The 115,343-nt window shown below is 48.4% G+C and carries 39 protein-coding genes (2 of these 39 only partly in view); 36 read left to right on the forward strand and 3 right to left on the reverse strand.

From position 1 onward, the window contains the following. From ACOMHB_RS18555 to ACOMHB_RS18725, 35 genes are all read left to right on the forward strand, one after another. Positions 1–153, forward strand: the end of a protein-coding gene (locus ACOMHB_RS18555) for a hypothetical protein (protein ID WP_448217728.1). The gene continues 813 nt to the left of window position 1, outside the view; only the last 153 of its 966 coding nucleotides appear in the window; its start codon lies off the left edge, out of view; the stop codon is at positions 151–153. 227 nt (positions 154–380) lie between these two features. After that, positions 381–2,798, forward strand: coding sequence for a hypothetical protein (locus ACOMHB_RS18560; protein WP_448217729.1), 2,418 nt, complete (start codon positions 381–383; stop codon positions 2,796–2,798). Between the two features lie 152 nt (positions 2,799–2,950). Continuing rightward, on the forward strand, positions 2,951–3,934 hold the full coding sequence (locus ACOMHB_RS18565) for a transposase (RefSeq protein ID WP_448217730.1): 984 nt from the start codon (positions 2,951–2,953) through the stop codon (positions 3,932–3,934). 464 nt (positions 3,935–4,398) lie between these two features. Further along, entirely contained in the window at positions 4,399–6,696 is a 2,298-nt protein-coding gene (locus ACOMHB_RS18570) for a hypothetical protein (RefSeq protein WP_448217731.1), read from the forward strand. 108 nt (positions 6,697–6,804) lie between these two features. Further along, positions 6,805–8,955 carry a tetratricopeptide repeat protein gene (locus tag ACOMHB_RS18575; RefSeq protein ID WP_448217732.1) on the forward strand — a complete coding sequence of 717 codons (2,151 nt, stop codon included), beginning with the start codon at positions 6,805–6,807 and terminating at the stop codon, positions 8,953–8,955. 66 nt (positions 8,956–9,021) lie between these two features. Further along, positions 9,022–11,133 (forward strand): tetratricopeptide repeat protein, encoded by a 2,112-nt coding sequence (locus ACOMHB_RS18580; protein ID WP_448217733.1) that lies wholly within the window; start codon positions 9,022–9,024, stop codon positions 11,131–11,133. Between the two features lie 67 nt (positions 11,134–11,200). Continuing rightward, complete coding sequence (locus tag ACOMHB_RS18585; protein ID WP_448217734.1) at positions 11,201–13,501, forward strand: hypothetical protein; 2,301 nt, start codon at positions 11,201–11,203, stop codon at positions 13,499–13,501. A 49-nt stretch (positions 13,502–13,550) separates the two neighbouring features. Next, positions 13,551–15,686 (forward strand): hypothetical protein, encoded by a 2,136-nt coding sequence (locus ACOMHB_RS18590; RefSeq protein WP_448217735.1) that lies wholly within the window; start codon positions 13,551–13,553, stop codon positions 15,684–15,686. A gap of 50 nt (positions 15,687–15,736) precedes the next feature. Continuing rightward, positions 15,737–17,986, forward strand: coding sequence for a tetratricopeptide repeat protein (locus tag ACOMHB_RS18595; RefSeq protein ID WP_448217736.1), 2,250 nt, complete (start codon positions 15,737–15,739; stop codon positions 17,984–17,986). Between the two features lie 70 nt (positions 17,987–18,056). After that, entirely contained in the window at positions 18,057–19,958 is a 1,902-nt protein-coding gene (locus ACOMHB_RS18600; RefSeq protein WP_448217737.1) for a hypothetical protein, read from the forward strand. A gap of 19 nt (positions 19,959–19,977) precedes the next feature. Next, a complete protein-coding gene (locus ACOMHB_RS18605; protein WP_448217738.1) occupies positions 19,978–22,101 on the forward strand; it encodes a hypothetical protein in 2,124 nt (707 codons plus the stop codon). Positions 22,102–22,613: 512 nt separating this feature from the next. Further along, positions 22,614–23,615 carry an ornithine carbamoyltransferase gene (argF, locus tag ACOMHB_RS18610; RefSeq protein WP_422451438.1) on the forward strand — a complete coding sequence of 334 codons (1,002 nt, stop codon included), beginning with the start codon at positions 22,614–22,616 and terminating at the stop codon, positions 23,613–23,615. Positions 23,616–23,989: 374 nt separating this feature from the next. Further along, positions 23,990–25,393 (forward strand): V-type ATP synthase subunit B, encoded by a 1,404-nt coding sequence (locus ACOMHB_RS18615; RefSeq protein ID WP_422134599.1) that lies wholly within the window; start codon positions 23,990–23,992, stop codon positions 25,391–25,393. 3 nt (positions 25,394–25,396) lie between these two features. Then, positions 25,397–26,053 carry a V-type ATP synthase subunit D gene (locus ACOMHB_RS18620; protein WP_422451436.1) on the forward strand — a complete coding sequence of 219 codons (657 nt, stop codon included), beginning with the start codon at positions 25,397–25,399 and terminating at the stop codon, positions 26,051–26,053. After that, on the forward strand, positions 26,043–27,851 hold the full coding sequence (locus ACOMHB_RS18625; protein ID WP_448217739.1) for a V-type ATP synthase subunit I: 1,809 nt from the start codon (positions 26,043–26,045) through the stop codon (positions 27,849–27,851). The genes ACOMHB_RS18620 and ACOMHB_RS18625 overlap by 11 nt, the downstream gene beginning before the upstream one ends. Before the next feature lie 2 nt (positions 27,852–27,853). After that, positions 27,854–28,303 carry an ATP synthase subunit C gene (locus tag ACOMHB_RS18630; RefSeq protein WP_317145793.1) on the forward strand — a complete coding sequence of 150 codons (450 nt, stop codon included), beginning with the start codon at positions 27,854–27,856 and terminating at the stop codon, positions 28,301–28,303. 51 nt (positions 28,304–28,354) lie between these two features. Then, positions 28,355–29,041, forward strand: coding sequence for an ATPase (locus ACOMHB_RS18635; protein WP_422134602.1), 687 nt, complete (start codon positions 28,355–28,357; stop codon positions 29,039–29,041). Between the two features lie 62 nt (positions 29,042–29,103). Further along, positions 29,104–29,805 carry a DUF2764 family protein gene (locus tag ACOMHB_RS18640; RefSeq protein WP_422134603.1) on the forward strand — a complete coding sequence of 234 codons (702 nt, stop codon included), beginning with the start codon at positions 29,104–29,106 and terminating at the stop codon, positions 29,803–29,805. Between the two features lie 90 nt (positions 29,806–29,895). Further along, positions 29,896–31,755, forward strand: coding sequence for a V-type ATP synthase subunit A (locus tag ACOMHB_RS18645; protein WP_448217740.1), 1,860 nt, complete (start codon positions 29,896–29,898; stop codon positions 31,753–31,755). Positions 31,756–32,232: 477 nt separating this feature from the next. Then, entirely contained in the window at positions 32,233–39,474 is a 7,242-nt protein-coding gene (locus tag ACOMHB_RS18650; protein WP_448217741.1) for a hypothetical protein, read from the forward strand. 85 nt (positions 39,475–39,559) lie between these two features. Then, positions 39,560–45,313 (forward strand): hypothetical protein, encoded by a 5,754-nt coding sequence (locus tag ACOMHB_RS18655; protein ID WP_448217742.1) that lies wholly within the window; start codon positions 39,560–39,562, stop codon positions 45,311–45,313. A 486-nt stretch (positions 45,314–45,799) separates the two neighbouring features. Then, positions 45,800–54,106, forward strand: a complete 8,307-nt coding sequence (locus ACOMHB_RS18660) for a hypothetical protein (protein WP_448217743.1) — start codon at positions 45,800–45,802, stop codon at positions 54,104–54,106. 121 nt (positions 54,107–54,227) lie between these two features. Then, a complete protein-coding gene (locus tag ACOMHB_RS18665) occupies positions 54,228–54,608 on the forward strand; it encodes a hypothetical protein (RefSeq protein ID WP_448217744.1) in 381 nt (126 codons plus the stop codon). A 180-nt stretch (positions 54,609–54,788) separates the two neighbouring features. Further along, positions 54,789–59,684 carry a hypothetical protein gene (locus ACOMHB_RS18670; RefSeq protein ID WP_448217745.1) on the forward strand — a complete coding sequence of 1,632 codons (4,896 nt, stop codon included), beginning with the start codon at positions 54,789–54,791 and terminating at the stop codon, positions 59,682–59,684. Between the two features lie 71 nt (positions 59,685–59,755). Next, on the forward strand, positions 59,756–66,652 hold the full coding sequence (locus tag ACOMHB_RS18675) for a hypothetical protein (RefSeq protein WP_448217746.1): 6,897 nt from the start codon (positions 59,756–59,758) through the stop codon (positions 66,650–66,652). A 290-nt stretch (positions 66,653–66,942) separates the two neighbouring features. Continuing rightward, positions 66,943–74,214, forward strand: a complete 7,272-nt coding sequence (locus ACOMHB_RS18680) for a hypothetical protein (protein ID WP_448217747.1) — start codon at positions 66,943–66,945, stop codon at positions 74,212–74,214. Positions 74,215–74,310: 96 nt separating this feature from the next. Further along, positions 74,311–80,442 carry a hypothetical protein gene (locus tag ACOMHB_RS18685; RefSeq protein ID WP_448217748.1) on the forward strand — a complete coding sequence of 2,044 codons (6,132 nt, stop codon included), beginning with the start codon at positions 74,311–74,313 and terminating at the stop codon, positions 80,440–80,442. 102 nt (positions 80,443–80,544) lie between these two features. Then, a complete protein-coding gene (locus ACOMHB_RS18690) occupies positions 80,545–85,881 on the forward strand; it encodes a coiled-coil domain-containing protein (protein ID WP_448217749.1) in 5,337 nt (1,778 codons plus the stop codon). 87 nt (positions 85,882–85,968) lie between these two features. Continuing rightward, positions 85,969–91,932, forward strand: a complete 5,964-nt coding sequence (locus ACOMHB_RS18695) for a coiled-coil domain-containing protein (RefSeq protein ID WP_448217750.1) — start codon at positions 85,969–85,971, stop codon at positions 91,930–91,932. Positions 91,933–91,982: 50 nt separating this feature from the next. Continuing rightward, on the forward strand, positions 91,983–97,313 hold the full coding sequence (locus ACOMHB_RS18700; protein WP_448217751.1) for a coiled-coil domain-containing protein: 5,331 nt from the start codon (positions 91,983–91,985) through the stop codon (positions 97,311–97,313). A gap of 9 nt (positions 97,314–97,322) precedes the next feature. Continuing rightward, the gene (locus ACOMHB_RS18705; RefSeq protein WP_448217752.1) at positions 97,323–102,587 is read left to right on the forward strand and encodes a hypothetical protein; all 5,265 of its coding nucleotides are present in this window, start codon (positions 97,323–97,325) and stop codon (positions 102,585–102,587) included. 9 nt (positions 102,588–102,596) lie between these two features. After that, positions 102,597–104,135, forward strand: a complete 1,539-nt coding sequence (locus ACOMHB_RS18710; protein WP_448217753.1) for a hypothetical protein — start codon at positions 102,597–102,599, stop codon at positions 104,133–104,135. A gap of 77 nt (positions 104,136–104,212) precedes the next feature. Further along, the gene (locus ACOMHB_RS18715) at positions 104,213–105,298 is read left to right on the forward strand and encodes an IS630 family transposase (protein ID WP_448218589.1); all 1,086 of its coding nucleotides are present in this window, start codon (positions 104,213–104,215) and stop codon (positions 105,296–105,298) included. A 20-nt stretch (positions 105,299–105,318) separates the two neighbouring features. Further along, positions 105,319–108,165, forward strand: coding sequence for a hypothetical protein (locus ACOMHB_RS18720; RefSeq protein ID WP_448217754.1), 2,847 nt, complete (start codon positions 105,319–105,321; stop codon positions 108,163–108,165). A gap of 168 nt (positions 108,166–108,333) precedes the next feature. Continuing rightward, positions 108,334–108,621, forward strand: coding sequence for a hypothetical protein (locus ACOMHB_RS18725; protein ID WP_448217755.1), 288 nt, complete (start codon positions 108,334–108,336; stop codon positions 108,619–108,621). 43 nt (positions 108,622–108,664) lie between these two features. On the opposite strand, the gene tnpC is transcribed toward ACOMHB_RS18725, so the two are convergent. Genes tnpC through tnpA form a run of 3 tightly spaced genes read right to left on the reverse strand, consistent with a single transcriptional unit; the run spans position 108,665 to position 111,108 of the window. Beyond that, the gene (gene tnpC / locus ACOMHB_RS18730; RefSeq protein WP_448215655.1) at positions 108,665–110,380 is read right to left on the reverse strand and encodes an IS66 family transposase; all 1,716 of its coding nucleotides are present in this window, start codon (positions 110,378–110,380) and stop codon (positions 108,665–108,667) included. Between the two features lie 36 nt (positions 110,381–110,416). Then, entirely contained in the window at positions 110,417–110,785 is a 369-nt protein-coding gene (gene tnpB, locus ACOMHB_RS18735) for an IS66 family insertion sequence element accessory protein TnpB (protein WP_448215654.1), read from the reverse strand. Beyond that, positions 110,782–111,108: an IS66 family insertion sequence element accessory protein TnpA gene (tnpA, locus tag ACOMHB_RS18740; RefSeq protein ID WP_448215653.1), complete on the reverse strand. Its 327-nt coding sequence runs from the start codon at positions 111,106–111,108 to the stop codon at positions 110,782–110,784. The genes tnpB and tnpA overlap by 4 nt, the downstream gene beginning before the upstream one ends. Before the next feature lie 89 nt (positions 111,109–111,197). Here tnpA and ACOMHB_RS18745 point away from each other — a divergent pair, with 89 nt between their 5' ends. Further along, on the forward strand, positions 111,198–115,343 hold the 5' portion of the coding sequence (locus ACOMHB_RS18745; RefSeq protein WP_448217756.1) for a coiled-coil domain-containing protein. 1,863 nt of this gene lie beyond the right edge of the window; only the first 4,146 of its 6,009 coding nucleotides appear in the window; the start codon lies at positions 111,198–111,200; its stop codon lies off the right edge, out of view.

Raw genomic sequence — 115,343 nt, forward strand, 5'->3', positions numbered from 1 at the left:
GCGTGTAAGGAGATATCAGAAGCCAGTCCCAAGTCAGGAGAGGAAAACCTCATTAAGGCGCTTGAGCATGTGGAATTAACACTTGAGAGGTACCCTGACTGCTGGAGCTTATTCACAAAAAGCGCACTGTCTCAGAATGATGGGGAAAAATGAGCAAGAATGGGGGGAATACTTCCAAAAAGCCAATGCCCTTGACTCCGCCCGCAAATATAAGGGTAAAACAGACGCCTGGCGAAGCAACGAATACGCGGCTCTTCAAACGGTACTGGTTCAGACATGAGCGTGAACTTTTATGTCCATTGATTGTCCAACCATTACCCCACTGCCTGAACCTGTCACATTCAGACAGGTGTACCGCTTTCCAGAGAGTTTAAATGGCTATGAATTACGGATTAACAACAACCAGTGCCGCCGCAAATTCGGGCACCTCGACCACTACGGCATCACAACCGAAACAGGATTGTGCGTCAGGTACTGATACCCCTGCGACAACAGAGACTGGATTTACCTTTAACAGGAGAACTCGAACGTTTATTCCAAGTGCTCCGCATCATCATGGTGTTCACAAACGTTCGAACAGGGCTGCAAATATTTCAGAACGACAAGTAACTGCAAACCGGAAGTCTACTTCCCGTCCGTTTCAACCAGCTGTCAGGGAAGCCTCTTCACAACTGATTGCAAAAGAGATCGATAGTGCTTACGCAATACTCAATAATCAAAATTTCATAGGTGCAGAAAAAGCATTCCGGATCATCTTAACCGACAATTGGGGCGAACTGACTACGTTCGAAAAGGAGAACACAACCGTAGGGCTTGCAAGATCACTAAAAGAGCAAACCCGCGAAAAACAGATAGAAGCCTGCTCTCTTCTGGAAGAACTCAGGTTGGAAGGTAAACTCAGCTGGTTTGGGGCTTCGACCATTTGTAACCTTGACCTGACCCTGAGTCTTTGCGAAGAGGCCCTTGGAAAGCAACTTGAGGCTGAAAGACGACTTTTGAAACTGAGAAGAGTAAGTCCCAATGCCAATGAGAGAGCCTTGTGCAAGTCTTCTCGCTATTATCCCGCAGATATTAATAATGCCCGACTGTGGCAGTCTATGGGCAAAAACACTCAGGCTGAAAGGCTCCTGCTGAACATCAAAGCAGATCTGATCGAAAGGCTGCAGTCAGAACGCTCCGCTGCAATTGCACCAAAGCTGCAGAAATACCTCGACAGCGTAAATATGGCGCTGGTGCGACTCTGGGAAGTGATAAATAAACATGAATCGGCTGAAAAACTGCTGCTGATCATGAGTCGCAAGCATCCCAATGACAGTGAGGAGGCTCTGTGCAAGCCCTGTGGGCATCTTGACACTGACCTGACCCTCGTACGACTGTGGCAGATAAAAGGCAAAAATAACCGTGCTGAAAAGCTGCTGCTGAACATGAGTGGTAAGTGCCCCGGTGCCAGCGAGGAAGAACTGTGCAAACCCTGCCGTAAGCATGACATTGATCTGACTCTGGTAAGGCATTGGGAACTGACAGGCAAAAATAAATTGGCTGAAAAGCTGCTGCTGAAAATGAGTGGCAAACATCCCGATGCCAGTGAAGAGATTCTCTGCAAGCCCTGCTGGCAGACTAAAATTGACCTGACACTGGTGCGACATTGGGCGGCTAATGGCAAACATAGCCTGAGTGAAAGACTGCTGTTGAACATGATTCACAAGCACCCCGATGACGATGAGGACATCCTGTGTGAGCCCAGCGGACATCATGATATTGACTTGGTTCGGGCGAGAATCTGGCAGGAAATGGATAAAACTGAACGAGCTGAAAGACTGCTGCTGAACATGAGTGCCAAGCCCCTCAATGACAGTGAGGAAAGCCTGTGCAAACCCTCTGGTCATCATGACATTGATCTGGCTCTGGCACGACTATGGCAGATAATGGGCAAACATGAACGGGCTGAAAGACTACTGCTGAACATGAGTGGCAAGCAACCCGGTGCCAGTGAAGAGATTCTGTTTCAGCCTTGCTGGAAAAATGTCATTGATCTGACCCTGGTGCGACAATGGGATGTCATGGGCAAATATAAATGGTCTGAAAAACTGCTGTTGAACATGAGTGGCAAGTCCTCCTGTGCCAGTGAACAAGAACTATGCAGGGCCTGTGGCCATAACGAGATTGACCTGGCTCTGGTGCTACTCTGGGAAAAACTGGAAAAACATGAGCTGGCTGAAAAACTGCTACTGAACATGAGTGGCAAGTCCGCCAATGACAGTGAAGAAAGCCTTTGCATACCCTTTGGCCAACATGACATTGACCTGGCTCTGGTACGACTCTGGGAGATGATGGGCAAACATGAATGGGCTGGAAGGCTGCTCAGGCGTTGCTGTGACTTGTATCATACGAACGAATGTGAATATACGCTGTTATGTTTTTCTGCGGGGCAAGCAGGATTTATGGAAATGATTGGCAACTATCCAGAAACTGCCAATACCTTGCTGGTCACCTCGATCCACTATTTCAACCTGGCTTGTAAGCAGATAACAAATGACGACCCGGAGTCAGGAAAGGATAGCCTTGAAAAGGCGCTTGAGATTGTTGAGTCAATACTGAAAAAGTACCCTCTATACACGGGAGCTTATTCGCAAAAAGCGCATTGTCTCAGGATGCTGGGCAGAGGTGAGCAAGAATGGAGGGAATGGTTTGAAAAAGCAGCATCCCTTGACCCCGGTCGGCTTTATAAAGAGAAAACTGATTTGTGGCGAAACAACGAAGCCACCGCTCTGCTGAAGTTGCGCAGTCTCAAAGTTTAAATAGATAGCCATGAACTTTTATGTCCACCGACTGTCCAGCCGAAGAGAAAAAAAGACAAGAAAAGAAAAAAAAGACACCCATAAATTTGCTTTACCATCCACCTAGTCTACTTTTCACCTACAACTGATTTTTTGCCCAGACAGGTGAGTTCATGGCCCAAGCTCGCAACACCCTGATTGATCCCGGCTCAACGCCTTATTACCACTGCATGGCAAGATGTGTTCGTCAAGCCTACCTCTGTGGAGAGAACCATCTGACTGGCAAGAACTACGAGCATCGCCGCCAGTGGGTGGTGGATAAACTTCGGGAACTGGTTTCAGTCTTTGCTATCGAAGTCTGCGCTTACGCTGTCATGTCGAATCATTATCACGTGGTTTTGCACATCAATCAGTCATCTGCCAGAGGCTGGTCACGGAATGAAGTGCTTCACCGTTGGACGACCTTGTTTACAGGCCCACTTCTGGTGCAAAGGCATCTGGCCGCTGACAAACTGGGCAGCGCTGAATTGGCCCGTATTGATGAATATGCTGAGGAATACCGGCGTCGTTTAACGGATATCAGCTGGTTTATGCGCTGCCTGAATGAACATCTTGCTCGTGAGGCCAACAAAGAAGACGAGTGTAAAGGACGCTTCTGGGAAGGACGCTTTAAAAGCCAGGCATTGCTGGACGAAGCAGCGTTACTGACCTGCATGACCTACGTTGACTTGAATCCGATTCGGGCAGGAAAGGTAGAAACACCCGAAGAGTCGGACTACACGTCGATTCAGGAACGAGTGGAGCAGATTGCACATTCTGAGACCAAAAGGCAGCCACTGACGCTGAAACCTTTCTGTTTGCAGGGCCAGAATACGGACGTTGCCCTTCCCTACCTTCTTCACGACTATCTGGAACTGGTTGACTGGAGTGGTCGCATTGTCAGAACAGACAAGAAAGGTTCCATCCCGTCGTGCACCCCTCCGATTCTTGAAAGATTGGAAATTGATCCGGATGAGTGGCTGAAAACCATGCAATGGAATAATCGTTTTTATCGGGCAGTTGGCCGTCTGGAAGCGATGAAGGCCTTTGCACTTGAAGTTGGACAGAAGTGGCTTCGAGGTTTAAACGCCTGCAGGCGGTTGTATCTGACAAGTTAGCGTAGAAGTCAGTTAAGAAATTAAACACTTTCTCTTTATCCCTCCTCGACTTTAAGTCGGAATAAGTTTGTGTCGTCTGAACATGGCTCGAGCAGCCTCTGTTCGTCGAATGCTCCTGTGTGGCTCGCTGATAGGCTATTCGAAGATAGGTTTTCAGATCCTTTTTTGGGAATACAGTTTTTAAATGTCTTATTTATTTAATGGATGTCTTATTTTTCCTCCTGTGTGGCTCGCTGATAGGCTATTCGAAGATAGGTTTTCAGATCCTTTTTTGGGAATACAGTTTTTAAATGTCTTATTTATTTAATGGGTGTCTTATTTTCTTCAAAAGGTGCAGGCCTCACAGGTTAAATAGATAACCCTGAACTTTTTTGTCCGTTGACTGTCCAAAAACTACCTCTTCTGTCTTCAGGCAACACATTCAGGCAAACGGGGTACCCATTTTCCAGAGAGTTTCAATGGCTATGAGTTACGGATTACCAACAACAACCAGTGCTGCCGCGAGTTCGGGCACCACGACCAGTCCGGGCACTGTGACATCGCAACCGTCTCAGTATTGTGCGTCAGGTTCATATGCTGATGCGGTAAAAAAACAACCATCTACCTCAGACCGGGAAGCTAAATCTCTTGCTCCGCGAGCCCAACTTCTAAAAGATGTTCATCAACCGTCGAACAGATCCTCAAATATTTCAGGCCGGCAAGCAACTGCATACCGGGGGCATACTCCCCGGACGTTTCAACCAGTGGCGAAAAGACCCTCTTCTAAAGCTATTGAGAAAAATATCAATGAGGCTTACGCAATATTCAATAATAAAGATTTCATAGAGGCAGAAAAAGCATTCCGACTCATCTTACACAAATACCAGGGCCTACTGAGTTCATCCGAGAAGCAGGACATAACCATAGGTCTTGCAAAATCGTTAAAAGAGCAAACCTTCGAAAAACGGAAAGAAGCCTGCTCTATTCTGGAAGAACTCCGGCTAGATGGAAGATTCACCAGGTTCGGGGCTTCAACCATTCATAACCTTGATCTGGCCCTGAGCCGCTGTGAAGAGGCACTTGGAAGGAACTTTGCAGCCGAAAGACGACTTTTGAGACTGAGAAGAAAAAATCGCAATGCCGATGAGAACCAGCTGTGCAAGTCTTCTCGCTACTATGCCGCAGATATTTCCAATGCCCGACTCTGGCAGTCTATGGGCAAACACACGCTGGCTGAAACACTCTTACTGAACATAAAGACAGAGCTGATTAACGAGCTGCAGAAAACACTATACGCGCCTAAAGCAGCAAGATTGCGTAAATACCTTGATACCGTCAATTTGGCTCTGGGAAGGATCTGGCCGTTGATGAACAAGCATCAACAATCTGAAGAGCTTCTTCTCGAAATGATTGGCAAGCGCTCCGATGACAATGAGGACAAGCTCTGCAAGCACTCCGATCGTAAAGACATTGACCTGGCTCTGGTTATTATCTGGCTGGATTGTGACAAGCGTGAACGGGCTGAGAGACTGCTGCTGAGCATGAGTCGCAAGCATCCCGATGACAGTGAGGAGATTCTGTGCAGGCCCACTGGCCATCAAGGCATTGACTTGGCTCTGGTGCGAACCTGGGAACAGACAGACAAAAATAAGCTGGCTGAAAAACTGCTGTTAAACATGAGTTGTAAGCACCTCAATGACGATGAGGAGGTCCTGTGTAAGCCCTGTGGGCATCATGACACTGATCTCATTCTGGTGCGACTCTGGCAGAAGTTATACAAACTTCAAAGAGCTGAAAAGCTGCTGCTAAACATGAGTAAAAAGCACTCTTGTGCCAGCGAGAATGAACTGTGCAAGCTCACTGGGAATCATGAAATTGACCTGGCTCTGGTTCGACATTGGGAGCTGACGGGCAAATATAAATTAGCTGAAAAGCTGCTGTTGAACATGAGTGGGAAGCATCCCGTTGCCAGTGAAGAGATTCTGTGCAAGCCCTGCTGGAATTATGTCATTGATCTGACTCTGGTGCGATTTTGGGAGGTTGTGGGCAAATATCACCTGAGTGAAAGACTGTTGTTGAACATGATTGGCATGCAACCCAATAACACTGAAGAGATCCTGTGTGAGCCCAGTGGACATAATGATCTTGACCTGACTCGGGCGCGACTCTGGCAGATCATGGATAAACCTGAACGGACTGAAAGGCTATTGCTAAACATGAGTAGCAAGTCCCTCAATGTCAGTGAAGAAAGCCTCTGCAAGCCCACTGGTCATCATGACATTGATCTGGCTCTGGTATGTGTCTGGGCAAAGACAGGCAAACATAAATGGGCTGAAATACTGCTCAGGCGTTGCCGTGATATGTATCAAACGAATGAATGTGAATATACGCTGTTAGCTTTATCTGCAGGGCAGGCAGGATTTATGGAAATGATTAGCAACTATCCGGAAAGTGCCAATACCTTGCTGGTTACCTCGATCCATTATTTCAGCCTGGCGTGTGAACAGATAGCAGAAAAAGGTCCGAAGTCAGGAAACGATAACCTGATGAAGGCACTTGAGATTATTGAATCGGCACTGGAAAAATACCCTTTCAATGCGGGAGCTTATTCACAAAAAGCGCATTGTCTCAGAATGCTGGGAAGCAGTGAGCAAGAATGGAGGGAATGGTTTAACAGAGCAGAAATCATCGACCCCGGCCGGGCATATAAGGTTAAAACTGATTTTTGGCGAAGCAACGAAACCACTGCTCTGCAAAAGTTACTGGCCTCACAGGTTAAGTAGATAGCCATGAACTTTTTTGTCCATTGACTGTCCAACGACTACCCCGTCTGCCTGAAGGTGTCACCTCCAGGCAGACGGGGTAATGTTTTCCAGAGAGTTTAAATGGCTATGAGTTACGGATTACCAACAACCAGTGCTACCACAAGTTCGAACTCAACGACCACTTTGGCATCGCAACGGTCACAGTATGGTGCGTCAGGTTCAGATGCGGCTGCAACAACAGGGCGCAGGCTTACCTTAAATCCGGAAGCGCCAACGTTTATTCCAGGCAGGCGACTTCATCAAGGTGTACAAGAACGTTCGAACATACTCTCAACTCTTTCAGACCGTCAGGCCTCTGAATACCAGGGGGTTACTCCCCGGACCTTTCACCCGGGCACTAAGAGCTCATCTCCTGAAGCTATTGAGGAAGAGGTCAGTGATGCTTTCGCAATACTCAATAACAAAAATTTCACAGAGGCAGAAAAAGCATTCCGGATCATCTTACACAAAAACCAGGGCATACTGAGTTCATTCGATAAGCAAAACATAACCATCGGTCTTGCAAGATCGCTAAAAGAGCAAACCTTCGAAAAACAGATAGAAGCCTGCTCTATTCTGGAAGAACTCAGGTTAGATGGAACATTCACCAGCTTCGGGGCTTCGACCACTTATCACCTTGATCTGACCCTGAGCCTCTGTGAAGAGGCACTTGGAAGGCACTTTGATGCCGAACTACGACTTTTGAGACTGAGAGAGAAAAGGTGCAATGCCAATGAGGAGGTCCTGTGCAAACCTTCTCGCCATTATGCTGCAGACATTACTAATGCCCGACTATGGCAGTCTATGGGCAAACACAGGCTGGCTGAAGCACTCCTGATGAACATACAAGCAGAGCTGATTAACGAGCTGCAGTCAAAACCATACATTCCTGATACATCAAAACTGCATAAATACCTCGATACCGTCAATGTGGCTCTGGGACGAATCTGGCAGTTGATGGACAAACATCACCAGTCTGAAGAGCTGCTACTGAAAACAAGTCACAAGCGTCCCGATGACCCTGAGGAGATTCTGTGCAAACCCACTGGCCAGCGAAGCATTGATCTGGCTCTGGTGCGAATCTGGGAAATGATGGACAAAAATGAGCTGGCCGAAAAACTGTTGCTGAATATAAGTGGCAAGAACCCCAATGACAACGAGGAGACCCTCTGCGGGTCGTGTGGAGATCATGACCTTGATCTGACTCTGGCACGGCTCTGGCAGATAATTGGCAGACATAAACGAGCTGAAAGACTGCTGTTGAACATGAGTGGCAAGCATCCAGGTGCCAACAGGGAGACCCTTTGCAAGCCCTGTGGGAATGGTCAAACAGACTTGGCTCTGGTGCGATATTGGGAGCAGATCGGCAAATATAAATTGGCTGAAAAACTGCTGCTGAACATGAGTGGCAAGCATCCCGATGCCAGAGAAGAGATTCTGTGCGCGCCCTGCTGGCAGCACGTCATTGATCTGAGTCTGGTACGACACTGGCAGAATACAGGCAAATATAAACGAGCTGAAAAACTGCTGTTGAACATGATTGGCACGCACCCCAGTGACATTGAGGAGATCCTGTATGAGCCCAGTGGAAATTATGATATTGACATGGCTCGGGCGCGACTCTGGCAGGTGATGGGTAAACCTGAACAAACTGAAAGACTGTTGCTGAATATTTGTAACAAATCTCTCAATGACAGTGAGGAAAGCCTGTGCAGACCCTGTGGTCATCATGACATTGATCTGGCTCTGGTATGCTCCTGGGAAATGATAGGCAGAAATAAATGGGCTCAAAGGCTGCTCAGGCGTTGCCGTGATTTGTATCAGACGAATGAATGTGAGTATATGCTCTTAACCCTATCTTCCGGGTGGCCCGAATTTATGGAAATGATTAGTCACTATCCGGAAAGTGCCAACACCCTGCTGGCTACCTCAATCCACTATTTCAAACTGGCTTGTGAGCAGATAATAAAAGAAGGTCCGGAGGCAGGAAACGATAACCTTAATAAGTCGCTTGAGATTCTTGAATCGTTACTGGAAAAGTACCCTTCCAATGCGGCAGCTTATTCGCAAAAAGCGCATTGTCTCAGAATGCAGGGCAGAAGTGAGCAAGAATGGCTAGAATGCTTTGGCAGAGCAGAAGCTATTGACCCCGCTCGGGTATATAAGGTTAAAAGTCATTTTTGGCGAAGCAACGAATCTACCGCTCTTCAAAAGGTGCTGGCCTCACAGGTCAAATAGATATCAGTGAACTTTCAGACCCGTTTGCCGTCCAAGAGCATAAGTTCCCAATCATTTTAGATTGCTATGAGTTACGGACTACCTCCAATCACCAACCCTGCGACCAGTGCGACACCGCAACCGCCACAGAATGCAGATTCTGTAACAACAGAACGTCGATTTACCTTAAACCCGGAAGCCGCTCCGTTTGTTCCTCGTAATCAGGGTGCTGATCAATGGAACACCCCCTCAAATATCAGACACCGACAAGCCACTGAACGCAAAACCGATGTACTTCAGAAGTTTCATCGATGGAGAGAGAAACCAACATACCCTGATGATACGGTAAAAAGGATAAATGACGCTTACGATGCACTGAAAACACAAAAATTCAGAAGTGCAGAAGTGGCATTTCAATCCATCTTATGCATAGACCAGGACGTACTGAGCCAATACGACTACCAAAAGATGCACATAGGGCTTGCCAGGTCTCTGAATGAACAAACCCGGGCTAAACAGGAAGAAGCATGTTCCCTTCTGAAAGAGCTCAGATCGAAGGCACCGCTCAATGAGTTCGGGGCCTCGATCATTCATAACCTTGACCTGACCCTGAGCCGAAGTGAACTGGCACTGGGACGATACCTTGATGCAGAAACACGACTTTTAAGAATGAGAAACAAAAAGCCCGATGCCGATGTGAAAGCACTGTGCGAGCCTTCTGACGATTTTGACGCTGATATGACTATTACACGAGTTTGGCAGCTTGTGGAAAAACACACGCTGACTGAAACACTCCTGCTAAATATGAAAACAAGGCTGACTGAAAAGCTGCAGCAGAAGCAATCCGCTGCTGCTGTTGAAAAACTGCATCAAAAACTCCGTACCGTAAATATTGTTTTGGTGCGAAAGTGGGAGCAGACGGGCCAATATAAATTGGCTGAAGAGCTGTTGCTGAACGTGAGTGGCAAGAACCCCAATAACAGTGAAGAAGAACTGTGTAAACCCTCTGGGCAGAACGACCTTGACCTGACCCTGGCGCGACTTTGGCAGACTGTCGGCAAACATAAACGAACTGAAAAACTGCTGCTGAACATGAGTAACAAGCCCCCTGATGCCAACGAGGAGACCCTTTGCACCCCCTGTGGGAATTATCTGACTGACCTGGCTCTGATGCGATATTGGGAGCAGGTGGGCAACAATCAATTGGCTGAAAAGCTGCTGCTGAAAATGAGTGGCAAGCATCCTGATGCCAGCGAGGAAGAACTTTGCAAGCCTTGCTGGCACCATGAGATTGATCTGACTCTGGTGCGATATTGGGAGGTTGTTGGCAAATATACACTCGCTGAAAAACTCCTGCTGAACATGACTGGCAAGCATCCCGGTGCCAGTATAGACAGCCTGTGCAGCCCCTGTGGGAACATGGAAATTGACCTGGCTCGGGTGAGACTCTGGCAAATGATGGGCAAATATCAATGGTCTGAACAGCTGATGCTGAAGATGATTGGCAAGCCCCCCGGAGCTATTGCGGAAGAGTTGTGCAAGCCATTCGGGCATCATAACATTGACCTGACCCGGGCACGACTCTGGCAGAATATGAACAAATTTGAACTGTCTGAAAGTCTGCTGCTGAACATGAGTGGCAAGCACCTCAATGCCGATGAAGACAGCCTGTTCAAACCTTCCGGGAATCAACAGATTGACCTGGCTTTGATAAGACTATGGACCGTTATGGGCAAATTTGAAGAGGCTGAAAGACTATCCAGGCGTTGCTGTGAGTTATATCATTCGGATGAATGTCAATTAACCCTGTTGGGCTTGTCTGCCGGGAAAGCGGGATTTCTGGAAATGATCAGCCGCTATCCGGAAAGTGCCAATACCTTGCTGGTTACCTCAATCCATTATTTCAGTCTGGCTTGTGAGCATATAACAAATGATGACCCAAAGGCAGGCAGCGATCACCTTATGAAGGCGCTTGAGATTGTTGAATCGGCACTGGAAAAATACCCTGTCAATTCGGGAGCTTATTCACAAAAAGGGCATTGTCTCAGAATGCTGGGTAGAAGTGAGCAAGAATGGAGGGAATGGTTTAACAGAGCAGAATCCCTTGACCCCGGACGGGCCTACAGGAGTAAAACTGATTTTTGGCGAGGCAACGAAGCCACTGCTCTTCAAAAGGTGCTGGCCTCACAGGTCAAATAGATATCAATGAACTTTCAGATCCGTTTGCTGTCCAAAGGCATAACTTTAAAAGTATGTTGTGTGACTTATGAGCTACGGATTAACAGCAACCACCGGCACCACGGCCAGTTCGACAATACAACCGCCAGGGTATCGTGCGTCAGGTTCACATCGGGATGCGACCGAAAAGAGCCAATCTTCCGCACGCACGAACGTTCCAACGTTTATTCCGCGTTGTCCGCATGCTCAACGTGGTCACCAATATCCTGACAGATCAAATATCAGGGACCGGCAAACAAAGGCAAGCCAAAACCCTTCACTACAAACGTTTCAGCAAAGCGATAGTGCGACACCACCCAAGAGTGCTAAAAAAGCAAAAATCAATGACGCCTTTAAAGAGCTGAGCAAACAAAAATTCAGCAATGCAGAAGAAGCATTTCGGACCATCTTGAAGGAAGACAAGAACAAACTGAGTGATCGCGAATGGAAAAACCTGACGATAGGACTTGCAAGGTCGCTCAAAGAGCAAACCCACGAAAAACAGAAAGAAGCCTGCTCTCTTCTGAAAGAGCTCAGGTTGAAGGGAAGGTTCACTGCGCACGGGGCTTCGACCATTCCTGATCTTGATCTGACCCTGAGTCTCTGTGAACAGGCACTTCTACAGTACGCTGATGCTGATGCACGACTTACAGCATTGAGAAACATCAAGCCGGATGCCGATGAGGAGACCCTGTGCAAGCCTTCTGACAATTTTAACGCTGACATCGCTAGTACACGACTATGGCAGCTTATGAAAAAACACACACTGGCTGAAACACTCCTGCTGAACATGGAAAAAAAGCTGATAACCGAGCTGAAGTGGAGACAATCCACTGTAACTTCCACTGAAACTACCGAAAGACTGGATAAATACCTCCATATCGTAAAAATTGCTCTGGTGCGACTCTGGCAGGGGAAAAGCCATTATGAAAAGGCTGAAGGTCTGCTGCTGAACATGAGTGGCAAACACCCCGGTGCCAGCGAAGAGGTGCTCTGCAAGCCTTGTGAAAATCGCAACGTGAATCTGACTCTGGCAATAGTCTGGCAGGAAATGGGCAAATATCAACTGGTTGAAAAGCTGCTTCTGAACATGAGCGGTAAGCCCCTCAATGCAAGCGAGGACATACTGTGCAAACCCTGCAGGCATCATGACATTAACATGGCTCTGGCTGTGCACTGGGTGGTGTCGGGCAAAAATCACCTGGCTGAAAAACTGCTATTGAACATGAGTAACAAGCCCTCCAATGCCGGTGACAGCATCCTGTGCAGACCCACTGGACAGCTTGATATTGATCTGACTCAGGCACGAAATTGGGAGGTAACAGGAAAACATCATCTGACTGAAAGACTGCTACTGAACCTGAGTGGCAAGGACCCCAAAGCCAGTGAATATCTCCTTTGCCAGGCTTGTGGGCATTACAAAATTGACATAACTCTGGCGTATCACTGGGAACATGGGGGCAAACACAGATTGGCCGAAAGGCTGCTGTTGAGTATGTGTGGCAGACACCCCAATAACCTTGAGGAAATTCTGTGCAAACCCTCCGGGCACTCTGAGATTGACCTGTCCCTGGTGATACTCTGGCAGGAGTCGGACCAACACGAACGGGCTGGAAAGCTGCTGCTGAACATGAGTAACAAGCATCCCGATGCCAGTGAGGATATTCTGTGCCAACCCTCTGGCCATCATGCTGTCGATCTGGCCCTGGTGAGATATTGGCAGACAACAAAAAAATATCATCTCGCTGAGAAGCTACTGCTGAACGTGAGTGGCAAGCATCCCGATGCCAGTGAGGACATTCTCTGCAAACCTTGCGGACGTCATGACATTGATCTGGCTCTGGTTCGCGTCTGGGAGATAATTGACAAACATCGGCTGGCAGAGAGGCTGATTAAAAATTGCAGTGAGTTATATCAATCCAAGGAGTGTCAGCTCACACTCCTGATCTCATCTTGCGAGCAACCGGGATTTATGGAACTGGTTAGCCGCTATCCGGAAGGTGAAAGTAGATTGCTGGCCACTTCAATCCATTATTTCACTCTGGCTTGTGGACAGATAACAAATGATGAACCGGAGTCAGGAAATAAAAACCTGAGTAAAGCCCTTGAGACTGTGGAATCACTCCTGGAAAAGTACCCCACCAGTGCAGCCGGTCTTTCACAAAAAGCGCATTGTCTCAGAATGATGGGTGCCACCGTTGAGGAATGGAAGAAATACTTCAAAAAAGCCACTTCCCTCGACATCAACCGTGGGCATGTGCGTAAAACTGAATTTTGGCGAAGAAACGAAGCTACTGCTCTTCAGAAGCTGCAGGGGCTCAAAGCGCAAATGGATCACAAGGAACTTTAATATCCGTTAACTGTCCAAGAGCCTAGTTTTCCCGGAAGTTTTGATTGCCATGAGTTACGGATTTACAGCAACAGCCAGCGCCACAAGCAATACGACATCACAACCGTCACAGAATCGTGCGACAGGTTCAGAGCATACCTCTAACCTTAACCCTGAAGCTCCAGTGTTCATTCCACGTGCTGAACGCGTTCAACGTATTGATGATCGTTCCAACAGGCTCCCAACTATTTCGGGCAGGCGGGTCACTGCAAACGAAACCTTTGCTCCCCGGACATTTCAACAAAGGAAGAATATCCGCCGTCCTGAAGCCATTAAGGAAGAGATTGATAACGCTTACAAGGCACTGATGAATAAAAAATTCATAGATGCAGAAGCAGCATTCCAGCTCATCCTGGACAAAAACGAGAGCATCTTAAGTAGATCCGAGCACCAGAACGTCGTCATTGGGCTTGCAAGGTCTCTAAAAGAGCAAACCTTCACAAAACAGAAAGAGGCTTGCTCTCGTCTGGAAGAACTCAGATCGAAAGCATCGCTCAATGACTTTGGGGCCTCGACCATTCATAACCTTGATCTGACCCTGAGCCGATGTGAAGAGGCGCTGGGACGCTACCCTGATGCTGAAATGCGACTTCAAGCGCTGAGAAACATCAAGCCCGATGCCGATAAAGAGACCCTCTGCAAGCCTTCTGGCAATTTTGACGCAGATATTGCCAATATACGACTATGGCAGCTTATGGAAAAACACACACAGTCTGAAAGACTCCTGCTGAAAATGGAAGAACAGCTGAAAAGCGAGCTGAAGCGGAGCCGATCCGCTGCAAATAAAAAAAGACTGCGTAAATATCTCCATATCGTAAAACTCGCTCTCGCACGACTCTGGCAGGCGATGAACAAATATGAACTGGCTGAAGATCTGTTGCTTAAGATGAGTAACAAACACCCCGGTGCCAGTGAGGAGACGCTATGCAGGCCTTGCAAAGATCACGACGTAAATCTGGCTCTGGCCAGACTCTGGCAGGACATGGGCAAATATCAACCGACTGAAAAGCTGCTGCTGAACATGAGTGGGAAGCTCCCTGAGGCAAGCGAGGACAGACTGTGCAAACCCTGCAGGCAACATGACATTAACATGGCTCTGGCTGTGCTCTGGGAGCTAATGGGAAAACCTCATCTGACTGAAATACTGCTACTGAACATGAGTAAAAAGCACCCCAAAGCCAGTGAATACCTCCTTTGCCAGGCTTGTGGGCATTACGAGACTGACATGACTCTGGCGCGACACTGGGAGCATGAGGGTCAATACAGATTGGCTGAGTGGCTGCTATTGAGCATGTGTGGCAAACACCCCAAAAACCTTGAGGAAATTCTGTGTAAAGCCTCCGGACACTCTGAGATTGACCTGACCCTGGCGCTACTCTGGCAGAAGATGGACAAATACGAACAGTCTGAAAAGCTGCTGCTAAGCATAAGTGGCAGGCATCCCGATGCCAGTGAAGATATTCTGTGCAAACCCTCTGGCCATCATGCTATTGATCTGACTCTGGTGAGATATTGGGAGATAGCGGACAAAAATCATCTGGCTGAGAAGCTGCTGCTGAACATGAGTGGCAAGCGTCCCGATGCTAGTGAAGACATTCTCTGCAAACCTTGCGGAAATCATGACATTGACCTGGCTCTGGTCCACCTCTGGGAGAAGATTGACAAACGTGGGCTGGCCAGGAGACTGATTGAGAACTGCTGTGAATTATATCATTCGAAAGATTGTCAATTTACACTCTTGATCTTCTCTTGCGGGCAACCAGGATTTATAGAAATGATTAGCCGTTATCCGGAGAATGACAATACATTGCTGGCCACCTCAATCCATTATTTCACTTTGGCTTGTGAGCAGATAATAAATGATGACCCGGAGTCAGGAAAAGAAAACCTGACTCTAGCCCTGGTGACTGTGGAATCACTGCTGGAAAAGTACCCCACCAGTGCGGGCGGTTTTTCGCAAAAAGCACATTGTCTCAGAATGATGGGCACCGATTCGCAGAAATGGCAGAAATATTTCAATAAAGCCAACTTCCTTGATCTGAGCCGGGCACGCAGAGATAAAACTAACTTATGGCGAAGCAGCGAAGCCGCTGCTCTTCAGAAGCTGCAGGGTCTGAAAGAGCAAATGGATCATAAGGAACTTTAATATCTGTTACTTGTCCAACAGCGTAGTTTTCCCTGGAAGTTTTGATTGCCATGAGTTACGGATTCATACCAACAGCCAGCGCCACAACCAATACGACATCGCAACCGTCACAGAATCCTGCGTCAGGTTCAGCGCATACATCTAGCCTTAACCCTGATGCGCCAGAGTTTATTCCACGTGCTGAACGAGCTCAACGTATTGATGGTCATTCGAACAGGCTCCCAACTATTTCAGGCAGGCAAGTCACTGCAGATGAAACCTTTGCTTCCCGGACATTTCAGCAAAGGACGAATGTTTCCTGTCCTGATGCCATTACAGAAGCGATCAACAAGGCTTTCGAAGCACTGACAAATAAAAAATTCATAGATGCAGAAGCAGCTTTCCGGCTCATCCTGGACAAAAACGAGAGCAGCTTAAGCAAATTGCAGCACCAGAGCCTGGTCATAGGGCTTGCAAGGTCTCTAAAAGAGCAAACCTACACAAAACAGAAAGAGGCCTGCTCTCGTCTGGAAGAACTCAGGTCGAAAGCACCGCTCAATGACTTCGGGGCCTCGACCATTCATAGCCTTGACCTGACCCTGAGCCTATGTGAAGAGGCGCTGGGGCAGTATATTGATGCTGAAAAACGACTTTTGAGACTGAGGAACAAAAAGCCTGATGCCGATGAGCAGTCCCTGTGCGAGCCTTCTGACAATTTTGGCGCTGATATGACTATTGGACGACTTTGGCAGTTGATGGAAAAGCACATGTCGGCTGAAACACTAGTGATGAAACTGAGAACAAAGCTGATTATCAGGTTGCAGTCGGCCTCATCCGCTGCCATTGTCAAGGCACTGCACAGAAACCTTCATACCGTAAATCTCTCTCTGGCAATACACTGGCAGGCGATGGGCAAATATAAATGGGCTGAAAGCACGCTGCTGAGCATGATTCGCAGGCATCCCGATGACAGTGAGGAGATCCTGTGCAGTTCCTCCGGAAAACGTGATATTGATCTGGCTCTGGCACGACTCTGGATAGCGATGGGTCAATATGAACGGTCTGAAAGACTGCTGCTGAACGTGATTGGCAAGCACCCTGATAACAGTGAGGAGATTCTGTACAAGCCCTCTGGAAGATATGATTATCATCTGACCCTGGCACGACTCTGGCAGACAATGGGCCAATATCAACGAGCCGAAAGGCTGCTGCTGAAGATGAGTGGCAAGCACCCTGATAACAGTGAGGAGATCCTGTGCAAGCCTTGTGGGAATCATGATATTGACCTGACGCTGGTGCGACACTGGCAGATTTCAGGCAAACATGAACTATCTGAGAGACTGCTGCTGTCCATGACTGGCATCAATCCCGATAACGACGAGGAGATCCTGTGCCAGCCTTGTGGGAATTACGAAGTTGACATAGCTCTGGTGCGACTCTGGAAAATAATGGATAAACATGAACTGTCTGAAAGACTGCTGCTGAGCATGATTAACAGGAGCCCCGATGACAGTGAGGAGATCCTGTGCAAGCCCTCTGGGAATAATAAGATTGACCTGACCCGAGTGCGACTCTGGCAGGAGATCGGCAAAACAAAACTGGCTGAAAAACTGCTGCTGAACATGACCGGCAAGCGCCCCGATGACAGTGAAGAGAATCTGTGCAAGATCTCTGGAAAATATGTTATTGATCTGGCTCTGGCGATACTCTGGCAGGTCATGGGCAACCATGAACAGAGTGAAAGACTGCTGCTGAATATGAGTGGCAAATCCACCAGAGACAGTGAGGACATCCTGTGCAAGCCTTCCGGGATTCAAGAGCTGGACATGGCTCTGGCACGGACCTGGCAGGCGCTTGGCAAATATGAATCGGAAGAAAAACTGCTTAGTCGTGGCTTCGCCTTGTATCGTTCGGATGAATTTGAATTAGCACTATTGTGTTTATCGATTGGACAATCAGTGTTTATGGAAAGGATGACCCGGTATCCGGACAGCGTCAATAAACTACTGGCAACTTCCTTACACTATTTCACTCTGGCTTGTCGGCAAATAATAAAGGATGGCCCAAAGTCAGGAGACGATAACCTTAACAAGGCTCTTGAGCATGTTGAATCAGCATTGGAGAAGTACCCTCCGAATGCTGGCGCTTTTTCGCAAAAAGCACACTGCCTGAGAATGATGGGTGCAGCAGAGCCTGTATGGCGGGAGCTGTTCCTAAAATCAAAATCCCTTGACCCCTTACGTGCAATGAAGAACAAAAACGACAGCTGGCGAAGCATGGAATCAGCTGCCCTTCAGAAAATAAAAAACCTCACAGACTAAATGGATCAAGATGAACTTTTATCTCCGTTAACTGTCCAAGAGCATAGTTTTTCAGTTGAGTTTGATTGCTATGAGTTACGGATTATCACCAGTCAGGAGCAGCGCAGCCCATTCGAGCGCTGCCGTTGGTTCGGCTGCTACCGCCAGTTCGACAACAACCTGTTCGATAACAAAAAGCAAATACACCTTAAACCCTGAAGCTTCAGTATTTATTCCGCATGCTCAGCGTGTTCATGAGCATTCGGTCAAACTTTCAGACATTAAAGACCGACAGGCAGCGGCATGCCAAACGCTTTTACCCCAGACACTTTCGCAATGGACGGAGCCAAAAGACTCTGCGGATATTAAAGGCAGAATCAATGATGCATTCAAAGAACTGACAAAACGAAAATTCATCGATGCAGAAACAGCATTCCGGAACATTTTAAACGAAAACCAGCAGATACTAAGTACATTTGACTACCAGAACGCTACCATAGGGCTTGCAAGGTCGCTAAAAGAGCAAACCCGAAAAAAGCAGCTGGAAGCCTGCTCTCTTCTGGAAAAACTCAGGTTGACTGGATCGTTTACCGAGTTCAGGGCTTCGACCATCCATCACCTTGATCTGACACTGAGCCGATGTGAACAGGTACTGGGAAAATACCTTGAAGCTGAAACACGACTTATAGCGCTGAGGAACCTGAAGTCCGATGCCGATGTTCAGGCACTGTGCACGCCTTCTGGCAATTTTGACGCAGATATTACTAATGCCCGACTGTGGCAGTTGATGAAAAAAAACACGCTGACTGAAGCACTTCTGATGAACATGGGAAAAGCACTGTTTACAGAGCTGCATTCAAACCGGTCCGCTGTCACTTCACAAAAACGGCACAGCTATCTCCATACCGTAAACCTGGCTCTGGCTCGAAACTGGCAATTGACGGGTAAATATGAATGGGCTGAAAACCTGCTGCTTAGCATGATTGTTAAACATCCCAATGCCAGTGAGGAGTTACTGTGCAGCCCCTCTGAGCATCGTGACATTGACCTGGCTCTGGCGCGCGTCTGGCAGATGATGGGCAAATCTGAACGCACTGAAAGACTGCTGCTGAACATGAGTGGCAAGCACCCTGATGGCAGCGAAGAAAGCCTGTGTAAGCCCTGTCCACAGCATGAGATTAATTTGGCTCTGGCAATACTCTGGCAAGAGATGGACAAACATGAAATGACCGGAAAGTTGCTGCTGAACATGAGCAACAAGCATCCCGATGACAGTGAAGAAAACCTCTGCAAACCTTGTGCGCATCATAACACTGACCTCGCTCTGGCAAGACACTGGGAGGTAATAGGCAAACATACACTGACTGAAAAGCTGCTGCTGAACATCAGTGGCAGGGACCCCCATGATAGTGAAGACATCCTGTGCAAGCCCTCTGGGCAACATGACATTGACCTGGCCCTGGCATGCATCTGGCAGGTGACGGGCAAAAATGAACTGGCTGAAAGACTGCTCTGGCGTTGCAGCAAATTTTATCATTCGGATGAATTTCAATTATCTCTGTTATGTCTGTTCGCCGGGCAAACAGGATTTATGGAGATGATTAGCCATTATCCTGAAAGTGCCAACACATTGCTGGTAACCTCGGTCCATTATTTCAATCTGGCTTGTGAACAGATCATCAATGATGACCTGAAGTCAGGAAAGGATAATCTCAATAAAGCTCTTCAATATGTTGAATCAGTTTTGGAGAAGTACCCCCTGAATGCAAGCGCTCATTCACAAAAAGCCCACTGTCTCAGAATGATGGGCGCCAGTGAGGAGGTCTGGCGGGCCTGTTTCAATAAAGCCAGCTTACTTGACTCCAGCCGGACACATAAGAATAAAAATACGTCCTGGCAAAGCTGCGAATCTGCTGCTCTTCAGAAGGTGTTAAGCCACAAAGAGCAAGTAAATAAACATGAACCTTTATGCCCATCAGATTCAGAGGCATAGCCAGAGAGATTAGATTGCTATGAATTACGGATTACCACCAACAATCAGCACTGCGACCGGAACAATATCGCAACCTTTACAGCATCGTGCCTCAGGTTCTGACCATAATGCAACAAAGCGTCCATCTGCCATAGACCCGAAAGCTTTAGTGTTTAATCAACCTGCTCAGTGTGCCTGGGAACATTGGAACAGACCCTCCAATATCAGGAACCGGCAAACAACTGTATTCCAATCGCGCTTTCCCCGGGAGTTTCAAACAAGGGCGAATGCCCGTTGTCCTGAAGCTATTCAAAAACAGATCGATAGCGCTTTCGATGAACTAATAAAAGAAAAAAATTTTATCAATGTTGAAAGAATGTTCCGAAGGATCATACAAAATGGCAGGGCCGTACTGGGTGAATTCCACTACCAAAGCTCAGTCATAGGGCTTGCAAGATCGTTGAAAGAACAAACCTACGAAAAGCTGAAAGAGGCCTGTTATCTTCTGGAAGAACTCAGATTGACCGGAACCTTCACTGAGTACGGGGCGTCAACCATTCATAACCTTGATCTAACCCTGAGCCGCTGTGAACAGCTACTTGGAAGAAACCTCCACGCTGAAGCACGACTTTTAGCTCTCAGTAACAAAAAGCCCAATGCTAATGTGCAGACGCTGTGCAAACCTTCCCGCAATTACGAAGTTGATATTTGCCTGACCAGGCAGTGGCAGCTGTTGTACAAATATGAGCTGGTTGAACCGCTACTTCAGAACTTAAAGTCAGAGCTGACTGAAAAGCTGCGGTTATCGACGTTTCCTCGCACCATAAAGAAACTAAGTAAATACCTTCATACCGTCAATATTTCTCTGGTAAGACTCTGGCAGTGTAAGGGTGAGCATAAACCGGCTGAAAGTCTGCTGCTGCAAATGAGTGGCAAGCCCCTCAATGCCTCTGAGGAAATCCTTTGTACTCCCTGTGAGCACCATGACATTAACCTTTGCCTGTCGCGACACTGGCAGATAATGGGCAAACATCAATTGACTGAAAAGCTGCTGTTAAACATGAGCAACAAACGCCCCGATGACACCGAGGATGCCCTGTGTAAGCCCTGTGCTTATCATGATGTCAACCTCTGTCTGGCGCGGCACTGGCAGCTGATGGGCAAATATAAAATGACTGAAAGACTCCTGCTGAACATGAGTGGCAAGCATCCTGATGCCAGTGTCGAGGCCCTCTGCAAGCTCTGTGGGAATTATGACACTGACCTGACTCTGGTGCGACACTGGCAGGTAATGGAGAAGCATGAACTGGCTGAAAGACTGCTGCTGAATATGAGCGGCAAGCACCCCAATGCCAGTGAGCTGTCTCTGTGCCTGCCCTGCGGGCACCACGAAATTGACCTGACTCTGGTACGACTCTGGCAGGGAAAAAGCAAATTTGCGTGGGCTGAAAGGCTGCTGCTGAACATGACTGGCAAGCACCCTGATGCCGGTGAAGAAGTCCTTTGCAAGCCCTTTGGGCATTATGAAATTGACCTGGCTCTGGTGCGACTCTGGCAGTCGCTTGGCAAATATGAACTGGCTGAAAGACTGCTGCTGAACATGACTGGCAAACACCCCGATAATAGTGAAGAGAGCCTGTGGCAACCTTCCGGGCATCATGACATTGACCTGGCTCTGGTGCGACTCTGGCAAACGGCTGGCAAAACGGAACCGGCTATAAGACTGCTTCAGCATTGCTATACAAGATATCGTTCGGATGAATGTGAATCGGCACTGTTTAAATTATTCATTGGGCAAGCAGGGTTTATGGAAATGATTGCCGGGTATCCGAAAAGTGCCAACACATTGCTGGCGACCTCGATCCACTATTATACTCTGGCTTGTAAGCAGATAAGCAAAGATGGCGCGGCGGCAGGAAAAGATAACCTTAACAAGGCGCTTGAGTTTGTGGAATCCGTCATAAAAAATTACCCTCCAAATGCTGGAGCTTATTCGCAAAAAGCCCATTGTCTCAGGATGATGGGCGCCAGTGATCAAGAATGGAATAAATGGTTCTCAAGAACACGATCTGTCGACCCCTTCCGTGTACCGACAGAAAAAAACGAATACTGGCGATGCATCGAATTTGATGCCCTTGACAAGGTACGAGCTTCCAAAGAGTAACCAAGACTGAAAAAAGCCTGAAGAACTGAGGGTTTAGTTGCGTATATTCTGGTGACGACACGATCTCTGAAGGGGACAATTTCGTAACGAACCTTGATATAAAAGGGTGAGTGTTTACTCGCCAGCAGGTATGACTGCAAGCTTGTTAACTCGAGCTGAATGATTCACGCCTTTGCGACAGCCTCCTTCGCGGAAATAACGACCTCCTACTCTTTAGCACATAGCGGTAGTTTGCATTTTGTGGTGCGCAATATTGCTCGTGAAGAAATAGAAGCTCTTGGGTTTTAATCCTTTAGATGAAAAACATAACGTAAGTACTTACTGATTACGAGAGCCTTATCTATTTTGAGCAGCAACATTAATAGTAATTCTACGTAGTGTCATCCGGTTTTTGCGCATATACTCTATTGCCTCCCGGAATCGTGTACCTTTACGTCTGGAGTGCCACCGGAAGATACGACCAGTGCATTTAGCATGTAACCATGCGCCTACCAAAAAGCAAGAGTAAAACGATGGATTTCAGACTGCCCAACCACCATTTCCTGAAACTGCTTGATTTCACTAAAGAGGATATTGCTTCGCTGCTCGATCTGTCAGCGCAGCTGAAGCAGGCCAAAAAAAGCGGTAACGAGCCCCGTTTTCTTGAGGGTCGCAACATCGCATTGATTTTTGAAAAAGCGTCCACCCGAACCCGCTGTGCCTTTGAAGTAGCCAGCTTTGATCAGGGTGCCAATGTGACTTACATTTCCGGTGGCTCACAGATGGGCAGTAAAGAATCTGTGAAAGACACTGCCAGGGTTCTGGGAAGAATGTACGACGGCATTGAGTTTCGTGGCCACTCCCAGCAGCATGTTGAAGAACTGGCAGAATACTCAGGCGTCCCGGTTTGGAATGGCCTGACCGATGACTGGCACCCGACTCAGATTCTGGCAGATTTTCTGACCATGCTGGAACATGGCAAAGGGCGCCCCCTGAACAAACTTAAGCTTTGTTATGCAGGCGATGGCCGGAATAATGTGGCGAACTCACTTCTGGTAGGTTGTGCCAAAATGGGCGTTGACTTCAGAATTGCCGCACCAGAAGGTTATACCCCTGCCCAGGAACTGCTCGAACGCTGCCAGCCATTAGCAGAAAAATCAGGAGCCAGAATCACCGTCACACAGTCCGTAGAAGAAGCGGTGCATGAATGTGACTTTATCTATACCGATGTCTGGGTCTCCATGGGTGAACCGGTAGCGGCCTGGGATGAGCGTGTACGTCTGATGACGCCCTATCAGGTAAATGCCTCTATGCTTGAAAAAACGGGCAATCCTGACGCCCGATTCCTGCATTGCCTGCCCGCTTTTCATAACGATGAAACGACTATTGGCCTTGAGATTGCCAGTAAATACGGCATGTCGGGCCTGGAAGTAACGGAAGATGTTTTTGAGTCTGAACACTCCATCGTTTTTGATCAGGCAGAAAACCGTATGCACACCATCAAGGCCGTTATGGTGGCTACACTGGGAGCCTGACCGGTCAGAGCAAAACGACGGTAATCGAAGAGAGATATTTATTGTGCCAAGAGTGAACCTGACAAAGTCTCGAGACTGAAACGTCCGGAATTGTCTACTATTGAGTAAATTTTGCAATGCAACCCGGCTGCTGCAGAGACTGCGGAGCTATCACTCCAAAACCTTCTGCAGCCCGGTAATATCTGATCGCCAGCCCCTCAAGTTTATAGGCGACAGATAACTTATGATTAACCAGAGGCCCTTTGATCCTGACCTGAACCGCCATGACCATGAGTTTCTTTTTTTAGGTTAAGAGAGGCACATGGTGATTAAGTTCCGGCTTTCCGGTCAATCGTCCCGATTTTTCAGTTCCCAAGCCGTATAGAGGAGCAGAAATGCCCCAGAGTCTATTGCGATACACCAACATTCTCAGCATTGTTGGTGACTTGATTCGCGTTCAAGTGCCTAACCTGACGGCAGGCAATGCCCGGGCCAGCTATGGCGATCTGGCGATGATCGAACAAAACGGACAGGTTTATTCCCTGGCCCAGATCATCAAGATTGATCACGAAGAAGTTTCCCTGCAGGTATTTGCCGGCACCAAGGGCCTCTCTACTGATGCCTCCGTCTGCTTCCTGGGCGAGCCTATGAAGGCCACCTATTCTCCCAACATCCTGGGCCGCATTTTTAACGGTGCCGGTGAACCTATTGATGGTGGTCCGGCTCTGGAGCAAGACCCCAAGGTTGAAATTGACGGCCCGTCGGTAAACCCAGTCCGTCGTGTACTGGCGTCAAGAATGGTACGAACCAATGTTCCAATGATTGACGTATTCAACACCCTGGTTGAATCACAGAAGATCCCCATTTTCTCGGTGGCCGGTGAACCTTACAACCGGTTCCTCGCCCGTATTGCCATTCAGGCTGAAGCTGACGTGGTCGTGTTTGCTGGCATGGGCCTGATCTTCGACGATTACCACTTCTTCCGTACAACCTTTGAAGAAGCTGGTGTATCTTCCCGTACCGTCATGTTTACCAACCAGGCCTCTGATCCGACCGTTGAACGTCTTCTGACGCCTGATATGGCGCTGGCAGTGGCAGAGCACTTTGCCGTGAACGAAAGCAAGAAGGTTCTGGTTCTGCTAACCGATATGACCTCCTACGCTGACGCCATGAAAGAGATCGGCGTAGCAATGGACAAGATCCCGGCTAACCGGGGTTACATGGGTGACCTCTACTCCCAGCTGGCCAAGCGTTATGAAAAAGCCTGTGATTACAAGGGTGCAGGCTCTGTCACCATCCTCGCGGTAACCACCATGCCGGGCAACGATGTCACTCACCCGGTGCCGGATAACACCGGTTACATCACCGAAGGTCAGTTCTACCTGCACAATGGCGTCATTGATCCATTCGGTTCTCTGTCCCGTTTGAAACAGATGATTCAGGGCAAAGAAACCCGCGACGACCATGCTCACATCATGAACACCATGATCCGTTTCTACTCCGACTCTGTGAATGCCCAGCAGAAACAGGCCATGGCCTTTGAATTGTCCAGCTACGACCTGAAAGCGATCGCCTTCGGTGAAAAATTCAAAAGTCGCTTCATGGTTCTTGAAGCCCGGATGGGTCTGGAAGAAGCCCTGGATCTTTGCTGGCAGACACTGGCTGAATGTTTTGAACCCGAAGAAACCCTGCTCAAACAGAGCCTGCTGGACAAGTACTGGCCTGGTCTTGACGAAGCCAGAGAATCCGCCGGGGCCACTGAAAAGTCTGGCTCGGAAACAGCTGCGACAGAGGCTTAAACCATGGCCAAGGTAGCCCTCAATAAAAGCTCGCTGAACAAAGAAAAACGCAGCCTCAAAACCTACAACCGTTATCTGCCGGCACTGGAATTGAAGCGCCAACAGTTGATGGTTGAACGGAAAAAGGCTGAAGAGGCGCTGGCAGAAACCCGGTCTCATCTGGCGGACGTTGAGCGTCTGGTCAGGGAACAGCTCCCGATGCTGGCCCGGGAAGATGTGCCTCTGGAAGGATTGGTCAAGGTAACCAGAGTCAAATTGATCGATGAGAATATCGTGGGTACGGCAGTACCCAGGGTAGAGAACATCGCCATTAGCCTGAAAGCCTACAGTGACCTGGCCAAGCCAGTCTGGGTCGACTTTCTGGTTGAACTGCTTCAGCAGATGGTGCGTCTACGCATTGAGTACCAGGTGCGCGAGCTGCGTCATAAAGAGCTCGACAAGGCCACCCGGACAACATCCCAAAGGGTAAATCTGTTTTCCAAGGTACTGATTCCGCAAACCCGCAAGAGTATCCAGAAAATCCAGATCTACCTGTCTGACCAGGATCGTGCCAACGTCATGAACGCCAAGCTCTCCAAGGGTAAAGTGCTGGCTCAGGAAGCCAGGTTGGCCAGAGCCCGTGAACTGGAATCACTGGAGGCAGACGTCAATGGCCATTAAACGGCTGAATAAAATTACCCTATACGGGCCCGGAGAAGACAAAAGCCGGATTCTTCAGGGACTCCAGACTCTGGGATGCATGCACCTGATTCCACTGTCCGATAACAACGTGGATCAGAGCCTGCGCATGCAACCGGCACAGGCCAGTGAAGCTATAGCCTGGCTGGAGCGCTCACCACGAACACGTCGACAGCTCAAAGACAAAAACCATGTCTGCATTGATCAGGTCGTTGCCGAGGTTCTGGACAACAAGACCTCTGTTCGGGAAGTGTCCGATGCCCGTGACAAACTGGTTGAGCGAATCCGTGAAGTTCGTCAGTGGGGAGAGTTCAGCTTGCCCAGCCTGTCCGACCTGAATGGCCAGCGCTTCTGGTTTTATGTCGTTCCTTTGGGTGAAATGGAGGCTCTCTCCGAAGTCCTGAAGGAAGATGACCTGCCCTGGGAGGAAATTCACAGGGACCATCGCCAGGCCTATGTGATTGTCATTTCTACCAGTGAACCGGCAGAAGACCTGCTGCCAGTACCACGCTCCCATGTAGGTATGGTGCCTCTTTCCAGACTTGAAACGGAACTGGAAGAGTCTGAGCATCTGCTGGAAGAACTGCTGGCAGAGCGTGAAGCTCTGACCCGCTGGCACTATCTGCTGGGTCAGACGGTGGCAGCCAGATTGGACCAGGCTGCCCTGGAAGAAGCCAGCAGTGGCACTCAGGATGAGGGAACTTTCTTCCTGGTTCAGGGCTGGGTAGCGGTATCGGAGAAAAAAGCGGTGGAGGCTTTTTGTCTGGAAAACGGCGTTGCGGCGATCTTCGAGGAGCCCTCTGAAGAAGACAATCCGCCTACCCTGCTGGCAAAATCCGACAGCATTGGCGGTGGCTCAGATGCATTGGGCTTCTTCCAGACACCCAACTATCGTACCTGGGACCCGGGCAATCTGGTCTTTTACTCGTTTTCACTGTTCTTCGCCATGATCATGAGTGACGCCATGTACAGCCTGCTGTTTGGTGGCATCGTGTTCATGTTCCGCAAGAACCTGAAAAAAACCGAGGCCGGTTCACGCCTGATGAATCTGGCTTACTTCATGTCAGCGGCCGGCGTTGTCTGGGGTGTTCTGATTGGCAGTTACTTTGGTGTGGCACCAGAATCGGGGGGGATTCTCGGTCATCTGGCCGTCATCAACCTGAACAACTACAGCGCCATGATGAAACTGTCGGTCTTTGTCGGTGTGACACATTTGATCATTGCCAACATCATGACGGCAGTGGTCAACCGGGGTAGCAGTCATGCGCTCGCCCCGGTTGGCTGGGCAATTATTATGGCCTCGGGTTTGTCAATGTGGCTGGGCACGACTGGTACTCTGCCGACTGTTTTTGCCGACAAGGTTGGACCTGCCGGGCTGATCACAGGTGCTTTACTGGTGTTCCTGTTTACCAGCACCCGTCCGGTTCGCTCCATCGGCAGTCTTTGCCTCAGAGGTCTGGACGGCCTGAAAGGTATTTATAACATCACCTCCGCTTTCGGTGACGTGCTGAGTTACATGCGTCTGTTTGCCCTGGGTCTTTCCGGTGCCTCCCTGGCAATGACCTTCAACACCCTGGCTATGGACGCCCTGGATTCCAGTCCGGTCATTGGCGTGCTGTTCAGCGGCCTGATTCTGCTGCTGGGACACATACTCAACTTTGCCCTTTGCATCATGAGCGGTGTCGTACATGGCATGCGTCTCAACGTGATTGAATTCGTTAACTGGGGACTGTCCGACGAGGGCTACCCATTCAAATCTTTTAGAAAACAAGAGGATTAAACATGGAAAATCTGATCTTGGCCCTGGGCTGGATAGGCGTATTTGCACCGGTTGCACTGGGGGCAGTGGGTTCAGCCATTGGCTGTTCAGTCGCTGGTCAGGCGGCCTGTGGTGCCATGCTGGATGTTGAAAGTGGCTACGGTAAATTTATCGGCCTGTCGGCAATGCCTTCATCACAGGTTATATACGGCATTGTAATCATGTTCACCCTCAGCGGTATCGGTGTTTCCGATAACAGCGCCCCGGGCCTGCTGGGTATTGGTCTGCTGACCGGTATTGCCCTGATGTACTCTGCTATCTACCAGGGTCAGGCAGTTGCCGCTTGTATCAATGCCTCCAAGAACAAACCGGAAGTCTTTGGCCTTTCCATTGCGCCTGCTGCAATTGTTGAGGGCTTTTCGGTATTCGCATTCGTATTTGCTCTGGTGCTGGGTCAGCAGATCACGGCCTGATCAGAAGACTGTGAACAATTGACGGTGGACTGTTAACCAGAGGAATAAATTATGACAGCAGCAATGAATCCTGGCGGCCAGAACGTCTCTGTTGGCGTCCAGGAGCTGATCGAAAAACTGCGCAATCAGGGCGTACAGGACGGTCGTGAGCGGGCTGACCGGATTGTCAGCGAGGCCCAGAGCCATGCCGCCGAGCTGGTCCGGGAAGCTCAGGCGAAAGCCGACATGATTGTCAGCAAAGCCCGTGAAGAGGCGGACTTTATCACCCAATCCGGTCAGGAAGCCCTGCAACTCGCGGAGCGTAATGCCGTTCTGGAGCTGAAAGATTACCTGTTGGAAAAATTCTCCGGACAGATCAGCGCCCTGGTCAGCGGCTCCCTCGAGAAAGAAGAAGTGCTCAAGCAGATGATTCTTGAAGTGGCGGGCGAAAATAACCTGCATGGCGAGAAAAACCTCGAAGTGGTCCTGCCTCGCAAGGTCATTGGTCTTGATGAGCTGCGCAAAAACCCGGACCTGGTTAAAAAAGGTCCTCTGTTGGACTTCGTCACTGGTCAGGCTGCTGAAATGCTTCAGGAGGGGGTGACTTTCTCGGTAGGCAAGACCAGTCAGAGCGGTATCAAATTCCGTCTTCAGGACAAGGAGATCGAAGTAGAACTGAGTGACCAAACCGTCACTGCTGTCTTACTGAGGCACCTTCAGCCTCGTTTCCGGGCGCTGCTGGAAGGTATCGTCAAATAATGAGTTAAGAGTCGGAAGTTGACAGTCAAGACTGAAAACGCCGGACTTTTTGGGAGCATGAAATGGCAGAAAACGCCTATTACACCCTGGTGACTTCGCTGCCTCACATCGATTCACTGTTTGACAGCAAGATCACTCCGATCTCCCGTCTGCAACTGGATCGACGCCTCTCCATGTTGAATCAGGAAGACAAGGATACCCTGATCAAGGTCGAGCAGCTTATGCACTGGAGCCACCTGGGTGAAGATGTAGACGAGGCAGCCCTGATCAAGCTGGCTGCCCGTCTGCATGGAGAACTTCCCAGCCAGACTCTGCGTGATCTGATCAACTGGCGGCTGGACATGAGAACGGTCATGGCAGCACTGCGTCGTAAAATGCAGGGCAAGCAGGCACCGGGCGATCCTCAGTGGAGCTTCGGTACCCGCTATGCTTACATTCGCCGCAACTGGAGCAACCCGACACTGGGCCTTCAGCATGCCTTCCCATGGATTCCACAGGCTATTGATTGCCTGAACAAGCAGGACTATCTGACACTGGAGAAAACCCTGCTGGAAGCCGTGTGGCGCCGACTGGACGACGCTGGCAGACAACACAGCTTCGACTTTGAAGCGGTTGTGATCTATCTTCTGCGCTGGAACCTGGTCGCCCGCTGGACAGCCTACGACGGTGACCAGGCAGTGGAACGTTTTAACGAATTGACCGACCTGGCGCTGGGCGAATTTGTCCACCCACTATCTGGAACCAGTACCTGGGGGACAGCCTGATATAAGCAGCCATGAAAAGATACAGCATCCCTCTGATGCCTGAGGACTCTATCGTCATGGCAAGCAGTAAACAGCTTTTGGAAAACGCCAATGAGTGAACAGACAAACACAGAACCGGAACAGCAGGCACTGGCCCACGGAGCCTCTGCCCAAGTCGTTGCCGTAATGGGTGATATCATCACCATCAAGAGTCTGGGCAGTAAGCCACTGACCAAAAACGAAGTCGTCTATGTGATGCCCGGCCGTCGTTCCAATGAACAGGTTGAAGAGCAACTGATGGCGGAAGTCCTGAGGGTTCGCGGTGATATCGCAGATATTCAGGTTTACGAAGACACCCGGGGTGTCGCGGTAGGTGATGCTATCATCCAAACGGGGCAGCTGCTCTCACTGGAATTGGGTCCCGGCATTCTTTCCATGATCTACGATGGTCTGCAGAACCCTCTGGAAAGACTGGCGTCTCTGCACGGCAAGTTCTTGCAGCGTGGTGTTCAGATTGATGCGCTTGATCGCAGTCAGACATGGGCATTCACAGCTGTGGCCAAGATTGGCGACAAACTTCACGCGGGTGAAACCTTTGGTACGGTCCCGGAAGGTCGCTTTACCCACAAAATCATGATTCCTTTCAACACCGAAGGTGAAGTGGAAGTGATCTGGATTCAGGAAGGCTCCTTCAGCGTTGATACCGTTGTTGCCAAAGTGCGCAATCAGATGGGAGACGAGGTTGCCCTGACCATGGTTCAAAAGTGGCCAGTGCGTCACTCCATTTCTGAAACCCTGTCCAGAAAAGGTAAAACTGAACGTCAGTATCCTGATACTCCCCTGGTCACCACCCAGAGAATCGTGGACACTTTCTTCCCCATTGCCCGTGGTGGCACCGGTTGTATCCCCGGTCCATTCGGTTCCGGAAAAACGGTACTCCAGCACTCTTTCTCCCGTTACTGCGATGCCGACATCGTCATTGTAACAGCCTGTGGTGAACGTGCCGGTGAGGTGGTGGAAACCATTGAAGAATTCCCGCACCTGCAAGATCCAACAACAGGCGGCTCTCTCATCGACCGCACCGTCATCATCTGTAATACCTCATCCATGCCGGTAGCTGCCCGTGAGGCTTCTATCTACACGGGTCTGACACTGGGTGAGTACTATCGTCAGATGGGATACAACGTCCTCGCTCTGGCAGACTCAACTTCCCGCTGGGCCCAGGCCATGCGTGAGACCTCCAACCGTCTGGAAGAAATTCCGGGTGAAGAAGGCTTCCCTGCTTACATGGACTCCGCCATTAAAGGTGTATACGAGCGTTGTGGTGTGATTCGTAACGAAGAAGGAGACGAAGGTTCCCTGACTCTGGTAGGCTCCGTATCTCCTGCCGGTGGTAACTTCGAGGAGCCTGTCACCCAGGCCACTCTGAGTACGGTCAAAACTTTTCTGGGGCTGTCGTACGACCGCGCCTACAAGCGTTTCTACCCTGCCATAGATCCACTGATCTCCTGGTCCCGTTATCTTGATCAGTTGTCCGATTGGTACAGCAAAAACCTGTCCCCTGACTGGGTCGATACCGTCAAGGCAATGCAGGCTCTGCTTGTCAAAGGTGACAGCATTAACCAGATGATGCAGGTGACCGGTGAAGAAGGTATTACTCTGGAAGATTACGTTACTTTCCAGAAGTCTTTCTTCCTGGATATGGTTTACCTCCAGCAGGACGCCTTTGATGACGTCGACAGCAGTTGCCCACTGAGTCGCCAGCAGGCCTGCTTCGAGCTGGTTGTGAGCCTGATCAGTCAGCAGTACGCCTTCAAGGATAAAGAAGTTGCCCGTGACTACTTCGTCAAGCTGACCGGCCTGCTCAAGAACCTGAACTATTCACACGACGGTTCCCCTGAATACAACGGCTATCTGCAGAAGATCGAAGAGTTAAGGAGTCAGTACATTAGTACCGCAGCCGCAGCCTGATTCTGAGTGGCTCACCAGTTAGGCTGAGGCTACCGCCTCAGCCCACTTTCCCTTTTGACACTTTCCCTTTTGACACCCACCAGACGACGGGGATTACTGTTAGTCACCTGACAGGTTCCTGTTTCGCAGTTCGTTGCTCAGAGAACACAACAAACTGTGACTGGCTCCCATCAGACCTTCCCAATAATGATCTTCTGAAACAGCTGAAACAGGTCTCATATCTTTACCTGCTCATTGGCCAGAATTTGGATATTTAGACACTTGAACTTGCAGCTCTCCATTTAACTGCTAAAAGTTTTGGGTACTTACAAATTCTCTCAACCGCTTACCGGGACAGCCATGAGCGATTAACAGCCATGAGCGATTAACAGCCATACGCGATTAACAGCCATGAGCTACTGACTGGAATCTGCATCCTTGGCTGGTATGGAAATCACTTTTCGCAGTATCAGAACTACTCCGCTCTGAGGTATTAGAATGACAAATACTCACCCCAATGCACTAAGCCTTGCTGTGACCTTTGCAATCTGCTCTTCCATCACTGGCACACAAGCACTGGCCGATCGCAAGCTGCAGACAAAATCTGCCGATATTCTGGGCAATGGACATGTGGAGTTCACTCAGAGTGTGGTCAGGGTTCAGCCAACTTCAGGTGATGACCAACAGCCAATACCCAAATCCATTACAACCACCTACCCTTATGAGCCTGCAGTAAATGAGGACCTTCTCTATCCTTCTATAAGCTTTTCAGAAATTTTTTATAATACTCGTTGCACAGTTTCCAGTGTTGATCAGTTTGAGACAGACGAGAATAATGTTGCCAGGAAATACACCAAAGTCCTGAAGGCGGGTAATGAAGGCGTATTCAGGATCACCCATAACCTTGAAGAAAACGAACTGCTCATTGAAGTCAGAGGCGGAATGACCGATCAGGATTCAATTGAGGTTATTCGTAAAGGATGGCAATCGCATGGCATCAAATCACTGGAACCGTCAACAAAAATCGCCACCCCCATACAACTGGCTGATGTGCTGGACGCCGCCAACGACAGAGCAGGAAACCTCGGCTCAAGTGATCACTATGTTGCCCTTGCCACCATAGAAGTAGAAAAAGTTGAGGTCAATGGGCGCACCTTCATGCGTCTTGTCGCTTCGGGCGTTCAGCCCCCTGAACTGGATCGTCTGGGGCAATCGCTCTTTGTCAATGACGATGCTCTCCTGGCAGCCGCCGCCTCTGCCTATATTCAGGTTCATGTTCTGGAAGAGGATTTACAACAGCAGGCTCTTAATGAACTCCTGGCACACAGCAAACCCGTCGGCTACGTTGTAAAGGCCGAAGATGACACAGAGGTTTATCCTGCGCCTGCGGGCTATCCGAAGCTGGAAGTATCAGAAGCTTCGGAGGGAGTGATTGTTTTCCATGGCCAGAGGCTGAATCCGCAAGATGTCGCTTTTGTAGAAAACCTTCATAAACTCTGGGTAGAAACAGAGGCAAACAAACCCGCTCCAGCAACAGTGGTCAATAAACATAAGGTCGGAAGCTACCGGTACGCCATTCGATGCAGGCAGATGGCACTGCTGGAGGAGCTTGTAGCGACCCACTCTACCGGAGCTGACAAAGATCAACCGGTGACGTATACAGACGAAGATCTGCAGGCGTTTCGTGCGCTTTCACACTACGAATATCTCCAGCAGGCATTGGCCAGTGCTGCTGCAGCAGCTCCAGCAGATGAATTTGAATTCTCAATGGAACAGGTCAGAGTTGCTTCGTCTGTCATCACGCCAACCTGGATGCAGATTCAACTCGCCAGACACTTCAGTTTCAAACCCGCACTAAGACACCATCTAATCATTAAGAGTTTTGCTAAGGGTATTTTGAGTAATCTACTCACCGCCGACTCATTAATGCTCGATGCTTTAGCTCACAACGAAGAGTTTGCTTCCAGAGTCTTGAGCGACATCGCCAACCAAATGGTTCAGATGGAAATGAAGCTGACAAAGCATATGGCCTTAGAGGGTAAGCTGGCTCAGATTACAAACGAGCTGAAACTCCTGTCGGAGAAAGCCGCTATCAGTGAGGAAGAAAAACTCTATGCAGTTCAACTCAAGCAAAAAGTTGAGAGTCAGCTTGCAGAGAATCGTGAAGTGATTGAACAGCTGCAAGAGCATTCAGATCAACTTAAGCAGGAAGTCAAACGAATTCCAGAGCTGGAACAACAAGTTAGTCATGCCAGAGAAGAGGCCATAAAAAATTACAACACTCAACTGGCAGCAGAACTGGGTATTGACAACTGGGATGATACCCAGCCATCCGAAGAACAAATCAGACTCATTATAAAAAAAATTCATAAAATGAACCTGGCGGTGGCCGCAACATTCGCTGCAACAGGAGAGTCTTATGAAGAAGCTCCAGAGGCAAAACTGGCGGCGATTGAAAGCGTGTTAGGAATTACTCCGGACGATGAAAACGACCTTGGTTCCCGCTTTGCGTTTATTCAAGAGTACATGGAGCAACGGGCAGAACTCGCCGAAGAAGAGGCGCTGGCTGTTATAGAAGATCAACTCGGGCTGATGCCGATTAACAAAGATGACCTGAAGGCCCGTCACCAGGCCATTCAGAAACATCTTGAGCATCAACAGGGGCTGGAAATACAGAAAAAACAGTTGACGGATCTTCAGAAGGAAGTCGATCAAACTCTGAATAAGAGAAAAGACTATCACATAACATTAACAGCACACATAGACAAATATAACATCCAGCTGGCAGAAGAGCTTGGTATTGATAGCACGCCATCAGAAGAGCAAGCCAGACTCATTAGAGAGAAAATTAATGAAATCGAGAGTTCAGCTGCCGCAACAGAACAACAGCGGGCTAAAGCTTTAAAAGTAAAAATGGCGGAGATTGAAAAAGGGCTCAAACTGACTCCAGACAATGAAAACGATCTGATTAGCCGCTTTGATTCCATTCACAAGGCCGCCCAATACTTCAAGCAACTGCAGATAGAAGTAACCGATGATGTTGTAAAAAACAGGCTGACAGACATTGAAATACAGCTCGGCCTTTTCCCGGTTGACGATAAAAATCTGGAAGCCCGTTTCCAGACTGTTCAGCTGCACCTGAAACAGCAGGCAGCTCAGATAGATCGAGAACGCTTTCTGCAGCAGAACATCAGAAAAGATTCGAAAGTAGTCGCTGAAATCAAACCTCGCTATGCAACCATTGCCGCACATCTGAACATTCAGAATTTTGATAGCGATGCAGATATTGATGAACAGCAAGAAAGCCTGCTTAAAAAAATCAAGATGATGGAGAATTCAAAACAGTACCTGATTCAAAGACTTTCGGCACTGGAAGACCATCCGGAACGGCTGCATCATAAAGTTGAGGCTGATCAACAGGATGCAGAGAATTCTTACACCGAGGCCAGAAAAGGCGCTTTAGAAGCGGTTCTTGGTATTAAGCTGAATGAGGAAGACCCCGTCACTCTGGAGTCAACCGTCTACGAGAAGCTCTCCAGACTTGCAGAACTGGAACAAGAACTGGAAGACGTCAGAATTCCGGGCCATCCCAAAGCCAAGCCTGAAGTAATTGAGAAACTGAGTGCCGTGGAAGATGCCATGGAGATGACTCTCCCCGGTGGAGAGGAAGACGTTTATCTCCGGCGCGAGGCTATTTCTGATGATATAAAGACATACATCATGGAAGCCGGAAAAAGGTCAGAGGAAGAGGCTCTGAACATCCTGGAAGCACTGGAAGAAATATTCCACCTCGAAATCGACAAATATGCTGGCAAAGAAGCAAGACTTGAAACAGTTCGTTCAAAGTTTAACGACGATGATATATCAGAATACCAGCTGGACGAGATGGTTAAGATCCTCACGGACGACATAACGCTGGAGGATCCGGAGAAAGGAGATATGCGGCTCGACAGGCTTCGTGAGCATCTGACCTCTCGAGTCGAAGAATCCGATCTGCGAGCCAGAGAACACCAGCTTAAATATCTTACTGATATTGAGAAAAAGCTGGGTATCAACCCTCAGAAAAACCCTGCTGCTAATAAAAGACACGTGGCTTTCACTGACAAGCTGGCCAGTGATATGAAGTTAGAGTTTGAAAAGGATCTCAGCCTGTCTGACCGGATGTATGCTCTGGGTGCCGTACTTCGCAAAATGATGGATGAATTGCACAAAGGCTATAGGGATGAAGCTGCCAAAAGAACCTTTAACAATGGATTGGCTCGTAAACTCAACATTAAGGAGTATAAAGATGATGCCGCTATCCACGACCAGATCGAGCTGATTAACGGCAAACTCCAGCAACTGACCCAGCAACTGGATCAAGAATCGATGGATGCAGGTCAGCCTGAAGTTGAAGAGCGTGTCGCAGCCATTGAAGATGAGCTTGACAGGCAATTGGGCCGCCTTGGACCTAAACCCCGATTCGTTCTTGAACGTGATGTCGCCACAGCCAGGCAAGTCATAGAAAGAGCTAACACTGAGCTGGCAGGTGCTCATCGCAAGCTGAATGATCTTCGTCGCAAACAATTAGTGCTGGTAAATCGCGATGGCATTGAACCTATCTCGGATGAAGATAACAGCGCTCTCAATCAGGCAATGGAAAAAATACAGACCGAACTGGGTCTGCCTGCAGGTGACGAACAAACCCCTGAAGAACGAGTAGACGACATCAACCGCTTTATGCAGAGAGACGGTGCAGAGAGACGAGATGAAATCATTGATAAACTGGAGGCTGCCACAAAAAACCTGAACATCCAGATAAAAGATCACCTCCGATTACCGAAACAAGCTGATTATTTTGCCATTACAGCCTTCGCAAAAATTCATGGCCGGGACGAAATCAATGAAGTCGATGAGACATTAGGTGAACTGCCTTTAACCAGAAAAAAATACACTCAGGTCACGGAATTCCTGAGTGTACACGACAGAAAAGGCATGGACATAGAATCTGCACGGCATCAAAAGGCGCTTGCACAAGAGAATCTGGATCGTAAAAAAGAGGAGATTAACAAAGCCGGAGGCATCGAACAAAAAGTTAAAACCGAACATGAGAACGAATTTGAATCGCAGAGTACAGACCCTGAGCAGACCGACCTGAAGCAAACCCCGGAGCAGAAAAGTGACGCTGAATCAGAAGCATCGAAAGTTCCGGAGGCTCATAAAGCGAATATTGAAGCCACTGAGAAAGCCACAGGCTCTGAATCAGACTCTACTGATATTGAGAAACGGGATTCCCTGAGGTGTTTGATCGAGAACGATGTATCGGCAGTGGCTCGCGGGCTAGCTGTCCAAGAGGATATGGATCGAAAAAAAGAGGCGATTGAGAACGAGATAGAGCTGCTGGATCTGGCCCTGAAGCAGAAATGTGATGCTTTATCAAAAGCAGAAATCGCTCTGGCGGAACATCACAAAACGGCTCTTGAGGCCATTGAAGAAGCTGTGGGTCTTAAACCAGACTCTTCTGAGACCAGTGAACAGCGGATCAGTGCCCTGAGAAAAAAACAGCTGCAACTGGGCGGGGAAGATGGCACTGGCGGCAGGATCCAACGACTGATTCAGGAACAGGCCCGCCTGGAAGGTGAGATAGAAACCAGGAAAGCAGACATTGAGAGAATGAAGGAGAACCTGAAGACTGCAGAGCAAACCGCCGAAAACGACGGCGGCCCCTTCCAGTACACACCGAGACAGGTAAAAGTTCTGGCTGATATTTACGATTTCACGCAGCAGCACTCTCTCTGGAAACAAGCTCTGGAAGCCGCAATAGGTCTGGCAGCCTCTTCAGAAAAGAGCAGAAAGGCAATACCTTGCCTTGCGACCTTCGATTTTGACGATGAGTTTGCGCCCATTCGCTTACAGGCAATGGCCGGACAAGATCTGACGTTTGATCAGGCCGGTCGGATGGTGGAAGTTTTCAGAAGCCTCAAGGCAGACTTCCCCTCCCCCCCTCCTCCTTTCGAGCCTGAGAGAGATCAGCCCCAGACCCTCATTGAACAAGTCCAGATTCTGGCGCACCGAGCCAGGAATGAGATAGGAAGAGGTGCTAAATATTACGACGAAATCATTAACGGCATGGGTGAAACAGCCATTTACTTCGTCGAACATGAATCAGGGCACCTGAAAAGCTTCTCGGAATACTTCGAGATCCATTCTGCCAGTGGTAACAAGATCATAACACTGCTGCGTGAAGGTCTGATCAGCAAGGTTGAACTTGAGAACTACATAAAGGCCGTCAGAGGTGTCGACGGTTATCAGACAGTGGATGAGTTTGAACACTTCCTTGGCTACAACCAGGGCGTCAAGGTGCCTGAGTTCAGGAAGGTTGTTCAGATGCTGTCCGACAAGGGGGCTGAGGAACTTATGCGCAGTGCCTTTACTCCTGTGGCCGTCACCGGCTCTGGCCCAGCCGGTATGAAAGAGTCTGTTGCCGGCATGAAAGACTACGCAGCTGCGGTCATCGCCAATTACGTTCTTGACGATATTGCCTTTGAAAACGGCCGCAAGACGGCGGCATTTCTGGCTAATGTTCAGGATACCCTGACACCTTATGCCCACATTGCTGGCCTGCCTGAATCCGACCTGATCAAGATTATCAACAGCACATTGATGCAGGCTCATGCTGCAGCGGTTGAGCAACAGCTCAATGAGTACTGGGTCAGACCTTCAGCCTTCCTGGTACAGGCTGTCACCTGGTACTTCTCAAGCTACAAACCACTACTGGTGGCCCATACCGCCTGCCAGGCTGCCAGGCTGTCACTCTCAAACATGTCATTCCTCTATCTGCTGGACCTGACCAACAGGGGTGATTACGCACACAGAATGATCACACCTTTCGAGCACTGGCTGGAACGCTATGGTGTTGATTCTCAACGAGCCGGCCAATACGCCTACCATAATCAAATTGAGCAAGTCTCCGAAGTGGGCGGGCTGGCCATGCCATTGGGTAAAGCTGCTTCCTCCGTCATTCTGCTGAAAACCGGCTCCATGCTGTTTGCCCGGCAGCACAATGCCAACCCCCATATGTATCGCAGTATTTCCCGTCTGGTGCCCGAAATAGTGAAATCCATGGGTTCCGCGCAAGGGGTTCAGGTACCGCTGCTGCGCCGGGTGACACCACAAAAAGTGAAAAGTCTGGCCTCTGCCACCGCCGGCCTCATGCTAGGTCCGGTAGCTACTGTTGGAGCCTACGCCCATGGGCTGATCTCCGGTTTTACCTATGCTCAAACATTCGGATTTGCCCTGGCGTCGAGCCTCACTTTCGACTTCTTTATGAACGACAATAAAATACTCACTCAGTGGCTGGGTGGCCCCCTGGGCCGAAGCCTTGATAAAATTAATCGCTGGCGAGGCGTGGGCGAATCGGACCATGAATATGTGAGACGTACGGCTATTGCCACACCTCAACGCTCCGGTGAAAGCGACGGGGAGTATGCAAATCGTGTTAAAGCGGGCAACATGATGCTTGGCTGGACAAGACATGAAAATTATCTGCAGTTCCGTGAACGCCGTGATCGCACCCTAAAACTCTTTGAGCATGGCTGGGAGAAATACTTCAAAGAAAATGTGCCCAAATGGTCATTCTCCCATTCAGAGAGTGTGCCTTACTCTTACACTCTGGGAACCTTCTTCGAGTGGCAAAAGCCCGACGATAAGAAACTTTCTGCCCATGGTCAACTACCCGCCCCCAGAGGGACGGGCTTGTAAAAGCCCTTGTTGACCAAGGCACTATTCCAGGAGAGAAAAAAACTATTTTCAAACTAATCGGTGTACTCATCTCCGAGGAAGTAGAATGACAAATGCTTGCCCCAATGCTTTAAGCCTTGCTGTAATCGCTGTGATCGGCTCGTCCTTCACTGGCACACAGGCACTGGCTGATCGATGGCTGCAGACCAAATCTATCCATATTCAGGCCAGTGGACATAAGGAGTTTACCCACAGTGACGTCGTGGTTCGACCAACTTTAGGTCTTGACCAGCAGCCAATACCCAACTCCTTTACAACCACCTACCCTCATACTATCTTCAGAGAAGACTGCTATCACCTTCCTAAAGCAAGCTTTACACAAATAATTTCTGATCTTGAAGGCAAAGTTTCCAGTGTTGATCTGTTTCAAACAGGCGACAATGGCGTTGCTCAAAAATACACCAAAGTCCTGAAGTTAGATGATGAGGAAGTCTTCAGGTTCACCCATAACCTTGAAGAAACGAAACTGGTCATTGAAGTCAGAGCCGGAATGACCGATGAGGATTCAATTAATGCTGTTCGTGCATTTCATGACGAGAAACCATTAGAACCGTTTACGAAAATCGCCGCCCCCCCGCAACTGGCTGAATTACTGGCAGCTGTCTACGACAGAAAAGGAAATCTGGGCGCCAATGATCACTATATTGCCCTTGCCACCATTGAAGTAGAAAAAGTTGAAGTGAATGGACGTACTTTCATGCGTCTTATCGCTTCGGGGGATCAGCCCCCTGAACTGCAGCGTCTGGGTCAATCACTCTTTATCAATGAGGAGGCTCTTCTGGCAGCAGCCACCTCTGCCTATATCCAGGTTCATGTCCTGGGAGAGGACTTACAACAGCAGGCTCTTAATGAACTCATGGCCCACAGCAAACCCGTCGGTTACGTTGTACACGTCGACGATGACACAAAGTTTTATCCTGTGCCTGCGGGTTATCCAAAACTTGAAGTAGCAGAAGCTGCGGACAATGAGATTGTTTTCCATGGCCAGAGGCTGAGTCCGAGTGATATCGCTTTTGTAGAAAGCCTCTATCACCTTATGAAAGAAGCTGAGGGTAATAACCCCGTCCCAACAGTGTTAGCAAAGGTTGAAAAACATGAGGTCATAAACTACCAGCACGTCATTCGAAGCAGGCAGATGGCAATACTTGAGGAGTATGTTGCGCGGCACGATGCACTGGTTCACGAAGATGAACCGACGACGCTCACAAACGAAGATAAACTGGCAATAGATGCACTTGCTCACTATGAATATCTCCAGCAGGCGTTGGCCAGTAATGCTCCAGCTCGTTCAATTCAGGTCCCTGAATTTGAATTCACCCTGGAACACATCAGGGTTGCTTCGTCGGTCATCACGCCACAATGGCTGCATTCTCAACTCATAGAACATTTCAACTTCAAACCCGTATTCAGAAATCTTCTGATTAACCCGCATTTTGTCCAGAATATTCAGAATGTTATACCCATTAACAACCATGACAGCCAGGCGCAAACCGGTCATCATGAGAAGGACAAAAAGTTTGCAGCCAGAGTCATAGGAGACATGAACAGACAGCTGCTTAAAAAACTGGACAAGCTGTACGCAAAAGAAAGTGATCTCTTCAGACTTCATGACTACTTAAAGTCCAGAATCGGAGTAGCCAGTCCCAGTCGCAAGGAAAAGCTGGGTGAGCTGCAACAACGCTATTGGGAAGTTAAGGATGAGCTTGTAAAGATTCATGTCGAACTGGAATATCTGGAAAATATGGAACTGAAACTTCTGCTGGATGCTCAACGAATCCCGGAGCTGGAAACACAAGTTCGTACTATCAGAGCAGATGTCACAAAAGCACTTAACGCTGAAAGAGAAGCAGAAGTCAAAGCCTACTATGCAACCATTGCCAGTCATTTAAACACCATGAATTTTGATAGCAATAAAGATGGAGTACTTGGGAGACTGACCGCCGTGGAAAGAACCCTGTACATGGATGAGCCCGATAGCATTGATGACGTGTATCACCGTCGTCAAGCCATTTCTGAAGAAATTCAGACATACATCATAAAAATCAGACAGCAGGCAGAGGAAGATGCTCTAAAAATACTGCAAACAGTAGAAGAAATATTCAAAATCCAAGTTAACAAAGACGATTACAAAACAGCAAGGCTTGAAAGGGTTCGTACAAAACTTGTCAGCAATGATGTCTCAGAAGACATGCTGAATACGATAGAAGATGCCCTCTCAAAAGAAAAGATGATACCTGCGAGCGTAAAAAAGGCATCAAAACTCAGGAAGATTCAAGGGCATCTTACCTACCATGTCGAAAACACAGATGCTCGAGTCTTTAATCATCAGAAAGACCTGCTTGAAATGATAGAGCACGTTCTGCTTATCTCCTCCGAAATAAACCATGGAGCTATAGAAAGAGGCAAAGCTTTCGTTGCTAAGCTGGCCAATGAGCTGGGATTAACTATTGAAAACGATGACTACCTGTACAACAGCAAGCATGTTGTTGGAGACAAAATTCAGGCATTAATAACAGAAGTAAACGAAGCCAATGGCGATGAAGATGTCAGAAGACGCAGAAACAATGAAATGGCTTCTCAACTCAACATTGCGGCCTATAAAGATGATGCCAGCATTGACGACCAGAACTTTCTAATTAAAAGAACACTCCAACAGCTGAATGAAGAAGTTTCCAAAGCAGGTATTGTCAGCATTAATGAGCATATCACAGCCATTGATACAGAGCTTGACAGGCAATTGGCCTGCCTGGGACCCAAACCCCGATACGTTCTTGATCGTGAGCTAGCCAGAGCCAGACAAGCAATACAAAAAGCTGAAACAGAGCTAACAGATGTTCATCGAAAACTGAATAGGCTTAGTGGCAAAAACGTGTTGTTTGCCGGGAGTCGTGCTGACCTCCGACATATCTCGGATAAATACGACACAGCTATCAATCAGGTAATGAAAGAATCTCAGACCGACTTGGCGCTGGATGCAGGTAACGAACAACACCCTCAAGAGATAATGGAGGATGTCAAAGATTTCCTGTCGGGACACAGCAAAGAGAAGCAGGATTTAATCGTTGAGCAACGGGTAGGCAAAACAAATACCAACATCCAGATAAAAGAAAATGACGAAATTTTACCGGAAGAGGCTGATTACTTTATTGTCATTCGGAGCAGAAGAGATAATCACGATCAAGACAAAACCCATGAATTCGATGAACTATTGGGTGAACTGCCTTCAGTCAGGAAAAAGTACTTTCGGGTCAGGCAACTACTGCGTATTCACGACAAGAAAAATAGGGAGTTGACCAATGCACGGCTTGAAGAGAGGAACGCACAAGAGAGTCTTGATCTTAAAAAAGAGGAGATCAAGCGTTTTGGAAACACCGGTGAAAAGGCCGAAACCGAACAGAAGAACGAAATAACCCGCCTGAACACAGCCCTGGAGCAGAGAAGTGAAGCGGTATCAAAAGCAGAAGAGGACCTGATCGATTTTCATAAAACGTTTCTTGACCCCATGGAAAAAACCATGGGTCTTGAACCAGACGCCACTGACACCAATGAACACCGGGTTAATGCCCTGAGAAACAGGCTGGTAAAACTGGGCGGTGATGATGGTTCTGGCGGCAAGATTCAGCAACTGAGTCAGGAGCAGGCCCGTCTGGAAAGAGAGATTGAAGTCAGGAAAGCAAACATTGAGAGAATGAAGGAAGTCCTGAGGGCCGCAGAGGAAGCCGTCGAAAATGACGGCGGTCCCTTCCAGTTCACACCTAGACAGGCAAAAGTTCTGACCGATATGGACACCTTCACAGAGCAGCACCCTCTCAGGCAACAGGCTCTGGATGCTGCACTGGACCTGGCAGAATCAGCCGTCAAAAACGGTAAAACAATACCCGGCCTTGCGACGTTTGATTTTAACGATGAATTTGCACCGATTCGCCTGCAGGCAATGGTCGGAGACGATCTGCCCTTTGATCAGGCCAGTCGGATGGTGGAGGTCTTCAAGAGCCTGAAGACGAGCTTGCCTTTCGGGCATTCAGAAGATCAATCTCAGAATGTCATTGAGGAAGTCCAGAATCTGGCGCTAAGGGCCAGGAATGAGATAAAAACCGGGGCTCAACAATACGACGATGGAATACGCGGCATGGGCAAAAGAGCCACTCACTTCGTCGAGCATAAACCAGGGGACCTGAAAGACTTTTCGGAATACTTCGCTGCCCACTCTGTCAGTGGTGGCAGGATCATTGCTTTGCTGCGGGAAGGACTGATCAGCAAGATCGAGCTTGGAAACTACATGAAGGCCATCAGAGGTGTCGATGGTTATCAGACTGTGGATGAATTTGAACACTTCCTCGGCTACAAACACGACGTCCATATACCCAACTTCAAGAAGGTTGCACGGATGCTGTCCGACAAGGCTGTTGAGGAATTCATGCAAAGTGCCTTTGATCCAGTAGCTGTCACAGCCACTGGCCCGACGGGTATGAAAGAGTCTGTTACTGGCATGAAAGAGTACGCAGCTGCGGTCATCGCCAACTACGTTCTTGATGATATTGCCTTTGACAATGGTCGCAGGACAGCAGCATTCCTGGCCAATGTTCAGGATACCCTGGCACCTTATGCCCGTGCTGCCGGAATATCTGAATCAGACCTGATCGAAACTGTTCATGGCACATTAATGCAGGCTCATGCCGCAGCGGTTGAACGACAGCTACTGAATTACTGGGTCAAGCCTTCAGCCTTTCTGGTACAGGCTGTCACCTGGTACTTCTCCAGCTACAAACCCCTGCTGGCTACCCACACCACCTGGCAGGCTGCTGAGCTATCCCTCTCGAACCTGTCGTTCCTCTATCTTCTGGATCTGACCAGCAGAGGAGATTACCTGCACCGGATGCTGATACCTTTCCAGCACTGGCTGGAATCTTATGGTGTTGATCCTGATCGAACCGGGCAATATGCTTATCACCGTGGCATTGAACAAATCTCCGAATTGGGCGGGCTGGCCATGCCATGGGGTAAAGCCGCTTCCTCGGTCATTCTGCTGAAAACCGGCTCTATGCTGTTTGCCCGACAGTACAACGCCAACCCGCAGATGTATCGGAGCATTTCCCGTCTGGTGCCGGAAATAGTGCAATCCATGGGCTCCGGACAGGGAGTTCAGATACCGCTGCTGCACAGGGTGACACCACAAAAAGTGAAAACCCTGGCCTCTACCACAACCGGTCTGCTGCTGGGCCCGGTAGCCACCTTCGGAACATACGCCCACGGTCTTTTATCCGGGTTTACCTACGCCCAAACATTCGGATTCGCGCTGGCGTCCAGCCTCACTTACGACTTCTTTATGAACGACAACAGGATGCTCACTCAATGGCTGGGTGGACCTCTGGGCCGTAGTCTTGACAAAATTAATCGCTGGCTGGGCGTGGGTGAAACGCAAGATAACTATGTGAAACGTACGACTGTTGCTTCACCTCAACGCGTCAGTGAAACCGATAAAGACTATACAAACCGTGTTAAAGCCAACGGCACCCTGTATGGCTGGACACGACACGAAAATTACCTTCAGTTCCGTGAGCGTCGGGATCGCACCATGAAGCTATTCGAGAATGGCTGGGAGAAATACTTCAGGGAAAATGTGCCTAGATGGTCATTCTCCCACGCAGAAAGCATTCCTTACTCTTACACTCTGGGTGCCTTCTATGCATTGCAACAGGACGATAGCAAGACAGCTACTTTTTATGATAAGAGAAATGCTCTTCAAGCCACATCAACTCCCGAAAGTAGTGCAGCGTCTGGAAAAAAACTGCAGCCGTGAAACCTTCAGCTGAACCCTTCATAGCGATCCAAAAGAAACCAGTATAAAGCGATACGTACTGGTTTCTTTGACACCCGTCTGTCGATTAAGTTCTGCTAAAAGGTATTAATACCAATCGAACTTTCTAACTCCCTATTGCGCTGAAGATTTGAGCCTTAATCCTGCGTTGGCGATCGTCGCCATAGCTAAGGCTATGACTCCTCACGCCGCCTTGTCTTAAGGCTCAAATCTCCATGCTCATTGCGGGAGTTAGAAAATACGATTGGTATAATGCATTCCTTCCCTGAAAAATCACTCAATTATACTGCCACTGCCCTTTATCACTGTGAACTAAATTTGCTCAGCAGCTAACCGGATTAGCCACCGTGAACTAAATTCTCTCAACAGCTTACCGAAACTGCCATGAGCGATTGAAAGTTGCCCCCCTCGCCCGGTTTGGCAGTCAATTTTCACGGTAATCAAAGCATTCAACTCTGAGGTAGTAGAATGACAAATACTCGCCCCAATGCATTAAGCCTTGCAGTGGCCGTTGCGATCGGTTCTTCCATCTTTGGTACACAGGCACTCGCCGAACGCAAGCTACAGACGAAATCGATCGATATTCCAGACAATGGACATGCGGAATTCACGCGTAGCGAGGTTATAGTTCAGCCAACGTTAGATGATGACCTGCAGCCAATCCCCAATTCCTTTACTACCACCTACCCTGATCAGGCTCAGGTCAGAGGAGGCTTCGACGTTCCTTCTGAAGGCTTCACAGAGGTTCTTTCCGGCATCGAGGGTGGCGTTTCCAATATTGATCTGTTTGAAACAGACGAGAATGACATTGCCCAAAAATACACAAAAGTCCTCAAGGTTGGCAATGAAGGAGTCTTCAGATTCACCCATAATCTTGCAGAAAAGGAGCTGCTCATTGAAGTCAGAGAAGGAATGACTGATCAGAATTCAATTGCAGCTGTTCGAACTCAATTAGGCCAATTAGGCGACACCCAACCATTAGAACCATTAACGAAAGTTGCAGGCCCAGAACAGTTAACCGCAATACTGAAAGGCGCCAATGAAAGATCGGGAAACCTTGGCGAAGTTGATAACTTCGTTGCCCTTGCCACCATTGAAGTAGACGAAGTGGACGTAGAAGGGCGCACCTTCATGCGACTTATCGCAGCAGGCGATCAGCCTACTAAGCTTCAGCGCCTGGGTCTATCGCTCTTTGTTAATGATGAGGCGCTTTTTGCAGCAGCCACCTCTGCCTATACCCAGGTTCATGTTCTGGGGGAAGACTTACAAAAGGAAGCCCTGAATGATCTGTTGTCATACCATCAACCCGTCGGCTACGTTCTCCATTTTGAGGACGAATCACAGTCTTATCGTTTGCCAGCCGGTTATCCAAAGCTGGAAGTGGAAGAGGTCCGGGGGGGCGTTATTGTTTTCCGATCTCAGAAACAAAATCCGGCCGACATCGCTTTTGTGGAAAGCCTCTACAACCTCTGGCGAGAAGATGACGCTAACAACCCCACTCCAGTAACAGCAAAGGTAAAAAAAGATAAGGTCAAAAGCTACCAGTACGTCATCCGAAACAGGCAAATGGAACTGCTGGAGGAGTTGGCTGAACAGTACGATACTGTAGTTGGCAGAGCTGAACTGATTACGCTTACATACTATGAATCTCTCCAGCAGGCGTTGACCAATGCCAGCCCGGATCAAGCCGATGACTTTGAATTAACGATAGAAGACATCAGACAGGCTTCGTCAGGGGTGACGACAACCTGGGTGCAGAATCAACTCGAAAAACACTTCGGCTTTAAACCCATAGTTAAAGATCTTCTGGCTAATCAGCTCTTTATTCAGGATATTCAGAAAGTGGTAACCGCTATCAACCAGGCCCACAACGGTGCTCCCGGGGTCGAGGGAAAGTTTGCCAGCAGCATTTCCAAACAGCTGGTTAAGATAGAAAGCATGCAGGAAGAGCTGCAAACAGAAGCAAGGAGACTCACCCAGCTTAGAGACCAGTTAAAGCTCACATTGAAGGCCACTACCAGTGTAGAGAAACAACTCAGAGCACTTCAACTCAAGCGACAAGTTGAGGATGCGCTTGCAGAAAATCGTAAATTGAGGGATGAACTGCAAAACCCGCCAGGAGAAATTCAGCAGGAGATCAAAGGAATTCTCAGTCTGGAGCAACAAGTTCGTGATGCCAGAGCAGGTGCCCTGCCAATAGAAGAACGACTCATTAAAGAAAAAATTCGCGCAATCTACAGACCGTTCGCTGCAACAGCAAAGTCTTACGAAGAAGCTTTAAAAGCAGAACCGGGGGCCATTGGTGGCGAGCCCAATATAGCTTCAGTGGATGAGGACAATCTGAGTGCCCTGCAATTCGTTCAACAGCAGCTGAAAAAAAACAGTGAGGAATTCCGAAAAAATCTGGCAATCTTTGAAGTTCAACTCGGTCTGGTTACGAACAATGAAGATGACCTTCAAGCCCGCTACCAGGCCATTCTACAGCACCTTCAGGAGCAGAGACTTGAGGCCGTAAAACAACATGGTCAGAATCAACAAGAGCAGGAAGAACTGAAAAACTGGTTACAGAAACTTCAGCAGGAAGCCAAACAAATTCAGCAGCTGGAAAAAAATGTTGGTATTGCCAGAGCCATTTTAGAAGAACACAATACTAAAGTGGCAGCAAAGCCTGGTATTGATAACTGGGACGATAGCCAGCCACTGGAAGAACAAGTACATGATGCCAGAGCAGACGCCACAAAAGATCGCAATGCTCAAACGGCAGCAGAACTTGGTATTGATAACTGGGACGATACCCTGCCACCCGAAGAACAAGCCAGACTCATCAGAAAAAAAATTCAGGAAATCAAACCACCGGATGCCGCAACAGAACAGACTGATGAAGAAACGGTCAAAGCACAACCGGCGGGCATTGGAAACAAACGTCGTCTTATTTTGGCCAATGAAGACCAGCTGGAAACCCGTCACCAGAGCATTCCTGGACACTTTGAGCCAAATAAACAGAAAGAGTGGACAGAGAAACTTCAGAAGAAAGCCGATCTGGTTCCATTGCTGCAAAAGCAAGTTCATACTCTCAGTAGAGATGGCAAAAAAGCTCGCTACGCTCTTTCAGCATCAAAGCTTGGTATTGATGACTGGGATGATAACCTGCCACTCGGTAAACAATTCGGACTCATAGTAAAAAAATTAAGTGAAATATACACGTCGATGGCCGCAACAGGGCAGTCTGATGAAGAAGCTCTGTCAGCAGAACCAGCCGCCATTGGTGGTCGGTGCCGTATTGCTTCGGTCAATCAATACAATCCGAACACCCTTCTGTTCATTCAACAACAGCTACAACAAAATGAAATAATACTACCCAAACGGGAAGTACGGGAAAAGCTGACTATCTTTGAGAATTATCTTGGTCTGGTTCCGGAAAACAAAAATGATCTTGAAGCCCGACATCAGGCCATTCACCAGCACCTTAAGCAGCAGGCAGCCGAGATCGCTCGACAGCCTGTTCAGAATCAACTTGAGCAGGAAGCCAATCGAATTCAAGAGCTGGAACAACAAGTTCGTGATGCCAGAGCAGATGCCACAAAAGCTCGTAACGCTCAACTGGCAGCGGAGCTTGCCATTGATAACTGGGATGATTCTCAGCCACCCGAAGAACAAGCCAGACTTATTAGAAAAAAAATTGCTGAAATGAAACCATCGGTTGCGGCAACAGGACAGCCTGATGAAGCAGCTGCAACAGCAAAACCGGCCGCTATTGGCGGCAAACGCAGTATGACTACGATCAATGGAGACGATCTGGATACCCTTGAGTTCGTTCAACAGCGAGAGCTACTGCCACAAAAGGAAGGACTAACCGATCAGGAAATACGGGAAAACCTCTCTTTTTGTGAAGGCAAGCTCGGCCTGGTTCCGGACAATGAAGATGACCTTGAAACCCGTCACCGGGGTCTTCAGCAGCGCATTCAGGAGCAGTCACTTGAGATCGAACAACAATTTATGAACTTTCTAGATGAGTACGATGGACGCAAAACATGGTTACAGCTTATTAAGAAGCAAGTCGATCGAATTCCAATTCTGAAAAAAGAAGCTCGTGCAACAGTTCCAATAAAAACTCAAAAATACAACGCTCAACTGGCAGCAGTGCTTGGTATCGATGGCTGGGATGATACCCAGCCAATCGAAGAACAATTCAGGCTCATCAGAGAGAAAATTCAAGAAATCAAGCAACCGGTTACCGCAACATCCATTGCCACTACACCGCTTAGCGCAACGCCTCTTGCAACAGCATCAATTGCCCCAACACCGGTTAGCGCAACGCCTCTTGCCACAACACCGGTTATCGCAACAGGAGCCGCGGCACTACATTCTCGGGAAGAAACTTTAAAGGAAAAACCAGCGGCCATTGAAAGAAAGCAAACTATGACTCCAGAGGATGAAAACGATCCGGATGCCCGCTATCGGCTCCTTCAACCGCACCTGCAGAATATGCTGAAACTAACCGATCAGGCAATCCTGAATAAAGACACCGCACTGGAAAATCGTGCCAAACCGCAGTCAACATTACAAGACCGGCTCTTAAGGCTTTCAGAGTTGGAAAAAGAACTGCAAACAGAGCTGGAAGACATCAGAACACCAGGCCACCCCAGAGCCATGCCTGAAGTATTTGGGACACTTCGCGCCGTGGAAAGAGTCCTGGAGCAGGAGGTGATTTACCGTAAAGAGGACGATGTCTACTTCCATCGTCTGGCTGTTTCTGAAGGTATACGGATGTTCATCACGGAAGCCAAAAAGCGGTCAGAGGAAAATGCCCTGATATCACTGTATTTCCTGGAAAAAATATTAGACCTCCAAAGCAATGAAGGTGATGACAAAGCAGCAAGACTGGAAAGGGTTCGTACAAGGCTTGATGGCGGTGATATATCAAATTACAAGCTGGTTGAAATGATCGAGGTCCTCTGGTGTGAGCTGGACATACATGACCTGGAGGCACTGAAGGGGGATCTGCCAGAGACGAATCTCAAACTCTTCACAATTCGTGAGCGTCTTGCCTTTGCAATCGAAGAGTCTGATCAGCGAGCCATAGAAAAGCAGGCAGAATACCTTTTGGCTATAGAAGACCAGATGGCGATCAACCCTCATAAAAACCCTGCTGCTATAGAAAGAGGCAAAGCTTTCACGGCTAAACTGGCCGGTGATCTGCAGTTAGAGTTTGAACAGGATGACAACCTGTCTGACCAGAAGGATGCTCTAAAAGACAAAATTCAGGCATTAAGAGAAGAAGTAAACAAAATCTATCACGATGAAGGCGGCAAAAGAATCAGTAACAATCAAATTGCTGATCGACTTAACATTGAGAACTATGGATATCACGCCAGTATAAACGAACAAAAGAGTCTAATTGGCGCAAAACTTGATCAGCTGGATGAAGAAGTTTTCAAGGCGGGTCAGCCTGGCGTTAATGAGCGTATCGCAACTATTGAAAATGAGCTTGACAAGCAAATGGCTCGTCTGGGACCTAAACCCCGATACGTTCTTGATCGTGATGTTGCCAGGGCCAGATGGGCAATAAAGTTGGCCGAGAATGACCTGGACTCAGCTCATCGCAAGCTACATAAGATTGGTGACAAACACCTGGTATTTGCGTGGAGCCTTGCCAGCCAGCAACACCTTTCGGATGAAGAAAAAACGGTTATCAACCGGGCAATGAAAGAATTCCATACCCATCTGGGTCTGGATTCGGGTGACTCACAGCCCCCTCAAGAACGAATGGAGAACGTCAAACATTACCTGCGGGGATGCAGTCAGGAACAACGGGATAACATCGTTAAGGAACTGAGAGCCAAAACAAACAGGAACATTGAGATAAAAGGAAATGTCCTCAGTTTTACGGAAGAACATGAAGAGTTTATTGTCGATCTGCACAAAAAAATTCCTGGTTTGTACGGGACCGGTAAATTCGGTGGATCATTGGGTGAACTGGCTTCAACCCGGATAAAGAACTCTCTGGTCAGGCAATTTCTGGTTGATCACGACAGGAAAAACTTAGAGGTGACCAATGCGTGGTTTGAAAAGAGGAATGCACAACAGAAGCTGGACCTTAAAAAAGAGGAGATCAAGCGTTGTAGAAACACTGATGACATGGCTGAAACCATACATAAGAACGAAATAGCGCGGCTGAATTTGGCCCTGAAACTGAAAAGTAAAGAGGTATCAAAAGCAGAAGAGGACCTGACGGATTTTCATAAAACGTCTCTTGCCCCCTTGGAAAAAACGGTGGGACTTAAACCAGACGCCACTGACACCAGTGAACACCGGGTTAATGCCCTGAGACACAAACAGGTACAACTTGGCGGGCACGACGGCACCGGCGGCAGGATCCGGCAACTGATTCAGGAACAGGCCCGTCTCAAAGGCGAGATTAAAGCCGGGAAGGCAAAAATTGAGAGAAGGAAGGAAATCCTGAAGACTGCAGAGAAAGCCGTCGAAGAAGAGGACGGTCCCTTCCAGTACACGCCGAGACAGGTAAAGGCTCTGGACGCTATCCACAAATTCTCGAAGGAACACCCTCTCAAAAAACAAGCTATTCAGGCCGTCATTGGCCTGCAGGAAGCAGCAGCCTATAGCGGTAAGACCCCCCCCAACTTTATAGGTTTCGATTTTGACGATGAATTTGCACCGATTCGCTTGCGGGCAAAAGTCGGAAACAAACTGAGGATTCAACAGGCCGGTCAGATTGTGGAAATGTTCAGAAGCCTGAAAACAGCTTTCCCGCTCCCCCTGCTTTCAGAAGATCGATCTCGAAATGTTCTCAGGGAAATCCAAACACTCACGACCAGGGCATGGATTGAGAGAAACATTGGAGCAAAAGAATTCGGCGACGAAATTCGTAGCATAGGCTCAGCGGTTATTCACTGCATCGAACACCAGCAAAGGGACTTGAAAGACTTCTCGGAATACTTCGCTGCCCACTCTGCCAGTGGTGGCAAGATCATAGCTTTGCTGCGTGATGGTCTGATCAACAAAGTTGAACTTGAGAACTACATGAAAGCCGTCAGAGGTATCGATGGCTATCTGCCAGCAGATGAATTTGAACACGCTCTTGGCTACAGGCACAAAGTCAATGTGCCCCGCTTCAGAGCTGTTGTCCAAAGGCTGGACAATGAGGTTGCTGAGGAATTCATGCAGAGTGCCTTTGCTAATGTGGCTGTGACTGCCGCTGGCCCGACAGGTATGACAGAGTCTGTTGTCGGCATGAAAGAGTACGCCGCTGCAGTTATCGCCAACTATGTTCTTGACGATATTGCCTTTGAAAACGGCCGCAAAACAACCGCATTCCTGGCCAATGTTCAGGATACCCTGACACCTTATGCCAATGCAGCTGGCCTGGCTGAATCAGAGCTGATCAAGATTATCAATAGCACATTGGTGCTGGCACATGCTGCAGCGGTTGAACAGCAGCTAAATGAATACTGGCTCAAACCTTCAGCCTATCTGGTTCAGGCTGTCACCTGGTACTACACCAGCTACAAACCTCTACTGATGACCTACACTGCCTGGCATGCAGCCGACCTGGCCCTCTCAAGTATTTCGTTCCTCTATCTTATGGATCTGACCAACAGAGGTGATTACACGCACAGGATGCTCACCCCTTTCCAGCACTGGTTGGAACGCTACGGTGTTGATCTTGACCGAATCGGGCAATATGCCTACCACAGAGAAATTGAAAAATTCTCTGAAGTAGGCGGGCTGGCAATGCCATTGGGCAAGGCCACTTCCTCAGCCATTCTGCTCAGAACCGGCTCCATGCTCTTTGCCAGACAGTACAACGCCAACCCCCATAGGTATCGCAGCATTTATCGCCTGATGCCTGAGATAGTAAAATCCATGGGTTCCGGACAAGGCGTTCAGGTGCCGCTGCTGCACCGGGTGACACCACAAGCAGTGAAAAGTCTGGCCTCTGTCACAGCCGGCCTCGTGCTGGGGCCGATTTCCACTGCCGGAGCATACGCCCAGGGTCTGTTATCAGGATTTACCTATGCTCAAACCTTTGGGTTCGCTCTGGCATCGAGCCTTGCTTTCGACTTCTTCATGAACGACAACAAGATGCTCACTCAATGGCTGGGTGGTCCTCTGGGGCGAGGTATTGACAGGATTAATCGCTGGCGAGGTGTGGGTGAAACGGACGCTGAATATGTGAAACGCACGGCTGTTGCCACGCCACAACGCTTCAATGAAACCGGTGAGGATTATGTAAACCGTGTTAAGGCAAGCAACAGCATGCCTGGCTGGACGCGTCATGAAAATTATCTGCATTTCCGTGAACGCCGGGATCGCACCATGAAGATGTTTGAGAATGGCTGGGAGAAATACTTCAGGGAAAATGTACCTAAATGGTCATTCTCCCATGCAGAAAGTGTTCCTTACTCTTACACTTTAGGTGTCTTCTATGAATGGCAAAAGGCCGGTGAATCAACCAGGCAACAAGCAACCACCGGCAGTGCCACGCCAGTGCCCCGTGAAACACCGGTGATGACTTCAGTGGAAGCGCTTCTTTCCGAGTCCACGAAGACTTCTCCGGTGACAAAGACTGAAGTTATTCCACCCATTATACTGGATGAATTCAGGGAAAGCTCTGAACCTGTGCCGATAACAACCGCGACACCCACTGCAGCGCCTGAGAAATCCCCGGCAGCTGTAAATCCAGCAATGGCTGGTCTTGCGTTCAATCTTGATGAAGATCGGGGAGACGATAAAAATCCCCGCGACGAACTCTGATATCAGAAACCAGCAGATGCTCACTTCATAGCCATCCAGAAGAAGCCGGTATAAAGAAATTCATACTGCTTTCTCTCTCTGATTGGGCTACCGATTCACCCCTATGAAGAGGTACGAAACAATGTATTCCATTCCTGAAAAAACAGCTCAAATGAATGCCCCCCGGGTCAATTCAGAAAAAGAGACATTTAATTGCAAGGCTTATGCTTCCTTCGCTCCCGGGAAACCCGAGTCAATAAACTGGCTCTCTGTCAAAAGGCTCCGGGCTTTTGCAATTTCGGGGGCCTCGTTCCTGACCATTCTATTGGCATTGGGCTTTGCCTCTGTGAACCATGCAGACTTGAGCGGACTAGAGGACGACGATGATCAACCCGACACTGAACAGTTCATGCTTGATGATGATGACTCCGGTACTCCGGAACCGGCTCCCTATGAACCGAATCTTGATGAAATGGAAGATCAGGGAGAGTTGGAAGGTTATGATCCCGATGAGGCAGATTAGCTCGTGCTCTGACTCGGAGATTTTTAAAAGAACTAAAAACCACCATTTATCCCGACGAGGGTAGAAACACATTGTCGCTTTCTGGAAAACGACAGCCACGAGCGATTAAAAGTCGCTTCCTTGCCACATGTGGCAAACACTTTTCATGGTAATTAAAGTAATCAGTCCTGAGGTAACAGAATGACAAATGCTCGTCCCAATGCATTGCACCTTGCTGTGGCCGTTGCAATCGGTTCTTCCATCTTTGGTACACAGGCGTTGGCCGATCGCAGGCTGCAGACAAAATCTGTCGATATTCTGGGCAGTGGACACGTGGAGTTTATCCAGAGTGAGGTCATAGTTCAGCCAACTTTAGGTGATGACCAGCAACCCATACCTAAATCCTTTACAACCACCTACCCTGATCAGACTGAAGTCAGAGCGGGCTATGACGTTCCTTCTGAAGGCTTCACAGACGTACTTTCTGGCATAGAGGGTGGCGTTGCCAGTGTAGATCTGTTTGAAACAGACGAGAATGACGTTGCTCAGAAATATACCAGAGTCCTGAAGGTAGGTGATGAAGGAGTCTTCAAGTTCACCCATAATCTTGCAGAAAAAAAACTGGTCATTGAAGTCAGAAAAGGGATGACCGATCAGAACTCAATTGAGGCCGTTCGAGCTCAGTCAGGTGACATCCAACCAATAGATCCGTTAACAAAAGTCGCCGGCCCCGAACAGCTGGCCGCAACACTGAAAGGTGCCCATCTAAGAGCGGGAAACCTTGGTGCAAGGGATGACTATGTTGCCCTTGCCACCATTAGAGTAAAAAAAGTTGAAGTGAACGGACGCACTTTTATGCGCCCAGTGGTTGCGGGCGATCAACTCCCTGAATTGCAGCGCCTGGGGCAATCGCTCTTTGTTAATGATGAAGCTCTTTTAGCAGCAGCCAACTCTGCCTATGCCCAGGTTCATGTTCTGGGGGAAAAACTACAACGGAGAGTTCTCCACAAACTACTGTCGTACCATAGACCTGTTGGCTATGTTGTCCACGTCGAGGATGACACACAGGCTTATCCTGTGCCCGAGGGTTATCCAAAGCTGGAAGTGGATCAGGCCTCGGAGGAGATAATTGTTTTTCGTGGTCAGAAACAGAACCCGACCGATATTGCTTTTGTGAAAAGCCAGCTTGTCATCTGGGAAGAATATACAGTTAAAGAACTCACTGCAGAGGTTAAAAAAGACAAGATCAAAGGCTACCAGTACATTATTAGAAGCAGGCAGATGGCACTGCTGGAGGAGTTGGCTGCAGAGTTGGCTGAAAACTACGATGCCAAACTTAACGAAGATAACCTGTCAGAGCTTACCTATTATGAGTCTTTTCAACAGGCATTAAACAGTGCTATTGCCGATGGAACCGATGAGTTTGAGTTCACAACAGGACACATCAGAATCGCTTCATTGGTCATCACGCCAATCTGGATGCAGTTTCAACTCATAAAAAACTTCAGCTTCAAACCCGTACTTAAAAATCTTCTGATTAGCCATAATTTTAATCACAATATTCAAAAATTTATATCCTCTATTAACACAGCGATGCAGCGCTTTGCTGATGGCGAAGGCAAAAAGTTTTCCTCCTTTTCCCCCAAAGTTATGGGTGACATTAACCAACAGATGCTCGAGATGGCAAGCACGACGGAAGTGCTGCGGGCAGGAGAGGCCGAACTCGCCGGGCAACTCGCCGGTACAGCCAAAACATTAGGCCACGGCACAACGGCAATGGCCGCTGCCAACGGTGAGGAAAAAATGAAACCAGAACGACTCAGTGAGAAATTTGAGGCTGAGCTTAAAGAGCTTCGTCAAACGTTCGAGGTGATCAAAAACACGGTTTATGAACTTCGGGAGGATGCCAAACGAATCCCGGAGCTGGAAAAAAAAGCCGATGATGCCGCAGCAGAAGCCACAAAAGTTCGCAACGCTCAAATGGCAGCAGGGCTTGGTATTGATGACTGGGATGATACCCGGCCACCCGAAGAACAAACCAGACTCATCATAGATAAAATTGATGAGATCAAGCAACGGATTACCGTAACAAGACAGCCTGATGAAGAAGCTGAAAAAGCAAAACCGGAGGTCATTGGCCGCAAGCGAGATATGACTTCGGTTAATGAAGAGGATCTGGGTATCCTTCAGTCCATTAAACAGCACCTGCAACGAAAGAGAGAGCTAACTGATCGGATAATCCAGAATAATCTGGCTTACATTGATTGTCAGCAAGGTGTGCTCCCGGAAGAATTAACCGATCGGATAATCCTGAATAATATGGCTTACATTGAAGGTCAGCTCGGCCTTATCCCGGTTGAAGGCAGGGATCTGGAAGTCCGTTGCCAGACCATTCAGCAACACATCTGGGAGCAGGACGCTGAGATCGAAAAAGAGCTGGCAGAACGGAATAACTGGATTCAGAATCTTCAGGAGGAAGTCGATCGAATTCCAATCCTGAAAAAAAAAGTTCTTGAAGCAACAGCAGCAGCCAGGCGAGATTACAACATTCAAATAGCAGCAGAACTTGGTATTGATAACTGGGATGATACCCAGCCACCAGAAAAACAAGCCAGACTCATCAGTCAGAAAATTCATGAAATCAAGCAACCGGTTATCACAACATTGATTACCCCAACAACGGTTGCCGCAACATCAATTGCACCAACATCAATTGCACCAACATCAATTGCACCAACATCAATTGCACCAACATCAATTGCGCCAACATCAATTGCGCCAACATCGACTGCCTCGGCATCAATGGCCTCAACATCGGTTGCTGCAACAGGACAGCCTCGGAAAGAAGCTTTGAAAGAAAAACTGGCGGCCATTGAAAGAAAACACGATATTACTCCAGATAATGAAAACGATCTGGATGCCCGCTATCTGTCTCTTCAACAGCACTTGGAGCGACTAAAAGCAGAACAGGCCGATCGAGTAAAGGCAGCTGAGAATCATTTGGCTGACATTGAAGGTCAGCTCGGTCTGATCCCGGATAACGAAAAGGACCCGGAAATCCGTTGTCAGGCCATCAAGCAACACCTTAATGAGCAGGTAGCTCAGATCACTGAACAAAAGCAACAACTTCAGCAACAGAGCACCAGAACAAATGCTAACAATGAAGCTGAAAGTGGGCTGGCCAGTGTTAATCATAATCTGGATGCTATTCGTCGCGAACAAGTGTTACCTTTGCGTCCTGCTAACGCCAAAGGCAGTGTTACGGATGAAGACGAAAAGGCTCCCGATCAGGCAAGGAAACAAATTCAGACCAGATTGGGTCTGCCTGCAGGCGATGCCCCTGCCCCTGAAGAGCAATTTGACACTGTAGAAATCGGTCAGGCGCTTGAAAAACTCGAAGCTGTCATAAAAGCTATGGACACCTGGGTGGAAAATGGCAACGATTTATCGTCTTTCTCTACTGCACTTAAAGCCTATTTAGATGCTTATGGCCGTGACAAAACCAATGAAGTCGAGGGCGAGCTGACTTTAACCTGGAAAAAGTACACTCCGGTCGCAAAACTTCTGGCTGAGCACGACAGAGAAAGTACGGAACTGACCAAGGCAGTGGTCGAAGAAAATATTGCACAAAATAATCTGGATCTCAGAAAAAAGGAGATTCCTGATTCTGGAGAGATCGATGAAAAGACTAAAACCTTCCATGAGCACAAAGTATCTCGACTGAATTTAGACCTGAAAGATAAAAAAGCAGCTGTGGCGGTGACTTGCCCGACGGGTATGAAAGAGTCTGTTGCCGGCATGAAAGAGTACGCAATTGCTGTCATCGCCAATTATGCTCTAGACGATATTGCCTTTGACAATGGCCGCAGGACAGTTGCGTTTCTGGCCAACGTTCAGGATACCCTGACACCTTACGCCAATGCTGCCGGACTCTCTGAATCAGAACTGATCAAGGCTATCCATGACACAGTGATGCTGGCTCATGCCGCAGCGGTTGAGCAGCAGCTCAATGATTACTGGGTCAAACCTTCAGCCTGTCTGGTACAGGCTGTCACCTGGTACTTCTCCAGCTACAAACCCCTGCTGTTAGTCCTTAGCACCTTTCAAGCTGCCAAAATGTCCCTCTCAAACATGGCATTCCTCTATCTTCTGGATCTGACCAACAGAGGTGATTACACGCACAGGATGCTGATACCTTTCCAGCATTGGCTGGGGCACTATGGTGTTGATCTTGACCGAACCGGTCAATATGCCTACCACAGTGGAATTGAACAAATCTCTGAACTGGGTGGGTTGGCCATGCCATTGGGTAAAGCCGCTTCCTCCGTCATTTTGCTGAAAACCGGCTCCATGCTGTTTACCCGACAGCACAACGCCAACCTGCAGATGTATCGCGGCATGTCCCGCCTGGTACCCGAAATAGTCAAATCCATGGGTTCCGGGCAAGGGGTTCAGGTACCCCTGCTGCACAGGGTGACACCACAAAAAGTAAAAACTCTGGCCTCTGCCACAGCCGGTCTGGTGCTGGGTCCGGTAGCCAACTTCGGAACATACGCCCACGGTCTTTTATCCGGTTTTACCTACGCTCAAACCCTCGGATTCGCCCTGGCATCGAGTCTCACTTTCGACTTCTTTATGAACGACAACAAGATGCTGACTCAATGGCTGGGTGGACCTCTGGGTCGAAGCCTTGACAGGATTAATCGCTGGCTGGGCATGGGTGAAACCCAGGATGAATATTTCAAACGTACGGCCATTGCTACGCCTCAGCGCTTCAGTGAAAACGATGAAGCCTATGCAAACCGTATTAAAGCAAGTGACATGATGCATGGCTGGACGCGGCACGAAAATTACCTGCATTTCCGTGAACGCCGTGATCGCACCATGAAGATGTCTGCGAATGGCTGGGAGAAATACTTTAAGGAAAATGTACCTAAATGGTCGTTTTCCCATGCAGAAAGCATTCCATACTCCTACACTCTTGGAGCCTTTTACAAATGGCAAAAGGGTGGTGATCAGACAATTCACGGTCATGAAAAGAGGTATGCCCCCCAATCGAGTTTTCGACCTGCAGCTTCAGCAGACAGCCTTAAATAAAAGCTACTTCCTCGCCTGGTGCTGCAGTCACTTCTCACGGTAATACAAGTACCCTGCTCTGAGGTAGTAGAATGACAAATGTACGCCACAATGCATTAAGCCTTGCAGTGACCGTTGCGATCGGTTCTTCCATCATCAGTACACAGGCACTGGCCGACCGCAGGCTGCAGATAAAATCTTTCGATATTCATGACAGTGGACATGCGGAGTTTACCCATAGTGAAGTCATCGTTCAGCCAACTTTAGGTGATGACCAGCAGCCAATACCCAAATCCTTCACAACCATCTACCCTGATGAGGCTCATGACAGGGCAAGCTACCGCGTTCATTCAGCAGGCTTTACAGAAATTCTTTCTGATGTTGATGGTGGCGCTTCCAGTGTTGATGTATTTGAAACCGACGAGAGTAATGTTGCTCAGAGGTACACAAAAGTACTGAAGGCAGGTGATGAGGGAGTCTTCAGGTTCACCCATAACCTTGCAGAAAAGCAACTGGTCATTGAAGTCAGAAAAGGAATGACCGATCAGGATTCTATCAGGGCTGTTCGCGCCCGGCCTGAAGGCACTGAATCACAATCATTACAACAGTTGACGAAAGTTGCCTGTCCCGAACAACTGGCTGCAATACTGAACGGTGCGAATAAAAGAGCAGGCAACCTCGGCGAAGTTGATGACTACGTTGCCCTTGCCACCATTAAAGTAGACAAAGTTGAAGTGAACGGGCGCACCTTCATGCGTCTTATCGCAGCGAGCGACCAGCCTCCTGAACTGCAAAGTCTGGGTCAATCGCTCTTTATCAATGATGAGGCTCTTTTTGCAGCAGCCACCTCTGCCTATGCTCAGGTTCATATCCAGGGAGAGAGTTTAAAACAGGAGGCGCTGAATAAACTCTTATCACATCAGAAGCCCATCGGATATGTTGTCTACGTTGAGGATGATACACAAGCCCGTCCTGTACCTGATGGTTATCCGAGAATGGAAGTGACACAGGCTCCGGGGGAGACGATTGTTTTTCATGGTCAGATACAGAATCCAGCCGACAGCGCTTTTGTGGAAGGCCTTTATAGTCTCTATGCAGGCGGTGACGCCGATTACCCCAACCTTGAATTAACCATACCGGTAAAAAAAGATAAGCTAAAAAGCTACCAGTACATCATTCAAAGCAGGCAAATGGCACTATTGCAGGAGTTAGCCGAACAGCAGGATGCTGAACCTGACCAGGATAAAATGGTTATGCTTGCGTATTATGAATCTCTGCAGCAGGCATTGACCAGCTCCACTCCGGATCAGGCAAAGGAATTCGAATTCGTGATAGGACACATCCGGAGTGCTTTGTCGGTCGCCACACCAACCTGGGTGCATGAGCAACTCATAAAACACTTCAGCTTCAAACCCATAATCAGAAATCTTCTGACTAACGAGCTGTTCATTCAGAAGATTCAGAAAACGACAATCATTTTAAGCAGTATCAACGGGGCGCAGGGCGCTGCTCTTGGGGACAACGAACAGTTTGCTTCCAAGGTCAAGAGCGACATCATCACACAGCTCATTGAGGTGTATAGCAAACTGGACAAGCTGCAGAGAAAAGAATTCGAACTCATCCGGGTTATAAACCATTTACAGGTCACATCGAATAAAGCTATCACCAGCGAAAAGGAAAAAAAACTCAGAGCACTTCAACTCAAACAAGAGGCTGAGGATGAACTTTCAAAGGCTCTTAAAGAGCTGTTCAGACTGCAAGACCAGTCACGGAAACTGCAACAGGAAGTCGATCGAATTCCGGCGCTAAAACAACAATTTCGTGACGCCAGAGAAGAGGCCAGAAAAGCTTACAACACTGAACTGGCAAAGGATCTGGGTATTGATCACTGGGATGATACCCGGCCACCAGAAGAACAGGTCAGACTCATCCGACAGAAAATTCATGAAATGAACAAAGCGGTTGTCGAAACAGGACGGCTCAGGGTTGCGACTGCACAGGCAAAGCTACCGACTACTGAACGTCAGTTCGTTCTGGCTTCCGATGAAAAAGATAACCAGGAAGTCTCTCAACAGCTCAAGAAACTGGAGACTCTGATCGGCGAACATCGTCTTCAGCAGAATAAAGAGCGGGAAGTGGAGCTGCAAAAACACAAAAACTATGTGCGAAGAGTTAGGTATAACATCGCTCAAATGCCAATGCTTAAAAAAGAGGTTCTTGAATCCGTAGATGCAGCCAGAAGGGATCACAACGCTCAACTGGCAGAATACCTTGGCATTGATAACTGGGATAACACCAGACCAATGGAAGAACAGGTCAGACTCATCAGAGACAAACTTCTTGAAATCAACAGCCTGGATGCCGGAACAGAACAGCCTCCGGTAGAAGCTATAAAAGAAAAGCTGGCGGCCATTGAAAAAAAGCTCGATATCACTCCATACAATGAAAACGATCTGGATTTCCGCTTTCAGTCTATTCAACAGTACCTGTATCAAGAGCTGGAACGGGCTAATCAGATAAGACTGAACCAACTGACCCACTATGAAGAAGAATTTGGCCTGGTCGTACATAATAAAAACGACCTGGAAGCCCGTTGCAAGGCCGTTCAACAACACCTTAAGAGTCATGAAGCTCAGATTGCTCTGAAACAGCTTCAAAAACAAGACATCAGAATGGATGCTAAACAAGAAGCTGAAATCAGATCCATCTATGCAACCATTGCCACCTATTTAAACATCCGGGATTTTGACAGTCATGAAGACATTGGCGTTCAACAAGGACGCCTAATTCAAAAGCTCAGGGAAATAAGTACTCATCAAGAAAGTCTTCGTCAACAACTCAAGGCAATGAGTCGTCAGATCGATATGGAAGATTCTTACACCAGGGCCAGAAAAGAAGCTCTGGCATTGGTTCTTGGTATTGACCTGAGCGAAAACCCCGGTCCTGATAACCGCGCCAGACTGGAATCAACGGTAAATGACAAACTGTTCGAGCTTTCAAAGCTGGAACAGGAACTGGAAGACATCAGAACACCAGGCCACCCCATGACCGGGCCTGTAGTATTTGTGAAACTGACCAACGTGGAAAAAGCTCTGAAGATGGCTACCTGTCCTGGAGAGCACGATGAGTATCTCCGTCGCCAGCACATTTCCACGCACATGCAGAAATACATCACACAAGCCAGACAACGTTCAGAGGAAGAGGCCCTGAAAATACTGAAAACCCTGGAAGGATTACTGAAACTCGAAATCAATGAAGAGGACGACAAAGCAGCAAGACTTGACAGGGTCCTCACAAGACTTGACAGGGTTACTATACAGCGTGATGGCGAGGATATCTCGGAATACCTGCTCAATGAGATGGATAAGTTCCTCTGGAAAGATGAAAGTGCATCTCTGGAGACTCCAGAGGGGAGTGATATCAGACGCGACAGAATCCGTGCCCGTCTTGCCCTGATAGTCGAAGAATCGGATCAGCGAGCCAGGGAAAAACAGGCAGAATATCTTTTAGCTGTAGAACACGAGATGAATATTGACCCTCATAAAAACCCTGCAGCCATGGAAAAGCGCAAAGCTTTCATAGCTAAACTGGCCAGTGATCTGCAGGTTAGGTTTGAAGACGATGTCAGCCTTTCTGACCGGCAGCATACTCTGGGAGACATAATTCAGGAATTACGGGTTAAAGAAGCAGGCGAAATTTATGAAGATGAAGATCACAGGAGAGCGTGGAACAATAAAATTGCTCATCAACTCAACGTTGAAGATTATAAAGACGACGCCACTTTAGACGTCCAAAGCCGTCTGATTAAAGCAAAACTCGAACAGCTGGATGAAGAAGTTTTCAAAGTGCCTCAGCCTGACGTTGCTGAGCGTATTGCAGCCATTGAGAATGCGCTTGACAGGCAAATGGCTCGGCTGGGACCCAAACCCCGATACGTTCTTGATCGTGAGCTAGCCATAGCCAGGCAGGCGGTAAAAGACGCTGAAGGTGAGCTGGAGACGACTAATCACAACCTGGATGCTATCCGTCACAAACAACCGTTATTTTTGCGCACAACTGACAATACCCCTGTTGCCATGGAAGAACACGAAAAGGTTTTCAATCAGGCAATAAAAAAAATTCAGATCAGGTTTGGTCTTCCCACAGATGATGAGCAAACCCCTGAAGAGCGATTAGACGACATCAGACATTTTCTGCGCCGGAACTCTGCAGTAACAGAGGATGAAGCCCTTGAGAAACTGAGAGCTGCCACAGAAACTCTCAGCACCGCGAACATTGATTCTATGGAAAAAGCTCTTGATGAAATGGGAGCTGCCACGGAAGCTTTCCGGATCGCGACGTTTAGTGACCTCAATTTACTGGAAGCATCGGATTACTTTACTCGCATTGCAATCTATGCAATCACTCGTGGTCGTTACGAAACCGATAAAGTCGAGGGTGAACTGCCTTTAACCAGGAAAAAGTACAATCTGGTCACAAGATTTCTGCGTGAGCACGACAGAAAAAGTTTGGAACTGAGCAATGCAGTGGTCCAAGAGGACATTGCACAAATTAATCTGTATGTCAGAGAAGAGGAGATTCTTGAATCTGGAGAGATCGATGAAAAGACTAAAACCTTACATGAGCACGAAATAGCTCGGCTGAATTCAGAACTTATGGATAAAAAAGCAGCTTTATCGGAAGCAGCAGACGCTCTCGGCATTCATCACCAATCGATTCTTGACGCCACTGAAGATGCCCTGGGTCTCAAACCAGAACCTGCTGATACCGATAAACAACGGGTTAACGCCCTGAGAAACCATAAGCTACTACTGGGCGGGGAAGATGGAACTGGCGGCAAGATCCGGCAACTGCTTCAGGAACAGGCTCGTCTGGAAGCTGAGGTTGAAACCAGACAAGCAAACCTTGAGAGAAGGAAGGAAGCCCTGCAGACTGCCCGGAAAGCCGTCGAAATGGACGACGGTCCCTTCCAGTACACGCCGATACAGGCGGAGGTTCGGGCCGCAATCGAAGACTTCGTGCAGCAGCACTCTCTCAAGAAACAAGCTCTTGAAGCGGCACTGGGTCTGGCACAATCAGCAGTAGAAAACGGTAAGGAAATACCCTGCCTTCCCCATTTCGATTTTGACGATGAATTTGCACCGATTCGCCTGCAGGCAATGGTTGGAGACGAACTGACGTCTGCTCAGGCCAGTCGGATTGTAGAAATCTTCAAAAACCTGAAAGCGAACTTCCCGCCCCTCCGGCCTGAAAAATATGACCCTATGACTGTCGTGGAAGAACTCTATTTTCTGGTGCTCATAGCCAGAGATGGGATGAAAACCGGTGCACAACAATACGACAACGAAATTCACACCATGGGCAAAACAGCCATTCACTTCGTCGAGCATCAACCAGGGGACCTGAAAAGCTTCTCGGATTACTTCGCTGCCCACTCTGCCAGTGGTAACAAGATCATGGCTCTGCTGCGTGAAGGTTTGATCAGCCAGGTTGAACTTGAGAACTACATGAAGGCCGTCAGAGGTGTCAATGGTTATCAGACAGTGGCTGAATTTGAACACTTCCTTGGCTACAAAAACGGTGTCAATCCTGACCTCAAAGCCCTTGTCCGGATGCTGTCCGACAAGGGTGCCGAGGAATTCATAAAGAGTGCTTTTACTCCTGTGACCGTGACCGCAACTGGCCCGGCAGGTATGAAAGAGTCGGTTGCCGGCATGAAAGAGTACTCAGCTGCGGTCGTCGCCAACTATGTTCTTGACGATATTGCCTTTGACAATGGTCGCAGGACGGCAGCGTTTCTGGCCAATATTAACGAAACCCTGACACCTTATGCCAATGTTGCCGGACTATCCGAATCAGAACTGATCAGGGCTATCCATGACACATTGATGCAGGCTCATGCCGCTATGGTTGAGCAGCAGCTACAGGATTACTGGCTGAAACCTTCCGCCTTTCTGGTTCAAGCTGTCACCTGGTACTACTCCAGTTACAAACCTCTTCTGGTCGCTCATACCCACTGGCAGGCTGCCAAACTGTCCCTTGCAAACATGTCATTCCTCTATCTTCTGGATCTGACCAACAGAGGTGATTACCTGCATAGAATGCTCACACCTTTCCAGCACTGGTTGGAACGCTACGCTGTTGATCTTGACCGAACCGGCCAATATGCCTACCACAGCGGCATTGAACAAATCTCTGAAGTGGGCGGACTGGCCATGCCACTGGGCAAAGCCGCCTCATCGGTCATTCTGTTAAGAACCGGCTCTGCGCTGTTTGCCAGACAGTACAATGCCAACCCACAGAGCTATCGCAGCCTTTCCCGTCTGATGCCCGAAATAGTGAAATCCATGGGTTCCCGCCAGGGGGTTCAGGTTCCGTTGCTGCACAGGGTGACGCCACAAAAAGTAAAAACGCTGGCCTCAGCCACAGCCGGTCTCGTATTGGGTCCGGTAGCCACAGCCGGATCATACGCCCATGGCCTTTTATCCGGGTTTACTTACGCTCAAACTTTCGGATTCGCTCTGGCGTCGAGTCTCACTTTCGACTTCTTTATGAATGACAACAAGATGCTCACTCAATGGCTGGGTGGACCTCTGGGCCGCAGCCTGGACAAAATTAATCGCTGGATAGGCATGGGTGAAACGGACGGTGAATATGTGAAACGTACTGCTGTTGCTTTGCCTCAACGCTTGACCGAAACCGATGAAGCCTATGCGAACCGTATTAAAGCAGACGACACGATGTATGGCTGGACCCGACACGAAAATTACCTGCAGTTTCGTGAACGCCGGGATCGCACCATGAAGCTGTTCGAGAATAGCTGGGAGAAATACTTCAGGGAAAATGTGCCTAAATGGTCATTTTCCCACGCAGATAGTATTCCTTACTCTTATACCCTGGGTGCCCTTTTCGAGTCAGGGGCTGCAGCGCCTGAGCCCCCTTCCACAGCCGTGAAAACAGCATCAGCTGGTCTCAAGGTCAGGAAATGAAACCTTCATAGCCAACCAAAAGAAATCAGCACAAAGAAATACAGACTGGATTGTTTCGGATCAAACTATCGAGTTAACCCTGTCAGAAAGTATGGAGGTATTCCTTCCCTGAAAAAACCAATCAATTCTACCAAGCAGCTTACCAGATTTGCCACTGTGAACTAGATTCTCTCAACGGCTTATCGAAACAGCGATGAGCGACTGACCATAAGCGATTAGAAAAGGTTTCCCCGCTCCGGGTGTGCGTCACCTTTCACGGCGATAAAAGTACTCAGCTCTGAGGTAGTAGAATGGCAAATACTCGCCCCAATGCATTAAGCTTTGCAGTGGCCGTTGCAATCAGCTCTTCCATCATGGCCACAGACGCAATGGCCGAGCGCAAACTGCAGACAAAATCCGCTGATATTCTGAACAAAGGACATACAGAGTATACCCGGAGCGAAGTCATAGTTAAGCAAACTTTGGACAATGACCAGCAACCAATACCCAAATCCTGCACAACCACCTACCCTGATCAGACTCAGGTCAGAGCAGACTACGAACTGCCTTCTGAAGGCTTCACAGACACTCTGTCTGGCATTGGCGGCGCTTCCAGTGTTGATCTGTTTGAAACAGACGAGAAGGACGTTGCTCAGAAATACACCAAAGTTCTCAAGATAGGTAATGAGGGGATATTCAGGTTCACCCATAACCTGGCAGAAAAGGCACTGGTCATTGAAGTCAGAAACGGAATGACCGATCAGGATTCAATTGCAGCAGTTCGAAATCAAGTAGGCGACCTCCAGTCATTAGAACCCTTAACGAAAGTTGCCAGCCCCGAACAACTGGCCAGAGTGCTGAAAGGTGCGCACGAAAGAGCGGGACAACTTGGCGAAATGGATAACTATGTTGCCCTTGCCACTATTGAAGTAGATGAAGTGAATGTGAAAGGGCGTACTTTCATGCGTCTTATCGCTGCCAACGATCAGCCTCCTGATTTAGTGCGCCTGGGTCAATCGCTCTTTGTCAATGATGAAGTGCTTTTCGCAGCAGCTACCTCTGCCTATACCCAGGTTCATGTAATGGAGGAAGATTTACAACAGGAAGCCCTGAACGATCTATTGCACTGTCATCAACCCGTTGGCTATGTTGTCCACGTCGAGGATGATGCACAAGCTTATCCTGTGCCTGTAGGCTACCCAAGACTGGAAGTGACTGAGACTCCGGGAGAAGTTATTGTTTTCCGTGGTCAGAAGCAAAACCCGGCCGATGTCGCTTTTGTGGAGGAGCTCTATAACATGTGGGCGGAAGAGGCCCGTAATCCCCTCTCTGCAGCAAAAGCACAAATCAAAAAAGATAAGGTCAAAGGCTACCAGCACACCATCCGAAGCAGGCAGATGGCACTGCTGGAGAATTTGGCTGTAGAGCTACATACTGAAGAAGATAGCCAAGCGACGCTTCAATACGAAGAGGATCTGTGGACACTGATACACTATGAATATCTTGAGCAGGCATTGACCAGTGCAACTTCAGATGGAGCAGATGAATTTGAACTCACAGTAGAACAGATCGAAGACGCTTTCCCGGTCCTCACATCGACCTGGGTGCTTAATCGGCTCGAAAAACGCTTCAGCTTCAAACCTGCACTTAGAAATCTTCTGACTAACCCACTCTTTATTCAGACTATTCAGGAAGAGATAGTGGATGACAGTTATCTTAATCAGCTGCAGGACGATACTCTTGAAGTCATAGAAAAGCTTACTTCCAAACCCATAAGCGACATATCCAGACAGATGAATGAGATGGATGATAAGCAGGTATTCTTGCTAATAAAAGAACTCAGTCTCAGGCATCTTAGAAAAGAGATAAATCTCGAAACGCAGAAAGACACTATCAGTGAAAGAGGGAGACTCAGAGCAGATCAACTCAAACAACAAATTAACAAGGAGCTTATACAACTTCGTCAAGAGCGGGCACAAGAGAAAAAATTGATGCAGAAGCTTGAACAGGAAGTCGAATGTAATCCAGAGCAGTCAATAAAAACTCATGGCGCCAGAATAAGAGCCAGAATAGCTCGCAGTGCTCAAATGGCAAAAGAACTTGGTATCGATAACTGGGATGATACCAAGCCAAACGAAGAACAACTCAGGATCATTGCAAAAGAAATTGGTAAAATCAATCGATGGGTTGTCGCAATATTTACCGCAACAGGTCAGTCTGATGACAAAACTGTAAAAGCAAAACCGGCGGCCACTGAACGTGAGCGAGGTGTTGATTCGGTCAAAGAATTCAGTCTGGGTTACCTTCAGTACATTCAACAGCTGCTGCGACAAAACAGAGAAGTCACCGATGAACAAGTCCGGAAAAGACTGGCTATCGTAGAAAGTAAGCTCGGTCTGGTTCCGAAAAACGAAGATGAGCTTGAAGCCGATTACCAATACCTTCCCCAGCACCTTGAGAAGCTGGAAGCCTATCTTGAGCAAGAACGTGTTCAGGATATTCAAAACCTGGAGGAAGATCTGAAAAAAGCGAAAAGCCGAGCACGGAAAATTGTGCGCAAAGAAGTCGAGCGAATACCAATACAGAAGAAAGAGGTTCGTGAATCAATAGCTGCAGACAGTCAACATTACAACACTCAACTGGCAGCAGAGCTTGGCATTGATAACTGGGATGTTACCCTGCCGCTGGAAGAACAAACCAGACTCATCAGCCAAAAGCTTTATGAAATCAAGCACTCGACTGCCGCAACAGGACAGCACCAGAAAGAGGCTGCAAAAGAAAAACTGGCGACCATCGAAAGCATGCACAACATTACTCCAAAAAATGAAAACGATCTGGATGCCCGCTATCATTTCATTCAACAGCACCTGCAACAAAAGGCAAAACTAACCGATCGAAAAATCCAGAATAGTCTGTCATACATTGAAGATAAGCTCAGTCTGGTCCCGGATTGCGATGAAGATACGGAAGCTCGTTGTCAGGCCATTCTGCAACACCTTGAAGAGCAGGAAGCGGAGACTGAACAACAACCTCTTCGACAACCTCTTCGACAACAAAGCACCACTGAGAAACTTCAGCGGGAACCCAAACGAACTCCAAAGCTGGAACAAAAAATTCATGACGCCAGAGCAGATGCCACAAAAGTTCGCAACGCTCAAATGGCAACAGAGCTTGATATTGATAACTGGGATGATACCCAGCCAGCCGAAGAACAAGCCAGACGCATCAGTAGAAAAATTCGTAAAATCAGGCAAGCGGAAGCTAAAACACATGCCGCAACAGCAAAGTCTGATAAAGAGGCTGTAAAAGCAAAACCGGCCACCATTGGAGACAAGCACTCTCTTATTTTGGTCAATGAAGACGATCTGGGTAGCCTTCTTTTCATTCATAATCAGCTGAAGAAAAACTCAGCAGCAGTCCGGGAAAAACTGGCTACCTTTGAAGGACAGCTCGGCCTGGTTCCGAACCATCAGGATAATCTTGAAGCCCGTCGCCGGGCCATTCTGAAGCGCCTTAAGCAGCAGGGACGTGAGGTCTTTCAACAACATTTTCAGAATCAACAAGAGCAGGAAGCACAGAAAAGCTGGTTACAGAAAGACTGGTTACAGAAACTTCAGCAGGAAGCAGGACAAGTTCCATCTCTGGCACAACAAGTCCATGATGCCAGAACAGGTGCCACAAAGGTTCGCAATGCTCAAATGGCAGCAGAGCTTGGTATTGACAACTGGGATGATGCCCAGCCAGTCGAAGAACAAGCCAGACTCATCAGAAATAAAATTGTTGAAATCAAGCAATGGGTTGCAGCAACAGAGCAGCCTGACAAAGAAGCTGTAAACGTAAAACCGACGGTCATTATAGGCAAGCGAGATATTATTTCGGTTAATGAAGACGATCCGGTTATTCTTCAGTCCATTCAACAACACATGCAACAAAAGGAAGAACGAACCGATCAGGAAATCCAGAATAGTCTGAGTGTCATTGAACGTCGGCTCGGTCTGGTCCCGGATAGTAAAAAGACCCTGGAATTTCGTTGCCGTGCAGTTCGGGAACACATAAGGATGCAAGACGCTCAGACCGAAATAGAGCTGGCAAAACGGAAAAACTCGATACTGAGCCTTCAGGTAGAGATTGAACGAAATCAAATTGTGAGAAAAGAAGTTCGTGAAGTCTTAGCCGCCGCCAGAGAGGATTACAACACTCGAATGGCAGCGGCGCCTGGTATTGATGACCGGGATAATACCCAGCCACCCGAAGAACAAGCCAGACTTATCAGTCAGAAAGTCCACGAAGTCGAGCAACCCCTTGCCGCAACATCGAATGCCGCAACATCGATTGCCGCAACATCGGTTGCCGCAACAGGTCAGCCCGGAGAAGAAGCTTTCAAAGAAAAACTTGCGGCCATAGAAAAAGCCCTGGAGTTGGATCACCAGGATCGCGAGGACGATGTCTATAACCGCCGTAACGCCATTTCTGAAGAAATTCACACATACATTGCAGAAGCCGGGAAGAATGCAGAGAAGGAGGCTCTGGAAATACTGGAAACAGTAGAAGAAATATTCAAACTCGAAATCAACCAGGATGATCTCAAAACAACGAGGCTCGAGAGGGTTCGCAGAAAGCTAAAAAGCGGTGATGTCTCAGAATCCATGCTGAATGAGATAGACGCTGTTATCTGGAAAATAGAAAGCTCACTTGGATACCACATCGCAAAAAAAATTGAGATACTTCAAAAATTTATTACCTTTCATGTCGAAACCCCGGATGTCGATGGGCAGGTCACAAAGCAACAGAGAAAGATGCTTGAAGCTGTAGAAGACGAGCTGAACATCGACACCAGTGAAAACCCTTCTGCGAAAGAAAGAGGCAGGGGTTTTGCCGCTGAACTGGCATTGGATCTGGATGTAGAGTTTGAAAAAGGCGCCAGCCTGAATGACCAGAAGTATGCTCTAAGTAACAAAATTCAGGCATTAAGGGAAAAAGTAAACGACCATTACGACACTGAAGAGCTCACCAGAGATGCAAACAATGAAATCGCTCGGCAACTTGACATTGAGGGCTATAAGGATGATGCCCCTTTAGAGGATCAGATCAGTCTTATTGAAAAAACCCTTCAGGAGCTGGATGAAGAAGTTGACATAGTGGGTCGGCCTAAAATTTATGATCGTATCGCAGCCATTGAAGATGAACTTGACAGGCAAATGGCTGGCCTGGGTGAATCCCGATACGTTCCTGATCGTGACTTAGCCACAGCCAGACGAGAAGTAAAAGAAGCTGAAAGTGAGCTGGCAGATGTTCATCGCAAACTGAATACCCTTCCTGACAATGAAGACGACACGGCTCTCTATCGGGTAATGAACGGTGACATCAATGAGAAGAGTAAAACCTTGCAAGAGTACGAAATAGCCCGTCAGGAAGGTGAAATTGAATCCGGAAAAGCAGATATTGAGGGAATGGAGGAAGCGCTGAAGGCCGACGAGAAAGCCGCCGAAAATGATGGCTGTCCCTTCCGGTACAGTCCCTTCCAGTATACGCCGGGTGAGGCAGAAGCTCTGGACGCTATCCGCAAATTCAGTCGGCAGCACCCTCTGAAAAAACAAGCGCTGGAAGCCGCAATAGGTCTGGCACAATTAGCAGCAGCAAGAGGCAAACTAAGTACCATCGTACCGATTTTTAACTTGTACGATGAATTTGCACCGATTCGCCTGCATGCAATGTTCGGTGTGACGATTAATCAGGCTCGTCGTATTGTGGAAGTCTTCCAGAACCTGAAGACGGTCTTCCGGATATATCCCTACGAGTCTTTATTAGAAAATCAAATTCATCGTCTGAATACCATGGATGAAATTCAGACTCTGACGCAGAAGGTCATCAATGAGATGGGAAGAGGGACCCAAGAATACGACAACGCAATTCACGGCATAGGCTCAGCGGGCATTCACTTGGTTGAGCATTCAGCAGAGGACCAGAAAAGCATCTCGGAGTACTTCTCAACCGACACCGCCAATGGCAAAAAGATCATAAGTCTGCTGCGTGAAGGACTGATCAGCAAGATTGAATTAGAGAGTTATATCAAAGCCGCCAGAGGTGTCGATGGTTATCAGACAGTGGCTGAATTTGAACATTTCCTTGGTTATAAACACGGGGTGCATGCAATAGAATTCTGGAAGATTGTCCGGATGCTGCCCGACAAGGCTGTTGAAGAACTCATACAAAATGCCTTTACTCCTGTGGTTGTGGCTGCAACGGGCCCGACAGGTATAAAAGAGTCGGTTGCCGGCGTAACAGATTACACTGCAGCTGTTATCGCCAACTATGTTCTTGACGATATTGCCTTTGAAAATGGCCGAAAGACGGCAGCATTCCTGACCCACGTTCAGGATACCCTGACACCTTATGCCAATGCTGTCGGCCTGTCTGAATCAGACCGGATCAAGATTTTCCATGACCTATTGATGCAGGCTCATGCCACTGCGGTTGAGCAGCAGCTAAAGGATTACTGGATCAAACCTTCAGCCTCCCTGGCACAGGCTGTCACATGGTACTACTCCAGCTATAAACCCTTACTGGTAGCTCATACTGCCTGGGAGGCCATCGGGCTGTCCCTCTCAAACCTGTCGTTCCTTTATCTTCTGGATCTGACCAACAGGGGAGATTACCTGCACCGGATGCTGACACCTTTTCAAAACTGGATGGATCACTACGGTATTGATCCTGACCGAACCGGCCAATCTGCCTGCCACAATGGAATTGAACAAATCTCTGAAGCAGGCGGGCTGGCCATGCCATTGGGCAAGGCCGCTTCCTCAGTCATTCTGCTGAGAACCAGCTCCATGCTGTTTGCCAGACAGTACAACGCCAATCCTCATAGCTATCGTAGTATTACCCATCTGGTGCCCGAAATAGTGCAATCCATGAATTCTGGAGGGATACAGGTACCACTGCTGCACCGGGTAACACCACAAAAAGTGAAAACTCTGGCCTCTGCCACCGCCGGTCTGGTGTTGGGTCCGGTAGCCACTGTCGGATCATACGCCCACGGTCTTGTATCTGGATTTACCTATGCCCAGACATTCGGTTTCGCTCTGGTAACCAGTCTCACTTACGACTTTTTTATGAACGACAACAAGATGCTCACCCAATGGCTGGCTGGCCCCCTGGGACGTAGTCTTGACAAAATTAATCGCTGGCAGGGCGTGGGTGAAACAGACGATGAATATGTGAAACGGACCGCCGTCGTTTCACCTCAGGGCTTCAGTGAATCCGACGAAGAGTATGCAACCCGTGTTAAAGCAAGCAACAATATGTTGGGCTGGACGCGACACGAAAATTATCTGCAATTTCGTGAACGCCGTGATCGCACCATGAAGATGTTCGAGAACAGCTGGGAGAAATACTTCAGGGAATATGTGCCTAAATGGTCATTCTCCCATGCAGAAAGTTTTCCTTACTTCTACACTCTTGGAGCCTTGTACGAATGGCAACGGGGCGATAATCAGAAGTTGGCACCGGATGCAACCTTTTCTTCTGAGCCCACAAAGACCTCAAAGAGCCTGAAGCGAATCAAGGCAATTGACATCCATTAGCGACTGAGAGCAATGAGCGTTTGTAAGTTGCTCCCTCGCCTGGTGTGGCAATCATTTTTCACGCTAATAAAAAGTACTCACCTCTGAGGTAGCAGAATGACAAATGCTCATCACAATGCGTTAAGCCTTGCAGTGGCCGTTGCAATCAGCTCGTCTCTCGTTGGTCCACAGGTATTGGCCGATCGCAGGCTGCTGACAAAATCTGTCGATGTTACGGGCAATGGTCATGTGGAGTTTACCCAGAGTGAGGTTATTGTTCTGCGAACTATAGGTCATGACGAACAGCCAATACCCAAATCTTTTACCACCATCTACCCTTATCAGCCTCAGGAAAGTGAAGACTATGTCCATCCCTGCTTAAGCTTGACAAGAGTTCTTTCTGGCATTGGTAGTGGCGTCTACAGTGTTGATCAGTTTGAAACAGACGAGAATAACGTTGCTCAGAAATACACCAAAGTCCTGGAGGTAGGTGATGAAGGAGTCTTCAGGTTCACCCATAACCTTGAAGAAAAGAAGTTGGTCATTGAAGTCAGAGGCGGAATGACCGATCAGGATTCAGTCAAGGCTGTTCGTGATCAATTGGGCAGCCTTCAATCATTAGAACCGTTAACGAAAATCGCCAGCCCCATACAGCTGGCTTTTTTACTGGAAGGTGCCGACGACAGAGAGGGAAGCCTTGGCAAAAGTGATCACTATGTTGCCCTTGCCACCGTTGAAGTAGAAAAAGTTGAAGTAAATGGGCGCACCTTCATGGGTCTTATCGCTTCGGGCGATCGCCCCCCTGAAGTGCAAAGTATGGGTCAATCACTCTTTGTCAACGACGATGTTCTCCTGACAGCAGCCGCTTCTGCCTATATCCAGGTTCATGTCCTGGGAGAGAACTTACAACAGCAGGCTCTTAATGAACTATTAGCACACAACAAACCCGTCGGCTATGTTGTACACGTCGAGGAAGACACACAGGCTTATCCTGTGCCTGAGAATTATCCAATACTGGAAGTGACTGAGGCCACGGGAGACACTATTGTTTTCCGTGGTCAGAAGCAGAACCCGGCCGATGTCACTTTTGTGAAAGCTCTCTCTGACATCTGGAAGAGAGAATTTAATAACAATGCCCCCCCTCCTGAAGCAACAGCGCAGGTTAAAAAAGACAGAATCGAAAGCTACCGGTACATCATTCGGAGCAAGCAGATGGCTCTCCTTGAGGAGCTGGCTGCACAGCACAATTACGGACCTGACAATGCCGGACAAACGACGTTTGAATACGATGGTAAGCTGTCGATGCTTGCATACTATGAATATCTTCAGCAGGCTTTGACCTCTGCTACTTTGGACGGAGCAGATGAATTTGAATTGACAATACCCCACCTCAGATTCGCTTCGTCGTTTATCACGCCAACCTGGATCCATCTTCAACTCGCAGAATACTTCGGCTTCAAACCCGTACTTAGAAATCTCCTGACTAACCGGCATTTTGTTCAGAATCTTCACCAGGTTATACCCATTGTCACCAAAACGTTTAGCGATACTTTTAGCAAAGACAAAAGCTTTACTTCCAAAGTCGTTGCTGACCTTACCGGGAAGCTGCTTGAGATAGAAAGCCTGCGGGAAAAGCTACAGCATAAAGAGGCCGGACTCACCGGGATAAGCAGATCATCAGATCGCGCAACCGCAGCAGCGATTGCCAACAACAGGCAAACCCTGACAGTAAAACGAACCCCGGGGCCGGTGAAACAACCTCGTGATGCCGGGTCAAAAGCCCCATACATTGACAACACGGAACGATTAGCAGAATCCGACATTGGTGACTCTGATGATAGCCCGCCACCAGCAAAACAAGCCAGACTCACCAGTATAAGAACTCATGGAACCAATCTAGCGGTGGCCACAACAGAAAAGCCTGAAATAGCAGCTGCGATCAAAGCCCGCTATGCAACCATTGCCTCATATTTAAACATTCAGGATTTTGATAGCAATGATGATATCAATAATCAGGAAAAACATTTGCTTCAGAAAATTAAGGCATTGGATGATCAAAAAAAACAACTGATTCGTGAACAGGAAAGTCTTTTTCAGAAGCCTCAGACGGTGGATGTTGAACTTAATGCAGAGAATGCTCACGCCAGGGCCAAAAAAGGTGCTCTGGCAGCAGTTCTTGGTATTGAGCCAGGTGACGGCAGCATACCAGAAGACGATGTCCTGGAAAAAATGGTATACACCAGGCTCTTCAGGCTTGCAGAGCTGGAAGAAGAACTGGCTGACTTCAAAACACCCGGCCACCCCAAAATCAGGCCTGAAGTAATTAAGACTCTGAATGCCGTACTAAAAGTTCTGCGGCAAAGTGTAAGTAATCGGAACGAAGACCTGCACATCCAACGCTGGGACATTTCCGATCACATGCGGGCATACATCAGAGACGCCAGAGAATATGCAGAGTTTGTAGCATATAGGATACTGGAAGACGTAGAAGCAGAACTCAGTATCAACCTCAATGAAGAGGATAACAAAACAACAAGACTCACCCGGATTCTTAAAATACTTAACAACGCTGATCTCTCAGACAACACACTGGCTGAGATACTGGATGAGCTGGATGGCACCCTCTGGGCCTATGAAAGCAGAGCTCTGGATTGGGATGATCTCATACGCATCAAGCTGCATGCTTACCTTCATCATAAATTCGAAGACTCCGACCCGGATAACCCGACCGGAAAACAACAGCTCGATCTGCTGAAAGAAGTAGAAGCAATACTCCGCATCCCATGGGAAGAAGAGAAAGACCTGGCAGCAAGACTGGCCTGGGTTCGTGAAGTACTTGACAAAGACTTGACCTCTGAATACATGATGGAAGAAATAGATGATACCCTCTGGCAAAAAGACAGCGAAGCTCTTAACCCAAGGGAGCTCGTAGTCAAAAAGCTTAGTGCGATTCTTACCTATAAAACCAAAGATTCGTGTCTGGATAAGCAAGCCAGAGATCAACAGGCAAGTATGCTTGATGCTATAGAGTTCAAGCTGAGTATCAATCCTCATGAAAACCTTGCTGCCAAAGAAAGAGGCAAGGCTTTCACTACTAAACTGGCCAGTGATCTGAAGGTAGCTTTTGCAGAGGATGACAACCTGCCTGCCCGGAAGGATGCTCTGAGAGGCAAAATTCAGGCATTAATGGATGAGCTACATGAAGCCTGCGACGATGAAGCTGTCAGAAGAGCCAGAAACAATGAAGTGGCTCATCAACTCAACATTGAGGATTATAAAGAAGATGCCACTATCGACGACCAGAACAGTCTGATTGAAACAACACTCCAACAGCTCGATGAAGACGTTTTCAATGCCGATCAGCCCGACATTAATGAGCGCATTGCAGACATCGAAAATGAACTTGACAGGCAAATGGCTCGCCTGGGTCCCAAACCCCGATTCGTTCTTGATCGTGAGCTAGCCACTGCCAGACGAGCACTGAAAGAAGCTGAAAGTGATCTGACGGGTGTTTATAAGCAACTGAATATGCTTTGTGGCAAACGTGCGGCATTTGCGGGGAACCGTGCTGACCTCCAGCATACCTCGGAGGATGACAACAGGGTCCTCAATCAGGCAATTAAGGGTCTGGACGAAAGCGATATCCCCGGGGAAGCACAGGGTGAACTGCCTCTGGCAAGGAAAAATTACAATCAGGTCACGGAATTCCTGCGTGAGCATGACAGGAAAAGCAGAGATGTAGCCAATGTAAAACAAGACCCGGAGCATGAGGCGCTTCTTGAAGCCGCTGAAGAAGCCATGGGTCTTACACCAGACTCCACTGACACCTGTCAAGACCGGGTTGATGCCCTGAGAAACAGGCAGCTAAAACTGGGCGGGAATGATGGTACTGGCGGCAAGATTGGGCAACTGGTTCAGGAAAGAGATTATCTGGAAGCTCAGATTGAAACCAGGAAAGCTGACATTGAGTCAATGAAGAAAGCCCTGAAGACGGCAGAGACAGCCGTCGAAAATGACGGCGGTCCCTTCCAGTACACGCCGGAACAGGCAAGAGTACGGGCCGTCATAGACGATTTCACGCAGCATAACGCTCTCAAACAACAAGCTCTGGAAGCCGCGCTGGGTTTGGCAGAACTGGCAGTGAAGAGCGATAATGAAATCTCCTGGATTACGACTTTCGATTTTGACGATGAATTGGCAACCGTTCATTTGCGGATGCTGGTTGGCGACAATCTGTCTTTTAATCAGGCCAGTCGGATTGTAGAAGTCTTCAAGAGCCTGAAGACGAGCTTCCCGGACCCCCCTTTCTGGTCTGAAGAAGATCAGCCTGTGAATATCATGGCACAAATCTACATGCTTGTTTGCGTGACCAGGAGTCAGTTGGGAAAAGGGGCCCAACAATACGATGACGAAGTGAACGGCATGGGTCAAAGAGCCATTCACTATGTCGAGCACATACCAGGTGACCTGAAAGACTTTTCGCAATACCTGGCTGCCCATTCCGCCAATTGTAACAAGATCATAACTCTGCTGCGTGAAGGTCTGATCAGCAAGGTTGAACTTGAAAACTACGTAAAGGCCGTCAGAAGTGCCGATATGGGGGCCGCCAGAGGTTTTCACAGAGCGGCTGAGTTTGAATTCTTCCTTTACTACAGACACCGTGTCAATTTGCCTCTGTTCAACACCATTGTCCATATGCTGTCCGACAAGGGTGCAGAGGAATTCATGCAAAGCGTCTTTACCCCTGTGACCGTGACCAGGACTGGCCCGGCGGGCATTAAAGAGTCTGTTGACGGCATGAAAGAGTATGCCGCTGCTGTCATCGCCAACTATGTTCTTGACGATATTGCCTTTGACAATGGCCGCAGAACGGCAGCCTTTCTGACCAATGTTCAGGATACCCTGACTCCTTATGCCAATGCTGCCGGACTCTCTGAAACCGAATTGATCAAGGCTATCCATGGCACATTGATGCAGGCTCATGGCGCAGCGGTTGAGTATCAGCTCAACAACTACTGGGGCAAACCTTCAGCCTTTCTGGTACAGGCCGTCACCTGGTACTACTCCAGCTTCAAACCTCTGCTGGTGACCCATACCACAGTGCAGGCTGCCGAGCAGTCTCTCTTGAACATGTCATTCCTCTATCTTCTGGATCTGACCAACCGGGGTGATTATCTGCACCGGATGCTCATACCTTTCCAGCACTGGCTGGAACGCGTCGGTGTTGATTCTGACCGAACCGTGCAATATGCCTACCACAGCGGAATTGAAAAAGTTTCTGAAGTGGGCGGGCTGGCCATGCCATTGGGTAAGGCCGCCTCTTCAGTCATTCTGCTGAAAACCGGCTCCATACTCTTTGCCAGACAGTACAACGCCAACCCGCAGATGTATCGCAGCATGTCCCGTCTGTTGCCAGAAATAGTCAAATCCATGGGTTCCGGACAAAGGATTCAGTTGCCGCAGCTGCACAGGGTTACACCACAAGTAGTGAAAACCCTGGCCTCAACAGCCGGCCTGGTGCTGGGCCCGGCAGCCACCTTGGGAATACACGTCCAAGGACTTTTACCCGGCTTTACCCATGCCCAAACATTCGAAGTAGTCAAATCCATGAGTACCGGACCAGGGATTCAGGTGCCGCTGCTGCCCAGGGTGACACCACAAAAAGTGAAAACTCTGGCCTCTGCCACAGCGGGACTGGTGCTGGGCCCGGTAGCCACGGTCGGAGCATACGCCTATGGCCTTATATCCGGATTCACTTATGGCCAGACCTTCGGATTCGCTCTGGCGTCGAGTCTCACTTTCGACTTTTTTATGAACGACAACAAAATGCTCACTCAATGGCTGGGTGGCCCTCTGGGTCGAAGTCTTGACAGGATTAATCGCTGGCTGGGCGTGGGTGAAACGGATGATGAATATATAAAAAGGTCGGCCATTGCCCCACCTCAGCGCTTCAATGAAAACGATGAAGCCTACGCAAAACGAGTTAAAGCAAACAACGCCCTGTATGGCTGGACTCGACACGAAAACTATCTGCAGTTCCGTGAACGCCGGGATCGCACCATGAAGCTATTCGAGAATGGCTGGGAGAAATACTTCAGAGAAAATGTACCTAAATGGTCGTTTTCCCATGCAGAAAGTATTCCTTACTCCTACACTCTGGGAGCCTTCTATGAGTTGCGACAGGGCGATGATCCAAAAATTCAGGGTCATGATAAGAGCAATGCCCCCAATCAAAATCTCTATCTGTAACCATGAGCCACTGAAGGCTATGGATCATTAAAAGCTGCTTCCCTGTCCGGCGTAGCCATCACTTTTTCAGGGTAATAAAGTACTCTGCTCTGAGGTAGTAGAATGACAAGAGTCCGCCCCAATGCCTTGAGCCTGACAGTGGCCGCTGCAATCAGCTCTTCCATCTCTGTTACGGACGCACTGGCCGATCGCAGGCTGCAGATAAAATCTATCGATATTCCGGGCAATGAACAGGTGGAGTTCGTCCAGAGCGAGGTCATCGTTAAGCCAACTTTAGGTCATGACCAGCAGCCGTTACCCAAATCCTTTACAACCACCTACCCTGATCAGACTCAGATCCGAAGGGGCTATAAGGTTCCTTCCGAAGGCTTCACAGATGTTCTCTCAGGTATCAGCGGTGGCGTTTCCAGCGTTGACCTGTTTACAACAGACAACAACAACGCTGCTCAGAAATACACCAAAGTCCTGAAGGTCGGTGATGAAGGGGTCTTCAGGTTCACCCATAACCTTGCAGGAGAGAAACTGGTCATTGAGGTAAGGGAGGGAATGACTCATCAGGATTCAATTACGGCTGTTCGTGCTCAATCAGATGACCTCCCATCATTGGAACCGTTAACAAAAATCGCCAGCCCCTCACACCTGGCCGGAGTGCTCAAGGGTGCGTACGAAAGAGCAGGCAACCTTGGCAAGGCTGATCACTATGTTGACCTGGTCACCATTGATGTGGACGAATTTGAAGTGAACGGGCGCACCTTCATGCGTCTTATCGCTGCAGGTGATCAACCTCCGGAACTGCAGCGCCTGGGGCAGTCGATCTTTGTCAATGATGAGGTTCTTTTAGCTGCAGCCACCTCTGCCTATACCCAGGTTCATATTCTTGGGAAACATTTACAACAGGATATTCTGGAGGATTTGCTGTCATACCAGCAGCCCGTCGGCTATGTTGTCCATGCTGAGGACAACACACAGGTATACTCTGTGCCTGAGGGTTATCTGAAACTGGAGGTGACTGAAGCTACGGCGGACAGGATTGTTTTCCGTGGTCAGAAGCAAAATCCGGCTGATGTCGCTTTTGTGGAATGTCTCTATAACCTCTGTGAACAATCTGACGCTAATGACAATGACAATGACAAAATTGCACGGGTTAAAAAAGACAAGGTCAAAAGCTACCAGTACGCCATTCGAAGTACGCAGATGGCGCTGCTTGAGGAATTTGCTGACAATTTAGCTATACAACAGGATGCTGAACTGGACCAGGATAAACTTGCGATACTTGCATACTATGAATCTATACAGCAGGTATTAACCATTGTTAGTCAGGATGCAACCGATGAATTCGAATTGACAGCAGGACAGATCGTAGTCACGACATCGGTCATCACGCCGGGCTGGATGCTGGTTCAACTCGAAAAAATCTTCAGCTTTAAACCCCTACTCAGAGACCTCCTGAACAGTCGGCATTTTTTTCTCAATGTTCAAAGAGGTACAGACATTCTCAACGAACTGCTGATGAGGGGCTTTGCCCTTGTCGAAGACACAAACTTAGTTAAAAAAGTCATTGCTAACATGGTCCGTAAGGACCTTGAGTTGGACAACACGCAGGCAGAGCTGCAGGCAAAAATCAAAGCCCACTATGCAACCATTGCCGCACATTTAAACATTCAGAATTTTGATAGCAATGCAGATGTTGATGCTCAGCAAGAAAGACTGCTTGAAGAAATCAATACATTGAATGCTCAAAAGCAACGCCTGCTTCAGGAAGTTCAGACAATGCACGATCAAGAGTTTGCTGAGGATTCTTACACCAGGGTCAAAACCAGCGCTCTCACTACGGTCCCTGGCACTGACAGCCCACCAGGCACACCCGATGACACTGCCCTGGAAGCAATGTTATATACCAAACACTTCAGGCTTAAGGCACTGGAAGAAGCGCTGGAAGACATCAGAACACCGGGCCACCCGAAAGCCTGGCCTGAAGTACTTGAGAAGCTGAGTGCCTTAGAAAAAGTCCTTCACCGGGGTGACCCTGATCAAGACGACGATGTGTATCTCCGTCGCCAGGACATTTCTAAAGGCATACAGGAATACATCAGAAATACCAGACGGCTGGCTGAGAAAAGGGCCCGGAACATACTGGAAGTCGTAGAAAAAGAACTCAACCTCAAAGTCAGCGAAGAGGATGACAAAGCAACAAGACTCAACAGAGTTTTTATAATACTTAACAGTGATCTTCTCTCAGATGAGATACTGGATAAGATAGAGAATGAGATAAGTGACATCTCGTGGGCCTGGGGGTGGGTCTATAAACTCGAAGCCACTGAACAACAGACCGACCGGCTGGAAGCCTCAGAAAAAACACTCAACATCAAATTCAATAAAGAGAATGACAAAGCAGCAAGACCTGCCCGGATTTATACAATACCTGACGGCGATGATAGCTATGAAAATGCCCTGGATCAGATACATCAAACCTTCTGTAAAGAAGACAGCACAATTCTGGACGAGAGCAGTCTCAAACTCACCAAGATTCGTGCGATTCTCAACTATAAAATCGACGATTCGTACCTGGATATGCAAATCAGAAAACAACAGACAGGTTTGCTTGGAGCTATAGAGAACGAGCTGAGCATCTACCCTGATGACAACGATGCGGCTAAAGAGAGAGGCAAGGCTTTCACTGTCAAACTGGCCAAAGAGCTTGATGTCGCCTTTGATCAGGATGACGACCTGTCTGATCAGAAGGCTACCCTGAGAACCAAAATTCAGGAATTAATCGAAAAATTAGCGGCACTCTATGATGATGAAGCTGCCAGAAGAGTCTGGAACAATGAAATAGCTCATCAACTCAACATCCGGGATTATAAAGAAGATGCCACTATCGACGACCAGAACCGTCTGATTGGAAAAAAACTCCAAAAGCTGGATAAAGAAGTTTTCAATGTCGATCAGCCTGACGTTAATGAGCGTATTGTAGCCATCGAGAATGAGCTTGACCGGCAAATGGCTCGTCTGGGGCCCAGGCCCCGATACGTTCTTGATCGTGAGCTGGCTCAGGCCAGACAGGCAATACAAAAAGCTGAAAGTGAGCTCGAGACTGCTAATCAAAGACTGAATGCTATTAGTAACAAACAAGTGGCAGCGGATCTTGATGCCACTGAAGAAGCTGAGGGGCTTACACCTGACTCCACTCAGACCTGTGAAGACCGGATTAATGCCCTGAGAAACAGACAGGTACAACTGGGCGGACATGATGGAACTGGCGGCAAGATCCAGCAACTGAATCGGGAAAGGGCCCAACTGACAGCTGAGATAGCAAACAGGAAAGTCGACATTGAAAGAATGAAGGAAGTCCTGAAGACTGCAGAGAAAGCCGTCGAAAATGACGGCGGCCCCTTCCAGTACACGCCGAAGCAGGTAAAACTTCTGAGCGATATGCAAAACTACATGAAACACCACTCTATCAATAAACAAGCTCTGGAAGCTGCAATAGGTCTGACAGAATTAGCCCTGGAAAACGGTAAGGCAAGCCCCTCGCTTGTGGATTTCGATTTTGACAATGAATTTGCACCGGTTCGCCTGAGGGCAATGGTCGGAGACGGCCTGACGTTTGCCCGGGCCAGTCGGATAGTGAAAGTCTTCAAGAGCCTGATGACGAACTGCGCGCACCTGCCTCCCGGGCGAATAGCATTTATGCCTATGATTGCCCTGCTAGAAGTTCAGCTGCTGGTGAACTGGGTCAGGGGTGAGCTGCAAACCGGGGCTCAACAATACGACGAAGCCATTCACAGCATGGGCAAAACAGCCATTCACTACGTCGAGTATGAGACAGAGGACCTGAAAAGCTTCTCGGAATACTTCGCCAGCCATTCTGCCAGTGGTAACAAGATCATAACTCTGCTGCGTGAAGGATTGATCAGCAAGGTTGAACTTGAGAACTACATGAAGGCCGTCAGAGACGTCGATGGTCATCAGACAGTGGCTGACTTTGAACACTTTCTTGGCTACAAACACGGGGTCAATGTGCCTGACTTCAAAGCCGATGTCCGGATGCTGTCCGAGAAGGGTGTTGAGGAATTCATGCAAAGTGCCTTTACGCCCGTGACCGTCACTGCGTCTGGCCCGGCAGGTATGAAAGAATCTGTTGACGGCATGAAAGAGTACGCTGCCGCTGTCATCGCCAACTATGTTCTTGACGATATTGCCTTTGACAATGGCCACAGGACGGCAGCCTTCCTGACCCATCTCCAGGATACCCTGACGCCTTATGCCAATGCTGTCGGCCTGTCTGAATCAGACCTGCTCAAGGCTATCCATAACACATTAATGCAGGCTCATATCGCAGCGGTTGAGCAGCAGCTCAATGATCACTGGGTCAAACCTTCAGCCTTCCTGGTACAGGCTGTCACCTGGTACTACTCCAGTTACAAACCCCTGCTGGCGACCCACAGCGCCTGGCAGGCTGCCGATCTGTCGCTGTCAAACATGGCGTTTCTCTATCTTCTGGATCTGACCAACCGGGGTGATTACCTGCACAGAATACTCACACCTTTCCGGCACTGGCTGGAAAACTGCGGTGATGATCCTGACAGAACCGGGCAATATACCTACCACACTGGCATTGAACAAATCTCTGAAGTGGGCGGGCTGACCATGCCATTGGGCAAGGCCGCTTCTGCAGTCATTCTACTCAGAACCGGCTCCATGTTGTTTGCCAGACAGTACCACGCCAATCCTCAGATGTATCGCAGCATTTCCCGCCTGGTGCCCGAAATAGTGAAATCCATGGGTTCCGGGCAGGGGGTTCAGGTACCGCTGCTGCACAGGGTAACACCACAAAAAGTGAAAACTCTGGCCTCGGCCACAGCCGGTCTGGTGCTGGGTCCGGTAGCCACTGTCGGAGCATACGCTCATGGTCTTATATCAGGGTTTACCTACGCTCAAACCTTCGGATTCGCTCTGGCATCCAGCCTCACTTTCGACTTTTTCATGAACGACAACAAACTGCTTACTCAGTGGTTGGGTGGGCCTCTGGGTCGCAGTCTTGACAAGATTAATCGCTGGATTGGTGTGGGTGAAACACAAGATGAATATGTGAAACGTACAACTGTTGCCACACCTCAACGCTTCAGTGAAAACGATGATGACTACTCAAGCCGTGTTAAAGCAAACAACACGATGTATGGCTGGACTCGACACGAACATTATCTGCAGTTCCGTGAACGCCGGGATCGCACTATGAAACTGTTTGAGAATGGCTGGGAGAAATACTTCAGGGAAAATGTACCGAAATGGTCGTTTTCCCATGCAAAAAGTATTCCTTACTCCTACACTCTGGGTGCCTTTTATAAGTTGCAACAGGGCGATAATCAGAAAGTTCACGGTCCTGATAAGAGCAATGCCCCTCAATCAGGATTTCAATCTGCAACCATGACCCACTGACAGCCATAAGTAATTAAAAGCTGCTTCCCGCCGGGTGTGGCCATCGCTTTTCATAGTCATAAAAGTACTCAGCTCTGAGGTAGTAGAATGACAAATGCTCGCCCGAATGCATTACGCCTTGCGGTGGCCGTTGCAATCTGCTCTTCCATCCTTGGCACACAGGCTGTGACAGATCGCAAACTGCAGACTAAATCTATCGATATTCGTTGCAGTGGACAAGTGGAATTTACCCAGAGTGAAGTCATAGTTCAGCCAACGTTAGGCGATGACCAGCAGCCAGTACCCAACTCCTTTACAACCACCTACCCTGATCAGACAGTCAAAAAGAGTTCTTTCGCTCATACCAGGGGCTTTACTAACGCTCTTGCTGGTGTTGATGGTGGCGTTTCCAGTGTTGAGCTGTTTGAAACAGGTGAGAAGGACGTTGCTGTGAAATACACCAAAGTCCTGAAGGTGGCAGATGAGGGTGTTTTCAGGTTCACTCATAACCTTGAAGAAAAGGAACTGGTCATTGAAATCAGAGGCGGAATGACCGATCAGGATTCAGTTGCGGCTGTTCGTGATCAATTAGTTGGCATTCAATCACTGGAACCGTTAACGAAAGTCGCCAGCCCCCGACAACTGGCTGGAGTACTGAAAGCTGCCAGTAACAGAGCAGGAAACCTCGGAACAAGTGACCACTATGTAGCCCTTGCCACCATTGAAACAGAAAAAGTTGAAGTGAATGGACGTACCTTCATGAGCCTTATCGCTTCAAGCGAACAGCCCCCTGAACTGCAACGTCTGGGTCAATCACTCTTTGTCAATGATGAGGCTCTCCTGGCAGCAGCCACCTCTGCCTATATTCAGGTTCATATCCTGGGACAAGATGTACAACAGCAGGCTCTTAATGAGCTATTGGCATACAGCAAACCCGTCGGATATGTTGTCAATGTCGAGGATGACAAACAGGTTTATCCTGTGCCTGCGGGTTATCCAATACTGAAAGTAAAGGAAGCTCCGGGAGAGATTATTGTTTTCTATGGTCAGATGCAGAATCCCCATGATATTGCTTTTGTAGAGAGCCTCCATAAACGCTGGTTAGAAATTAAGAGCCCCGCCCCGGCATTAACAACACAAGTTAAAAAAGATAATTTCAAAAGCTACCTGTACATCATTCGAAGCAGGCAGATGGAACTGCTGGAGAAGTTTATTGCGCGGCTCGATTCCGGCGTTAACACGGATCAACCAACGACCATTTCAATTGAAGATAAAATGTCGACGTTTGCGCTTTTATATTATGAATCTCTGCAACAGGCATTGAACACTGTCATTACAAATAGAGCACATGGAACAGACGAAGTTGAGTTCACGCTGAAACACATCAGAATCGTTTCGTCAGTCATCACGCCGACCTGGATGCATAATCAACTGGTAAAAAACTTCGGTTTCCAACCCGTATTCAGGAACCTTCTGATTAACGCGCAATTTATGCAGAACATTCATAATGTGATACCCACTATCAGCAATATCAACCAGGCGCAGATCGATACTTCTGAGGGAAACGAAAAGTTTGCTTCCAAAGTCATGAGCGATATGATGACCAGACAGCTGCTTGAGTTTTACAACAATCTGGCGAAGCTGCGGGCAAAAGAGGCTAAACTCGGCGAGCTAAATGAAAAATTACTTCGCGCAAATGAACAAGTCAAAGAAACAATGGCTATTGCTGTTCATAGTGGTCAGGAAAAGCTGAGAGAAAAGCACCGTTTTGACGACAGGCTTGAACTGCTCAGAATACGGCTGAAACATCTGGAAAATCAGAATCAGATAATTCGGCGTGAAGTCAGTCAAGTTATATGGCTGAAACAAGAGGCTGATGTTGCCAAAACAGAAGGAGAAGAAGCCAGAGTCAACATAAAAGAATTTTATGAACTGCTGCAGGCAGTGGTAACGTCATCCGGGACAAGAGAAGAGTCAAATATAGACGTCGTAAAAGCAAAACTGACCACCATTGAAGACCAGCTCGGTATTACTCCGGTCAATGAAAACGATCTGTTTGAGCGCTTTAAGTCCATTCAAAAGCATCTGCAAGAAAAAGCAGAATCATACGCTGTGTTGGACCAGCACAGAGCTGAACAGATCAGTCAGGACCCCGTCAACGAAGCTGATCTGGAAGCCCCTGACCAAGCCATTCAACAACACCCTGCAGAAGAAGAAGCTCAGGTCGCCCAACAACATTTTCAGCAACGAAGCTTCAGAACAGATACTACAAGAGAAGCTGAAATCAAATCCCAGCATGCGACCATTGCCGCACGTTTGCACATTCAGGATTTTGACAAGGATGCGGATGTTTTCGTTCAACATGAAAGCCTGATTCAAAAAATCAAGACGATGAATGATGAAAAAGCACGTCTGCGTCAACAACTTGAGACAATGAATGCTGAGCAGGAACAGCCGCCTCAGAGAGTTCAGAGAAGCAGCGATCATCGCAACATCTATAACTCTGGCGATGAAGATGTTCTGGTAGCTACTCTTGGTGTTGAGCTGAATGATAACACCACAGCTGAAGAACTCGATGCCATGGAACGGGCACTAAATATGACGCTCTACGAGCTTACAAGGCTGAAAAAAATAATGGATCGAACACTGGCTCCCAAAACCAGGCCAGAAATACTCAGCTTACTGAAAAAAGTGGAAAGAGTCCTTGAGGACGACCGCCTCAATGATGAGGACGACGTTTATCTTCATCGCCAGATCATCTCCGAAGGCATTCAGAAATACATCATAGCAGCCAGAGAACGCCTGGAGGAAAACGCCCTGAAGGTACTGGAAGCCTCAGAAAAATTATTCAACATCGACAGCAATGAAGGTGATGACAAAGCAGCAAGACTTGAGAGGATTCATAAAAGACTTGATGGCGATGATATCTCAGCTTACGACCTGGATGAGATGGATAAGATCCTCTGGGGGAATTACGGCACAACCCGGGATGACCAGAGAGGAAGGGATTTCAGACTCAAATCGATCCATCCGCGCCTCAGGTCTCTGGTTGAGGTATCGGAAGAGCGAGTCAACGAATTACAGTCATCTTATCTTGCGAACGTAGAATGGGAGCTGGAGATCGACCCTCGCAGAAGCGTTGCCGCTATAGAAAAAAGCAAAGCTTTTACTACTAAACTGGCCAATGATCTGCAGGTAGAGTTTGAAAAAGATATCAGCCTGTCTGAGAAGCAGCAAATTCTGAAAACCGTAGCCTGGGAATTATTGGCTGTAGTACGCGGAAGCTATGAAGATGAAAGTATCAAAAGAGAATTAAACAATGAAATAGCCCGTCGATTCAACATTGAGGGCTATCAGAATGATGCCACTATTGACGAACAGGTCCGTCTACTTATAGATAAACTCATACGGGTCGGTTCTGAGATTTACAAAGCAGGCCAGCTTGATGTTAGTGGGCGTATCCAAGCCATCGAGGATGAGCTTGACAGGCAAATGGCTCCCCTGGGACCAAAACCCCGGTACGCTCTTGATCGTGAGCTGGCTACAGCCAGGCGGGCACTGCAAGAAGCTGAAAGTGAGCAGGAGGCTGCCCGTCAAAAGCTATTGGGTCTGGCTACAGGTGATGAACAAACCCTCAGCGAGCGAGTAAACGACATCGAACACTTCCTGCAGGGACTTAGTGCAGAAAGGCAGGATGAAGTCCTTGAGAGAGCCACAAAAGTTCTGAACATCCAGATAACAGGTGAGCACGGTTTGCTGGAAGAAGCCGAATACTTTACTGCCAATAAAGCCTATACAAACATTCATGGTCAGGAGGAACCCCACGCATTTGAGGGTGAACTGCCTTTGACCAGGAAAAAGTACAATCAGCTCACAAAAAAAGCTGCGGATCTTAAGCCAGAACCCACCGACACTCATGAACAACGGGTTGATGCCCTGAGAAACAAACAGGTTCAACCGGGCGGTCATGATGATACTGGCGGCAAGATCCAGCAACTGCTTCAGGAGCGGACCCGACTGGAAGGTGAGATTGAAACCAGGGAAGCAGGCATTGAGAGGATGAAGCTGGTCCTGGATGCTGCAGAGCAAGCTGTAAAAAATGACGGAGGTCCCTTCCAGTACACACCGAGACAGGCAATAGTCAGGGAAGAGATGGACGCCTTTGTTCAGCAGCACTCTCTCAAAAAACAAGCTCTGGAAGTCACGCTGGGTCTGGCAGAATTGGCAGTAGAAAGCGGTAACACAATCTCCTGCCTTCCTGGTTTGGATTTTGACGATGAATTTGCATCGATTCGCATGCAGGCAATGGTCGGAGACACACTGACGTTTAAACAGGCCAGTCTGGTTGCGGAGGTTTTCAAGAGACTCAGAAAGACCTTTCCGGAACCCCCTTTCGAGCCTCCAGAAGGTCTGCCTCGGAGCAACCTGAAAAAAATCCTCAGGCTTGTGCACAAAGCCAGGAATGAGATGAAAAAAGGGGCACTTCAATACGACGACGAAATTCGCAGCATGGGCAAAACAGCCATTCACTTCGTCGAGCATGAATCAGGGGACCTGAAAAGCTTCCCGGAATACTTCGCTAGCCGTTCTGCCAGTGGTAACAAGATCATCGCTTTGCTGCGTGAAGATCTGGTCAGCAAGATTGAACTTGAGAATTACATAAAAGTCTTCAGAGATGTCGACGGTTATCAGACAGTAGATCAATTTGAACATTTCCTTGGCTACAAACACGGCGTCAATGTGCCTCATTTCAAAGCTGTTGTAAGGATGCTGTCTGACAAGGGTGTTGAGGAATTCATCCAGAGAGCCTTTGCACCAGTGTCCGTGACTGCAACTGGCCCGACAGCTATGAAGGAGTCCATTGTCGGCATGAAAGAGTATGGAGCTGCGGTCATTGCCAACTTCGTTCTTGACGATATTGCCTTTGACAATGGCCACAGGACGGCAGCCTTTCTGACCAATGTTCAGGATACCCTGACACCTTATACCGTCGCTGCCGGACTCTCTGAATCAGAACTGATCAGGGCTATCCATGGCACATTGATGCAGGCTCATGCTGCAGTGGTTGAGTATCAGCTCAATGCATACTGGGTCAAGCCTTCAGCCTTTCTGGCACAGGCTGTCACCTGGTACTTCTCCAGTTACAAACCTCTGCTGACGGCCCATACCGCCGCACAGGCTGCCGGGCTTTCCCTCACCAACATGTCATTTCTCTATCTCCTGGATCTGACCAACAGGGGTGATTATCTACACAGAATGCTCACACCTTTCCAGCACTGGCTGGAACGCTTTGGTCCTGATCCTGACCGAACCCGGCAATATGCCTACCACAGGGGAATTGAAAAAGTTTCTGAAGTGGGCGGGCTGGCCATGCCATTGGGTAAAGCCGCTTCCTCCGTCATTCTGCTGAGAACCGGCTGCATGTTGTTTGCCAGACAGTACAACGCCAATCCTCAGATGTATCGCAGCATTTCCCGTCTGCTGCCCGAAATGGTGAAATCCATGGGTTCCGGGCAAGGGATTCAGGTACCGCTGCTGCACCGGGCGACACCACAAAAAGTGAAAACGCTGGCCTCGGCCACAGCCGGTCTGGTGCTGGGTCCGGTAGCCACCGCCGGAGCATACGCCCATGGCCTTATATCTGGGTTTACCTATGCCCAAAGCTTCGGATTCGCTCTGGCATCGGGTCTCACTTTCGACTTCTTCATGAACGACAACAAGCTGCTCACTCAATGGCTGGGTGGGCCTCTGGGTCGTAATCTTGACAAGATGAATCGCTGGATTGGTGCGGGTGAAAAGCAAGATGAATATCTAAAACGTACAACTATTGCCACACCTCAAGGTTTCAGTGAAAACGATGAAGACTACTCAAGCCGTGTTAAGGCAAACAACACAATCTATGGCTGGACTCGACACGAACATTATCTGCAGTTTCGTGAACGTCGTGATCGCACCATGAAACTATTTGAGAATAGCTGGGAGAAATACTTCAGGGAAAATGTGCCGAAATGGTCGTTTTCCCATGCAGAAAGCATTCCTTACTCCTACACTCTGGGAGCCTTCTACAAATAACAAATGAAAACCCCTTAATCAGGCTTTCTACCCAGCTCTGAGGCATTAGAATGACAAATGCCCGTCCCAATGCATTAAGCCTCGCAGTGGCTGTTGCAATCAGCTCTGCCCTTATTGGTGCTCAGGCACTGGCCGATCGCAAGTTGCAGATAAAAGCTGCCGATATTCCGGGTAATGGACATGTGGAGATTACCCTGAGTGAGGTCAACGTCCAGCCAACATTAGGGAATGATCAGCAACCCATACCCAAATCCTTCACGACCACCTACCCTGCTCAGCCTCGTGACAGATTGAGCCATCACTTTAATTCTGTAGGCTTTTCGGAAGCTCTTGCTGATGCCGATGGTGACGTTTCCATTGTTGATGTGTTTGAAACAGGCAAAAATGGCGTTGCCCGAAAATACACCAAAGTCCTGAAAGTGGGTGATGAGGGACTCTTCAGGTTCACCCACAACCTTAAAGAAGAGAACCTGGTCATTGAAGTCAGAGGCAGAATGACCGATCAGGATTCCATTGAGGTGGTTCGCAGTCAATCATCTTGCAGCCTGTCATTAGAACCGCTGACGAAAATCGCCAGCTCCAGAGAACTGGCTGAGGTGCTGAACAGTGTCGATACCCTGAAAGGACAGCTCGGCGAAAGTGATCACTATGTTCCCCTTGCCACCGTTGAAGTAGAAAAAGTTGCAGTGGAAGGACGTACCTTCATGCGTCTTATCGCTGCAGGCGACCAGCCCCCTGACTTGCAACGTCTGGGTCAAACAGTCTTTGTCAATGATGATGTTCTCCTGGCAGCAGCCACCTCTGCCTATATCCGGGTTCATGTCCTGGGAGAGGAGTTACAACAGCAGGCGCTTAATGAACTCTTGGCACTCAGCAAACCCGTCGGGTTTGTTGTCCACGTCGAGGATGACAAACAGATTTTTCATGTGCCTCCGGGTTATTCAAGGCTGGAAGTTAAAGAAACTCCTGGAGAGGTTATTGTTTTTCATGGTCAGATGCAGGATCCGCAAGATGTCGTTTTTGTAGAAAGCCTCCATAACCTCTGGAAAGAAGCTGAGCTTAATAACCCCACGCCGGCGGAGGCAGCGGCAGCAGCAACAAAGGTTATGAAACATAAAGTCAAAAGCTACCAGTACGTCCTTCGAAGCAAACAGATGACAGTGCTGGAGGGGCTTATTGTGAGGTACCCTGGCACCAGCAAATACCCATCAACGATACTGGCAGACAAAGATAGACGGGAGATGCATGCGCTTTCATACTATGAATATCTCATGCAGGCATTGGCCAGTGCTAGTCCTGATGAAATGTATGGAAGCGATACATTTGAACTCACACTGGAACACATCAGAGTCGCTTCGTACGCCATCACGCCAACCTGGCAGCAGATTCAGCTGGCAAAACACTTCAGTTTCAAACCCGTACTGAGACATTTTCTGACTAAACAGCTTTATGTTCAGGGTATGCTGAATCTTGTACCCAATCTCGCTGAACCACTGACCAAAATGTTTCACGATGACCCGTTTATGGCCAAAATTCTGAGCGACATGGCCGGGCAGTTGGTTGAAAGGGAACTCCTGCTGGAAAAGCATCTGGCAACAGAAGGCAAACTCATTGAGCTTCGAGACCAGTTAAAGCTCAATCTGGCAACAGTAGGCAAACTCACTGAGGCTAGAGACCAGTTTAAGCTCAAAGCCGAGAAAGCTTTTACCGATAGCCATCAACTCAAGCAACGGTTTGAGGATGAGATTGCGCAGATGCGTAAAATGACGAAAACACTGCAAGACCAGTCACAGAAACTTCAGCGAGAACTTGCACGAATTTCAGAGCTGGAGCAAGAAGTTATTGATGCCGGAGAAAACGCCAGAAAGGCTTACAACGCTCAACTGGCAGAAGATCTTGGTATTGATAACCGGGATGATGACCAGCCAACAGAAGAACAATTCAGACTCATTAGACAGAAAATTCATGAAATCGGCACAGCGGCTGCCCAAGCAGGAACAGGCCATCCCAAAGCTATGCGTGAAGCCCTGGTCCTGAAGACAGTGAGTGACGTGGAAGAAGCTCTGGAATTAGAGATAGCTTTCCCCTGTAATAAAAAAGAGTTCGATATCTATCTCCGTCGCAGTGATATTTCTCAAGACATGGACAGACTTATCAGAAAAGCCAGACATCAGGCAGAGAAAGAAGCCCTGGATCTACTGGAATTCGCAGAACAAACACTCAACCTCAACGTCAACAAAGACGATGACAAAATGGCAAGATTCATCAGGGTTTTCAGGAAACTTGACACCGAAAATCACTCAGATGACATTCTGAATGATATAGACATTAGCCTTTGGACGTACAATGGCAAAGCTCGTGACGAGAGGGATATCAAACTCAGAAGAGTCCTTGCACATCTTCATTATAAAATCGAAGCCCCGGCTCCGAATAAGCTAGCCACAGAGCAACAGATCCAGCTGCTGGAAGCTGTAGAATCAATACTGACCCTCACATTGAATGAAGGGCACGGCAGAGCAGCAAGAGTGGCTCTGGTTCATAGCATACTTGAGGGCGGTGATCCCTCAGAGGAGACTCTGGATCTGATAGATCAAACCCTCTGGAAACAAGACAGCGCAGTGCTGGACGAGAGGGCTCTCAAACTCAGGAAGCTCGGTGCGAGTCTGGCCTATAAAGTTGAAGATTGGTATCTGGATATACATAGCAATGAACAACAGAAAAAACTGCTTGCAGCCATAGAGCATAAGCTGAAAATCTTCTTCCGTCGTGAAAACCATGCTGCCAACAAAAGGGGCAAGGCCTTCACTGCCAGACTGGCCAGTGATCTGGATGTGGCATTTGAAGAAGATGCCTTCCTGCTTGAACAGAAGGATGCCCTGACAGGCAAAATTTGGGAATTAATTGATGAACTCAACGAAGTCTATCAGGATGAAAGTATCAAAAGAGCCAGGAACAATGAAATGGCCTGTCAGCTCGCTATTAAGGATTACAAAGAAGATGCCACTATCCGCGACCAGAACAGTTTGATTGAAGCAAAACTCCTGCAGCTGGATGAAGAAGTTTTCAAGGCGGGCAGCTCTACCGTTAATGAGCGTATCGCAGATATTGAAAATAAGCTTGACAGGTACATGGCTCTGTTCCCGAAACCCAAGCCCCGATACGCTCTTGACCGTGAGGCAGCCATAGCCAGGCGAAAAATAAAAGAAGCTGAAAGTGAACTGTTGGCGGCTAAGGAACAGGTCAGTCCTGAGGCTCAGGATGAAGGCAGTAAAGCAGACATTAAGAAAATGAAAACAGTCCTGAAGGCTGCCGAAAAAGCCGTCGAAGATGATGGCGGTCCCTTCCAGTACACGCCGATACAGGCAGAAATTCTCAACGATCTTCACATATTCGCGCAACAGCACCCTCTCAAACAACTGGCTCTGCAAGTCGCAAATGGCCTGGCAGAATTAGCATTAGAAAACGGTAAGGAAATACCCTACTTTCCAATTATCGATTTTGACGACGAATTTGCCCCCATTGGCTTGCGAGCAATGGTCGGGGACAAGCTGACGTTTGCACAGGCCAGTTGGGTTGTGGAAGTTTTCAAAAATCTGAAAACGACCTTTCCTGAACCTCCTTTCGAGCCTCCGGAAAACCATCTGCCTCTGAGTGTCACTTATAAAGTCCTGCGGCTGACTTGCGCGGCCAGTCACGGGATAGGAAGAGGGGCAAAAGAATACGACAACAGAATTCGCAGCATGGGCTCAGCAGGCATTGACTTTGTCGAGCATCTGCGAGGCGTTCTGAAAAGCTTCCCGGAATACTTCGCCAGCCATTCTGCCAGTGGCAACAAGATCATCGCTTTGCTGCGTGAAGGACTGATCAGCAAGGCTGAACTTGGGAACTACATGAAGGCCGTCAGAGGTGTCGACGGTTATCAGACAGTGGATGAATTTGAGCACTTTCTTGGCTACAAACAGGGTGTCAATGTGCCTCACTTCAAGAGTGCTGTCCGGATGCTGTCCGACAAGGGAGCTGAGGAATTCATGCAGAGTGCCTTTACTCCTGTGACCGTGACTGCGACCGACCCGGCAGCTATGAAAGAGTCGCTTGCCGGCATGAAAGAGTACGCAGCAGCGGTCATCGCCAACTATGTTCTTGACGATATTGCCTTTGACAATGGCCACAGGACGGCAGCCTTTCTGGCCAATGCTCAGGAGACCCTGACACCTTATGCCAATGCTGCCGGACTCTCTGAATCAGAACTGCTCAAGGCTGTCCATGGCACTTTGATGCAGGCGCATGCTGCAGTGGTTGAGTATCAGTTCAATGAATACTGGGGCAAACCTTCAGCCTTTCTCGTACAGGCCGTCACCTGGTATTACTCCAGCTACAAACCTCTGCTGGTGACCCACACTTCACTGCAGGCCGCCGAGCAGTCTCTCTTGAACATGTCGTTCCTCTATCTTCTGGATCTGACCAACCGGGGTGATTACCTGCACCGGATGCTCACACCTTTCCAGCACTGGTTGGAAGGCTACGGTGTTGATCCTGACCGAACCGGGCAATATGCCTACCACAGCGGAATTGAAAAAGTTTCTGAAGTGGGCGGGCTGGCCATGCCATTAGGTAAAGCCGCTTCCTCTGTCATTCTGCTGAGAACCGGCTCCATGCTGTTTGCCAGACAGTACAACGCCAACCCGCAGATGTATCGCAGCATTTCCCGTCTGGTGCCCGAAATAGTGAAATCCATGGGTTCCGGGCAAGGGGTTCAGGTACCGCTGCTGCACCGGGCGACACCACAAAAAGTGAAAACGCTGGCCTCGGCCACAGCCGGTCTGGTGCTGGGACCGGTAGCCACGTTCGGAGCGTACGCCCACGGCCTTATATCCGGATTTACTTATGCCCAAAGCTTCGGATTCGCTCTGGCGTCGGGTCTCACTTTCGACTTCTTGATGAACGACAACAAGCTGCTCACTCAATGGCTGGGTGGACCTCTGGGTCGCAGTCTTGACAAGATGAATCGCTGGATTGGTGCCGGTGAAACGCAAGATGAATATCTGAAACGTACGACGATTGCCACACCTCAAGGTTTCAGTGAAAACGATGAAGCCTACACAAACCGTGTTAAAGCAAACAACACAATGTATGGCTGGACTCGACACGAACATTATCTGCAGTTCCGTGAACGCCGTGATCGCACCATGAAACTATTTGACAATGGCTGGGAGAAATACTTCAGGGAAAATGTGCCGAAATGGTCGTTTTCCCATGCAGACAGTATTCCTTACTCCTACACTTTGGGAGCTTTTTACAAATGGCGACAGGGTGATGATAAAAAATCTCACGTTCATGATAAAAGAAGCGCCTCCCCAATCAGGCTTTCCAGCCAGCTCTGAGGCAGTAGAATGAAAAATGCCTGTCCCAATGCATTGAGCCTTGCAGTGGCCTTTGCAATCAGCGCTTCCATCATGAGTACACAGGCACTGGCCGATCGCAGGCTGCTGACAAGATCTATTGATATTCCGGGCAATGGACAAACAGGGTTTACCCAGACTGAGGTCATGGTTCAGCCAACTTCAGGTCATGACCGGCAACCCATACCCAAATCCTGTACAACCACTTACCTTGACCAGATTGAGGTTCAGATCGGGGCTGGCATCAAGGTTATTTACGAAGGCTTCACGGACGTTATTGCCGACATTGGTGGCAGCGTTTACAGTGTTGATATTTTTGAAACAGACGACAATGGCGTTGCTCAAAAATACACCAAAATCCTGAAAGTGGGTGATGAGAGCGTCTTCAGGTTCATCCATAACCTTGCAGAAAGTAAGCTGGTCATTGAAGTCAGGGAAGGAATGACCGATCAGGCTTCAATTGAAGCTGTTCGTGCCCAATCAGGTGACATCCAACCATTAGAACCTGCAACGAAAATTGCCACTACCAAACAATTCGTCGGAATAATGAAAGCTGCATATAAAAGAGCAGGAAACCTTGGTGAAACTGATGACTATGTTGACCTCGTTACCATTGAAGTAGAACCGGTTGAAGTGAAAGGGCGCACCTTTATGCGTCTTATCGCTGCAGGCGATCAACCCCCTGATCTCCAGCGCCTGGGGCAATCGCTCTTTGTCAATGATGAGGTGCTTCTGGCAGCAGCCACCTCTGCCTACACCCAGGTTCATGTTCTGGGGGAAAAAGTACACCACGCGGCCCTGGCCAGTCTGTTGTCATACCATAGACCCGTCGGCTACGTTGTAAACGTCGAAGATGACACACTGGCCTATCCTGTGCCTACTGATTATCCAAAGCTGGAAGTGGAACAGGCTTCGGAAGAGATTATTGTTTTCCGTGGTCAGAAACAGAATCCAACCGATATCGCTTTTGTGGAAAGCCACTACTCTGGCATCCGGGAAGAATATCGATTTAAAGAACTCTCTGCAAAGGTGAAAACATTCAGGATCAAAAACTACCAGCACATTATCAGAAGCAGGCAGATGGCATTGCTCGAGGAGTTCGCTGCTGACCTGGCTGCACAGCACGATGCCAGGCTTGATGATGATAAGCTGCTGAAACTTGGCTACTATGAATCTCTTCTGCAGGCATTAACCAGTGCTGCTCCAGATAAAACCTATGAATTTGAGTTCACAACAGATTACATCAGAGCCGCTGCATCAGTCATCACGCCCACCTGGGTGCAGTTTCAACTGATAAAAAACTTCAGCTTTAAACCCGTACTTAATGATCTTCTGACTAACCATAATTTTGTTCAGAGTATTCGGAATATTCAGAAACTCATACCCTACGACACCGACGTGATAAATGACTTTGGTGCTGGCGAAAAAACAAAGTTTTCCTCCAAAGTCAAGGATGACATCAGCGAACAGTTGCTTGAGATGGTTAACACGCAGGAAAAACGGCTGGCAAACGTGCCCGAATTCGCCAGAGCAGTCAAAACATCAGATGACATTACAATGGCAAGTGCCACTGACAGTGGTGAGGATAAACTGAAAGTAGAACTGATCAGACAGAAATTTGCGGCTGAGTTTAAAGAGCTTCGTAAGTTGTTCCGGGTGTTGAAAAACATGGTTCATGAATTTCGGCAGGATATCAAACAAATCCCGGGGCTGGAAGAACAGGTCAGTGATGCCATAGCAGATACCACAAAAGCACGTCACGCCCTTGCCGCAGCAATACTGGATACTGATGCCTGGGATGATACCTGGCGAATGGAAGAAAAAGTCAGACTGCTCAGCAAGAGATGGTTTGAGCTCCATTCGGTGGCGGCAAAAAAACCGTTTCGGGAACAGCCTTATAAAGAAACGCTGACAGCGATTGAAGGCCAGCTCGACATTGTTCCATACGATGAAAACGACCTGAGTGGCCGCTCTGAGTTCATTCTAAAGCATCTGCAACAACAGGCAGGTCAGAGCGATGAGATATTTCGGGACAAACTGGCTGTCGTTGAAGGTCAGCTCGGTCTGGTTCCAGATGAAAAAGATGGACCCCAGGCCCGCCAGGGTAACATTCGGAAGCTCCTTTGGCTGAAATGTGCCTGGGCCCAAGAACAAGATCTCGAGCATCAACTTCAACATCTACACATTAAACAACAAAAAACTGAGATCGCCGAACAACTTCTTCAGCAACAGAGCACCAGCGCAGGCGCTGAAAGAGATCGAACACCAGACCACCCCGGGGTCAGGCCTGAAGTACTCATGAAACTGAGAGCCGTGGAAAAAACCCTGAAGATGGACGACCTGAAGGGCGAGGACAACAGCGAGGAGAATGTGTATCAGCGTCGTAACGCCATTTCTGAGAAAATTCACTCATACACAACAAAAGCCATAGAGGTGGCAGAGGAGGAGGCTCTGCATATAGTGGAAACACTGGAAGAAATATTAAAAATCAAAGCCAACAGAGAGGATAACAAAGCAACAAGACTTGCCGAAGTTCAGAGTGTGCTTCGTAGCTGCATCCCAAAATACATGCTGCGTGAGGTGGAAGGTTTCATCTGGAAAATACGCATGACCTGGAGCAAAGTAGAGAAAGTAAGAGTCTGGAACCTTATAGATTTTCTTGACATTAATGTCGAAACCCCGGATCCGGATGAGCGTGTCTTAAAACAACAGGTAAGGATGCTTGAAGCTTTAGAGAACGAGCTGAACATCGACAAGAGTGAAAACCCTGCTGCTATAAAAAGAGGCAGGGAGGATGCTGCTGAACTGGCTTTGCCTCTAAATGTAGAATTTGAAAAAGGTGCCAGCCTGAATGACCAGAAGAATGCTCTAAAAGCCAGTATTCGGGCATTAGAGGAAGAAGTATACCACCTCGACCACTATTGTCACGATGAAGATCTCGCGAGAGAGGGATACGATAAAATTGCTCGTCAACTCGATATTAAGAACACCAAGTACTACTTTGGTGATGAAATCATAAAGCCCATTGAAACAGAACTCCGGTGGCTGGGTAGAGATGTTGATCTGCTGGGTCAGCCTGAGGTTAACGAGCGTATTGCCGTCATTGAGAATGAGCTTGACAGACAAATCGCTCCGGGAGCTGAACCCCGATACATTCCTGATCCAGAGGTAGCCACTGAAGAACGAGCCCCGAAGGCTGCAGTGGAAGAGGTCAAAAATGACGATGGTTCCTTCCAGTACACGCCGGCACAGGCAGAAGTTTTGCACGCTATCCAAACATTCATGCAGCAGCACCCTCTCAAACGACAGGCCCTGCAAATCGCAAGTGGTCTGGCCGAATTAGTCGCAATGAAAGGTCAGGCAATACCCAACCTTCCGACTTACGATTTTGACGATGAATTTGCAGCGATTCGCTTGCAGGTTCTGGTCGAAGACGAACTGACGTTTGATCAGACCAGTCAGATCGTACAAATCTTCAGGGACCTGAAGACGACTTTCCCGGAATACCCCGCTTCACAAGACGAGCCTCGCTGCCCTCTGGAAGAAGTCCAGAATCTGGTGCACAGGGCCAGAAATGAGATGGGATCCGGGGCTCGAGAATACGACAAAGAAATTTACGGCATGGGCAAATCAGCGATTCACTTCTTCGGGCGTGAAACGGATGAACTGGAAATCTTCCCGAAATACTTCGCCAGCCATTCTGCCAGTGGTAACAGGATCATGACTCTGCTGCATGAAGGACTGATCAGCAAGATTGAACTTTGGAACTACATAAAGGCCGTCAGAGGAATTGATGGTTATAAGACAGTGGACGAATTTGAACATTTCCTTGGCTACAAACACGGCGTCAATCTGCCTCACTTCAAGGCCGTTGTCCAGATGCTTTCCGACAAGGGTATTGATGAATTCGCACTAATTGCCTTTGCTCCTGTGCATGCAACTGGTCCGGCAGGTGTGAAAGAGACGGTTGTCGGTATGAAAGAGTACGCAGCTGCGGTCATCGCCAACTATGTTCTAGACGATATTGCCTTTGACAATGGCCGCAGGACGACAGCTTTCCTGAGCAATGTTCAGGATACCCTGACACCTTATGTCAATGCTGCCGGACTCTCTGAAACAGAACTGATCAAGGCTATCCATGGCACATTGATGCAGGTTTATACCGCTGCGGTTGAGCATCAGATCGATGATTACTGGGTCAAACCTTCAGCCTTTCTGGTACAGGCTGTCACCTGGTACTTCTCCAGTTACAAACCTCTGCTGGCGACCCAAACCGCCGGGCAGGCTACCGCGCTGTCCCTGTCAAACATGGCGTTCCTCTACCTTCTGGATCTGACCAACCGGGGGGATTACGCGCACAGAATGCTCATACCTTTCCAGCACTGGCTGGAACACCATGGTGTTGATCTCGACCGAACCGGGCAACATGCCTACCACAGCGAAATTGAAAAAATTTCTGAAGTGGGCGGGCTGGCCATGCCATTGGGTAAAGCCGCTTCCTCCGTCATTCTGCTGAGAACCGGCTCCATGTTGTTTGCCCGACAGTACAACGCCAACCCGCAGATGTATCGCAGCATTTCTCGTCTGATGCCCGAACTAGTCAATTCCATGGGTTCCGGACAAGGGGTTCGGGTACCGCTGCTACAAACTGTGACACCGCAAAAAGTAAAAACTCTGGCCTCTGCCGCTGCCGGACTCGTACTGGGTCCGATAGCCACTGCCGGAGCATACGCCCATGGTCTGGTATCCGGATTCACCTATGCCCAAACCTTCGGATTCGCGCTGGCGTCGAGCCTCACTTTCGACTTCTTTATGAACGACAACAAGATGCTCACTCAATGGCTGGGTGGGCCTCTTGGACGTAGTCTTGACAGGATTAATCGCTGGCGAGGCGTGGGTGAAACGACAGATGAATATGTAAAACGTACAGCTATTGCCAAGCCTCAACGCTTTAATGAAACCGATGAAGAATATGCAAACCGTTTTAAGACAAGTGACATGATTTATGGCTGGACGCGACACGAAAATTATCTGCAGTTCCGTGAACGCCGTGATCGCACCATGAAGCTGTTCGAGAATGGCTGGGAGAAATACTTCAGGGAGAATGTGCCGAAATGGTCGTTCTCCCATGCAGAAAGTATTCCTTACTCCTACACTCTGGGTGCCTTCTACAAATGGCGAGAGGGCGATGACAAAAAAGTTCACCTTCATGGTAAAAGAAACACCTCCCCAACCAGGCTTTCCAGCCAGCTATGAGGCAGTAGAATGAAAAATACCTGCCCCAGTGCATTCAGCCTTCTGGTGGCCGTTGCCGTCAGCTCCTCCATCATTGCTCCAAAGACACTGGCCGATCGCAGGCTGCAAATAAGGTCTGTCGATATTCAAGCCAATGAACAGGTGGAGTTTGTCCAGAGTGAGGTCATGGTCCGGCCAACTTTAGGTGATGACCAGCAGCCAATACCCGGATCCTTTACCACCACCTACCCTGACCAGTATGGAGTCAGCGCAGGCTACATTGTTCCTGCTATAGGCTTTACAGACATTCTTTCTAATTTCGACGGGCGCGTTTCCAGCGTTGACCAGTTTGAAACAGATGAGAATAACGCTGCCCTGAAATACACCAAAGTCCTGAAGCTGGTTGATGAGGGAATCTTCAGGTTCACCCATAACCTCCAGGAAAAGGAACTGGTCATTGAAGTCAGAGGCGGAATGACCGATTGGGATTCAGTCAGGGCCGTTCGTTCTCAATGGACTGACATGGAATCATTGGAACCGATAACGAAAATCGCCAGCCCCAGACAACTGTTCGCACTGCTGAAAGCTGTCGAAGAGAGAGCAGGAAACCTCGGCACCAGTGATGACTATGTTACCCTTGCCACCATTGTAGTAGACAAGGTTGAAGTCAATGGGCGTACCTTTATGCGTCATGTCTCAGGGGGTGATCAGCCTCCTGAACTGGAACGCCTGGGTCAGTCACTCTTTGTCAATGATGATGTTCTCCTGGCAGCAGCCACCTCTGCTTATATCAAAGTTCATGTCCTGGGAGGAGAGTTACAACAGCAGGCTCTTAATAAACTGTTGGCAGACAGCAAACCCGTCGGATATGTTGTCCACGTCGAGGGTCACTCACGGGCTTATCCTGTGCCTGCGGGTTATCCGAAACTGGAAGTAGCTGAAGCTCCGGGGGAGGTGATAGTTTTCCATAGTCAGAGGCTGAATCCCGATGATATCGCTTTTGTAGAAAACCTCTATGACCTGTGGCAAGAAGCTAAGGCTACTCCCCCCTCCTCTGCAATATTAACAGCAGTTAAAACCCATAAGGTCAAAGGCTACCAGCACGTCATTCGAAGCAGGCAAATGGCGATGCTGGAGGAGTTTGCTGCGCAGCACGCTGCCGGAGAAAGCGAGGATCAACCGACGACGTTTTCAAAAAAAGATAAACGGGCGATGCATGCGCTTGCATACTATGAATCTCTCCATCTGGCATTAGCCACTGCTACTCCAGATGAAATACATGGAATCAACGAATTTCAAGTCACACAGGAACACATCAGGGTCGCTCTGTCAGTCGTCACGCCAAACTGGATGCACAATGAACTCGCAAAACACTTCAGCTTCAAACCCGCACTTGGAGATCTTCTGATTAACAAGCATTTTGTTCGGAAGATTATGAATTATATACCCGTTGGCGCCAAATTAAAGTTCAACACTTTATACGACGACGCACATTTTTTTTCCAAACTCCTGGGCGAAAGAAACAGACAGATGATTAAGTTGTTCAGCAAGCTGGATGAACTAGTGTAGTGCGACCTAATTAACAGTACATAAAGACTCCTAACGGTCTACTATGGATGTTATTCCAACCACTGCCTGTTTTTACTATGCGAGTTGCCACAGAGATAATACTTGATGCTTCTGAAGAAATACGACTCAGAAAGATTACTTCATCAAATACTTGCCCTCTTCGCTTGGCCCGCCGTGCCCAGATTGTTCTTCTCTCTGCAGAAGGAAAAAGCAATCTTGAGATTGCGCAAATACTGAAGATCGGTCGTCATCAGGTCAGCCGCTGGCGTGACCGATATGCTCAGGAAGGCTTCTCCGGGATTGAACAGGATCGAGCTCGCAGTGGCCGTAAAAAGAAGATTGATGCTGCTGAGATTGTGAGTCTGACCACAAACACCCTTCCGGAAAATGCCACTCACTGGAGCACCCGAACTATGGCTGCTGTTAGCGGTATCAGTGAGAGAAGTGTTCGCCGGATATGGCATGCATATGGCCTCAAGCCTCACCTGGAAAAGACATTCAAGGTGTCCCGAGACCCGAAATTTGTGGAGAAGCTTGAAGATATTGTCGGACTCTATCTGTCTCCTCCTGAACATGCGTTGGTGCTGTGCTGTGATGAAAAAAGTCAGGTTCAGGCACTCGATCGAACACAGCCTGGCTTACCGTTGAAGAAAGGGCGTGCCGCAACAATGACTCATGATTATAAACGACATGGTACAACCACTCTCTTTGCAGCACTGAATGTACTTGATGGTGCTGTCATCGGTCAGTGCCAGCAGCGTCATACCCATGTGGAATGGTTGAAGTTTCTTAAACAGATAAATAGGGAAACGGCAAAAGACAAAGAGCTGCACCTGATTTGCGACAACTATGCGACTCACAAACACCCGAAGGTGCGAGAATGGCTGGAAAAACATCCTCGTTTTCATATGCACTTTACGCCAACGTCAGCATCATGGTTAAACATGGTTGAGAGATTTTTTCGGGATCTCACGAGTCAGCGTTTACGCCGTGGTGTGTTTGTCAGTGTGCCACAGCTAGTCAGTGCGATTGATGAATATATTGAAAAGCATAATCAAAATCCAAAGCCGTTTATCTGGACTGCTAAGGCAAATGATATCTTAGAAAAAGTCGTTCGGGCTAATCGCCGGTTAAGTTGCAAAAAGAACGACGCACTACACTAGATAGCGAGAAAGCCATACTCTTGCGTTTCAAACGTAAGTTGGACATTGAATCGAATAAAGCTGATGCCAGTGATGAGAAAAAACTGGAAGTGGGACGACTCTGCCAGGAAATCAAGGATAAATATGCAAGGGTTCTTGATGAGCAGAGAGATCAGGAAAACCTCCATTGGGAACTTATGCAGGATGTCAGACGGATTCCTCCGTTGGAGAAAAGAGTTATTAAGGCCAGAATAAAGACCATAAATGCTCGCCACTCTAAAATGGCAATAGAACCTGGCATAGACGACCTGGATGAAACCCAGCCACTGGATGAGCAAATCAGGCGTCTCCTGGAGAAAACTGATGACACATGCAGACAGGCAGTCGTTAAAACTCAGCTCGTTCAACCAGATCTTCAGCAAGAGCACACCAGAACAGAGGCTGAAATAAAAGCCCGCTATTCAACCATTGTCGCACGTTTAGAGATTCAGGATTTTGATTGCAGTGCAGATATTGACGTTCAACAGGAATGCCTGGTTCAAAAAATCAAGACAATAACTGCCGGGAAAAAAGGTCTGCATCAACAACTTAAGACAATTGCAGACCCGGAAGAAGAAATTGATCGAAGACCAGCCCATCCTGAAATCATGTCTGAAGCCCATGAGAAACTCACTGCCGTAGAAAAAGCCCTGAAAATGGATGGACATAAGAGCGAGGTCGATCTGTATCATCGTCGTAACGCCATTTCTGAGAAAATTCAGTCATACGCAACAAAAGCCGTAGAGGAGACAGAGCAGGAGGCTCTGGATATACTGGAAACACTGGAAGAAATATTGAAAATCGAAGTTAACAAAGAGGATAACAAAGCAACAAGACTGGCCAGAGTTCGCGATAGACTTCACTGTGACATCCCAAAATACATGCTGCTTGAAGATGGTTCCTTCCAGTACACGCCGGAACAGGCCGAAGTTTTGCACGCTATCCAAACATTCATGCAGCAGCACCCTCTCAAACGACAGGCCCTGCAAGTCGCAACTGGTCTGGCCGAATTAGCCGTAATGAACGGTAAAGCAATACCCAACCTTCCGACTTACGATTTTGACGAGGAATTTGCAGCGCTTCGCTTGCAGGTACTGGTCGGAGACAAACTGACGTTTGATCAGACCAGTCGGATCGTGCAAATCTTCAGGGACCTGAAGGCGACCTTCCCGGAATACCCCGCTTCGCAAGACGAGCCTCGCTGCCCTCTGGAAGAAGTCCAGAAGCTGGTGCACAGAGCCAGAAATGAGATGGGATCCGGGGCTCGAGAATACGACAAAGAAATTTTCGGCATGGGCAAATCAGCGATTCACTACCTCGGGCGTGATCCGAATGACCTGAAAACCTTCCCGGAAGACTTCACTACCCATTCTGCCAGCGTTAACAGGATCATAACTCTACTGCATGATGGCCTGATCAATAAGGTTGAACTTTGGAACAACATAAAGACCGTCAGAGGAATTGATGGTTATCAGACAGTGGCTGAATTTGAACACTTCCTTGGCTACAAACAGGGTGTCAATGTGCCTCACTTCAGGGCCGCTGTCCGGCTGCTGTCCGACAAGGGTGTTGAGAAATTCATTCTGAGTGCTTTTCCTGCTGTGACTGCAACTGGCCCGGTGGCTATGAAAGAGTCTGTTGTCGGCATGAAAGAGTACGCAGCTGCTGTTATCGCCAACTATGTTCTTGACGATATTGCCTTTGACAATGGCCGCAGGACGGCAGCATTTCTGGCCAATATTCAGAATACCCTGACGTCTTATGCCAATGCTGCCGGACTCTCTGAATCAGAACTGATCAAGGCTGTCCATGGCACATTGATGCAGGTTCATACCACAGCGGTTGAGCAGCAGATCAATGAGTACTGGGTCAAACCTTCAGCCTTTCTGGTACAGGCTGTCACCTGGTACTTCTCCAGCTACAAACCCCTGCTGGCGACCCGTACCGCCGGACAGGCTGCTGAGCAGTCTCTCTTGAACATGTCATTCCTTTATCTTCTGGATCTGACCAACCGGGGTGATTACCTGCACCGGATGCTCGCACCTTTCCAGCACTGGTTGGAAGGCTACAGTGTTGATCTTGACCGGACCGGGCAATATGTCTACCACAGCGGAATTGAAAAAGTTTCTGAAGTGGGCGGGCTGGCCATGCCATTGGGTAAAGCCGCTTCCTCTGTCATTCTGCTGAGAACCGGCTCTATGCTGTTTGCCAGACAGTACAACGCCAATCCTCAGATGTATCGCAGCATTTCCCGTCTGGTGCCCGAAATAATGAAATCCACAGGTTCCGGACAAGGTGTTCAGGTACCACTGCTGCACCGGGCGACACCACAAAAAGTGAAAACGCTGGCCTCGGCCACCGCAGGTCTGGTGCTGGGTCCGGTAGCCACGGTCGGAGCATACGCCCACGGTCTTATTTCAGGGTTTAGCTATGCCCAAACTTTCGGATTCGCGCTGGCGTCGAGCCTCACTTTCGACTTCTTTATGAACGACAACAAGATGCTCACTCAATGGCTGGGTGGGCCTCTGGGTCGCAGTCTTGACAGGATTAATCGCTGGATTGGTGTGGGTGAAACACAAGATGAATATCTGAAACGTACTGCTATTAGCTCACCTCAACGTTTCGGTGAAAACGATGAAGAGTACGCAAGCCGTGTTAAAGCAAACAACACACTGTATGGCTGGACTCGATACGAAAATTACCTGCAGTTCCGTGAACGCCGTGATCGCACCATGAAACTATTTGAGAATGGCTGGGAGAAATACTTTAGGGAAAATGTGCCGAAATGGTCGTTCTCCCATGCAGAAAGTATTCCTTACTTCTACACTCTTGGAGTCTTTTACAAATAGCAAAGGGGCGATGATCAGAAAGACGGTCATGATAAGCGAAATTACCATCAATCAAGCTTTCCATCTGAAACCTCAAGATCACCATGAGCAATTTTAAAAGTTGCTTGCTCACTCTTTACGGCAATCACTTTTCACGGTAATAAAAGTACTCAGCGCTGAGGTAGTGGAATGACGAATGCTCACCCCAAGGTATTAAGTCTTGCAGTGGCCATTGCAATCAGCTCTTCCATTATTGGCACACGGGCACTGGCCGATCGTAAGCTGCAGACAAAATCTGTCAATATTCTGGCCAATAAACAAGCCGAGTATATCCATAGTGAAGTCATGGTTCGACCAACTCCCGGGCCTGACGGGCAGCCAATACCGAAATGCTTTACAACCACCTACCCTTATCGGGTTCCAGGTAAGGTGGACTTTGCTCTTCCCACTGTAAGTTTTACAGAAGTTCTTTGGTAAGCGCCAAATAAACCAGCGTACTGGCTGCCGCCCCCAAGATTTCTTATTCTTTGCCTGTCTTAACATTCCAGGGGAGAAGCTGTTCCAGTTTCTCAACGGTATCGGCGTAAGGCAGCTCTTTTAAAATATGGTTCAGGTAATTGAAAGGCTCCAGACCATTCACCTTTGCGCTTTCAATCAGGCTGTATAAAAGGGCACTGGCTTGCGCCCCTTTTGGCGTGTCTGCAAACATCCAGTTCTTGCGGCCAATAGCGAAGGGGCGGATGGTGTTTTCCGCTGCGGCATTACTGATATCCAGGTGGCCGTTGTCACAGTAAACGACCAGTTTTGGCCATTGGTTCAATGCATAGCTCATGGCTTGGTGCGACAGGCTGCCCGGGTCTAGCCTGGTTATGTTTTTCTCCAGCCATACATGAAAGTCGTCCAGTAGTGGCTTACTCTTTTGCTGACGCAGGATGGCTTTTTCTGATGGAGGAAGATCTCCTATTTCTTTCTCAATGGCGTAAAGCTTACCGATTTTGCCTAAAGCGACATTCGCCTTGCTAACGCGGGTGTTTTTCACCTTTTTGCCCGGTTTGGCTTCGCCCTTCCTGGCATCCAGAAATTTCCTGCGAACGTGGTCGAAGCAACCCGCCTGGGTGATGCCTTCTTGTTTGCATACAGCGTCGTAACTGGCATACCCGTCAGTTTGCAGGTAACCGCTGAACCCTTCGAACAGACGCAGGGGAACCTCCTTGCCTCTTGAGGGATCGTATTCAAACACCACCGATGTTTGTCCGGGTGGCCCACCAAGGCTGACCCACATATATTTGTCAGAGTTGATGGACTTGCTGGTTTCCTTGATCACCTGAATTCGGGTTTCGTCAGCATGGATCACCGAACCGGTCTTTTGATGATCTCTCATCAAATTGATGAGTGGCCGCAGTTCTGTAGACAGCCGAATCAAAGAGTTGGCCATCGTCGTCCGGGTGACAGAGCCACCGTATCGCTTGAGGATATTCTCTTGCCTGTACAAAGGCAGTGCGTCGCAGTACTTGGAGACAATGATCCAGGCCAGTGTGCAAACAGAGAGTGAAGATTTGGGCAGTGGGTGTTTTGGCAGCTCTGCAACTTTAATGACCCGCTTCTCCTGTCCATGCTCATCGACTTCTGGAAAGACTGCTTTCTCTTGCAGAATTTCTTTCACCTGAACCTTGGTCGGAACGATATCAAGCTCTTCACGGACTTTGACAAAGAAGGTATCAATGGCTCCGGCTTTTTCTTCTTCACTGAGTTCAGAGCGTTCCTGCACTCTGGGCAGAGACTCTGAAAATGACTTGCGCCCTGTTTTCTTTTTGCGTGGTTTTGGAGGCTCTTGCTCTGGCTGACCTTCAGCTTCGTCTTGCTCTCCGGTGCAGCCTTCCAGCTCCACCTCGTTGAAAATGTCGACCTGGCTGTTGTTTTTTTCAGTGCTTCTTCCGTACAGGCGGGATCGGGAGAGCCTCAGGTACTCTTCCAGTTGCGCAATGCGTTTTTTTTGAGAATCGATGACCTCTGACTTCTTTTGAATAATGTCGTCTTTTTCAAGAAGGGCATTTTCTTTTTCAAGAAGGGCATTTTCTTTTTCAAGAAGGGCATTTTCTTTTTCAAGAATGACACTTTCCTGCGAATGGATCGCCTCAAACAAGGCGACCATTTCAGGGTTAGTCTCAGCCTGATGAAAGGGCAAATCCAGTGCGGATTTCGGCTGAAAAATCAGAGTGTCGGCGGTCGATTTCATGGTCGCTATTTTACCATAAAACCCTGAAAAACAGGACTAAAAACAGCTCTCATAATGCCTTTTTTTATGGGGTTGCATGGCATTGAGATTGTAGCCGTCCAGCAGCCAGTTTAATTGTTTCCCGGTTAATGTAACCAGCTCTTCGTCCGGTTTGGGCCAGTGGAATTTGTCCTCAGACAGGCTCTTGTAATAAAGCACAAAACCATTATCTTCCCAGAACAGGCACTTGATTTTATTACGCTGCCGGTTGGTAAACGCATATAAATAGCCGTCAAAGGGGTTGTGCCCCAGCTCTTGTTCAACCAACACAGCAAGCCCACGAAATGACTTGCGAAAGTCAATCGGCTCCCGGTAGAGAAACACCTTTGGTAATACCTCTGACGGTCGCATAACCGGGGTGTTCATAGCATATCCCTCACCAGTTGCTCACAAAGCGACAGGTTACTTTCATCAATACCGGACACTGTTACACCACTGGGTAGGGTGATGGAGAGTGGTGTTATCCGAGAAGGCGCACCAGGTTCTGGTTGGGGTGTTACCTGGACAAAGCCAGAGTTGTTCGGGGTCGGTTTTACGCTGGGGGTTGTGTCGAGTTTACGCTTCCAGTATCCGAATTTGGATACCCTTATACCATGCTGTTGGCACCACGCACTCTGAGTCAAACCTGAATCCCGCCACGACTGAACACGCTCTAGCCATTCACTGTCTGCGGGTAATTTCTTTGACATATTGGCCTCCTTATATCGGGAGGCTAATCATTTCAAATGGGGTTTTGATTCTGAAGGGCGTGGGTTTATTTGGCGTTTACGTTCTTTGTATGACTGATGGTAGCGTTGCCACTGTTGATCTGTTCGAAACAGACGAAAACAACATTGCTAAAAAATACACCAAAGTTCTTAAGATGGGTGATGAGGGCATCTTCAGATTTACCCATAGCCTTGATGAAAAGGAATTATTCATTGAAGTCAGAGCCGGAATGACCGATCAGGATTCAGTTAAGGCTGTTCAAGCACAATATCCCGGGCTATCTGGCATGGGGCCGTTAACGAAAATCGTCACCCCTCATCAACTGGCTGACTTGCTGATAGTGGCTAATGACATGGCAGGAAACCTCGGCACCAGTGACCACTACGTCGCCCTTGCCACCATTGAAGTAGAAAAAGTTGAAGTGAACGGGCGCACCTTCATGGGCCTTATCGCATCAGGCGACCGGCCCCCTGAACTGCATAGTCTGGGTCAATCACTGTTTGTCAATGACGAGGCTCTTCTGGCAGCGGCCACCTCTGCCTATTTCCAGGTTCATGTTTTCGGAAAGGATTTACAACAGCAGGCTCTTAATGAACTGATGGCACACAGCAAGCCCGTCGGCTATGTTGTACTCGTCGGGGATGGCGCACAGGTTTCTCCTGTACCTGCGGGTTATCCAAAGCTGGAAGTCGCAGAAGCTCCGGGGGAGGTTATTGTTTTTCGTGGTCAGAAGCTGAATCCCCATGATACCGCCTTTGTAGAAAAGCTCCACAGCCTCTGGCAAGAAGCCGAGGGCAATAACCTGGCTACTGCATTGGCAACAAAGATTAATGTATTTAAGGTCACAAGTTTCCAGTACGTTATTCGAAGCAGGCAGATGGCAGTGTTAGAGGAGTTTGCTGCACGGCACGGTGCTGAAGTGACCGAAAGTCAACCGCCGACGCTGACAAACGAAGATAAACTGTCGGCATCTGCGCTTGCATTCTACGAATATTTCCAGCAGGCATTGCACAGTGTCAGTAAAGGTCGGGCAATTACGGAAATAGAATTTGAGTTCACACTTGAAAAGATCAGAGCCGCCTCGTCCGTCATCACACCAACCTGGCTGCAGATTCAACTGACAAAACACTTCAGCTTCAAACCCGCACTGAGAGACCTTCTGAGTAATCAGAATGTTGTTCAGGATATTATGGATCTTGTACCCGTTGTCGACGAATCACCGCCCGATGTTTCTTACGACAACGACCACTTTGCTTTCAAAGTCCTGAGCAACATGGCCAGGCAGCTGATTGAGAGGGAAAGCATACTGTCAGACCAGCTGAAAAGGGAACGCAAACTCACCCAGATTAACAACCACTTAAGGATCATGTTGGGCAAAGCCACTGCCATTGAAAAGCAAAAGCTCATAGTACTTCAGCTTAAATATCAGTCTGAGCATGATATTCGAGAGCATCATGACGCAACGGACAAAGAGCGAAGCCTGTTATGGGAACTCAGGCAGAAAGTCGACGAAATCCCGGAGCTGGAAAAACAAATTCGAAATGCCAGAGCCGAAGCCACAAAAGCCCGCAACACCCGGCTGGCAAAAGAGCTTGGCATTAAAAATTGGGATGATAGCCAGCTGCCAGAAAAACAAACCAGACTCATCAGTATAAAAATTCATGAAATCAACCAGGCATTGTTGGCAAGAGGACCGGCAACAGGAAGGCCTGAGGGAGATTCTATAGAAACAACACTGGCGGCTCTTGAGCACCAGAGCACCAGTACAGAGGCTGAAATCAAAGCCAGCTATACAACCATTGCCGCACATTTAAACCTGCAGGATTTTGATAGCAATGCGGATATTGACGTTCAGCTCGATCACCTGCTTCGAAGAATTGAGGTACTGAATGCTCAATTACAGGGTAAACATAGACTGAATCTTCAACAAAAAAGCCTGTTTGACAGATTTCAGTCACTGAATACCCAGAGCAATCCCCTCGACGAAGATCAACAACATTTGCTTCAGAAAATCCAGGCACTGAATACTCAATGTTGTCCAGAAGAACCTGACGTCAAAACCGGGCAGGATGGTCTGGCACTGATTTTAGGTATCAGGCTGGATGACAGCACGATGGAAGAACACCCTGCCCTGAAAACAGCCATGTATAAGAGGTTCCGCAGTCTTGAATATTTAGATGAAGAACTGAAAGACATCAGAACACCAGGCCACCCCAAAGTCATGCCTGTAATACTTGAGAAACTGTCAGACGTGGAAAAAGCCCTTGATATGGATGACCTCATTAGTCAGGAAGATGTGTATTACCGTCGTCACGCCATTTCTGAAGCAATTCAGGCACGTCTGGCAAAGGTCAGGCAGCGAGAGGAGGAAGTGGCTCAGAAATTGCTGAAAGCAGTAGAAGAAATGCTCAACATCGAAGTCAATAATGAAGATGACAAAACAGCAAGGCTTGCCAGGGTTCGAACAAAACTTGACAGCGTTGATGTCTCAGAAGCCATGGTGGAAGAGATAGAGCATTCACTCCGCAAAGAAGACATCACATTCCGGAGCAGAACAGGGAACACAAAACTTCAGGATCTTCAAAGGAGCCTTGACTTTTATGTCGAAGAGATGAAGAGCGTGGCCAGAATAAGACTGATAAGTACACTCAAAAGGGTAGAGGGCAAGCTGCATATCTTCGACTTTGTACGCGAAGAGGCTGATGAAAGAGGCACGGCTTTCGTTACTAAACTGGCCAATGATCTGGGGGTATTACTTAGAAGGAAAGCCTACCTGCCTGAAAACAAGGATGTTCTTGAAAACAAAATTTTGGCATTAATGACGGAAGTAGACCAAGCCTGTGACAATGAGGATGTCAGAAGAAGCAGAAACAATGAAATCGCTCATCAACTCAACATTGAGTCCTATAAAGATGACGCCACTATAGACGACCAGAATATTTTAATTAAAGAAAAACTCCAAGAGCTTTATGAAGAAGTTCCCAAATTGGGTGTAACCACCATTGATGAACATATCACAGCCATTGATGCTGAGCTTGACAGGCAAATGGCCCGGCTGGGGCCTAAACCCCGATATGTTCTTGATCGCGAGGCAGCCAGCGCCAGACAAACCTTACAAAAAGCTGAAAGCGAACTGGCAGCCGTTCATCGCAGGCTGATTGCTGTTGATGGCAAACATATGTTATTTGCGGGTCGACCTGCCAACCTCCGGGATCTCCTGGATGAAGAGAACCTGGCTCTCAATCAGGCAATGAAACAAATTCAGACAGAGTTGGGTCTGGCTGCTGTTGACGAACAAACCTCTGAGGAGCGATTAAGGGACTTCAGTCATTTCCTGCGGGGATACAGCAGAGAAAGACAGGCTGAAATCCTTGATGAACTGAAGGCCAAAACAGGTCTGAGCATCCAAGTAAAGGATGACTTCGGTTCAGTGGAAAACGCTGCTTATTGCATTGGCCTTGCCTATACAGATTCTCATGTTCAGGACGAAGACAATGAAACATTGGGTGAAGTGTTTTTAGCCAGAACAAAGTACGTTCAAATCAGGAAATTCGTGGATCAGCACTACATAAAAAGCAGTGCTTTGGTGAATGCACAGATTCAACAGTGGAGTGCAAAAGAGAAGCTGGATCGGAAAGAAAAGGAGATGATCGATCCTGGCGACCTCGATCAGAAAGCTAAAAACCAGCATATGAATGAAATGGACAGGCTGGGGTTAATCTTGAAGCAGGCAAGTGATGCTGTATCAAAAGCACACAAGGCTCTGGTGGATCATGAAGCGGCTCTTGACGCCATTGAAGAAGCTGCGGGTCTCAAACCAGACTCCACTGACACCTGTGAAGAGCGGATTAGTGCCCTGGTAAAAATACATTTACAACTCGGCGGGTATGATGGTACCGGCGGCAAGGTCCATCAACTGCTTCAGGAACGGGCTCACCTGAGAAGTCAGATTGGAGCCAGGAAAGCAGACATTGAGAGAATGAAGGAAGTCCTGAGGGCTGCAGAGGAAGCCGTGGAAAATGATGGCGGTCCCTTCCAGTTCTCACCGAAACAGGTCAAGGTTCTGGCCGATATGAACACCTTCACAGAGCAGCACCCTCTCTGGCAACAGGCCCTGGACGCCGCACTGGGCCTGGCAGAATCAGCAGTCAAAAACGGTAAAACAATACCCAGCCTTGCGACGTTCGATTTTAACGATGAATTTGCACCCATTCGC

The organism is Endozoicomonas sp. 2B-B (assembly GCF_053470045.1).

Bases quoted from the DNA above. Each gene is read 5' to 3' on its own strand.
- ACOMHB_RS18655 (WP_448217742.1), top strand. From the start codon at position 39,560: ATGACAAATGCTTGCCCCAATGCTTTAAGCCTTGCTGTAATCGCTGTG.
- ACOMHB_RS18565 (WP_448217730.1), top strand. From the start codon at position 2,951: ATGGCCCAAGCTCGCAACACCCTGATTGATCCCGGCTCAACGCCTTAT.
- ACOMHB_RS18615 (WP_422134599.1), top strand. From the start codon at position 23,990: ATGCCCCAGAGTCTATTGCGATACACCAACATTCTCAGCATTGTTGGT.
- ACOMHB_RS18690 (WP_448217749.1), top strand. From the start codon at position 80,545: ATGACAAGAGTCCGCCCCAATGCCTTGAGCCTGACAGTGGCCGCTGCA.
- ACOMHB_RS18600 (WP_448217737.1), top strand. From the start codon at position 18,057: ATGAGTTACGGATTATCACCAGTCAGGAGCAGCGCAGCCCATTCGAGC.
- ACOMHB_RS18585 (WP_448217734.1), top strand. From the start codon at position 11,201: ATGAGCTACGGATTAACAGCAACCACCGGCACCACGGCCAGTTCGACA.
- ACOMHB_RS18670 (WP_448217745.1), top strand. From the start codon at position 54,789: ATGACAAATGCTCGTCCCAATGCATTGCACCTTGCTGTGGCCGTTGCA.
- ACOMHB_RS18645 (WP_448217740.1), top strand. From the start codon at position 29,896: ATGAGTGAACAGACAAACACAGAACCGGAACAGCAGGCACTGGCCCAC.
- ACOMHB_RS18635 (WP_422134602.1), top strand. From the start codon at position 28,355: ATGACAGCAGCAATGAATCCTGGCGGCCAGAACGTCTCTGTTGGCGTC.
- ACOMHB_RS18570 (WP_448217731.1), top strand. From the start codon at position 4,399: ATGAGTTACGGATTACCAACAACAACCAGTGCTGCCGCGAGTTCGGGC.
- ACOMHB_RS18650 (WP_448217741.1), top strand. From the start codon at position 32,233: ATGACAAATACTCACCCCAATGCACTAAGCCTTGCTGTGACCTTTGCA.
- ACOMHB_RS18560 (WP_448217729.1), top strand. From the start codon at position 381: ATGAATTACGGATTAACAACAACCAGTGCCGCCGCAAATTCGGGCACC.
- ACOMHB_RS18630 (WP_317145793.1), top strand. From the start codon at position 27,854: ATGGAAAATCTGATCTTGGCCCTGGGCTGGATAGGCGTATTTGCACCG.
- ACOMHB_RS18695 (WP_448217750.1), top strand. From the start codon at position 85,969: ATGACAAATGCTCGCCCGAATGCATTACGCCTTGCGGTGGCCGTTGCA.
- tnpC (WP_448215655.1), bottom strand. From the start codon at position 110,380: ATGAAATCGACCGCCGACACTCTGATTTTTCAGCCGAAATCCGCACTG.
- ACOMHB_RS18680 (WP_448217747.1), top strand. From the start codon at position 66,943: ATGGCAAATACTCGCCCCAATGCATTAAGCTTTGCAGTGGCCGTTGCA.
- argF (WP_422451438.1), top strand. From the start codon at position 22,614: ATGGATTTCAGACTGCCCAACCACCATTTCCTGAAACTGCTTGATTTC.
- ACOMHB_RS18575 (WP_448217732.1), top strand. From the start codon at position 6,805: ATGAGTTACGGATTACCAACAACCAGTGCTACCACAAGTTCGAACTCA.
- ACOMHB_RS18595 (WP_448217736.1), top strand. From the start codon at position 15,737: ATGAGTTACGGATTCATACCAACAGCCAGCGCCACAACCAATACGACA.
- ACOMHB_RS18605 (WP_448217738.1), top strand. From the start codon at position 19,978: ATGAATTACGGATTACCACCAACAATCAGCACTGCGACCGGAACAATA.
- ACOMHB_RS18675 (WP_448217746.1), top strand. From the start codon at position 59,756: ATGACAAATGTACGCCACAATGCATTAAGCCTTGCAGTGACCGTTGCG.
- ACOMHB_RS18725 (WP_448217755.1), top strand. From the start codon at position 108,334: ATGACGAATGCTCACCCCAAGGTATTAAGTCTTGCAGTGGCCATTGCA.
- ACOMHB_RS18625 (WP_448217739.1), top strand. From the start codon at position 26,043: ATGGCCATTAAACGGCTGAATAAAATTACCCTATACGGGCCCGGAGAA.
- tnpA (WP_448215653.1), bottom strand. From the start codon at position 111,108: ATGTCAAAGAAATTACCCGCAGACAGTGAATGGCTAGAGCGTGTTCAG.
- ACOMHB_RS18590 (WP_448217735.1), top strand. From the start codon at position 13,551: ATGAGTTACGGATTTACAGCAACAGCCAGCGCCACAAGCAATACGACA.
- ACOMHB_RS18705 (WP_448217752.1), top strand. From the start codon at position 97,323: ATGAAAAATGCCTGTCCCAATGCATTGAGCCTTGCAGTGGCCTTTGCA.
- ACOMHB_RS18620 (WP_422451436.1), top strand. From the start codon at position 25,397: ATGGCCAAGGTAGCCCTCAATAAAAGCTCGCTGAACAAAGAAAAACGC.
- ACOMHB_RS18685 (WP_448217748.1), top strand. From the start codon at position 74,311: ATGACAAATGCTCATCACAATGCGTTAAGCCTTGCAGTGGCCGTTGCA.
- ACOMHB_RS18660 (WP_448217743.1), top strand. From the start codon at position 45,800: ATGACAAATACTCGCCCCAATGCATTAAGCCTTGCAGTGGCCGTTGCG.
- ACOMHB_RS18580 (WP_448217733.1), top strand. From the start codon at position 9,022: ATGAGTTACGGACTACCTCCAATCACCAACCCTGCGACCAGTGCGACA.
- ACOMHB_RS18715 (WP_448218589.1), top strand. From the start codon at position 104,213: ATGCGAGTTGCCACAGAGATAATACTTGATGCTTCTGAAGAAATACGA.
- ACOMHB_RS18665 (WP_448217744.1), top strand. From the start codon at position 54,228: ATGTATTCCATTCCTGAAAAAACAGCTCAAATGAATGCCCCCCGGGTC.
- ACOMHB_RS18700 (WP_448217751.1), top strand. From the start codon at position 91,983: ATGACAAATGCCCGTCCCAATGCATTAAGCCTCGCAGTGGCTGTTGCA.
- ACOMHB_RS18640 (WP_422134603.1), top strand. From the start codon at position 29,104: ATGGCAGAAAACGCCTATTACACCCTGGTGACTTCGCTGCCTCACATC.
- ACOMHB_RS18710 (WP_448217753.1), top strand. From the start codon at position 102,597: ATGAAAAATACCTGCCCCAGTGCATTCAGCCTTCTGGTGGCCGTTGCC.
- tnpB (WP_448215654.1), bottom strand. From the start codon at position 110,785: ATGAACACCCCGGTTATGCGACCGTCAGAGGTATTACCAAAGGTGTTT.